110 protein-coding genes (1 of these 110 cut by a window edge) are annotated in these 115,343 nt (G+C 48.9%); 50 read left to right on the top strand and 60 right to left on the bottom strand.

Going from position 1 to position 115,343, the window contains the following annotated elements:
• Nucleotides 1-75, bottom strand: the beginning of a protein-coding gene (locus JHJ32_RS08285; protein WP_079716407.1) for a Crp/Fnr family transcriptional regulator. The gene continues 501 nt to the left of window position 1, outside the view; the window shows 75 of its 576 coding nt (coding positions 1-75); its start codon is at nucleotides 73-75; its stop codon lies off the left edge, out of view.
• Between the two features lie 70 nt (nucleotides 76-145).
• Here JHJ32_RS08285 and JHJ32_RS08280 point away from each other — a divergent pair, with 70 nt between their 5' ends.
• Entirely contained in the window at nucleotides 146-574 is a 429-nt protein-coding gene (locus JHJ32_RS08280) for a hypothetical protein (protein WP_200120666.1), read from the top strand.
• 9 nt (nucleotides 575-583) lie between these two features.
• On the opposite strand, the gene JHJ32_RS08275 is transcribed toward JHJ32_RS08280, so the two are convergent.
• From JHJ32_RS08275 to JHJ32_RS08265, 3 genes are read right to left on the bottom strand one after another with little or no spacing between them, the layout of a single operon-like run.
• The gene (locus JHJ32_RS08275) at nucleotides 584-1,405 is read right to left on the bottom strand and encodes an ImmA/IrrE family metallo-endopeptidase (protein ID WP_200120665.1); all 822 of its coding nucleotides are present in this window, start codon (nucleotides 1,403-1,405) and stop codon (nucleotides 584-586) included.
• Entirely contained in the window at nucleotides 1,389-1,784 is a 396-nt protein-coding gene (locus JHJ32_RS08270; protein WP_200120664.1) for a hypothetical protein, read from the bottom strand. The genes JHJ32_RS08275 and JHJ32_RS08270 overlap by 17 nt, the downstream gene beginning before the upstream one ends.
• The gene (locus JHJ32_RS08265; RefSeq protein ID WP_200120663.1) at nucleotides 1,781-2,305 is read right to left on the bottom strand and encodes a sigma-70 family RNA polymerase sigma factor; all 525 of its coding nucleotides are present in this window, start codon (nucleotides 2,303-2,305) and stop codon (nucleotides 1,781-1,783) included. The genes JHJ32_RS08270 and JHJ32_RS08265 overlap by 4 nt, the downstream gene beginning before the upstream one ends.
• Before the next feature lie 164 nt (nucleotides 2,306-2,469).
• Between JHJ32_RS08265 and JHJ32_RS23165 the strand changes: the two genes are divergently transcribed.
• From JHJ32_RS23165 to JHJ32_RS08235, 6 genes are all read left to right on the top strand, one after another.
• Complete coding sequence (locus JHJ32_RS23165) at nucleotides 2,470-2,703, top strand: DUF2188 domain-containing protein (protein ID WP_200120707.1); 234 nt, start codon at nucleotides 2,470-2,472, stop codon at nucleotides 2,701-2,703.
• A 3-nt stretch (nucleotides 2,704-2,706) separates the two neighbouring features.
• On the top strand, nucleotides 2,707-3,510 hold the full coding sequence (locus JHJ32_RS08255; RefSeq protein WP_200120662.1) for a hypothetical protein: 804 nt from the start codon (nucleotides 2,707-2,709) through the stop codon (nucleotides 3,508-3,510).
• On the top strand, nucleotides 3,507-4,634 hold the full coding sequence (locus tag JHJ32_RS08250; protein WP_200120661.1) for a nucleotidyltransferase: 1,128 nt from the start codon (nucleotides 3,507-3,509) through the stop codon (nucleotides 4,632-4,634). The genes JHJ32_RS08255 and JHJ32_RS08250 overlap by 4 nt, the downstream gene beginning before the upstream one ends.
• Complete coding sequence (locus JHJ32_RS08245) at nucleotides 4,634-5,050, top strand: hypothetical protein (RefSeq protein WP_200120660.1); 417 nt, start codon at nucleotides 4,634-4,636, stop codon at nucleotides 5,048-5,050. Before JHJ32_RS08250 ends, JHJ32_RS08245 begins: the two co-directional genes overlap by 1 nt.
• 339 nt (nucleotides 5,051-5,389) lie before the next feature.
• A complete protein-coding gene (locus JHJ32_RS08240) occupies nucleotides 5,390-5,785 on the top strand; it encodes a hypothetical protein (RefSeq protein ID WP_200120659.1) in 396 nt (131 codons plus the stop codon).
• Between the two features lie 26 nt (nucleotides 5,786-5,811).
• Nucleotides 5,812-6,678: a hypothetical protein gene (locus JHJ32_RS08235; RefSeq protein ID WP_200120658.1), complete on the top strand. Its 867-nt coding sequence runs from the start codon at nucleotides 5,812-5,814 to the stop codon at nucleotides 6,676-6,678.
• 2 nt (nucleotides 6,679-6,680) lie between these two features.
• On the opposite strand, the gene JHJ32_RS08230 is transcribed toward JHJ32_RS08235, so the two are convergent.
• Nucleotides 6,681-7,787: a hypothetical protein gene (locus tag JHJ32_RS08230; RefSeq protein ID WP_200120657.1), complete on the bottom strand. Its 1,107-nt coding sequence runs from the start codon at nucleotides 7,785-7,787 to the stop codon at nucleotides 6,681-6,683.
• Between the two features lie 353 nt (nucleotides 7,788-8,140).
• On the opposite strand from JHJ32_RS08230, the gene JHJ32_RS08225 reads away from it, so the two are divergent.
• From JHJ32_RS08225 to JHJ32_RS08215, 3 genes are all read left to right on the top strand, one after another.
• A complete protein-coding gene (locus JHJ32_RS08225) occupies nucleotides 8,141-9,580 on the top strand; it encodes a hypothetical protein (RefSeq protein WP_200120656.1) in 1,440 nt (479 codons plus the stop codon).
• A 373-nt stretch (nucleotides 9,581-9,953) separates the two neighbouring features.
• Nucleotides 9,954-10,190 carry a hypothetical protein gene (locus JHJ32_RS08220; RefSeq protein WP_200120655.1) on the top strand — a complete coding sequence of 79 codons (237 nt, stop codon included), beginning with the start codon at nucleotides 9,954-9,956 and terminating at the stop codon, nucleotides 10,188-10,190.
• A 46-nt stretch (nucleotides 10,191-10,236) separates the two neighbouring features.
• On the top strand, nucleotides 10,237-11,940 hold the full coding sequence (locus JHJ32_RS08215; protein ID WP_200120654.1) for an NERD domain-containing protein: 1,704 nt from the start codon (nucleotides 10,237-10,239) through the stop codon (nucleotides 11,938-11,940).
• A 367-nt stretch (nucleotides 11,941-12,307) separates the two neighbouring features.
• Here the strand turns inward: JHJ32_RS08215 and JHJ32_RS08210 are convergent, their stop codons facing one another.
• On the bottom strand, nucleotides 12,308-13,540 hold the full coding sequence (locus tag JHJ32_RS08210; protein ID WP_200120653.1) for a YozE family protein: 1,233 nt from the start codon (nucleotides 13,538-13,540) through the stop codon (nucleotides 12,308-12,310).
• Between the two features lie 710 nt (nucleotides 13,541-14,250).
• Here JHJ32_RS08210 and JHJ32_RS08205 point away from each other — a divergent pair.
• Together JHJ32_RS08205 and JHJ32_RS08200 are read left to right on the top strand one after the other, a co-directional pair.
• Entirely contained in the window at nucleotides 14,251-15,291 is a 1,041-nt protein-coding gene (locus tag JHJ32_RS08205) for a helix-turn-helix domain-containing protein (protein ID WP_200120652.1), read from the top strand.
• Nucleotides 15,292-15,304: 13 nt separating this feature from the next.
• Nucleotides 15,305-16,051 (top strand): hypothetical protein, encoded by a 747-nt coding sequence (locus JHJ32_RS08200; RefSeq protein ID WP_200120651.1) that lies wholly within the window; start codon nucleotides 15,305-15,307, stop codon nucleotides 16,049-16,051.
• Between the two features lie 22 nt (nucleotides 16,052-16,073).
• On the opposite strand, the gene JHJ32_RS08195 is transcribed toward JHJ32_RS08200, so the two are convergent.
• A complete protein-coding gene (locus JHJ32_RS08195; protein WP_200120650.1) occupies nucleotides 16,074-17,600 on the bottom strand; it encodes an LA2681 family HEPN domain-containing protein in 1,527 nt (508 codons plus the stop codon).
• A gap of 343 nt (nucleotides 17,601-17,943) precedes the next feature.
• Between JHJ32_RS08195 and JHJ32_RS08190 the strand changes: the two genes are divergently transcribed.
• Both JHJ32_RS08190 and JHJ32_RS23160 read left to right on the top strand, forming a co-directional pair.
• Complete coding sequence (locus JHJ32_RS08190; RefSeq protein ID WP_200120649.1) at nucleotides 17,944-18,141, top strand: hypothetical protein; 198 nt, start codon at nucleotides 17,944-17,946, stop codon at nucleotides 18,139-18,141.
• A 145-nt stretch (nucleotides 18,142-18,286) separates the two neighbouring features.
• Complete coding sequence (locus JHJ32_RS23160) at nucleotides 18,287-18,454, top strand: recombinase family protein (RefSeq protein WP_200120648.1); 168 nt, start codon at nucleotides 18,287-18,289, stop codon at nucleotides 18,452-18,454.
• A gap of 257 nt (nucleotides 18,455-18,711) precedes the next feature.
• On the opposite strand, the gene JHJ32_RS08180 is transcribed toward JHJ32_RS23160, so the two are convergent.
• On the bottom strand, nucleotides 18,712-19,791 hold the full coding sequence (locus JHJ32_RS08180) for a hypothetical protein (RefSeq protein ID WP_200120647.1): 1,080 nt from the start codon (nucleotides 19,789-19,791) through the stop codon (nucleotides 18,712-18,714).
• 50 nt (nucleotides 19,792-19,841) lie between these two features.
• Nucleotides 19,842-22,394 carry a cation-translocating P-type ATPase gene (locus JHJ32_RS08175; protein WP_200120646.1) on the bottom strand — a complete coding sequence of 851 codons (2,553 nt, stop codon included), beginning with the start codon at nucleotides 22,392-22,394 and terminating at the stop codon, nucleotides 19,842-19,844.
• Nucleotides 22,395-22,580: 186 nt separating this feature from the next.
• On the opposite strand from JHJ32_RS08175, the gene JHJ32_RS08170 reads away from it, so the two are divergent.
• Nucleotides 22,581-24,974: an ABC transporter permease gene (locus JHJ32_RS08170; RefSeq protein WP_200120645.1), complete on the top strand. Its 2,394-nt coding sequence runs from the start codon at nucleotides 22,581-22,583 to the stop codon at nucleotides 24,972-24,974.
• An 8-nt stretch (nucleotides 24,975-24,982) separates the two neighbouring features.
• Here JHJ32_RS08170 and JHJ32_RS08165 read toward each other — a convergent pair whose 3' ends face one another.
• From JHJ32_RS08165 to JHJ32_RS08110, 12 genes are all read right to left on the bottom strand, one after another.
• Nucleotides 24,983-25,549, bottom strand: coding sequence for a cytochrome b/b6 domain-containing protein (locus JHJ32_RS08165; RefSeq protein ID WP_200120644.1), 567 nt, complete (start codon nucleotides 25,547-25,549; stop codon nucleotides 24,983-24,985).
• Between the two features lie 2 nt (nucleotides 25,550-25,551).
• Nucleotides 25,552-26,313 (bottom strand): phosphatase PAP2 family protein, encoded by a 762-nt coding sequence (locus JHJ32_RS08160; RefSeq protein ID WP_200120643.1) that lies wholly within the window; start codon nucleotides 26,311-26,313, stop codon nucleotides 25,552-25,554.
• Nucleotides 26,314-26,315: 2 nt separating this feature from the next.
• Nucleotides 26,316-27,443, bottom strand: a complete 1,128-nt coding sequence (locus tag JHJ32_RS08155; RefSeq protein WP_200120642.1) for an efflux RND transporter periplasmic adaptor subunit — start codon at nucleotides 27,441-27,443, stop codon at nucleotides 26,316-26,318.
• Between the two features lie 10 nt (nucleotides 27,444-27,453).
• Nucleotides 27,454-31,776: a CusA/CzcA family heavy metal efflux RND transporter gene (locus tag JHJ32_RS08150; protein ID WP_200120641.1), complete on the bottom strand. Its 4,323-nt coding sequence runs from the start codon at nucleotides 31,774-31,776 to the stop codon at nucleotides 27,454-27,456.
• Between the two features lie 104 nt (nucleotides 31,777-31,880).
• The gene (locus JHJ32_RS08145) at nucleotides 31,881-32,273 is read right to left on the bottom strand and encodes a hypothetical protein (protein WP_200120640.1); all 393 of its coding nucleotides are present in this window, start codon (nucleotides 32,271-32,273) and stop codon (nucleotides 31,881-31,883) included.
• 84 nt (nucleotides 32,274-32,357) lie between these two features.
• On the bottom strand, nucleotides 32,358-33,302 hold the full coding sequence (gene ric / locus JHJ32_RS08140) for an iron-sulfur cluster repair di-iron protein (RefSeq protein WP_200120639.1): 945 nt from the start codon (nucleotides 33,300-33,302) through the stop codon (nucleotides 32,358-32,360).
• 46 nt (nucleotides 33,303-33,348) lie between these two features.
• Nucleotides 33,349-34,116: an ABC transporter permease subunit gene (locus JHJ32_RS08135; RefSeq protein ID WP_200120638.1), complete on the bottom strand. Its 768-nt coding sequence runs from the start codon at nucleotides 34,114-34,116 to the stop codon at nucleotides 33,349-33,351.
• Nucleotides 34,117-34,121: 5 nt separating this feature from the next.
• Nucleotides 34,122-34,841, bottom strand: coding sequence for an ABC transporter ATP-binding protein (locus tag JHJ32_RS08130; protein WP_200120637.1), 720 nt, complete (start codon nucleotides 34,839-34,841; stop codon nucleotides 34,122-34,124).
• Nucleotides 34,842-34,854: 13 nt separating this feature from the next.
• Nucleotides 34,855-36,156: a nitrous oxide reductase family maturation protein NosD gene (locus JHJ32_RS08125; protein WP_200120636.1), complete on the bottom strand. Its 1,302-nt coding sequence runs from the start codon at nucleotides 36,154-36,156 to the stop codon at nucleotides 34,855-34,857.
• On the bottom strand, nucleotides 36,153-37,154 hold the full coding sequence (locus JHJ32_RS23155) for a nitrous oxide reductase accessory protein NosL (protein ID WP_200120635.1): 1,002 nt from the start codon (nucleotides 37,152-37,154) through the stop codon (nucleotides 36,153-36,155). The genes JHJ32_RS08125 and JHJ32_RS23155 overlap by 4 nt, the downstream gene beginning before the upstream one ends.
• Before the next feature lie 11 nt (nucleotides 37,155-37,165).
• On the bottom strand, nucleotides 37,166-39,151 hold the full coding sequence (gene nosZ, locus JHJ32_RS08115; protein WP_200120634.1) for a Sec-dependent nitrous-oxide reductase: 1,986 nt from the start codon (nucleotides 39,149-39,151) through the stop codon (nucleotides 37,166-37,168).
• 27 nt (nucleotides 39,152-39,178) lie between these two features.
• Nucleotides 39,179-39,643, bottom strand: coding sequence for a c-type cytochrome (locus JHJ32_RS08110; protein WP_200120633.1), 465 nt, complete (start codon nucleotides 39,641-39,643; stop codon nucleotides 39,179-39,181).
• Between the two features lie 309 nt (nucleotides 39,644-39,952).
• Here JHJ32_RS08110 and JHJ32_RS08105 point away from each other — a divergent pair, with 309 nt between their 5' ends.
• From JHJ32_RS08105 to JHJ32_RS08090, 4 genes are all read left to right on the top strand, one after another.
• On the top strand, nucleotides 39,953-40,585 hold the full coding sequence (locus tag JHJ32_RS08105; RefSeq protein ID WP_200120632.1) for a Crp/Fnr family transcriptional regulator: 633 nt from the start codon (nucleotides 39,953-39,955) through the stop codon (nucleotides 40,583-40,585).
• Between the two features lie 161 nt (nucleotides 40,586-40,746).
• On the top strand, nucleotides 40,747-42,330 hold the full coding sequence (locus tag JHJ32_RS08100) for a PAS domain-containing sensor histidine kinase (protein ID WP_200120631.1): 1,584 nt from the start codon (nucleotides 40,747-40,749) through the stop codon (nucleotides 42,328-42,330).
• Between the two features lie 49 nt (nucleotides 42,331-42,379).
• Nucleotides 42,380-43,441 carry a response regulator gene (locus JHJ32_RS08095; protein WP_200120630.1) on the top strand — a complete coding sequence of 354 codons (1,062 nt, stop codon included), beginning with the start codon at nucleotides 42,380-42,382 and terminating at the stop codon, nucleotides 43,439-43,441.
• A gap of 196 nt (nucleotides 43,442-43,637) precedes the next feature.
• On the top strand, nucleotides 43,638-44,957 hold the full coding sequence (locus JHJ32_RS08090) for an acetyl-CoA hydrolase/transferase family protein (RefSeq protein ID WP_200120629.1): 1,320 nt from the start codon (nucleotides 43,638-43,640) through the stop codon (nucleotides 44,955-44,957).
• A 24-nt stretch (nucleotides 44,958-44,981) separates the two neighbouring features.
• On the opposite strand, the gene JHJ32_RS08085 is transcribed toward JHJ32_RS08090, so the two are convergent.
• Entirely contained in the window at nucleotides 44,982-45,410 is a 429-nt protein-coding gene (locus JHJ32_RS08085) for a TerB family tellurite resistance protein (RefSeq protein ID WP_200120628.1), read from the bottom strand.
• A 36-nt stretch (nucleotides 45,411-45,446) separates the two neighbouring features.
• The gene (locus JHJ32_RS08080) at nucleotides 45,447-46,862 is read right to left on the bottom strand and encodes a L,D-transpeptidase family protein (RefSeq protein ID WP_200120627.1); all 1,416 of its coding nucleotides are present in this window, start codon (nucleotides 46,860-46,862) and stop codon (nucleotides 45,447-45,449) included.
• A gap of 226 nt (nucleotides 46,863-47,088) precedes the next feature.
• Between JHJ32_RS08080 and JHJ32_RS08075 the strand changes: the two genes are divergently transcribed.
• On the top strand, nucleotides 47,089-47,790 hold the full coding sequence (locus JHJ32_RS08075; RefSeq protein WP_200120626.1) for a DUF1003 domain-containing protein: 702 nt from the start codon (nucleotides 47,089-47,091) through the stop codon (nucleotides 47,788-47,790).
• On the top strand, nucleotides 47,787-48,608 hold the full coding sequence (locus JHJ32_RS08070; RefSeq protein WP_200120625.1) for a universal stress protein: 822 nt from the start codon (nucleotides 47,787-47,789) through the stop codon (nucleotides 48,606-48,608). The genes JHJ32_RS08075 and JHJ32_RS08070 overlap by 4 nt, the downstream gene beginning before the upstream one ends.
• Before the next feature lie 26 nt (nucleotides 48,609-48,634).
• Here JHJ32_RS08070 and JHJ32_RS08065 read toward each other — a convergent pair whose 3' ends face one another.
• Together JHJ32_RS08065 and JHJ32_RS08060 are read right to left on the bottom strand one after the other, a co-directional pair.
• Entirely contained in the window at nucleotides 48,635-50,089 is a 1,455-nt protein-coding gene (locus JHJ32_RS08065) for an MBL fold metallo-hydrolase RNA specificity domain-containing protein (RefSeq protein WP_200120624.1), read from the bottom strand.
• Nucleotide 50,090: 1 nt separating this feature from the next.
• Nucleotides 50,091-51,140 (bottom strand): DUF6544 family protein, encoded by a 1,050-nt coding sequence (locus JHJ32_RS08060; RefSeq protein WP_200120623.1) that lies wholly within the window; start codon nucleotides 51,138-51,140, stop codon nucleotides 50,091-50,093.
• 279 nt (nucleotides 51,141-51,419) lie between these two features.
• Between JHJ32_RS08060 and JHJ32_RS08055 the strand changes: the two genes are divergently transcribed.
• Both JHJ32_RS08055 and JHJ32_RS08050 read left to right on the top strand, forming a co-directional pair.
• Nucleotides 51,420-52,076, top strand: a complete 657-nt coding sequence (locus JHJ32_RS08055) for a BON domain-containing protein (RefSeq protein WP_200120622.1) — start codon at nucleotides 51,420-51,422, stop codon at nucleotides 52,074-52,076.
• Between the two features lie 73 nt (nucleotides 52,077-52,149).
• Nucleotides 52,150-52,992, top strand: coding sequence for a universal stress protein (locus JHJ32_RS08050; protein WP_200120621.1), 843 nt, complete (start codon nucleotides 52,150-52,152; stop codon nucleotides 52,990-52,992).
• A 17-nt stretch (nucleotides 52,993-53,009) separates the two neighbouring features.
• Here the strand turns inward: JHJ32_RS08050 and JHJ32_RS08045 are convergent, their stop codons facing one another.
• On the bottom strand, nucleotides 53,010-54,041 hold the full coding sequence (locus tag JHJ32_RS08045) for a zinc-dependent alcohol dehydrogenase family protein (RefSeq protein WP_200120620.1): 1,032 nt from the start codon (nucleotides 54,039-54,041) through the stop codon (nucleotides 53,010-53,012).
• Between the two features lie 91 nt (nucleotides 54,042-54,132).
• On the bottom strand, nucleotides 54,133-54,336 hold the full coding sequence (locus tag JHJ32_RS08040; protein ID WP_200120619.1) for a dodecin family protein: 204 nt from the start codon (nucleotides 54,334-54,336) through the stop codon (nucleotides 54,133-54,135).
• A 199-nt stretch (nucleotides 54,337-54,535) separates the two neighbouring features.
• On the opposite strand from JHJ32_RS08040, the gene JHJ32_RS08035 reads away from it, so the two are divergent.
• A complete protein-coding gene (locus JHJ32_RS08035; RefSeq protein WP_200120618.1) occupies nucleotides 54,536-55,132 on the top strand; it encodes an HdeD family acid-resistance protein in 597 nt (198 codons plus the stop codon).
• Nucleotides 55,133-55,166: 34 nt separating this feature from the next.
• Here the strand turns inward: JHJ32_RS08035 and JHJ32_RS08030 are convergent, their stop codons facing one another.
• Both JHJ32_RS08030 and JHJ32_RS22995 read right to left on the bottom strand, forming a co-directional pair.
• Nucleotides 55,167-56,105 carry a 1-phosphofructokinase family hexose kinase gene (locus tag JHJ32_RS08030; protein WP_200120617.1) on the bottom strand — a complete coding sequence of 313 codons (939 nt, stop codon included), beginning with the start codon at nucleotides 56,103-56,105 and terminating at the stop codon, nucleotides 55,167-55,169.
• A gap of 83 nt (nucleotides 56,106-56,188) precedes the next feature.
• Nucleotides 56,189-56,317: a hypothetical protein gene (locus JHJ32_RS22995; protein ID WP_255539728.1), complete on the bottom strand. Its 129-nt coding sequence runs from the start codon at nucleotides 56,315-56,317 to the stop codon at nucleotides 56,189-56,191.
• A 35-nt stretch (nucleotides 56,318-56,352) separates the two neighbouring features.
• Here JHJ32_RS22995 and JHJ32_RS08025 point away from each other — a divergent pair, with 35 nt between their 5' ends.
• The 4 genes from JHJ32_RS08025 to JHJ32_RS08010 all read left to right on the top strand — a co-directional run bounded on the left by JHJ32_RS08025 (nucleotide 56,353) and on the right by JHJ32_RS08010 (nucleotide 63,360).
• The gene (locus JHJ32_RS08025) at nucleotides 56,353-59,043 is read left to right on the top strand and encodes an HAD-IC family P-type ATPase (RefSeq protein ID WP_200120616.1); all 2,691 of its coding nucleotides are present in this window, start codon (nucleotides 56,353-56,355) and stop codon (nucleotides 59,041-59,043) included.
• A 167-nt stretch (nucleotides 59,044-59,210) separates the two neighbouring features.
• On the top strand, nucleotides 59,211-61,613 hold the full coding sequence (gene ppsA / locus JHJ32_RS08020; protein WP_200120615.1) for a phosphoenolpyruvate synthase: 2,403 nt from the start codon (nucleotides 59,211-59,213) through the stop codon (nucleotides 61,611-61,613).
• An 11-nt stretch (nucleotides 61,614-61,624) separates the two neighbouring features.
• Entirely contained in the window at nucleotides 61,625-62,464 is an 840-nt protein-coding gene (locus tag JHJ32_RS08015; RefSeq protein ID WP_200120614.1) for a universal stress protein, read from the top strand.
• A 20-nt stretch (nucleotides 62,465-62,484) separates the two neighbouring features.
• Nucleotides 62,485-63,360 carry an OmpA family protein gene (locus tag JHJ32_RS08010; RefSeq protein ID WP_200120613.1) on the top strand — a complete coding sequence of 292 codons (876 nt, stop codon included), beginning with the start codon at nucleotides 62,485-62,487 and terminating at the stop codon, nucleotides 63,358-63,360.
• 15 nt (nucleotides 63,361-63,375) lie between these two features.
• Here JHJ32_RS08010 and JHJ32_RS08005 read toward each other — a convergent pair whose 3' ends face one another.
• Nucleotides 63,376-64,506 carry a hypothetical protein gene (locus JHJ32_RS08005; protein ID WP_200120612.1) on the bottom strand — a complete coding sequence of 377 codons (1,131 nt, stop codon included), beginning with the start codon at nucleotides 64,504-64,506 and terminating at the stop codon, nucleotides 63,376-63,378.
• A gap of 54 nt (nucleotides 64,507-64,560) precedes the next feature.
• A complete protein-coding gene (locus tag JHJ32_RS08000) occupies nucleotides 64,561-65,397 on the bottom strand; it encodes a universal stress protein (protein ID WP_200120611.1) in 837 nt (278 codons plus the stop codon).
• A 528-nt stretch (nucleotides 65,398-65,925) separates the two neighbouring features.
• Between JHJ32_RS08000 and JHJ32_RS07995 the strand changes: the two genes are divergently transcribed.
• Nucleotides 65,926-66,762 (top strand): universal stress protein, encoded by an 837-nt coding sequence (locus JHJ32_RS07995; RefSeq protein WP_200120610.1) that lies wholly within the window; start codon nucleotides 65,926-65,928, stop codon nucleotides 66,760-66,762.
• A gap of 98 nt (nucleotides 66,763-66,860) precedes the next feature.
• Here JHJ32_RS07995 and JHJ32_RS07990 read toward each other — a convergent pair whose 3' ends face one another.
• Nucleotides 66,861-67,322 carry an Hsp20/alpha crystallin family protein gene (locus tag JHJ32_RS07990; protein ID WP_200120609.1) on the bottom strand — a complete coding sequence of 154 codons (462 nt, stop codon included), beginning with the start codon at nucleotides 67,320-67,322 and terminating at the stop codon, nucleotides 66,861-66,863.
• A gap of 141 nt (nucleotides 67,323-67,463) precedes the next feature.
• On the opposite strand from JHJ32_RS07990, the gene JHJ32_RS07985 reads away from it, so the two are divergent.
• Genes JHJ32_RS07985 through JHJ32_RS07960 form a run of 6 tightly spaced genes read left to right on the top strand, consistent with a single transcriptional unit; the run spans nucleotide 67,464 to nucleotide 72,521 of the window.
• A complete protein-coding gene (locus JHJ32_RS07985; RefSeq protein ID WP_200120608.1) occupies nucleotides 67,464-67,919 on the top strand; it encodes a BON domain-containing protein in 456 nt (151 codons plus the stop codon).
• A gap of 1 nt (nucleotide 67,920) precedes the next feature.
• Complete coding sequence (locus JHJ32_RS07980) at nucleotides 67,921-68,391, top strand: hypothetical protein (protein WP_200120607.1); 471 nt, start codon at nucleotides 67,921-67,923, stop codon at nucleotides 68,389-68,391.
• On the top strand, nucleotides 68,392-69,312 hold the full coding sequence (locus tag JHJ32_RS07975) for a L,D-transpeptidase (RefSeq protein WP_200120606.1): 921 nt from the start codon (nucleotides 68,392-68,394) through the stop codon (nucleotides 69,310-69,312).
• Nucleotides 69,309-70,340 (top strand): hypothetical protein, encoded by a 1,032-nt coding sequence (locus tag JHJ32_RS07970; protein ID WP_200120605.1) that lies wholly within the window; start codon nucleotides 69,309-69,311, stop codon nucleotides 70,338-70,340. Before JHJ32_RS07975 ends, JHJ32_RS07970 begins: the two co-directional genes overlap by 4 nt.
• Nucleotides 70,341-70,375: 35 nt before the next feature.
• Nucleotides 70,376-71,626, top strand: a complete 1,251-nt coding sequence (locus JHJ32_RS07965; protein ID WP_200120604.1) for a glycosyltransferase — start codon at nucleotides 70,376-70,378, stop codon at nucleotides 71,624-71,626.
• Between the two features lie 16 nt (nucleotides 71,627-71,642).
• Entirely contained in the window at nucleotides 71,643-72,521 is an 879-nt protein-coding gene (locus tag JHJ32_RS07960) for a universal stress protein (RefSeq protein WP_200120603.1), read from the top strand.
• Between the two features lie 42 nt (nucleotides 72,522-72,563).
• On the opposite strand, the gene JHJ32_RS07955 is transcribed toward JHJ32_RS07960, so the two are convergent.
• From JHJ32_RS07955 to JHJ32_RS07940, 4 genes are all read right to left on the bottom strand, one after another.
• A complete protein-coding gene (locus tag JHJ32_RS07955) occupies nucleotides 72,564-72,851 on the bottom strand; it encodes a YtxH domain-containing protein (RefSeq protein ID WP_200120602.1) in 288 nt (95 codons plus the stop codon).
• Nucleotides 72,852-72,950: 99 nt separating this feature from the next.
• Nucleotides 72,951-74,204: an FAD/NAD(P)-binding oxidoreductase gene (locus JHJ32_RS22815; RefSeq protein WP_233632547.1), complete on the bottom strand. Its 1,254-nt coding sequence runs from the start codon at nucleotides 74,202-74,204 to the stop codon at nucleotides 72,951-72,953.
• Between the two features lie 223 nt (nucleotides 74,205-74,427).
• Complete coding sequence (gene trxA / locus JHJ32_RS07945; RefSeq protein WP_200120601.1) at nucleotides 74,428-74,724, bottom strand: thioredoxin; 297 nt, start codon at nucleotides 74,722-74,724, stop codon at nucleotides 74,428-74,430.
• 7 nt (nucleotides 74,725-74,731) lie between these two features.
• Entirely contained in the window at nucleotides 74,732-74,986 is a 255-nt protein-coding gene (locus tag JHJ32_RS07940) for a hypothetical protein (RefSeq protein ID WP_233632546.1), read from the bottom strand.
• Between the two features lie 140 nt (nucleotides 74,987-75,126).
• On the opposite strand from JHJ32_RS07940, the gene JHJ32_RS07935 reads away from it, so the two are divergent.
• Nucleotides 75,127-76,338 (top strand): MFS transporter, encoded by a 1,212-nt coding sequence (locus tag JHJ32_RS07935; protein ID WP_200120600.1) that lies wholly within the window; start codon nucleotides 75,127-75,129, stop codon nucleotides 76,336-76,338.
• Here the strand turns inward: JHJ32_RS07935 and JHJ32_RS07930 are convergent.
• The 12 genes from JHJ32_RS07930 to JHJ32_RS07875 all read right to left on the bottom strand — a co-directional run bounded on the left by JHJ32_RS07930 (nucleotide 76,285) and on the right by JHJ32_RS07875 (nucleotide 84,477).
• Nucleotides 76,285-76,944 carry a class I SAM-dependent methyltransferase gene (locus JHJ32_RS07930; RefSeq protein ID WP_200120599.1) on the bottom strand — a complete coding sequence of 220 codons (660 nt, stop codon included), beginning with the start codon at nucleotides 76,942-76,944 and terminating at the stop codon, nucleotides 76,285-76,287. The genes JHJ32_RS07935 and JHJ32_RS07930 overlap by 54 nt on opposite strands.
• Nucleotides 76,925-77,140 carry a DUF6132 family protein gene (locus JHJ32_RS07925; protein ID WP_200120598.1) on the bottom strand — a complete coding sequence of 72 codons (216 nt, stop codon included), beginning with the start codon at nucleotides 77,138-77,140 and terminating at the stop codon, nucleotides 76,925-76,927. Before JHJ32_RS07925 ends, JHJ32_RS07930 begins: the two co-directional genes overlap by 20 nt.
• Nucleotides 77,137-77,877: a DUF2490 domain-containing protein gene (locus JHJ32_RS07920; protein ID WP_200120597.1), complete on the bottom strand. Its 741-nt coding sequence runs from the start codon at nucleotides 77,875-77,877 to the stop codon at nucleotides 77,137-77,139. Before JHJ32_RS07920 ends, JHJ32_RS07925 begins: the two co-directional genes overlap by 4 nt.
• Before the next feature lie 5 nt (nucleotides 77,878-77,882).
• Nucleotides 77,883-79,274, bottom strand: a complete 1,392-nt coding sequence (locus JHJ32_RS07915) for a rhodanese-like domain-containing protein (RefSeq protein WP_200120596.1) — start codon at nucleotides 79,272-79,274, stop codon at nucleotides 77,883-77,885.
• Nucleotides 79,275-79,293: 19 nt separating this feature from the next.
• Nucleotides 79,294-79,794: a DUF6691 family protein gene (locus JHJ32_RS07910; RefSeq protein WP_200120595.1), complete on the bottom strand. Its 501-nt coding sequence runs from the start codon at nucleotides 79,792-79,794 to the stop codon at nucleotides 79,294-79,296.
• A gap of 3 nt (nucleotides 79,795-79,797) precedes the next feature.
• Entirely contained in the window at nucleotides 79,798-80,358 is a 561-nt protein-coding gene (locus JHJ32_RS07905) for a YeeE/YedE family protein (RefSeq protein WP_200120594.1), read from the bottom strand.
• Between the two features lie 5 nt (nucleotides 80,359-80,363).
• Nucleotides 80,364-80,675 (bottom strand): rhodanese-like domain-containing protein, encoded by a 312-nt coding sequence (locus JHJ32_RS07900; RefSeq protein ID WP_200120593.1) that lies wholly within the window; start codon nucleotides 80,673-80,675, stop codon nucleotides 80,364-80,366.
• Nucleotides 80,676-80,701: 26 nt separating this feature from the next.
• Nucleotides 80,702-80,920 carry a hypothetical protein gene (locus tag JHJ32_RS07895; protein WP_200120592.1) on the bottom strand — a complete coding sequence of 73 codons (219 nt, stop codon included), beginning with the start codon at nucleotides 80,918-80,920 and terminating at the stop codon, nucleotides 80,702-80,704.
• Nucleotides 80,921-80,992: 72 nt separating this feature from the next.
• Nucleotides 80,993-81,349 carry a redoxin domain-containing protein gene (locus JHJ32_RS07890; RefSeq protein WP_200120591.1) on the bottom strand — a complete coding sequence of 119 codons (357 nt, stop codon included), beginning with the start codon at nucleotides 81,347-81,349 and terminating at the stop codon, nucleotides 80,993-80,995.
• Between the two features lie 69 nt (nucleotides 81,350-81,418).
• Complete coding sequence (locus JHJ32_RS07885) at nucleotides 81,419-82,837, bottom strand: rhodanese-like domain-containing protein (RefSeq protein WP_200120590.1); 1,419 nt, start codon at nucleotides 82,835-82,837, stop codon at nucleotides 81,419-81,421.
• Between the two features lie 110 nt (nucleotides 82,838-82,947).
• Complete coding sequence (locus JHJ32_RS07880; protein WP_200120589.1) at nucleotides 82,948-83,742, bottom strand: sulfite exporter TauE/SafE family protein; 795 nt, start codon at nucleotides 83,740-83,742, stop codon at nucleotides 82,948-82,950.
• Nucleotides 83,743-83,838: 96 nt separating this feature from the next.
• Nucleotides 83,839-84,477, bottom strand: coding sequence for a Crp/Fnr family transcriptional regulator (locus tag JHJ32_RS07875; protein ID WP_200120588.1), 639 nt, complete (start codon nucleotides 84,475-84,477; stop codon nucleotides 83,839-83,841).
• A 189-nt stretch (nucleotides 84,478-84,666) separates the two neighbouring features.
• Here JHJ32_RS07875 and JHJ32_RS07870 point away from each other — a divergent pair, with 189 nt between their 5' ends.
• From JHJ32_RS07870 to JHJ32_RS07850, 5 genes are all read left to right on the top strand, one after another.
• The gene (locus tag JHJ32_RS07870; RefSeq protein ID WP_200120587.1) at nucleotides 84,667-85,428 is read left to right on the top strand and encodes an SDR family NAD(P)-dependent oxidoreductase; all 762 of its coding nucleotides are present in this window, start codon (nucleotides 84,667-84,669) and stop codon (nucleotides 85,426-85,428) included.
• A 352-nt stretch (nucleotides 85,429-85,780) separates the two neighbouring features.
• Complete coding sequence (locus tag JHJ32_RS07865; protein ID WP_200120586.1) at nucleotides 85,781-86,227, top strand: DsrE family protein; 447 nt, start codon at nucleotides 85,781-85,783, stop codon at nucleotides 86,225-86,227.
• A gap of 278 nt (nucleotides 86,228-86,505) precedes the next feature.
• The gene (locus tag JHJ32_RS07860; RefSeq protein WP_200120585.1) at nucleotides 86,506-86,736 is read left to right on the top strand and encodes a hypothetical protein; all 231 of its coding nucleotides are present in this window, start codon (nucleotides 86,506-86,508) and stop codon (nucleotides 86,734-86,736) included.
• Nucleotides 86,737-86,891: 155 nt separating this feature from the next.
• Nucleotides 86,892-87,593 carry a thioredoxin domain-containing protein gene (locus JHJ32_RS07855; RefSeq protein ID WP_200120584.1) on the top strand — a complete coding sequence of 234 codons (702 nt, stop codon included), beginning with the start codon at nucleotides 86,892-86,894 and terminating at the stop codon, nucleotides 87,591-87,593.
• 324 nt (nucleotides 87,594-87,917) lie between these two features.
• Complete coding sequence (locus JHJ32_RS07850) at nucleotides 87,918-88,601, top strand: class I SAM-dependent methyltransferase (RefSeq protein ID WP_200120583.1); 684 nt, start codon at nucleotides 87,918-87,920, stop codon at nucleotides 88,599-88,601.
• Nucleotides 88,602-88,689: 88 nt separating this feature from the next.
• Here the strand turns inward: JHJ32_RS07850 and lpdA are convergent, their stop codons facing one another.
• The gene (gene lpdA / locus JHJ32_RS07845) at nucleotides 88,690-90,093 is read right to left on the bottom strand and encodes a dihydrolipoyl dehydrogenase (RefSeq protein ID WP_200120582.1); all 1,404 of its coding nucleotides are present in this window, start codon (nucleotides 90,091-90,093) and stop codon (nucleotides 88,690-88,692) included.
• Between the two features lie 531 nt (nucleotides 90,094-90,624).
• Between lpdA and JHJ32_RS07840 the strand changes: the two genes are divergently transcribed.
• The 9 genes from JHJ32_RS07840 to JHJ32_RS07800 all read left to right on the top strand — a co-directional run bounded on the left by JHJ32_RS07840 (nucleotide 90,625) and on the right by JHJ32_RS07800 (nucleotide 99,233).
• Nucleotides 90,625-91,068, top strand: a complete 444-nt coding sequence (locus JHJ32_RS07840) for a hypothetical protein (protein ID WP_200120581.1) — start codon at nucleotides 90,625-90,627, stop codon at nucleotides 91,066-91,068.
• Nucleotides 91,069-91,797: 729 nt separating this feature from the next.
• Nucleotides 91,798-92,169, top strand: a complete 372-nt coding sequence (locus JHJ32_RS07835) for a hypothetical protein (protein ID WP_200120580.1) — start codon at nucleotides 91,798-91,800, stop codon at nucleotides 92,167-92,169.
• 102 nt (nucleotides 92,170-92,271) lie between these two features.
• The gene (locus tag JHJ32_RS07830) at nucleotides 92,272-92,913 is read left to right on the top strand and encodes an SCO family protein (protein ID WP_233632545.1); all 642 of its coding nucleotides are present in this window, start codon (nucleotides 92,272-92,274) and stop codon (nucleotides 92,911-92,913) included.
• 4 nt (nucleotides 92,914-92,917) lie between these two features.
• Nucleotides 92,918-93,307: a hypothetical protein gene (locus tag JHJ32_RS07825; protein WP_200120711.1), complete on the top strand. Its 390-nt coding sequence runs from the start codon at nucleotides 92,918-92,920 to the stop codon at nucleotides 93,305-93,307.
• Nucleotides 93,308-93,418: 111 nt separating this feature from the next.
• Nucleotides 93,419-94,279 carry a FixH family protein gene (locus tag JHJ32_RS07820; protein WP_200120579.1) on the top strand — a complete coding sequence of 287 codons (861 nt, stop codon included), beginning with the start codon at nucleotides 93,419-93,421 and terminating at the stop codon, nucleotides 94,277-94,279.
• Nucleotides 94,280-94,298: 19 nt separating this feature from the next.
• A complete protein-coding gene (locus tag JHJ32_RS07815) occupies nucleotides 94,299-95,222 on the top strand; it encodes a hypothetical protein (RefSeq protein WP_200120578.1) in 924 nt (307 codons plus the stop codon).
• Nucleotides 95,223-97,211 carry a TonB-dependent siderophore receptor gene (locus JHJ32_RS07810; protein ID WP_200120577.1) on the top strand — a complete coding sequence of 663 codons (1,989 nt, stop codon included), beginning with the start codon at nucleotides 95,223-95,225 and terminating at the stop codon, nucleotides 97,209-97,211. It begins immediately after the preceding gene.
• Nucleotides 97,212-97,266: 55 nt separating this feature from the next.
• The gene (locus JHJ32_RS07805; RefSeq protein WP_233632544.1) at nucleotides 97,267-98,130 is read left to right on the top strand and encodes an MbnP family protein; all 864 of its coding nucleotides are present in this window, start codon (nucleotides 97,267-97,269) and stop codon (nucleotides 98,128-98,130) included.
• An 80-nt stretch (nucleotides 98,131-98,210) separates the two neighbouring features.
• The gene (locus JHJ32_RS07800) at nucleotides 98,211-99,233 is read left to right on the top strand and encodes a cytochrome-c peroxidase (RefSeq protein ID WP_200120576.1); all 1,023 of its coding nucleotides are present in this window, start codon (nucleotides 98,211-98,213) and stop codon (nucleotides 99,231-99,233) included.
• A 95-nt stretch (nucleotides 99,234-99,328) separates the two neighbouring features.
• Here the strand turns inward: JHJ32_RS07800 and JHJ32_RS07795 are convergent, their stop codons facing one another.
• The 11 genes from JHJ32_RS07795 to JHJ32_RS07750 all read right to left on the bottom strand — a co-directional run bounded on the left by JHJ32_RS07795 (nucleotide 99,329) and on the right by JHJ32_RS07750 (nucleotide 114,809).
• Nucleotides 99,329-100,294, bottom strand: a complete 966-nt coding sequence (locus tag JHJ32_RS07795; RefSeq protein ID WP_200120575.1) for an arsenic resistance protein — start codon at nucleotides 100,292-100,294, stop codon at nucleotides 99,329-99,331.
• Between the two features lie 307 nt (nucleotides 100,295-100,601).
• Entirely contained in the window at nucleotides 100,602-103,058 is a 2,457-nt protein-coding gene (locus JHJ32_RS07790; RefSeq protein WP_200120574.1) for a heavy metal translocating P-type ATPase, read from the bottom strand.
• A 473-nt stretch (nucleotides 103,059-103,531) separates the two neighbouring features.
• A complete protein-coding gene (locus JHJ32_RS07785; protein ID WP_200120573.1) occupies nucleotides 103,532-104,020 on the bottom strand; it encodes an MgtC/SapB family protein in 489 nt (162 codons plus the stop codon).
• Nucleotides 104,021-104,031: 11 nt separating this feature from the next.
• Nucleotides 104,032-106,068: a heavy metal translocating P-type ATPase gene (locus JHJ32_RS07780; RefSeq protein ID WP_200120572.1), complete on the bottom strand. Its 2,037-nt coding sequence runs from the start codon at nucleotides 106,066-106,068 to the stop codon at nucleotides 104,032-104,034.
• Nucleotides 106,069-106,122: 54 nt separating this feature from the next.
• Complete coding sequence (locus tag JHJ32_RS07775) at nucleotides 106,123-106,854, bottom strand: isoprenylcysteine carboxylmethyltransferase family protein (RefSeq protein ID WP_233632543.1); 732 nt, start codon at nucleotides 106,852-106,854, stop codon at nucleotides 106,123-106,125.
• Complete coding sequence (gene cmoA, locus JHJ32_RS07770; protein WP_200120571.1) at nucleotides 106,851-107,594, bottom strand: carboxy-S-adenosyl-L-methionine synthase CmoA; 744 nt, start codon at nucleotides 107,592-107,594, stop codon at nucleotides 106,851-106,853. Before cmoA ends, JHJ32_RS07775 begins: the two co-directional genes overlap by 4 nt.
• A 72-nt stretch (nucleotides 107,595-107,666) precedes the next feature.
• Entirely contained in the window at nucleotides 107,667-108,953 is a 1,287-nt protein-coding gene (locus JHJ32_RS07765) for an efflux RND transporter periplasmic adaptor subunit (protein WP_200120570.1), read from the bottom strand.
• Nucleotides 108,954-108,971: 18 nt separating this feature from the next.
• Nucleotides 108,972-113,285, bottom strand: a complete 4,314-nt coding sequence (locus tag JHJ32_RS07760) for a CusA/CzcA family heavy metal efflux RND transporter (protein ID WP_200120569.1) — start codon at nucleotides 113,283-113,285, stop codon at nucleotides 108,972-108,974.
• Between the two features lie 134 nt (nucleotides 113,286-113,419).
• A complete protein-coding gene (locus JHJ32_RS23150; RefSeq protein ID WP_370584487.1) occupies nucleotides 113,420-113,743 on the bottom strand; it encodes a DUF6660 family protein in 324 nt (107 codons plus the stop codon).
• Nucleotides 113,744-113,900: 157 nt separating this feature from the next.
• On the bottom strand, nucleotides 113,901-114,086 hold the full coding sequence (locus JHJ32_RS07755) for a hypothetical protein (protein ID WP_200120568.1): 186 nt from the start codon (nucleotides 114,084-114,086) through the stop codon (nucleotides 113,901-113,903).
• 123 nt (nucleotides 114,087-114,209) lie between these two features.
• Nucleotides 114,210-114,809 (bottom strand): hypothetical protein, encoded by a 600-nt coding sequence (locus tag JHJ32_RS07750; protein WP_200120567.1) that lies wholly within the window; start codon nucleotides 114,807-114,809, stop codon nucleotides 114,210-114,212.
• Nucleotides 114,810-115,343 lie beyond the last annotated feature (534 nt).

Raw genomic sequence — 115,343 nt, 5'->3', positions numbered from 1 at the left:
AGCGGCTATTGCTTTTTTTTCATCTTCCGTAAGGGAAACGAACTTTGAGATAAAGTTAAATAACAGGTCTTGCATTTCCGTCTATTGTTTTTGTCACTACACATCGTGACGGTGCCCGCTGGAATTGTTTTTTTTATTTTATTCCGTGGAGTTAAAGGTAAAGACTTTTTTACTTATTTCCAGTCTGAATTTGATAAGGCTGCACGATAGCCCGAATGGTTACGGCTTAGCGGCAACCGGTTCTGTAAGCTTTAAGATCGCAAGCGCCGAGTGGAAATGTGCACCCAATTTCCGATCCTCCTCAGATAAGAAGTGTCAAGCCGCAAGAATTAAGGAATATTCAATAAATCATAATAACGAAAAAAGGCGACTAACTTTTGTTAATCGCCTCGTTCTCGAAGTAGGCTTGATAGGACAAAATCAAATCCGCTTGGTGGAGGATTTGAAGAAGTTGTCCGCGCTTTATGATAGTTTGATTGCTGAAAATCAAAACTTTATTGATTTGGAAACTGATAATGGTATGTCGGTCGAGCTATCAAGAAAAAGAAACTGGAAGAATCGGTTACACCAATAGTTGTTCCTTCTAATCTTCCCAAATGATACTTAATATGGTTTGGTATCGTTTCGTGGGAATACAGTATTCATAGAAATCTGTGTCTTCATCATATTGGTTTAAGTTGAACCATGTCGATTTTTTGATAATTTGTGCTTTTTCTTCCAACTTGTATACAAAGTCATAATCCTTTTGAAGATATTCCATGGCAACGGAATCAGTCGGTGGAGCCAACCTATTATAATCACCCATCCATACCTTTAAATCGTCAGACTTCTTCCAATATTTGACCCTACCATTTTCGATAAAAACTATGCATATAGGATGGAGCTGTCCGAACTGCAGATAACGAAAAACGGTAGCAGTTAAACTGGCTCTAAACCTTTCAGCTAACTGCTTTATGAGAAGGGGGGTGAACTTTTTGCCTTTTGCTTCCTTAAGGAATATTTTCTCTGGCATTAGAAGTTCACTCGCGAATTCATTGGCTTCCAGCTCCTGCCTTCCATTTTTTAATGTGTTTTCCATCCCTTCAATGACATTAAAATTTGCAAATGTGTCATCCGGTAATCGCATATTCCTGTGCATCAACACATGCCCTATTTCATGGGCAGCCACGAACCGCTTTCTTTCCTGGAATTGTATTCTGGAATTTACTTTTATGACCGATTTACTGTTTCCAAAAATAACTTTCCCATCACAGTTTGCCAATTCTTCTTCAATGAGTATCGCGTCCAGCCCAGCAACCACTAATCCTGCAACGAATAGGTCCATATCCATATCCGTGATTTCATCCAGACCACATATGTCCAAAAGCTTACGGGCCTGCATACGGGCATTATTGACGCTTTTCATCGTCTTCTAATTCTTCTAGTATTTGTACGAGATTTTGATCTTTGATTATTGTAATAATGTCCTCTTTGGAAAGTTTATCGAGGTTCCGGTATAGGGCCAGAGAAGCATTCCCTTGGATAAATTGCTTTAGCATCGCTACAGGTTTTTCAATGTTGGATTCTATGGCTTCCTGAAACTTGTTAACCAAATTCAAAAGATTGTCATTGCGCTGCTTTTGCGCTTTTGCCTTTGCTAAAAAAATAATCTGCTTCTTCTTTCTGTCGAATTCATCGATATTTGGAATATGCTCGTTAAGCATTTCATCGATGACGTCCTTATCCACTTCTTTGTAAAAAGCAAGCAGAGCATCATCTATTTTCTCCTTAATTTTGTTGCTCATATGATACTTTTTGCTTGTACCCTTATTTTAGGCAATCTTCGTTCCAACCGTTTTGTGATAACGTAAATTTCTTTCACATCAATACCAAGATCTCCTGCAATTTCCGCCGGTTTATAAATCCCATCCAACCAGTATTCGAACACTAATAGCTCATTATCATCGGCTCCCGCCCGTTTCAATAATTCTGAAACCTGTTCCCTTTCTTCCTTGAAATCATTTTGCCCGCTATCTAGCTCAATTCCTTGTAGATCCTGTGTTTGTCCGATTGAAGTGCCATTGAAAAAATTGCTGAGTTCACTTTTCAGGCAACCGAACATGAATTCGGTGAATGAACAGTTAGCTTTTTCCCAATCACGGGTTCCCTCCATCACTTTTAAAAATAAATCACCTACGAAATCAACGGGTTCTTTCCCATCGAAATCCTTGACGCCAACTGACCTTAAGCGACTTGATGCATACAAAGTTAACCTCTTAATAAGGTCATCCAAATCAACAGATTGTAATGCGTCACAAAGATTCATCACTCGATTTATAATTACATGCTAAGATGGTGAAAAAAATTGCCATTCGTTTCAAAAAAATGTCCACATGGCAAAAAACAGAAAGATGCCAGCATACCTATGTGAAAGCCTCCGAAAGCAATTGCCGAAAGTGGGGCACAGGTATTAACAAAAAAACAGGATTTATGAGCAAAAGAAATCAACATGTGGTGCCCAACGGTGATAAATGGGCGGTAAAAGGTGCCGGAAACGGGAAAGCTACCAAAATTGTAGGCTCCCAAAAGGAAGCCATTAAAATAGCCCGGGAAATTGCTATCAATCAACAAACCGAAGTTGTGATCCATAGACCCGATGGGAGGATCCGGGATAAGGATTCCTATGGAAACGACCCTAATCCTCCAAAAGACACAAAGTATTAGCGGATGAGAGGTAAGGTAAGTTTAGTTATAGGTCTTCTGGGTTTCATCTCCTGTCTTTTTATGGAAGGGGATGAACCCAAGAGTACGGTGTTCAAGGTCTCTTTGGGTCTCGTTGTAGGTAGTTTGGTCGAGTTGTGTGTGTTCTTGGTTGAGAACCGCAATAAATGGAAGCTTTTCAAGACATTGATTCTAAAACGTAACCAATCAGTCAGGGTGACGGTGGCTTACCTGTTTAGGATTGAAATGAATGGGAAATATCTTTTGATCAAAAGACACAAGAAAGATAATCCCGGTTACCAGCCTGTGGGTGGTGCGTACAAATATTTGAAAGAGGAGAACAGGGAACTTTTCGATCGATTGGGAATCGAGCCGTGCAACCATGTGCCGAGAGACGAGGATACGGAAAACGATTTGAGGATAATCATTAAAAGGAGGAAAAACCTAATTGCTTTCCTGAGGTGGTTCGAAAGCAGAAAGAACCGTGAAATGGATCCAACTCGGGAATTCCGCGAAGAACTGATAGATGCAAATCTATTACCTGAAGGTATCTTCAGGCATATCAAATATGTGTTTATCGGAAAACACGTGGAAGGTGTGCTGAAATCACCGATATATCCTACCGATGAATTACGCTACGCGGATATATATGAGTTGAGGACGGAAAACGACGCCCAAAAGCACGCTATCCTTGATCTAATAAATCGGAATGAGAGCATTTACTTTGCTACGCCCGATGAAATCCGAAACGGTTCGACCGTAAGGGGCGAAAGGATTCTTCCCCACACATTTAAAATTTTACCAAGATGATAGTAACAGAAAAGAAAGCCACACAGATCGACGACGTTCTGGACAGGATGGCGGAGGACGTTCAGCTTGACAAAACAAGACATGAGCGAATGATAAGCAGTTACGAAGCTGTAAGGGAATGGATTGAGGCCGATGAAAAGTTCTTCAAGCCTTACAAATACGATGTGTATCCCCATGGATCGGTTAGGATATTGACAACCGTTAAACCGATCGGAAGAGACGAGTTCGATCTGGATATTGCTGTACACCTGAAATACGGCACTCCCCATACTCCGGAAAGAATATATAATGAGCTGAGAAGGCGACTGAATGAACATGGGCTGTATAAGGATATGTTGGAAGCCAAGAACCGCTGTATCCGTTTAAAATATGCAGGCGATTACCATATGGATATATTGCCAGGTGTTCAGGAGATCGAATATGATAAAAACTGTATCATGGTTCCCGACCGCGAATTGGGAAGCTGGGTCAGTAGTAATCCCAGAGGCTATGCGGACTGGTTCATTGCGAAAGCAAACCTTGTGCGGGAAAGTCTGCTTGAGAAAGCGCTCAGGGCGGAAAATCTGCCGGCCGACGACTATAGCAAGAAAAAGCCATTGCAACGTGGGGTACAATTGATTAAGCGGTATCGGGACATCTATTTCCAAAAAAATGATAGCTACAGGACATCAAGCGTGATACTGACTACGATAGCGGGACAGTTTTATCAAGGTGAAGAAAGTATTTTCGATACGGTTGACAACATTGTTACGACTATTCAAAGTAGAATTGGCCAATCTTACGGCAGATTGAAAATAATTAATCCGGTTAATCCCGACGAGGATTTTACTGATAAATGGGATAGCGAACCGGAGTATTATGAGGCATTCAAACGTTTTTCGATCCACCTGTATAACGAGTGGCAAAGATTAAAAGAGGATAACGGTATTATTGAGGAAAGCCACATTATGAAGGGACTGTTTGGCGATGAACTATTTTCGAGGGCCCAGACCAACCAGGCAACGTGGATGGAACGGTATCGGAAATCCAATGAGCTCGGTATGGATCGGAACAATGGGCTATTGACTTCTGCAGGCTTGTCGGGAAGTTCCGTGGTCAAAAGCAATACTTTTTTTGGCGGTTGATGGCAGGGAATTCAAAAGTAAAGGATAGGACCCTTGCTGAACAGTTGGCTTGTATGAAGTCGAAGTATCCCCAATTCGATGCAAAGTTCATTTCCCACAGTTCGATAAAGGTGGAAGGAACTCTCCAACCGACTGCGAGAAGTCATGTGTACGCGTTTGTGCTCAAGTACGATTTAACGGGCATTCCGAAGATGAGAATTATTTCACCAGAGCTCCGTATGAATTATAAAGGTGAGAAGATTCCCCACTTATATCCTTCCGGGAATCTGTGCTTGTATATGCCAAAATATCGGGAGTTTACAAAAGCCGATTTTTTGGCTGACAAGATCGTTCCCTGGACTTCTTTATGGCTGTATTACTACGAATTATGGCATGCAACTGGAGAATGGCTTGGCGGAGGCGAGCACCCCAAGTAATATATATTCAATCCGTGGAATATCTTTTGATTTGATGCCTAAACGAACAGCCGTTTTATAAATCGGAGTCAGTAACGATGAACAGGCCGGGAGAGGTTATTACCTCGATTATTAGGAAGATGTTTTTAAGTTATTATTGCCTGGTTAACGATATTGCAATGATATCGGGTTTTTATAGTGTGCAATTTGGATATTGTAAAGGGGTTCCATTAACACTGCGATTGTACGGTAAAAAAATGGAATACTCGAAGATTGAATATCTCGACATTTAGCATAGAATGAAAGCATAAATATAGTCCTCTAAACTTCTTACATTTATAACATCAAGACTTATTAAGTATGGACGAAAAAAGATTATATGAGGTTTGTTTTTCACTTGCAGAGGACTTAATGTGGGAAAAGACCACGTCGCCATTAGAAAAGCTTCCTGAACAAATGAATGAACTATCTGTAATGACCGAAAATTTTGTCAATCTATCAAAAAGCAATTTTTATCAAGTAGAGAATCTGCCGGATGGGCAGGAAATATTAATAGGAGCCATAAGGTATTTGAACGCCATTGCAATACCGCCTTTAAGAGGAAATTATGAATGGTTTGATTATTCATTGACTATTCTTTTGGAGCTAGCATATCCCAGTGGAGGTCCTGATCAGTCAGGGTTACCATTTTTGCTAAGGGCTAGAAATGGTATTGAGCAGTTGATTGATTGGGCTAATCAGCCAGAAGACGAATAGCACAAACGCATCTGATATATAGGACTATGGATTTACCGTTAAACCATTCGATACAGAATATTTTCATTCAGATCGGTCAGTTTGATCGATATGCCATATTCAATTTCTATTATGGTTCAGAGGCATGTCAGAAGTATGGCAATACAGTATATGGCTATATTATTTATACACCGTCGGAGCGTGCAAAACTGAAACTTGAGGTCAATTCTGATAATATCGGCAATGATGACGGCTTAGTATTGCTGGATGGTGCTTTGCAGAACACCGGAAAAAATAGGTTACTTAAAACGGAGGGTTTTTATGCAAGGGATGTTAGAAGTCTAAGTGCACTTGATATCGGACCTATTAAAAATCAATATGATAATGCGGACATTAAAGATATTCCAAACACTATCAATGTTAACTTTAGCCCAGACTTATTCGATGGAGAACGTATGCAGCTACCTCTCTTTAGAAAAAGAATCAAAGAAGGCATTCCGTTAATTCCGGCCGAGAAGAGGATATATTTTAGTCTTATGCTTTTGTTGGAACCCGATCAGCTTTCAGATAGTGATAAAAATACCTTTTTGACAAATCCCGAAACGGAAAAGTTCTACGACGATGTTTTGATTACCTCGTTGAAAACACTGGTATATGCAGATCGAAAGAATAGCCCTTTTAGAGCGGCACTAAATAACGCGCTTGCCAATCGCAGGAAAGAGCGGGTCGCTTTTATATGTCGTCATTTGGGCATAGCGACTAAACATATTGACAAGCTAAAAAATGAAAATAAGGAGAGGGAACTTTACAAATGTCGAACTTTTTGGAGGATTATGAGGCTGTTTTGGGTGCAAAGCATCTCCTCAATTAGTTTAAAAGTTGCCTTTTACAATAAAGAACTTCAAGCGGACTAACGTTATTTTAGTTCTTGTTCCAGTGCCGCCATTTGTTGACAATAGCTTGGGTGTTGAAAGAAATTGAAATGCTCATCAAAAATGTATTGAGCACGCCCCTCCTCCAGATCCTTGACCAATTGCTTGCGGTCAGGCAAGTCAGGAGGCATTAGATCTTCGATATAAAAACGCATGAGCTTAAAGAGATTCGCTTTCTGTTTTGCGCCTTGTAGGAACTCAACCTTATTTGGCACCCTCGCCGCTATCTTATAGGTATTATCTTTGAACAAAGAATAATATTTCGGTCTCCGCTTGATATTTTCGTTCAGATATCTTAGCCGTGCAAACAGTTCTCGTATTTGGACGGAATTAAGCGCACCGTTAATCTTGCTTAAGAACGTTTTGTAGCTTGCCAGACAAAACCGGCTGTCATTCAGGACAGCCAGTATCACAATCTTGCCAATTTTTACCATCACGACCTGACTGTTCAAATTATCCAGATAATCAAATTCTTCTGTTTCGGTTTCAACAAGTGCTTCAAAAACAACTATCGAACCCTGAACGTCTCTAGTAAGTCTCACTCCCGTATGGTGTTGCCGGATAATATTGTGGATATGGTATAAAGGATGCCAGCAATAGCTATCTCCAATCTTTCCAACTGCCAGCCGCTGGTCACGTTCAGCCTCTAAATAGGTATCTTTTAAATGTGTTTTGAAAAACAAGAGACAAACCCAATGGAACAGACGGAAATACCAATGTTCGTCACTTTGGAGAATGTCAGCTACCGTCCTATAGTCTTTTTTGAGCAGTTGGCTAACTGGTATTTCGAGTTCTTGCCCTAATAACGTGTTACATTCCTGACAACAAGGAACGGTATAATGGCTATTCTTTATCGTTGTGGCATTAGGCAGGATCATAAACGATGTAGGTGTGCCATAAGATTTTAAGATCCAGTTCGGGATCACATGCTCATTATTGAATGGCTTGGAGCTAGGCTCGGCACCGCATATAAAACAACTATGTCCTCTAACAATCCGATCTAAAAAGTCGTCATAACTAAAATGCAGAGTTCTACCGTCATCCGCATCTACAATAGTCTTTGTTTGCTTATGAATAAGGAATCTCGTCATTTTGCTCTAACAATAAGATAGAAGTTTAATTTTTCTCAAATTTAAGTAAGATTTTTTAAGAACCATGTGATACTTATGCGCCTATTCAGAAAACGGAAATAGCCTTTTAATCTCCTCAATTTACGCTTTTGGTTGTTCTTACGATAAGACATTACGAAATAAGTACGCTAACCCAAGATCATATACTTTACCTACCGATATCTTAAAAATGGGATAAATTTTATGCTCCCGCTAAAAGTCATGTGACATAGATTTCAAATGTATTTTTTATAAAAAATGTTGCTTATCTTTAAATAGCCAAGAATTTTTTTTTCGCATAAAAACTCTAACGAGTTTTTTATATATAGCGTGATATGACAACCATCGAAAAGTTATTAAAATCAAGTGGACCATCGCTGTCGAGCGAATTGGCAAAGAGAGTGGCCGAGGGAAATAAGATGAAACCAAATACCGCAAGCCAACAAGTGGCAAGAGCTAAGGATATTTTAAGAATAAACGGCTTTTTCAAAAGTCAACAATCGTTGATGTTCTTGGAAGAACATGTGGATGATGATCTTGTTTACCCAGTATTGGCTAAGAAAATGTTTGAACATGGTCTGAAATATTGGTATACGTTAAATGCATTGAGGTTACACGAAGGTACAGTAGGACGGCGGTTTCTAGAATGCTATACCAACTACCCTATTCTACCCTTAAAGTCTCACTTGCCATTTTCTAAAGTAATGCAGAAGTTCATTAATGAAAATGTCATTGCTTACAATGGAGATGAATACTTGCTTTCCCCAAAAATATACAGAACGCCGTCTGCAAGTCTATTTAGTAAAACAATTGAGAACATAAAGCTATTCGTTTTGGAGGATTTTCACTCTTTGGTAAGAAACACGGGGATAATTTCTTATGATAGCGGTGCAATCCTTGAAGAGCATGGGAAGTTCAGATGGGGCTTCAAAGGCCTTAGCCCGATTGTTGGTCTTAAGACAGATGGAAAGTTTGGCTTTGTATTGGCCGATATACTGATTGGCGTTCCAATCTATAAAGATGATGTGATGTTTTTCATAGCCAAACTTAAGCAAATATTGAGCTTCAAAAGTGCGTCCCGAGTAATACCTTTTCTAATCGTTGATGATCTTGACAAAGAAGCAATGATGTTATTGAAGGAGAACGGTATTGTTGTAGGATTTGTCAGAGAGCTCTTCGGTGCAAAATATGCCGAAACGATGAAAGAGCTGATTTCGATTTTTAACAATGCCGGTGCCAGTTTAAAAACAAACCCTAATAAATATTTGGAACTTATAGATGAACTAAAGAAATTCAACAAAGGATTGTTGAACAATATTAGAGGAACTCTTTTTGAATACGTGGTCGGGCACATACACGTTAGTAAAGGAAGCAATATTGAAATCGGATGGGAAATCGTGGAGAATGGAGGAAGACATGAAATGGACGTACAGGCCGTTTATGGCGATAAGGTCGTTATTTCAGAATGTAAGGGAACCAAATCACAAATTGAACTGGAGGATGTAGAAAAATGGATAACAAAGAAAATTCCCGCATTTAAAAAATGGTTCTTAGGCCAAGAGATTTTCAAAAAAAAGGAACTTAAGTTTGAATACTGGTCAACTGCTGGATTTACCGACGATGCTCTTCAAAGAATGAAGGATTTTAAGAGTAGCTATACTAAACACGAAATTAATTTTTTTGGCCCTGACGAAATCCGCAAAGTGGCAAAGGAGATGAATAATAAAAAATTAAGGGAAGCTCTGGATAACTTTTTTTTGAAGATCAAAGTATAGAGTGTGGACTTTACATCGAAAATCTAGTTTTTACATAACTTAAAATCGACTATAAATAACATAACCTCATATGACACCACTTGCAACATAACCTAAGCCCAATTGTGGTCGATTTTCTTTTGGAATTATTTGTTGAGCCCTTAGCACTGAACGAATATCCACAATTGCCATACTTTCTCACCGATCACCAATTGTCGCTCATCGTCAAAGAGAATTGGAGCTGTTTTAGCAAATTCTGATCTTGTCATAAATTAAGCGCCAACGACAACAGCATGTTAAATACTTATGGGGTAACTGCCAAATTTTCATCGATATATATCGCCATTTGCTTTGGCAATCTTTTTGAGTTTATAATCCCATAAATCTAAGTTATATGGCACTTTATCATTACAAAAGCACAGACGGCGTAAATTATCATTACAGCGAGTCGTTAAAAGAGCTACCAAAGGGGTACTTGCATTACGAAGGAAAATCGTTTGGCGAAGTAAGTCTGTATTACCAGGCTACGGATGGAAAAACGACTGACATAATTGCTGATTCAATAGGTTCGGAAGGAGATGCTCGCAAAGAAATGAAAGAAACTTTTTCATGGATCAAAGAGATAGAATAATCCAGCTTAAAGGCACATTTCTTTTAGCAAGTACCAATTTAAACCCATGACATTAGAGGAATTATCAAAGCAATTAAAAGAGCTTATTTCCACCTATGATACAGGATGGCTGTTAGGCGATCTTTCGGGATTGATGCATGCCGGCGGCAATCATACAGCGGCTGATCAGCTCGGTAAGCTGTCCTCACCCCAGCGGCAGTTGTATTATCTGGCTGGGCTTTTGATGACCTCTGATCCGAGGAACGGAACGGATAATATGTATGATCCTGATAAATGGGACGAAATCGTGAACTTGTTGAATAAAATAGAACAGGCATACGCCGCCATGTTTTTTCCAAAGGACGAAGTGGTGGATGACCACTGGCAGAAAGTCCGAAAAGTTGCGATGCCTTCTTTTCTTGATTATTTTAATCAGGGACCGCTCAATTTTGAAGAGCAGATTATCAATTGGGTAAAGGACCTGTATGCGCCGTTGGATGGCATTGTGATAAAGGAAACCGGTTTGCAAACAGCGGATTTTTTGCAATTCTACGCGAATGTGGATGCTTTACATCAGAAGAATTTTCAAGGCGTTGGTCTGAACGGTACTCCCCGCGCAAATTGGCGCGACTATGCGAAAGTACAGATGGTCAATACTGCGCCAGAGCCGTTGAAAGCGATGATGGATGATACGATGGAGCCAGTATTCTATTATATGGCTGACCACGGCATTATAGATCGCTTTTATGCAAACGAACTTGTATCTCCAGAATTACCCATTGAAAAGGTTGAGACGATTTTAAACTTGCTTTCTGCCGAAAGAAAACAATCGGACTTTTTGTACTATACAGCCATGAAACCCGGAAATCCGCTGTATGAAAAACCGATTGCTAACCTGGGCGACGGGATGTATCAGATTTTTGAGGTAAAGCAGGTGATCCACGCAATTGAAAGTTTATTAGAAAAGACTTGTTCAAAAACCAAGGCAGATACAACTGCTCTGGTAGCCAGAAAAGGCAATTTACTGGAAGACCGCATTGAGGAACTATTTAAGGCGTTACTGAAACGCGATTATAAAATTTTTAGGGGCTATTATGTTGATGGCTGTGAGCAGGACTTGCTGATCCTTTGGAAGAACTATGCATTTATTATCGAGGCTAAGGGTTACAACCTACGAGAACCGCTCCGCGACCCCGATAAAGCATTTGTACGTATCAAAGACGATTTTAGGGGTTGTATTGGTTATGGTTATGATCAATGCAGGCGAGTTGAAAGCAAGTTTTTGGCGGCTCAGTTGCTTGATATTTGTGATAACAAGGGCAATGTACTGGAAACTATCGATACATCAGAGTTCGAAGATAATGCATTTTCGGTCGTTGTGAACTTGAAGACGTTTGGTCAGGTACAGATTGATCTTTCTTCCTTGTTGGAGATACCTGATGAAAGTTCCTATCCGTGGGCAGTTAAGCTCGATGATTTAGAAACTTTTATTCTCACGTTGTTGGCACGAGGCAAAGGGCCGAAGGAATTTTTAAATTTTTTGAGAATGCGAGAAACGCTGCATGACAAACTAATTTGTAATGATGAATTGCAGGTTTGCGGTGCGTTTCTAACAGGCACTATAAACCAAAAGTTAATCGATTCGAAAGAGGTTATTATGACGACTCCAGACCACGGTAATATCTTCGACCAGCAATACAGGAAGGGAATTGGTTTTCGTGACGAAAAATACCTAATAGAAAAGAAAAGTGGTAGGTGGCTTTTCTGGTAACTGTAACACTATGTATTTGACCAAATAGGAGATTTCAGCAAAGACCGACCTTGCAATCGGGGGCATCCCCTATATACCGACCTAAGTAAATAACCTCATTGCTCAAAATCCCTCGTCGGAACAAATCTCCCTATTAGCCCCACCATCCTTCTCATCCACACTCAAGCTTTTGTATATATACAACTCCACCATATTCGCAAATCCTATTTCATCCGTAATGGTCACGAACAGCCCTCTTAGTCGTTCCCGGCCACTTCGAACGGTAATTATTAGTCCGCATCCTTATCTGTATAAAGATAATCCCATGCCATCTCTCTACAACAGGAGGCACGGGATTATTTAATACGTAAACAGCGTCAAATACACTTCATGAAGTTACATGATTGATACATGCTAATTCTGGAGTACTGCGTACTTCATCTAAACGAACATAATGTTCGTCCCCCGCTTTTTTTAAAGGACGCTCTATCCTAAACGTATAGTGACTTTCATCCACTTCGAGAACAGTGACAGGAATAGCTTTACTCCCTTCCCAGGAAACCCATGCCTTATCTCCAGGGACAAAATTTTCGATTGTTCGTTTAGAATAATGAAGAGGCTCTACATTTTTAACAAACACGATTTTTCTTTGATCGTGCATCTTTTCAGTAGACCGTTTCACTTTCTTAATAGAATTTGGCGACCCCTTTTTGCGCAAATACGACTGGTAAGATTTCCATGCTCTCTTTAAAGCTTTCATCGCTCCCAAAGGCGGGTGGTTCTCTAATAAATAGTCTTCGTAATCCTCAATGTTAGCATATGACGGCCAAGGCTGGCTTTTATCTGTAAAGCCCCGTTTGTTTGCTAAGTCGCCCAACGGAGTATCTCTGTTCTTTTGCTTTGTTAGCCAGTCTGCGAAGCTAGGTTCAGGCCCCGCAATTGTCGCAACCTCACTAGGGGGCTGTGCACTACTAATTATCCCATGGTAGCCATCTCTCATTTTTACTACAGCTGCGTCTAAAGTATCAGCTTCGGCAGAATAGTGATTCGTCTTAACGTAGCCAATAGAGCCTGCTATCCGTTTCAAATTGAATACATAGACCACTCCTCTCTTACCTTTTTTAAACGACAATAATAGGCTGGGGGAAACGTATTCGCGGAAGACTACGATTGCGATTTCGTCGTTTTGAAATTCTACCTTAACACCATGTCGTTGAACCTTTAGGTCTTTAAAAAATGAGGGGCTCGAGTTCAAATGCTGGTCGGCAAGCGCTTTTCCCAATTCTTCCAAAGTTGGCCAAACAGTTTGTGTAATCCATTTTTCGTCGTAAAGAGGCAAGTAAACGCCTTCTCCCAATTCATTTGGTAAATTTTCCGGTAAGCCTTGAAGATCTTTACAACGTTCTTTGATAAACTCGGTTGGAGTTAGGACAATAAACTCTGCCTCTTTTAAATTGCCGATGGGACATTTAGAGTCCGACAGTAGGGAAGCACGAGACGAATAACCAAAATAAGCTGCTACAAGCTCGTGTGCGTGCGAAGACTTTAATTGGATACCGAATTTGTTTAAAGATAAAGAGCGCAGGGAATCTGCGCATTTTTTTGTGATTTCAAATTGCATAGCAACCTCATGTTAAAACTGGACTTAAATTGTTGTCATGAGTGTTTAAATACAACCTATGCCAGCGGTTTAACTAAAGTTTGCTGTAAGGCTTTATTATTTAATAGCCTCGCGTTTCAGTCACTCATACCTGGGGCGCTCGATTCCTACTGCTAAGTTAGGAAAAAATTAGTAAAAGCAAGTATGCTAACGAATCATTTTTTAAACTGCAATTGATCATACCATTCTCTTCAGCCCAAAAACCTTAATTCCGATACCAATTTCGGGCATTAGCTTCTGGGCGTTCCAAAAAACCGCAAATCGCTCGCTGAGGGTAATTCCGGCATAAACTCAAACTTCATGCTTCTTGCAGATGGCAAAGAATGAATAGATTATGGCCGCGCTTTGGACAGCCTCTTGTGTTCCGGCGAAGAAGTAGTTTTTCCGACCCAAATTATGGAAGGCTTTCCATAAACTCGGTTATACAAGCGTACAGTTATGCAAAGAGCAGCGTGATTTACCGCTTACATTCACTGTAATTGACTGTTGCATGGTGAACGACTTTGCATAATCAATGGTGGTTGTCCCCGTTTCTTTTGGGTGCTTTGATGTTCATTGCTATCTTATGTATATTTATAGCCAAAGTTGGGGAGACGGATTGGGATTGTTTGACAACCGTTGGGGAGGGAGGTGATTTTTAGTATTGGTAAATTAACAGTGACCGTTTCGTTATGCCTAAAGTGAGTTTTTCAAATGTCATTTTCAACAAAGAATTAGCCGCACTCGAATATGGAGACATTGTTGATTTCTTTGTTGACGCCAAAGAGGAATCTACTCGATTGGAGTTTAAGGGGTTCTCGGCCCAACATGGGAATTTTAATAATAACCTTGACGGGGTAATAAGGGGAATTTGTGCTTTCTTAAATTCAGAGGGCGGTCTACTTATTTGGGGTGCCCCGGAAGGTATCCCTAGGGGAAATAACAACAAACTATTCCAAGGCGCATTGTCACCCTTAATTACACTAAAGGAAAAGGATTGGCTAATAAATAAGATTTCTGATTCAATAACGCCCCTCCCAATAGGAATTGACGTCGGGGTATTGCGGGACAACGGTAATGTTGTTTATGTGTTCGAGGTTCAACAAAGCCCATATTCGCCACATCAATATAAGAACACCTATTATGCCAGATTGGACGGGCAAACGAAACCCGCACCGCATTATTTAATAGAGGCTTTATTTAAGAAGATCAAATATCCCAACATTGAAGGATTCATAAAGCCGGAATTTATTATTAAGAATGGTAGTTCCTATCTGCTGGATATTTCTGTTTTTCTATTCAATTTTTCCCAGCTTCAAAATGAAGAAAACATATCGTTCCGTTTACTGAGTACTAATGGGAGATTCGTTAACTCCGATGACCCCGCATTTTCGTATAGATATAATATGAGCGGTCATCAGTTGGTGTTTAACGACTTTTCGAGAGTTTTGCATTTTGGAGCCCCCCAACGCCATGCAGAACGTATAGCATTCAATTTAGCTGAGTTGGAAGCAATTGGTTATGAAGTTGCGTTGCTGTTGTCATTTGGTGGCAAACTTTCCCCAGCTAAAACATCGCGCTATACCTTAAACCTTGGAAATGTTGATTGGGAGCATCCGAATGAACCGAATTACTTGTTGACTTTCATTGAGGAAAATAAACTATTTATCGATAGACAGACCGAGTTGGGGGCTACGAGGGAAAGTGTATTACAACAAACTCTGAAACGATAACTTCTCATTTGGAATGGAGAAAGATCTCGCTGATAACATTTATAACAACCTCATGAACTTGTTTTTTGAGCCGGAAATCCGTGACCGTAAAAAGCAAGGATTAATTGGTGAGGATTTCAAGTTACTTGCGGCCCAAGCGCTGTTTTTCCCGGATGGAAAGCCGCAAATTATCAGATTAAATGAAGAAGTCTCTATACAAGTCAAACTTAAAAAAGGAGTTGATGGTACTGTTGATGGCTTTTGGCCTTCCAAACATGAGGTGGAATATATAAGACCTAACGAAGAACAATATTTGAATTGTGGTCACGTAACCCTACTGTTGCTTAAAGACACCTACCAACTAACATTCGATTTTCAATATAATAAGAAAGCATGTGAAGAACATCTCAAGGTCGCCGGGCAATTCTTAGCGACGAGCAAATATGCCTTGGAGAACAACCATTTTGTTGCTTTCATTGATAACTCCTTTAGTACAATTGAACTCTTGGCCAAGATTGATTTGCTACTTGCGACGGATAAAAACGTAAGTGGGAAGACCAACCATAAAGCAATACAATCTGCTTTCAATAGGAGACATAAAAAGCCTTTTTCGGAATTTGAGCAGATCCAACGAGACATTTTTAATAAACTGTTTACCGCAAGGAATAAGGTTAGGTATTTGCATGGAACGGTCATTATGGATAGTGACGAAATGCTCGGTATTTATCGTGCACTTCGTGAAATGTTCGATAACTTATCAAAAAGGCTATCATTTGAATAATTGCTGAAGAAGATAAAATAAGTTATATTTTATCTTCAAATCGCATATTTGGCAGAGTAAAGGGTATGGTTAACTTCGGCTCTTTGGTTTGTTCTTCATGATGTATGGCCAATGAAGTATATATAATCGCTGACCGGATTAGCTTCATTTGTTTTAAAGTTTTCCGTTCCAATTCTCCCCGCCCAATGGAATACGTCATATCGTCTGATTCATCCGCCCCGGAACCGCCATTTTCAACGACCTTGAAAGATTTATGTTCTATGTGATTACGGATTTCAGCCAACTCCCTTGCTTCGGGTTCTATTACTGCCTGATGGGCATCTTCTTTGTCGAAAAGATCCTTACTTAGCCAATAGAGTCCCCTTAATGCAAGATTCTTGTTTTTATGGAAAACGTTACGGAGCGGCTTTCCTTTTTGGGGCTCGTGCCACAAACCCCGAAAACTGGTTCTATTTCTTTCTATGCCAATGCCTAAATAAAAATTCAACAAATAGGCGATTTTATCAAAAAGCGAATAAACCAAACGATATGCAATCTTTACTTTTTCAAGGTTATGGGAATACTCCGCATATTCCAGCGTATCGACGAGTACGATGTCCTCATCGCCATAACTCTGTGCTGGTAACTGGGTTCCCTCATAAAAAAGAAACCTTGCTGTGCCATATTCCTGCTTGATTTGGTTGAATAAAGAATGGTACTTTGGTGGGTCGTCTGGTGCAACTGTCATACTCGGCAAATGCAGAATATCTTGGCAGGCGATGTTGTAAGGCGCGAGGTCATTAAGGGGATTAATATATAAGGTTTTATCTACACACCATTTTCGGTAATTGGCAAGTCCTTTATCCGTACCCAAATCATAGTCAAAGGAGTGTTCTTTGTCCAGGTATTCCGTTGGCCAATGGATACGAATAAGTTGATAAAGTCGTAGGAACGAATTGTATGCTGCTGGATAGATATGGTCTTTCCATATTAATGCGCTTTTGAGCGACTTGTGCGAATGGTACATGAAGATATTTCGATGTGAGTCGTCATATAAGCATCCGGCATAGCTATGTAGTCCATGCCCCAGATTTCCCAATGCCATTGGGAAGTCCGGGATCACTTTCAACGCTATGTTCCAATATTCTTGTGCTTCTACAAATCTGCCGACATGGGAAAAATAGTTGCCCAAATTGGTGTAAACCTGACATTGAAATTCCTCCATGGTGTTCTTGAATCCGGGTATAGATATACATTTTCTTAGGTGGTAGAGTTCTTTGGTAAGTTCTTCCTGATCGTAGTCCCAACTTTCCTCGGTTTCAAATCTATTGAAGTGTCGTTTTGCAGCCCAAGCATTGGCCAAAAAATAGTGATAGTGCATTTGCTGAGGGTTGTCCAATCGATCAATATCTATTGATTCCGATAATAAAAAGGCTTTATCAAGGAAAGCACGGTTCCCTTCATCTGATGCAAGGTCAATGAGTTGTCCTATAATATCTAAAACTTCCTCCAAAGTAAAATCTGTTGGATTTAGGCTCGCCAACTCCGCGGATGTAATTTTTTTCGGCATACTCGAAAAATTTCTATAAATGTCGGGATAAAGGCGGTAAGCCAAAAGAAGAAATACTCCACATAAGATATATATCTTTATTGTCCTAAACATCCGATAAATGGTAGATTATAAATTGACGCAATTGAATGTTACTGTTAGAGAGGTTGTCGTAGGTAACAAACGGCTAACTAAAACCATGTTTAATCAAATTGAGCATGAATCCTGTTTCAATGAAAAGATGGATTTCATTGGTGATTTGATTATCTGATATACGAAAGATAAAGATGACAGGTTTCTTCTCTGGGTAAATAAGGGAAAACTAAGGAAAACAAAACTAACACCCTATTATAAATATTATAAATTGTCAAGAAGTGCTGATTATGCCAAGCTATATGAAGTAAGTTGGTTCCTAAGAAAGGGTAAAATCGAGTTTGAAGGACTAGACAAGGGCGAGCAGGCGGTTTCCGAAACTGTTGCTGACCCTAAGCTGTACGAAGTGCTTGTTGATAAAGTAAGGTCGTTTCTCGATTCATTAGTCGATCAGCAAATATTTCTTTAAGCCTTCATTCCAATGTTGGGTATGAGCGCCGCTATACACTGCTGGAAAAAATCTCTTAGGTGATAATGATATTCTGTAGTTAAGCTATCCCTAAACCTATTCGCGGTTCTAATTTGTTATACAGCTGAATTAAATCTCCTGTTTTATGAAATCAGCTTATTTATACGTGCGGGTCAGCACTGACGAACAAAAGAGGAAAGGCTATTCCTTGCCGGAGCAGGAAGACCGGTTATTGAAATATTGTGAATCCAATGATTTCTTGTTAAAGGGATTTACCGAGAGGATTTTTCCGCAAAGAATTTCAACCGGCTAGAGTGGAAGAAGCTAATTTCAGTTAGTAGAAAGGAGCGTGGCAAGGAAGAGAAGAATATCTTATTTATCAAATGGGATCGGTTCAACCGTAACATACAATAAGCATATGGGATGATAGGGATACTAAGGAAATACCATACTAAAGTGGCGGCTATTGACCAGCCGGTTGATCTGGATATTCCGGAGAGTTCGGTGATGTCAAGAACCATTTCTAAGGTTAAAACAGGAGGCGCAGACATAGTAATCGCTAACTATCTTTTAAATCTGGTGTGCGGTTACGTTTCGAACGTATGTTCTTTGTTCTATCGCAAGGTAGGCGATTAGGTAAGCCAGAGTGCTCTCGGCACCTTGATTTCTGTTAATGCCATCACGACCCAGTCCGTCGCAGCAACCTCCGGTTTCTGCATCATATAAACTTAAATGTAGGTCATTTTCTCCGTGGAACCACATGAAAGCCGTGCGGGCCAACCGGAAATAATGCTGATCGCTGCAGTCTCGATAAGCCTCTATATAAAGCAATACAGACGCCATGGCATCAACGGGTTGTTGATCAAAAGTAGCGATTTCCTGATTGTGTTTAAACCAACCATTGTTCCCTACCGGGCGTAAATATCCCTTTTGCATTGTATGCTTTTCAAGAAAGGCCAAACTCTCATAACCAACTTTCCGGCAAGAATCATCTTTGAGCGTCCGGGCGGCACGGATCATCGCTAAGGGCAGAAACGCGTTGTCATACGCCAACAACGACTCGTACCAATGCCAATTTGCCTGACGGTTCAATTGGTATTCATCATAAAGTTTATGCATCAACTGGTGCAGCAGGCTGGTTATCCGGTCATCCGTCGAGTGGTATTTCAGATAGTATGTTATCCCCAGTATGGTTGTTGCAATACTCCTGATCGAACGGAGTTGTCCGAATTGTGGAACGGATTTAAAGAATATTTGGCGTGCCGCCTCCAAGTAAGCATTTTCTGGCGCATGCGCGATAGTATATCCAAGGGCCCATATGGCTCGGCCAAATGCATCTTCCGAACCCACATCGTCCAGGAACCGTCGGTCAAATGCCATGAAATTCCGAAATGTTCCGTCAGGATTTTGGGCATAGTTGATGTAGGCCAGATAACGGGAGATAAGTCGAAGTGCTATTTTGTCTTTGCTTTTTTGGTACACCATTGTCGCCATCAATAATGCACGTGCGTTGTCATCCAAGCAGTAACCTTCATGGTAATTCGGGATACTGTAGATGGCATGCTGGACGATTCCAGTATCATCCGTAAGCCGCAAGATGTGATCAAGATGGAATTGCGGCAATATCCCGCTATAACTTACCGTATTCATAATAAAATCCTTTTGTGGTGGATTGCAGGAGTTTCTTGTCATGGCGCTATTCAATGTAGATTTGCATCCCTTTTTGGCTTTCCAGTCAGGGGATCCAAAACCCTGCTTTCCTTTCTGCGGAACCATTTATAAACTTCAAACCACAATACGGAGACCACGGCTAGGGCCAGGCAAATTCCCAATTCGGAAACCCGCAGGGATGTCACGTCAAAAAATCGGGACAGCGGCTTTACGTATAGAATGGCAAAGAGCATGACCAATACCAGCACCGTGATGCCGGTGAGCAAGAAATTCCTGCTCTTGAAGCGCTCAAAAATGCTGTAGTAGAAGGATCGGTTGGCAAAGCTCAACAGGATATTCGCGAAAATCAGCGTGGTAAATACCATCGCTCTCGTTTTTTCTTCGCTTCCGCCAGCTTGGACAGTCAGCTGATAGGCAAACAGCACACCGGCGGTAATGACCAACCCCTGGACGATGCTGATCATCAGTTCACGCCCGTTTAAAAACGTGTCGGTCATGATCCTGGGCGGTCGCTGCATGGCGTCCCGTTCCATGGGCTCATTTTCATAGACGATGGAACAGGTAGGTCCCATCACCAGCTCCAGGAAGATGACATGGACGGGTGTGAAGATCTGCGGGAATACCCACCCCAGAAATAGCGGCAACGAGACGGTCAGGATGATGGGGATGTGGATGGAAATGATGTATTGGACGGCTTTCTTGATGTTGGCATAAATCCGCCTTCCGGCGGCAATGCCCGTGATCAGCTTTTCCAGATCGTCGTTGGTGATCACCAGGGCAGCAGCCGATTTGGCGATTTCCGTCCCTTTATTGCCCATGGCCACCCCGATGTGGGCCGCTTTCAGGGCGGGACCATCGTTTACGCCATCGCCCAGCATCGCCACCACTTCGCCACGTTTTTTCAGTGCGTTCACCACCGCCAGCTTGGCTTCGGGAAACATGCGCGTAAACAGTGTGGTGCGTGCCGAGAGCTGCATCAGTTCTTCTTCCGAATGGTTGATGATCTCGGCGCCATTGACAGGCGGGGCTTCGCTAACGATGCCTGCTTGGGCGGCGATGGCGTTCGTGGTATCGGCGTTGTCACCCGTGATGACTTTGACAGCAATCCCGGCGTCGTAAATCCGTTGAAAAACGTCTTTGATGCCTTTCTTGGGCGGGTCGTAGAAGACGGTCAGCCCCAGGAATTCAAAGACGAAATCCTGCTGTTTTTTGGGGAAGTCATCCCCCTCGAATTGGGATTTGGCCACACCGAGTATGCGGTATCCCTGCTGGGCGAATGTTTTGATCCGGTCCCGTACCCGTTCTTTTTCATCAGCTGAAAGCCGGGACACGCTGAGGATGGCTTCGGGCGCACCCTTGGCGGCAATGATCCGGTTTTTGCGGACATCTTCGAAGAGGTGCGTCATCATCGGGGGTTTCCCTTCGAGCGGATACTCATGGAACATGCGGTAGTCGCCCCGCAGGTCGCTCGGCTGCGTTTGCTCATAGACGTTGTGGAGCGTTTTCTCCATGGGGTCAAAAGGGGCAGGCTCGCTGCTCCACATGGCATAGCTGATGAGGGTCGACAGCTGTGGGTCGTTGAAGGATGGGGGGTCGTATGTCTTGTCGGCCCGGAAATCATAGAGGTTAATCAATTGCATCGAGTTTTCCGTAATTGTACCGGTTTTGTCGGTGCAGATCACCGTGGTGCTGCCCAATGTTTCGACAATGCTGCTTCGCTTGATGATGATGCCCTGCTGCATCAGTTTCCAGGCACCCAAGGCCATGAAGGTGGTGAATGCGACCGGGATTTCTTCGGGCAGCACCGACATGGCCAGCGTCAGCCCGTTGAGCAGACTCGCAATCAAGTCGCCGGTCTGGTAATACCTAAAAAGACAAACCATCAGGAAAATGACGATACCGATGATGGCCATCGTTTTTACGAACCGGGTGATCTGACGCTGTAGGGGAGAGGCTTCCGCTTTGATGGTCAGCAGCGATTCGCCGATTTTACCGATGCGGGTTTCCGTCCCGATTTCCGTTACCTCGAAAACAGCTAGCCCGGAAACAGTGAGGGTGCCGCTGTATACCCGGTTGTCGTCCGATCGGCTATCCTTGAATACGGAGAAGCTTTCGCCGGTAAGCGAAGCTTCGTTGACAGAAAAATCGTTGCTGTGTACAATGCGCCCATCGGCATTGATGATTTTTCCTTCTTCGGTGATGCAGAGATCGCCCACGGCAATCTCGTGGGTGGGGATTTCCACAACGATTGAATTCCGGATCACCCGGCTCAGGGGCTCATTGAGCTTTTCCAGTGCTACCAATGCTTTTTTGCTGCGGTTATCCTGATAGAAAGAAATGGCAGAGACCGCAACAATCGCGGCAAACATAAACGCCGCTTCGCCGTAATCGCCCACAATCACATAGATGAGTGAGATGACGACAAGCAGGATCAGCATCGGTTCTTTGAGGATATCGATGAGCAGCGATAGCCAGGAGCTTTTCCGGACGGTAGCCAATTGGTTATAGCCGTATTGGTTCCTGGAAGCGGCTACTTCGCTGTCGGTAAGGCCTTTTAGATGGCCGGGGATTTGATAAGGCATACTGCTGAACGTGATGACACGTTAAAGTTACGGATTATTCCCTCGGGTTAGGTATGGTTTTTCACGGTGTGTCGGAACCGGACACTCGTGTGTATCGAAACCGAACACTTGGGTTGGCAACATAGGGGATAAACCTAGGCTTTTGGCATCTCGACGGATTGGCATCGGCTTTGGGGCTGTAATGGTATGATCAAAGATTACCTGAAAGTGGCTTACCGGAGCTTGCTGAAAAACAAGCTGGCTACGTTGATTAACGTGTTCGGACTGGGACTGAGTATGTCCGTGGGATTGATGATCCTGATCCGGACCATGGACGCGTTTGACATCGACCGGTTCCACCCTGCTCCGGAAATGACCTACCGCATTAACTCGGCTTACCACAGCCGGCAGGGTGATAATTGGAAAATGGCCAGTTCACCGCTGCCGTTGGCAGGTAAGCTTGGCGAACAAGCTGATCTGGTAGACGCGGCGGTGGGCATCTATCCCTCGTTGAGTGGCAAAGCGACCAGCGATGGGAAAGAGCTGCATATCAACGGGGCATTTACCGATAGTTCCTTTTTTTCGATTTTTGGATTCAGGTTACTTTCGGGCGATCCGGCGACGGCATTGCGGGAGCCTAACACCATCTTGATCTCCAAAAATACAGCAGAGCGCTTCTTCGGCACACCGGACGCCCTCGGCAAGGTGATTGCGTTTGAGCATGGCGGAGAGTTTGTGGTATCCGGCGTGTTGGAGACACCGCCGGGAAAAGCGCACTTCAGCTACGATGCGTATGCTTCATACAGCTCGATACCGGCGATGGAACGGCAAGGCATATTGCCCGAAAAATCCGGCGACTGGTTTGCGTTCAATACGGCATATACCTATGTGTTGCTGAGGAATAAATCGGATGCAACCTTGCTGGATAAACGGCTGCAAGCCGTAGCCGATGAGCTCAACCAACTGAATAAAAATGGCGTTACGTCGTTTGTGCGCCAACGGTTAGACCGTATCAGTCCGGGGCGGGAAAGCCTGGGCAATGAAAATGCGATGGGTACTTCGTGGACGAAGATCTATACCGAAGCGGGTATTGCCCTGTTGATCCTGTTTGCGGCGTGCTTCAACTATACCAACCTGACCGTTGCGCGGGCGCTGAGCCGGGCGAAAGAGGTAGGGGTGCGCAAGATAAACGGTGCCAAGCGGGCGCATATCTTTGCGCAGTACATCGTGGAGTCCGTAATGCTTAGTTTTCTGGCGCTGGGCTTTGCCTGGATAGTGCTATCATTCATCATCCGCTATGCACCGTTCAACGATGACTATGAATTCATTCCCTCTTCTTTTTACTACAACATCCGCTTCGTTACCTGGTCTGCCGTATATGCCCTGTTCGCGGGATTGGTAGCCGGATCTGCTCCTGCGTGGATGCTCTCTGCCTTCAAGCCCCTTGCGGTGCTCAAGAACCTGTCGACGGCGAGGATATTGGGGCGGGCGGGCATCCGTAAGGCCCTTATCGTCTTCCAGTACAGCCTTTCACTGGTTTTGATTATTTTCCTGTTTGCCTTTTTTAAGCAATTCTCCTTCATGTCGGCGGCAGATCCGGGATTCAAGCGGGAGCATGTGCTGGTGGTGCCGTTGGGCGAACTGGATGCCGATATTACCGCGCAACGGCTCCGTGGAATCAGCGGCGTGAAAGCAGTGGGAGCATCGTCTGCCAATTTCACCAAGCATTTCAGCGGGATGGCGATGCCGGTATGGAAAACGGTCAAAGACGATGCGATAAACCTGAGCTATTACGATGCGGATGCGTCGTTCCTATCCTTGATGGACTTCGAGCTGGAGGCGGGCCGGGGCTTCCCAGAAGAAGGCGGAAACAAGGAACGTTACCTGCTGCTGAATGGCAAAGCGGCACAGGCATTCGGTTTTGCCAACCCGGAAGACGCCGTGGGGGAGGAGCTGTGGGTGAATGACTCCACGCAGCTGCAGGTAGCGGGTGTGTTGAAAGATTTCAATTACAAAGGAAGCGGGCAGCAAATCGAGCCCTTGGCGTTCCGGTCGAGAAATGATGCCTATACGAACCTGTATGTGGAAACCGCGGGAGGCGATACCATTGGAGTGCAACAGCGAGTGGAAGCTGCATTGACCGATCTGCACGGTGGGCATCCGGCGACGGTTTCCTGGCTTTCCGACGTGCTCGATCAGCGTAACTCACAGTCGGCGACCCTGTCGCTGCTGGGATTCATCGGTTTCATTGCACTGGTTGTGGCTACCCTCGGGTTGCTGGGGCAGGTGACCTATGCCGTGGAGGTGAAGCGCAAGGAAATTGCCATCCGCAAGGTAATCGGGGCGGATAGCTTCCGGCTGGTCAGCTCGTTGTCGAGCGGATTTATCAAGGTGCTGTTCGTTGCCGGGCTCATCGCCATGCCGATCGGCTGGCTGTTGGCGACACTGTTTCTGCAAAATTTTCCCATCAAGGCAAACTTCACCTTGTTAAATCTGTTGATGTGCTTGCTGTTTTTGCTGGCTGCCGGTTTGTTTACGATCGTGTCCCAAACGTACCGGGCAGCGATTGCCAAGCCCGTGGAAAATCTGCGGTTGGAGTGAAGGCTTACTTAGTCTCCGCCGATCATCCGCGAGGTGATCCCTTTTTGGGGGGTGGATTCTGTCATCCAAATCCCGATAAAGTGTAATATGGCAAATATAGGGAACCAGTAAATCGCCCACTTATGTACGGCTTCCATGGGTGCCTTCAGGCTGCTGTCTCCCCATTTCAGGTAGCTGCCAGTAATGGCGGTAATGACGACTAAAAGGTAAAACAGTACGTAAACGAGCCCTTGTATCCGTTCTTTCAGCGCCTGTTGGCGTTGGAATGGGTTGGGAAACCGGATGCCTGCCACGGCCATGTAGATCAGCCGGGCGGCAATTACCGCGAACAGGATGTAGGCTGCCAACTCGTGCCACTGCCACATGGGCGAAAGTATGCTTTTGATGATACCCTGCGTTTGTGCCTGGCTAATTGCACCCGATGCGTGCCGTTCGATGGCGTTGAGGATTGCCTGTTTCCCCATCCAGTTCATCCGTAAAAAGCCCGTGATGAATAATACGGACATTAATGCTGCGGTACACCAATGCAGTCCTCGGTGCATGGAGGTGAATTGTTTTGCTGTGTTCGTTTTCATGATTAAAATGTTTTAGTGATATTCAATCCCAATCGACCCGGCTGATAAACCGGAGCTATGGTTAAAAAATGACGATTGTTTTTTGGATTGAACCATTTTGAGGTAACGGGATATAGCCAATAGGCAATCTCGGAGGATAAAATACCAATACCCGCGCCTGCCACGACGTCACCAACCCAATGCTTATCGTTGAATATCCGGTAGATGCCGGTCATCGCTGCGATGGGGTATCCGGATATGCTCAGCCAGAAATGGCTGTCTCGGTATTCCCTGAACATAAAATGGGCTGCGGAAAAGGCGGTGGCAGTATGGCCGGATGGGAAGGAAAGGTTGTTGGAACCGTCCGGCCGCTGCTCGCCAACCCAACTTTTGGTAGGCACGACAATAACTCCTAATATCAGTTGGGAGGTAATATAGATTACTGTCCGATCTTTGAGGTTGTGCTTGCCTTTTACCCCAAAAAGGTTGAGACCATAAACCGCTGCGGCAGGCGCGTATTGGGTATAGTTGTCTATGACAGCTCCCGCTACGATGTGCTCCCTGGTTTCATGACGGGTAGATGCATTCAACCCTTTTAAACCCGGCGACAGTAAACTTAATGCCCCATAAGAGATGAATGTAGCGGGGATAACAACCCCCATTACAGAAAACCTATTCGTATTGCCTATACGGATGGTTGTCAGCGAGTCCGGATCCCTGGCCTCCTGTGCTTTTAGTTCGGTTGTATAACCCACGATAAAAAGCAATAGTACGATCGCTCTCATTGCTACTCCTCCGCTTTATTTTTCAATGCCATCAGCAGCGTATAGGCCCCGGATTGAACAATCTTTGCTCCCTCCAGCGCTTGTGCATCGGCAATTTCCGTCCAACCATTGCCGGTAGCGCCGGTCTGCACGACGGTCATTTCGAACCTGTTTCCCTCCCTTATCGTAAACACGTATTCCCTGCCTTCAAAACTGACGATGCTTTCTTCGGGCAGGGCAGGTGTTTGCGCGTCGGGAATTTCCAGTTCGGCGTTCATATACAATCCCGGAATCAGCTGCGGATCCGGGTTGTCAAAATGGGCGTGGATTTCAACCGCCCGTTCTTCGGAAATGGCTTTCCCGGTCAGGATTACCTTGCCGCGGTATTTCTTTTCGGGGCTGCTGTTGGTATATGCGATAAGCGGCTGCCCGATTTTCACGTTCTCCCAGTCCTTCTCAAAAACCTTCAGGTTCAGGTGCAGGTCGCGGGGATTGACCAGCTCGAACAATACATCGGAAGGAGAGACATATTTGCCGACATTCACGAATACCTGTGTAACATAACCGTCAAACGGAGCAAAAATGCCGATCGTCCGTTTGATGTTTCCGGCCGATACCTTGTCCGGCCGGATGTTGATTAACCTCAATTTCTCTTGCAATGCCTGTTTTGAGATGAGCAGCGTTTCGTAATCGGCTTTTGCCTGCTGATACACTTTGTCGCTGCTGGCCTTGCTTCGGTTCAGTTCGCTTTGACGGTCGTATTCAGCCTTCCTGTTTTCCAGCTGGGCCGTGGCCGTCAGGTAGTCCTGCTGCAACTGGATGTACTGGTTGTCTTCCATCTCGGCCAATAGTTCGCCTTTTCGGAAATGCATGCCCGGTAAGAGCTTGGTAGAGGTTACGTAACCCCCCAAGGCACTGCTTACCGATATCAGGTTTTGCGGTGGTACATCCACTTTCCCATTCAGTTTGAGGGTGTGGGTGATGGTTTTTTCTTGTAAGATAGTCGTGGATATCGAAATGGATTTCAGCTGTTCGTCGGTCAGCTCCAATACATTTTCAGTTTCGGTGGTGGCCGATTCCGCGGCTTTTTTTTTCTGATTACTGCAGCCGGATAGTATGAGCAAACCAGCTAGAAAAATAATCGTTTTCATTGTAATTAAATTAGTTTGAAGTAAGGTACTGCAGGGTAATGATGCTTTGGTTGAGCAGCATAACCGCTAGGTAATAATCGTTTTGGATTTGTGTCGCCTGATTGTTTAGCATCACCCAATCCAAATAGTCGATTTCACCATTATCAAATTGTTCCTTTGCCGCGTCGGCAACCTGTCGGGCCCGGGGCAGCTGCTTGGTCCGGTAGTCGTCTACAATCTGTCGTTGCGTCCGATAGCTGCTTAAAACCGTTTCGTATTCTGTTTGCCATTGGGCTTTTTGGTTGACCAACTCATTCTCGGCGAAGGCCACCCGCTGGGCTTCGGCCTTAATTTGTGCTTTCCGGCCGCTGGCGAAGATCGGGATGCCGATGCCAATTTCCACGGAGTTGAAACGATTGTTATTCAGGTCACGGAAGCTTTGGTTGGAATACCCCGCAGACAAGTTGGGTAACAACTTCGATTTCTCCAGTTCCAATAGGGCATTGGCTCTCTCGACCTCGCGAGCCGATAACAAGACCTTGGGATGTGCTTCTGCATCCATATCGGCGAGCGGTGGGTTGACGTCTATCAATAAATCTTCCGAAACGGGTTCATACCGTATGGCAGTATTTAGCAACAGCTGCAGTTGGATTTTTGCCAAATCGATTTCATTTCCAAGTGATTTCAATTCGATGGCGATGTTCTCGCGTTGTATTTCTGCAGCTGCTTTTTCCAGCACGTTAGATGCCCCCTTTTCAAACCGTAGCGTGGCTTTTTCCAGGAAATCGGCGTATAGGCTGTCCGTTCGGTTCAAGATTTTCTCTTGCTCGCGCCATACCAGAATGTGATAAAACAACTGGGTAACGGACCTTCGCATTTCCGCGCGATTCAGATGTACTGTCAGGACGGCAGCATGCCATTCTTGTTCCAGTAGTTTTTTCTGTCGGCTATAGACCGTAGGAAAGGCGAATGACTGGGAAATTCCGAATTTATTGTCTATCTGGAGGCTGTTGATCTGCCCTAATTCGGCGGTAAGCGCCGCTTGTGGCAGGTTGAAGGACGTTGCCTTCCTTTTTGCATAATATTCGGCAAGCAACTCGCTGCTTTTTACCGAAAGGTTGTTTTTCGCCGCCGTGTCGATGGCCTGGCCCAGGGTGATGGTTTGAGCAAACACCGGAAGCTGGATCAGCACCAACACCGTACCCATCGCACTTTTTTTGCCAAAGGCCCATTTCGGAAGTTTGATTTTTTCAAACCAGATAAACAGGGTGGGCAGCACAAAAAGCGTCAGGAACGTAGCGATGAGCAACCCGCCGATTACCACTGTTGCAAGGGGCCGTTGCACCTCAGCTCCGGCACCCCGGCTAACAGCCATCGGCAGAAAGCCAAGCGAAGCCACAAAAGCGGTCATCAATACCGGCCGCAACCGCGTTTTGGTCCCGTTGAGGGCAATGGCATACAGGTCTTTTTCTCCGGCTTTTTTCAGGCGGTTGAATTCCGCAACGAGTACAATGCCGTTGAGTACGGCTACGCCGAATAACGCAATAAACCCCACTCCGGCGCTGATGCTGAACGGCATCCCGCGTAAAGCCAGCAGGAAAATGCCCCCGATGGCAGAAAGCGGAATGGCTGTGTAGATCAATAAGCTTTCTTTGATGGAGTGAAAAGCAAAAAACAGCAGGACAAATATCAGCACAAGCGATACGGGTACGGCAACCATCAGGCGGTTCTTGGCTTGGTTGAGGTTTTCAAACGCACCGCCGTAGGTGATGTAATAGCCCGGAGATAGTTTTACGTGCAGGTCGGCTTTCTTCTGTAGTTCGTTTACGATGCTTTGCACATCACGTCCCCTGACGTTAAAGCCTACCACGATCCGTCGCTTGGCATCTTCACGCTGTATCTGGGCCGGACCATTCTGGATGCTAACATCAGCCACTTGGTACAGCGGAATCTGACTGCCCCTCGGTGTCGGAATTAGCAGGTTACGGATGTCTTCCAGGTTCTCCCGTTGCTTCTCGTCGAGCCGAAGGACCAGATCGAACCGTTTTTCGCCCTCGTAAACCTTACCCGCGCTTTGTCCGGCAAAAGCGGTGTTAACCACCCGGTTGACAGCTACGATATTTAGCCCGAATTGGGCAATATTCGCCCGGTTATATTTTACAATGACTTGTGGAAGCCCCGTAATCGGTTCTACGTATAAATCCTGCGCACCATCCACCGTTTTGATGATTTCACCGAAACGATTGGCGTATTCCGCCAGGCTATCGAGGTCTTCCCCGAAGATTTTGCAGACCACGTCCTGCCGGGCGCCGGTCATCAGCTCATTGAAACGCATCTGCACCGGAAACTGAAACCCGGTACTGATGCCGGATACCGCTTCCAGCGATTTGCTCATCTTCTCGGCCAATTCGGGAAAAGTTTCGGCGGAGGTCCATTCTTTTTTGTCTTTTAGGATCACCATCATATCGCTGGCCTCCATCGGCATCGGGTCGGTAGGCACCTCGCCACTGCCGATTTTGGTCACCACTTTCTCCACTTCGGGATACTCGGTTTTCAGGATATGGGCAGCCTTCTGCGTATAGTCGATGGTGGTTTGTAGGTTGCTGCCCGTCAATACGCGTGTATCGACGGCAAAGTCACCTTCCTCCAGTGCAGGAATAAATTCGCCACCCAATCGCGACAGTATCAAAACGGCAAGGACAAAAAGCGATACCACCAGGAGCATAACGGTTTTGGGGAAATGCAATACCTTTTGCAGGGCTTTGTGATGGAGGTTTTCCAAACGCTGCATGAGCCGGTCTGAAAAGCCCGGTTTATGCGTTAATTTTTTGCTCAGTGCCAATGAACTCATCATCGGGATGTAAGTCAGCGAAAAAATGAAGGCACCGATCAGCGCAAAACTGACCGTTTGGGCCATCGGTTTGAACATCTTTCCCTCAATGCCTTCCAACGTAAAAATCGGCACATATACAATCAGGATGATAATCTGCCCGAATACTGCACTGTTGACCATCCGTGTTGCGGACTTGCCGACCTCCCGATTCATCTCCTGTTGTGAAATTGATAAGCGCGCTCCATACCCATTGCCCTGATGCAGCTGATGCAACACGGCTTCCACGATGATGACGGCACCATCCACAATGAGCCCGAAATCCAGTGCGCCCAGGCTCATCAGGTTTCCGCTTACGCCAAACAAGTTCATCAGGATGATGGCAAAAAGCATGGAAAGCGGAATGACAGACGCGACCAGTAGTCCGGCCCTGAGGTTGCCGAGGAACAATACCAGTACAAACACCACAATCAGTGCACCTTCGGCAAGGTTGGTTTCGATGGTGCGGATGGCATTGTTGACCATTTTGGTGCGGTCAAGGAACGGTTCGATGGTGACCCCTTCCGGAAGTGTTTGCTGGATGACCTCGATCCGTTCCTTCACGTTTTTAATGACCTCGTTGCTGTTTGCACCCTTGAGCATCATCACAACGGCTCCGGCTACTTCGCCGCGATCGTTGTAGGTCATGGCACCGTAGCGGGTAGCATACCCTGTTTCCACGGTAGCTACGTGCTTCAATAGCACGGGAGTGCCATCGGCAGTAGTGGCAACGGCGATGTTGGCAATATCGTCTTCGTTGCCGATCAGCCCCTCGCTTCGGATGTATAGGACGGTTGGCCCTTTTTCGATATAAGCGCCGCCCGTATTCTGGTTGTTATTCTCCAGGGCGGTAAACAAGTCGTTGATCGTCAGGTTAAAGGACTGGAGCTTGTTGATATTGATGGCGATCTCATACTGCTTCAGCTTCCCGCCAAAACTGCTCACCTCGGCGACGCCCTGTACACCCAGCAGCTGCCTGCGGACAATCCAATCCTGGATGGTGCGCAGCTCGGTTACGTCGTAACGGTCTTCGTATCCTGCTTCCGGGCGTACCACATACTGGTAAATTTCGCCCAGACCGGTGGAAATCGGCCCCAGCTCAGGCGTCCCGATGTCGTCGGGTATTTCATCCCGGACCGTTTGCAGGCGCTCCGTTACTTGCTGCCTTGCCCAGTACACATCGGTGTTGTCGTCAAAAACAATGGTAACCAGCGACAGTCCAAAACGGGAGAAACTGCGTATTTCGGTAATCCCGTTGATGTTGCTGTTGGCCTGCTCAATGGGAAATGTGACCAGGCGCTCGATGTCGGTGGCTCCGAGCGACGGGGCCACGGTAATCACCTGCACCTGGTTGTTGGTGATGTCGGGCTGGGCATCGATCGGCAACCGCGTGGCCTCGTATAGGCCAAAGCCGATCAACGCAATGGTAAACAGCCCGATGATGAGTTTATTCCGGATGGAAAACTCAATGATGCTGTGTAACATGATTTTTTTCTCTGTTAATCAAATTAGGAAATGACGGTTGACAGGCGCCACGGATCGGGTTGCCTGTGCCGTTCTACGATAAAATCAATTTCAGGAAATGAGGATTAACAGGCCTGTGGCGGCTGCCAGACGGCGGATAGAAAGCTATCGTTGATGAACCGGTCGTTCCGGATCGGCGTTTTGCGGCTATCGTTTGTCCGGCCCCTAACATCGCTTTCCAGCGTAACCGGTTGCGGTGATATGCAAACTACCTGGAGTACATTGGAGTGCATCATGAACGGAAGTTTTTGGTCGTGTTCATAGTCCTCATCGTATGGATGGTTCTCCAAGTGGTTGCCTTTGTAATGAAATATCAGAAAGTCTACCACAGACATTGACGGAGTTTTTTCTTTGTGCTCGAAATAATGAGCGACCAATGCCGGCAATTTCAACAACTGGTAAAGCTCCGTTGTCGAAAAAAGGTAAGTGGTTACTATCAGTGCCGTGAGCAATTTCATCTATACAAATTTAGTTAATCTTTAGGCAATCGTACCTGGTAATTTTATGCCTGAGCGTAATTTATATTTTATCAAAATAAAATTCTATCGATGTGCTAAGCGTTCGTTTTCGATTTTGATGACCTTTGGAAACAGGATGTTGTTTTCAAGGTGGATATGTTGGAACAGATCATTTTCAAACGCTTTGATCTTTTCATACAGGTATGTGTAGGAATTGCAAGCATTGGCGGGCAGCTGATAATCAGCGGTCAATTTACGGAAGTTGCGCAATTCGTTTCCGGCATCCTGATGTTCCCGTTCCAAGTCTTGTACCGCTTCGTGGATTTGCTGAGGCAAATCGTTGGCTCCGTGTTCCAATTTTTTGACCAAGGGAAAAAGTATTTGCTCTTCGTTTTGAAGATGACTATAAAGATCGGCCATGAATGCGTGCATGCCTTCGGCCAATTCCATCAGTTCGTGATGTTCGAAGCCGTGGCGTAGCGCTACTTTATCTGCCAATTGTTCAATGATAGGCCCATGTTCCCGTATATATCGGTGATGTACGTTATAGATATAATCTGCTAAAAATCCAAGATCCCACCGGTCGAAATCATATGCCACTTGCGTGCCCCTGACTTCCCCGGCAGCACCCAATTCACTGCGTAAATGCTGCTCTTCCACACCGGCCACTTCCGCTGCTTCCCGAAGTGTCCTTTTGCCACCGCAGCAGAAATCGATGCCCAATTTCATGAATACTTCTGCCTTGCGGATATCTTTGGCAACGATTCTACCTATCGTATCCGCTTCCTCCCTTCCTGCAAGCGACTTCGTAATCCGGACACGCCAGCGTCCCGGATCTGCTTCGAGATATTCCCAGTTGTACCGATTAGACTGCTCGCCGAACGTGGAATAATACAGCGGCTTAGGATCCTGGTCATTTAACATGATGAAATCTTCACCTTGGTCCAACGCTTCGAAATGCGCTAAAATCGTGGAATGTCTCACTTGTGGTTCAATTTTCGTGATATCCAATATTGCTGTTTTTTTCATGGCTTTATTTGTTTAATTCGTATTGCGCAGTATGTATTGTCTTTTATCACAAATCCTTCCGCCTGAAAAACCGCAACGAGAACCATAGCGGCATAACCGTCCACAGTACCAGTACTGCTGCTGTCGTTGCCATACCTCCTGCGGTCCCAAAGAAGTTCCGGAATATCGCCCCGGTATACCCCATCATGGCCGAAACATCTATCTGCAACAGGATCAGGACCCGGCTGATGTCGATGGGGTTCAGCATGGACAGCGCTACCATTGCATTTTCGATGGGGTAGTCCGAAAACTGGAACAGAAAGAACAGTACCAATGCATCAAATAGCAGTGCAAAATAGAGCCAGAGCAGGATGGACAATCCGATGCCTTTGGCTTTGTCGCGTATACGCACGGCAGCCCAAAGGGCAATAGACACGAAGACCAATGACAATGCGCAGCCGCAGAGTACCAACATGATGCCCGACGCTGTAAATGCATAAAAAGCCACAGGAATGCCCACGCCAACAATGAAAGCCAACGATACGGCCCCAGCCAATCCGGTGAAAATGCTCATCCAGATTACCCCCCGGCGAAGCGGCTGACTGACCAGCAATTCGATGAACTCCGAACTGTTGTATAGGTAGACCGTGGAAAAGAGGATACTTACCAGGGGCACCACAAATAGCACAATACTCAATAAACTGGCCACCCCCTTTTCCGCGTTGTCTTCCATGCTGAACACACTGAATGAAAGTATTAATAACACGGCTGTATACACGATGATGGTACGGCTCCTGAGGAGGTCGGCAATGACATATTTGATAATCTTTTTCATGTTGTTTAATCGATGAGTTCATGGATGGCTATTACCTGTGCAACTGCCTTTGACAACTTATCCGTCCCGGTTGCCGTCTTAAGTGATTGCAACGACTTGTGGAACAGTGGCTTACCTTCCTGCATGTAAATGACCTCCGATACCAGATCGTCCAGGTCGCTCAATACATGCGAAGTAATGATAACCAGTTTGTTCCGTTGTGTTTCGGTGATAATCTTGTCTTTCAGTAATTCGGTCGAAAGTGGGTCCAGCCCGGCCGTTGGCTCGTCAAGAATAAGCACTTCCGGATTGAACAGGAAGGCGAGACAGGCACTCACCTTCTGACGGGTCCCGCCGGATAATGTACGCATCCGCTTATCGAGCATACCGTTCAGGCCGAAGGCAACGAAAAGTTCCTTGTCCAATGCAGATTCCGGTATTTTCCGGATGTCTTTCATCATGTCCAGCACCTGTCCGATAGACATGTTTTCGGGATAACGCCCGATTTGAGGCATGTAGCCGATCCGGTTCCGGTATTGCCATTCATTGGCGATGTCCTTGCCTTTGACGGTGATTTTGCCCGATTGTGGTACCACCATTCCCAATATGGACTTGATCAACGTGGTCTTTCCACTGCCATTGGGGCCGATGAGGGCAACGCAATGCCCGCCTTGGAGCGTAAGGCAAACATCGTTAAGTACCGTCAGTTTGCCGAATCGTTTCGATAGGTGTTGGATGGCAATCATAAGTCTAAGGGATTCATTCGTCAACAATAGCAGTTCCCAGCCGCCTTATGAAACCTGCATTCATATCATCGGTTTCATGCAAGGTAAATACAGGCTTCATTAACGGACGGTCGTCTTTTAAGCCTTCGGGTGTAAGGCTGGGCAGCATCCGTTCGGTGCGGTCGAGTAACGTGGCCATAAAACTGCGGAAGAGCAGCATAGCCATTGGATACTTTTCCACCACCATCGAATACAGGCTGATAGGGCGGTATGGTACATCCCCTTCCTGATCTTTGTCGAGGTCATACCCCTCATATTTATCCCAATAGTTTTGCACGAACGTATTGAGCACCAGCGAACCGTTCGTGGCAATATCAAACGTGTTCTGAATGAAATTATTCTGTGTAAGCATATTATCCATGCAGCTGGCCTGGATTTTCAATGCCCAGCCGTTTCCCTCAAACCGGTTGCGCTGTATCTGGACGCGGTTACTTCCTTCCATCAATATCCCGGTCGTATTCCGGAAAAATACATTGTCCTCAATATGGCTGTCCATGATGTCTTTAAGCAATAACCCATATGCCGCATCGCCCCAGTTTTCGCTGAACACATTATGCTCCATACGCACATGCTTGGTATACATCACCGCTACGCCAGCCCCGTTGCCGGTAAAGGTATTGTGGTAGTATCCGTTGTTGTGGGAAAACATGAAATGCAATCCATACCGCCGGTTATTCAGGGAACGGTTATCCCGCGCTTCCGTATGCGTCACAAATTCAAGATAGATTCCGTCCCGGTGACCGGCGATGGTGTTGCCCGAGATGTGAAGGCTATCGCTTTTCCAGGCGTGTATACCGTTCCCAGTAAGCTGTTCCGTCTTGCCATAGGCAGTCAGTCGGTTGTTACGGATGGTGCATTGCCTTGATCCCTGCACATAGATCCCAAAAAAGTTATCGTCCAATACATTGTCGGCGACGGTGACGTGGTGGGCGTCATAAATCTTCACAGCGGCGATGTCTTTTACGGATGAATGGCCCGATGCTTTGATGGTAAATCCCTTTATAGTGACGTATGGAACGAATATGGAAAACGGCTCATACCGTTTTTGCCCATCAATGATGGGATTATCCACCCCGATGATCGTAATGCGTTTGCGGATAGCCAGGTTTCCTTCGCGGTATGTACCCCCAACCACCCGGATGGTATCGCCATCGGAAACCAGTTCCAGGGCGCTTTGTATCGAAGTAATCCGGTGTCGGGGGCCTACCTCGATGGTAGCGGCACGCACCATGCCGGCTACCATCAGGCAAATGCAAAGGTTAACGAGATAGGTCATTTCCACAGGTCCTTCCATGTGATGCGCAGACCGCCGTGGACCTCACGCACTTTTTCCAAATCTGTTTCGCTGGCAAATGCAGCAATGTCACCCCGCATGGGGCTTTTTAACGATTCGCTTTTCAGCAGAAACAGACCGTCGGCGGGCAGCAGCTTGTTTTCATTTGAATAATCAGGCAGGTAGTAGCGGGCCACCTCTTCACGGGCGACACCTCCTCCTTTGACAAAAGCAACCATGCACTGCACATCGTCAAAATTGTAAGCTCGTCCCTTGGTGGTGACCAACTGGCTGGCGAAACGGGCGTCACTGACCGTCATCCGGCAATGCGCACATTGATCGTTTCCGAAGTTAATGGGCTTCGGGCCGTCGCTTCCGCAGGCCTGCAGGCTGAATGCCAATGCCAATCCAAGAATGGGGATCCGTGCGATGCGCCATTCTGCATAAGCACAATAGGTCAACAACACCCCACAGGCAATAAATATCCACCCGCCGATGCCGGGAATGGAAAATGCACCGAAGTTGAGCAGTTGCTTGAATCCGATCAGCGGTGGCTGATACGCCATCCCGGGCACTTTGATCGGTGCAGCTGGATCGAGGTCGTGCCCGTACTCGTATAACCACCTCCAAAAGTCGACCATTGATACGATACCAAACAGCAGGAATGCGCTGAACAGAATATGCAGTAGTTTTCGTCGCCCCAACGCGCCCACCAGAACGAATGCCAGGGCATATATCCCGATCAGGTAAGGAAGCACCGTAAACTCAATAAAATCGTCTGCATGGAGCGTCCCCATACCGATGTAATGGTTAAGTCCGTTGATCACTTCCACCTGCCCATCCAATTTATAACTGTAAATCAGTAACTCGAGCCCTTCCGGGTATTGTGCTGCGTCCAGCTCGATACGCCAAATCGGCAATACGATGACCGTTGCCAGGGCCAAACCGCAGATGATCAGTATGGCTCTGTGTAGTCTGATGATGGAATCTTGGGTCTTCACGTCTTTTGATTTTATTCGCCTGCTGCTGCCTGACTTGTACCTGTGCTGAAGGTCAACGGGACATTACTTCCCTTTGCGGATACCCGGACATAGCCGGACATCTCCTGATGAAGGGCACTGCAGAAGTCTGTACAGTACATCGGGAATATCCCCGTGCGGTCCGGAATCCATTTAAGCGTCTGTGTCTCGCCCGGCATGACCAGCAACTCACTGTTGCCCGCGCCCTTGATGGCAAAGCCGTGTGGCATATCCCAATCCTGCTCGATATTGGTTACATGGAAAAGCACCTCGTCCCCCAATTGGATTCCTTCGATGTTGTCCGGCGTAAAGTGCGACCTGATGGTGGTCAGGTAAACATGCACGGTATTACCATTACGCTCTACGCGGGCTTCGGATTCTCCCTTGGCGATATAGGGGTGACTGTTGGCATTGATATCGTAGATTTTCAAACTATTGTCTTTAATGAGGTCAGCGGGGACTGCCTGTGCATAGTGCGGTTCTCCGATGGTCGGGAAGTCCAGCAGCAGTTCCATTTTTTCACCACTGATGTCAAATAGCTGCGCAGCGTGGCAAAGCTCGGGACCTGTTGGCAAAAAGCGGTCTTTCGTAATTTTGTTGTATGCCACAAGGTATTTGCCAAACGGCTTTTTTGTGTTGCCACCGGCCACCATTAAGTGGCCAACCGAATAATAGGTGGGTTGCCGATCGATCACTTCCAGTTTTTCAATGTTCCATTTTACAACCTCGGAGGAAACAAAGAATGAAGTGTAGGCATTGCCTTTGTCATCAAACTCGGTATGCAAAGGCCCCAACCCCGGCTTCTCTACCTCTCCGTATAACGCCGACTCATATTTGACAACGGGGATACCGCTATACAACTCGGCTTCAAAATCCTTATTGGCAATGGCGTTCTGTAATTTGTCGAAGCTGAAAACAGGAATCAAAGCGGCCAATTTGCCGCTTCCGATGATATACTCTCCGGTGGGATTGACGTCGGTACCATGCGGCGATTTTGGACACGGGATCAAATATGCCAGATCTTCAAAATCGGCTAAGTCAAGCACAGTCACATCGGTCTTGATTTCGGAAGTAGCCGAGTGGGTCTCCTCATTATATTTGTTGTGCGCATACCGCACTGCTTGCTTGGTACCCTTACCGGCCTTGAAATATTCTTCAGCCTTTTTCCAGTTGATTGCCAGGATGAAATCCTTGTCATTTTGGGATGCACTAACTTCCAGTAAGGTATGTGCTTGTTCGGAATTGTAGCAACTGAGGAAAAGCCAGCCGTTTGATTTGCCTTTTCCGGCACTGGATAAATCAAAATTCAATCCCGGGGTCTTCAACTGAAAAGCGATATCAAATTCCCCGGTTTCCTTGTCGACACTCACAAAGCTGATATGTCCCTTGAAGTTCTCCTTGTACGAGCTGATCGGGACATCTCCACCGGGTCCATCGGGCGGAACGCTGAAACGGGTTGCGGCGATCACATACTCCGAGTTCTCGGTTGTAAACGGCGAACAGTGGTTGCCTCCGGTATTGGGAATCTCAATAATTTCGGCGGTACGGTAAGTCGTCAGATCGATCCTGGCCAAACGCGGAGTGTTGTTGGAGTTGGCAAACATCCATTTGCCGTCTGCCATCCCGTCGGTGAACGATGCTTCGATGTGATGAAGGTCATCCCAAGGGATAAAGCCATGTGATGTCTCCAGCATGGGCTTGGTCTCTTCGCTGAAGCCCCAGCCTTTTTCCGGATCTACCGAAAACACAGGGATGACGCGGAACAGCCGGCCGCTGGGTAGTCCGTAAACACTCATCTGACCACTGAACCCGCCCGACACGAAATTATAGAACTCATCATACTGCCCCGGTGGGACGTATGTCCGCTGGGCGGCATTTCCGGCCATGGCACTGCCGGCTCCCTTAGGTTTGCAGGCGCTGAATGAGATGGATACCGCCGCGGCAGCAAGCATCCATAGGAGATATTGTTTTGGTTTCATGATGAAAAATTTGAAGTTAGAAAATCGCTACTTCACCCCGTCGTTCTGGCGCATGAACTCCAGGATCTTGCGGGCATCGTCATCCGAAAGGTTCTGATTCGGCATACGCACCAGGCAGATTTCCAATTGTGCCAGCAATTTGGGATCTTTATCAATCATCGGGTCCGGATTGGTAATAAAGTTCATGATCCATTCCGGACGGTGTCTTTCGGTTACGCCTGACCATCCCGGCCCCACCAGCCGCTGGTCCGTATACTTATGGCAGCTCGCGCACTTGACATCGGCGATGACTTTCCCATCATTGGCCATCTGTACATCGAGTTTATCTCCTAAATCTACATTTTCAAATTTTCCGAGACCGCGGTTAGGATCATAGTCCGATGGTTGCTGGGTTTCGTTGTTCGCGGAATCGCTTTCCGAATCCTGCTTGCTGCCGGAGGAACAGGCATAAACGAATATGCCCAGTGCCAAAATAATCACCAGTTGTTTCATTTTAGTTGCTATTAAGTTAGATAGTTCGTTATCACGTTTTTCATCTTCCGACACATGTAAGTATTCCTTGCTTAAACAAAAGTACAGCCGATCCCAAAAATCATTTTATGCGTAGAATCATAAAGCTGTTCCGGTTTAATCATTTTTAAGATAATTATGGTTTATCCAATTCATTTTCAGGTATTTATAAGTGTTGAGCGACAATCCTGATTTTCGTCATCTCCTTCAATGATATTTGTCAGCATCGGCCTGCGGAATTCGCCTTATTCTTGTAGGGGATATCTTTTTTGGACCTTTAATACGTTGTCAATGATTCCAGCAAGCCTACTTATCCAACAGGGAGCCACTTACCGGAAATTAGCCGCAGGCGAGGTTGTTTTTAACGAAGGGTCGCCAGCTGCCTACTATCATCAGTTGATAACCGGAAGGGTACGTTGGTGCAATATCACGGAAGACGGAAAGGAGATACTCCACCGGATCGTGGAAGCCGGAGAAAGTTTCGGGGAGTTTCCACTGTTCGACGGCGCTCCGTATGCAGCCAGTGCAATCGCTGATACCCCCTGCACGATATTAAAGTTATGTGTCCCGTCGTTTCATGAGCTGCTGCGGAGAAATCCGGACATTCACTTGGCGTTCACCAGTTCGCTGGTGCAACACCTGCGCTTTAAGTTCTTTTTGACAGATTTGCTCGCACAGAATAATCCGGAGACTGTAATCTCAAAACTGATAAGCTATTTCAATCAACAGGGCAAATTTATCTGTCAGGACTGCCACCGTCTGCTGTTAACACGCCAACAGCTGGCCAACATGACCGGGCTGCGTGTGGAAACCGTCATCCGCGTCATTAAACACATGGAAAAGCAAGCGCGAGTCAATATCCTGAAAGGTAAAGTATTTATTCCTGCCGAAGAAATAACGGCTGCGGTTAATCAAGTCGGATAGGGACAATCCAGCCGGCGGAAATAAGACGTTTTATTTTTAATTTTTTTTTCGGATTTTTGTTATGAACATTTTGAATGTAAGCGCATTATCTGTAAATCGTCCGAGTCCTATGACCCGCCTGCTATTTGCTGATATTGATATTCGGACCTCACTCTTCGCGTATGAAATTAAGGGTCGATTCGGATCTCCGCCTATTTTTGATAGGTGTACTGTTGATCACTGCCGTATCACTGGGGGTAGTAATTGCCCCAGGGAATAATGCGGCATGGTCGACAGCCTATATACTGTTTCATTTATATTTTCTTTGGTTAGGCGTGCGTGGCAAATACTACAGTGTATTGGCAATCATTGCGACGGTAAGCATTATACTGGCGTATTTCCTGTCCATTGAACGGGATGACTGGGGCCTGGCCACCTTTTCGGGAAGTCTTATTGCCATCTTTACGGTTTGGACGGTGGTTTATTTCATGTATCGTCAAAAAAGACACATCGCAAAAGAATTGAAAGACAAAGCCCGCCTTGATGCCATGTTTGAAAATGCGACGGAAGGAATGCTGATGGTAGACCATGCGGGAGAAATCATCCTATTCAATGCATATGCCGAACAACTGTTCGGTTACAATAGGAGTGAGGTAATCGGCAGCAGCATGGAAAAGTTGATTCCCTCACGCTTTGCCAAGCAACATGTTACCCATCGGAAGGGCTATCACGCTGCGCCACGCAACCGTCCGATGGGAGCCGGATTGGAATTGTACGCACTGCATAAAGACGGACATGAGTTTCCGGTCGAAATCAGCCTGGGTCATTTCAAGGCCGATAGTGAAGTGGTTGTAATCGCGTTTGTAAATGATATTTCCGAACGTAAAAAGGCAGCTGAACAGATCAGGAGGGAGCAGGAGCGAACCAAGCAACTGAACGAGGAACTGGAGCTCCGCGTTATCGAGCGCACCAGTGATCTGGCGGCCGCCCTCGATCGATTGAAAACAACCAATGAAAATTTGCAGTCAATGGAAGTCGAACTGCTGAAAACGCTCGAAAAGGAACGGGAACTGGGCGAACTGAAATCCAGATTTGTCACCATGGCGTCCCATGAATTCAGGACGCCGTTGAGTACCATCCTTTCTTCGCTGTTTCTCCTTGAAAACTATGGACGGGATGAATACGAGCAGGCGAAAGCGACCCATATGAGTCGGATAAAACGTGCTGTGAACAACATGACATCCATCCTTAATGATTTTCTCTCGCTTAGTAAAATGGAAGAAGGCAAGGTTGAAATAACCTATGCGGAGATGGATATCCGGCAGCGCATCGTTGAGATTGTGGATGAAATGAATACCGTTAAGAAACGCGACCAAACTATCCGATATGAGCATATGGGACCGACGGACGAAATTCTGATGGACGAGCAATTCCTTCGGAACATATTGATTAATCTGGTGTCCAATGCGATTAAATTTTCGGGAGATGACGGCACGATCAGCATTGGTTCCACGATTGCCGGGGGGAAATTGAGATTACAGGTTACCGATAATGGGGTGGGCATTCCAGAGGAAGAACAGAAGCACCTCTTTAATCGGTTTTTCCGGGCTAGGAACGTTCAGAACATCAATGGGACCGGACTGGGCCTGCACATCGTAAAACGTTACGTAGACATGATGAAAGGGACCATTTCATTGACAAGTGTACAGGGTGAAACCTCGTTTGCCATCGAAATACCGCTATTGCCTGAGCCGTCATTGGGCTAATGATAGGAATGTAAAAATTTAGAGTTATTATTTATAAAACGCTAAACTCATGAAAACAACTGTTCTGGTGATCGAAGACAACGAGGAAATCTGTGGAAATATCGCGGAAATACTGCAGATCAGTGGCTACAATGTCCTGACTGCCCCGGATGGCAAATCGGGCGTCGAGAAAGCCCTTAAACACAAACCGAACCTGGTAGTTTGTGATATCATGATGCCTGAATTGGACGGTTATGGGGTCCTCCATGTTTTGGCCAGGCATCCGGATACTGCCGATACACCGTTTATTTTTCTCACCGCCAAGGCGGAGAAATCGGATTTCAGAAAGGGGATGGGCATGGGGGCAGACGATTACCTGGTAAAGCCGTTTGATGGAATGGAACTGTTAGAAACGGTGGCGACCCGGCTTAGAAAGAGCGAGCATCTGAAAACATCCTTCGGCAGCCAGGTCGACGATATTGATGCTTTCTTGGATAAAGCTGGGGAATTGCCTGACTTACCGAATATTTCCGGGGAAAGACCGAGGAAATCATACAAGAAGCGCGACCACATCTTCATGGAAGGGCAGCGGCCAAGTGAACTTTACTTCGTTATCCGGGGCGAGGTGAAAACCAGCCGCATGAATTACGATGGCAAGGAATTGGTTACCGGCATGTTCCGGGAAGGAAATTTCATTGGATACCTCCCCCTGCTGAAAGATACTCCCTATACCGAAAGCGCGGTTGCATTGCAAGATACAGAGGTGCGGGTTATTCCCAAGCAGGATTTCCAGACTTTGGTCCATACCAATCGGGAAGTTGCCTCCAGATTTATCAAAATACTATCCAATAATTTGTTTGAAACCGAAAAAAGACTGTTGGAATTAGCGTATCAATCCGTCCGCCAACGCGTGGCGTCGACGTTGGTATATCTTTACCAGCAACAACGTGTAGCCGAAAGGCCAATACCGTTATTGACGGTGTCACGAAAAGACATGGCCGCTATAGTAGGAACCGCATTGGAATCACTCAACAGAACACTCGCCGATTTCCGGGATGAACACGCTATTAGCCTGACGGAAGGGGGTATCAAAATCCTGGAACTCGGGAAGTTGGAACGAATCAGCCACTAGACAGAACGAAGGACAATAAAGTCATTAATGAGCCTGGCTTTTATCGCAATTCAACTTGTGCAAAAGTTGCCCAACAGATTGGGAATATCATAGATTAATAAAGTGGTATGCAACCGGTCTGAAAGATGATGAAGATCATCATTTCACCGGAATCTTATTATTTATTGCCGGGGCAAGAAAAAGTACCTTTGGACATATGAAAGCAAATCAACGATATGTGCTGGCTGAGGAGGCAGTCAGGATCGTCAGATCAGGCGACCGGGTATTCATCCATGGAAGTGCCGCGACTCCGGCCCAACTGGTAAAGGCCATGCAGAACAGGTACCGCGAGCTCGGGAATGTGGAGCTGGTAAGCATTACCACCCTTGGCGATGTCGATTTTGACAGTCCCGAATATCGGAAAAGTTTCTTTTACAATTCGTTGTTCGTTTCCGCGGTTACCCGTAAAGTGGCCAACAGCGATTCCGGTGATTACATACCGATATTCCTGAGCGAAATTCCCCGCTTATTCAAGGAGAACCGGCTCCCACTGGATGTAGCCATGATCCAGGTGTCACCTCCGGATGTCCATGGTTACTGTTCGCTCGGTACCTCGGTGGATATTGCCGTGGCGGCAGTAAACGCTGCTAAGCACGTAATCGCAATGGTGAATCCCCAAATGCCCCGTACGCATGGCGACGGATTTATCCATAGTGACAAGATCGATACAATGGTTTGGGAAGACAGCCGGTTACCGGAAGTAGATTACTCCTCGAAAAACGGAGACGTTGTCCGGCAGATCGGCCTGCATATCGCTTCCCTGATCGAAGATGGGGCTACCCTCCAGTTAGGTATTGGTAGTATCCCTGACCAGGTACTGAAAAACCTGAACGGTCACCGGAATCTGGGGCTTCATACTGAGATGTTCTCCGATGGAATCATTCCCCTGATTGAAACTGGCATCATCAATAACAGTTGTAAAAAGCTTGATAGGGGGCGGTCAGTGACTTCCTTTATGGTCGGCACGCGGAAGCTGTACGATTTCGTGGATGACAACCCGCAGATCCGGGTAAAAGACATCGCTTATGTAAACGACACCGGAATAATCCGGCAAAACCCAAAGGTCATGGCCATTAACAGCGCTATCGAGATTGACCTTACAGGGCAGGTTTGTGCCGATTCGATCGGGACGTTCCAGTATTCCGGTATCGGTGGACAAATGGATTTTATAAGAGGCGCATCCCTTTCGGAAGGAGGGAAGGCCATCATCGCCTTACCTTCGGTTACCTCCAAAGGGATTTCGCGCATAGTACCTTACCTTAAAGACGGAGCCGGTGTGGTTACCACCCGCGGGCATGTCCATTGGGTAGTTACCGAATATGGGGTCGTCGACCTGTTCGGGAAAAACCTGAAGCAACGGGCAAAAGCCCTGATAGGCATAGCCCATCCCGATCACCGGGAAGGATTGGAAAAGGCCTTTCACGTAAGATTCGGCGGGGATTCAGTCGGTTTTGCTTCACCCGGGAAAATACAGTAGTGAATGAAAAGCACCCCGGTATGCTTACTTAAACAACTGGTAAAGGCGGAAGAGCATGGTCAACTCTGCTTTGTTTTTGTCGCGGAAAGCGATAGCGATGTTATTTGCCGTTTCCAAAACATGTGCTTTAATAGCCGGTGCAAAAAAACTGGGGTTTTCCTTGAAGAACATTTCAAACTTCTCAAATGCTTTTTCAGCGGAAGGGGCCTCCTCAAGCAACCAATCAAAAACCGACGATACCTGATAGGCGGCATCACCGCCGAACTCATCGGTACTGTCTTCAAGTTTTAACCAGATATCCTGAAGTACCGTTTTTAAACGGTCTGTTTCAGCTGCTGTAACTTGCCTATCAGCAGCAGCAATGGCGTAAAGCAAATAGCCGAGTTTTCTGTAGAACTCGAGCCAGGTACGATTTGAATACATGGTCATTGATTTTTTATGATGATAAATCATTTGTTTTGCAGGTAAAAGCTACTTGACCGGAACGGATCAGTCATAAAAAGCCGCCTCTAAGGCGGCATCCAAGCCGTATGGGTCTTCATAGATCTCCAACAGGCCATTTTTTATTTCGCATGTAAGGTATGTGACATAGACGGGCACCGGACTTTTTAATATAAAGGTACGGCGCTCGTACAGGGCAACCGAAGTCTGGAGTGAAGGGATTTCACTGCTTGCGCCATCGGCTTCCAGCAACAGCGCAGCAAGCTTTGTTGCCCACTCAACGCGGATATTGCCATCGGTGAGCGCTTTTTCGGTTTGTTGAAATGATTGTAGATCGGGTGTGTCGTATAGATAGAGCCCAGCGGGATTGCCGAAGCGGAACACAATACTTCCAAGGGAGTTGTCCATTCCGGTCGATTGCCTCGCATAGTATAAATCCGGATTTCGACTTATCCGTTTTAACAGGCGTCTATCGGGCTCCAGCCGGTTACCCTCGTGACCATAGATAACAAAACGATTGTCTTGCAGGAAAGCACTGTCTGCCAGCGCCGCAGGAAGAATCTGCTCAATGAACAAACCATCGGGCACTTTCCATTCAGGAGCTGTATAAAAATACCGGAGATTTCCCTTGATAACTGGGGTTGGGGTGGTTGGCTTCCCGACGACTATGCGGAATAAATAATCGCTTTGGAGTCGATGAAACGTCAAGGTATAGGAAGGGATATTGATTCGGATATAAAGATTATCGTCGCTGTTGATCCAGCGTAAACGTTCCATATTGATGGCCATTTTCCGCACATCGCCTTCCGGCACTTCATAGCAATCACCCACATATTGGCCTGCTACCAGTTTCAGGTTTTCCTGAAGTGCCACGTATTCGGCCGAAGTCGGTTGCACACCGGTAATTGCGGCCATAAAATCGTCCCGTCGTAAAGCGAGCGCCAACGCGCCTACGGCGTCGAATGCGCCCGCTTTTCCCTGGTCTATAGTTTTTTCAGGATAATGGGGATTAAGCCTGCCATAATGCAGATGATTCATGAAGGTCAGTAAGGCGTCGGTCAACACGATATCGAAACGGGCTTTTTCCTGGACGTTTGCTGGAGACGGCTGTTCCATGAATCGTTCCAATCGTTCATACACTAGCTGCTTGGGATGATAATCCGAATGCAATAGTCCATATTGGACCACACAGTCAAACAGAAGCATGGCGTCCCAGGTCTGCCCGACGACACCTGCAGAATTGACCCAACTGGTTTTAAAGCGATTTTTTTTGTAATACCGCTTTACCGAATTTGGGAAATGTAACTCCATGTCTTCAACGTTGGCGAGCTCCTGCTTAACGGCCGCTGCGAGGGCTTGATCCTGGAGCGGCAAATGACGGATTGTTCCGGCCGTTATTCCCCCGGGCCAGGCAACCTGCGCAACGCAGAAAAGGAGAATGATGTTTACGTGATGAATTTTCATGGTTCGTCTTTTTCGTAAAGGTGCCTAGTCGTTGCGATGGAGCGAATGACGAATATCAGTTTGCTTACTGATTTTGATTGGATGATCGTTATACACCCATATCTCCAGGGGGAATCGAGCTACAGATAATTGACATGCTTTCCAATGATTTTTATCATTTCAATACGTCATTACAGTTTATATTATTACGTTAAAATTTCGATGAAATAAATGGCAAAGAAGCTGTATGGAAACCTTTAAAAGTGATATTTCCGGGAAAGAATTTGCAGTTGCAGAGAAGATACCCGGTAGGAGCGTACCCGCAGAGCTGTTGAAATTGATCCAATCAAAAAACAGTGGATTTAGCATCGAGCATAATCTGTCAATGGGTGAACTGAATATGTTCCGATCACAATATATGGCGGATTTCCTTTTGAAAGAGGTCAAAGACCTGACCGTACTGGAACAGACTGTATTGAATTCCCTGACCGAACGGGCTGCCCTTTCCAGCACAATCATGGATGTAGAGGACCAGCAGCCCGGGACCGGCCAGCGCATAGCCGACCATGTGGCCACATTCGGTGGAAGCTGGACCTTTATTCTCTCGTTTATCGCTATTTTGCTCATCTGGATTTCTGTCAATGCGTGGTACCTGCATAATAGGGGATTTGATCCCTATCCCTTCATCCTGCTCAACCTGCTGTTATCATGTCTTGCTGCTCTGCAAGCACCGGTTATCATGATGAGCCAGAACAGGCAGGAGGAAAAAGACCGCCAACGGGCCAAGAAGGATTACATGATCAACCTGAAATCGGAACTTGAAATACGGATGCTCCACGAAAAGCTTGATCACCTGATCATCAGGCAACAGGAAGACATCATCGAGGTGCAGCGTCTTCAAGTGGAACAAATGGATAATATCGTAAAAAACATGAATGCGACACGATGAAAACGATGCTTATTGCCACTGATTTTTCGGCTGCCGCGAACAACGCTGCCCGCTATGCTGCTGCGTTGGCGGCCGGTTTAGGGTTGGAACGCATACTCCTGTATCATGCAACCGCCGGGCAGGCCAGTGACCACATTGCCGGGCTCATTGACACACTGAAGACAGACCTCCAGCAGATTTTGGGAGCGTCCGTAATGATAACAGCGGAGATTAACTCCATTTCATTATTGAAAGGCATTCGCCTGCTGGTGAAGACGCATCATGCGGACATGGTCGTTGTCGGACTGACGGGCGAAAATAAGTTGGGAAGGTTGCTGATGGGAAGCAATACGGCGCGCTTATTAGGCAGCTGTCCCGTACCCTTACTTGTAATCCCTGCCGATTGCGTATTCCAATCCGTGAAACGCATCGCTTTTGCCTGCGACTTTAGAAATATCACGCAGGACGGCCCCTACGTGTTTATCAAAGACTTCGCCGGCAGGCTTGGCGCAGAATTAATGATTGTCAACGTCGTAAGCGGCGGAGAGCCGGACGACGATTTTTGGAAGGCGGACGAGGTATTGCATACGCTTTTTGATCCGGCAGGTGCAACGTACCACTATACGGGGGACATGCGCGTGGAGCATGGAATACGTTCGTTTTCAGACTCGCACGAAGCGCAATTGGTCATTGTGATCGCCAAAGGCACACGTGGCTTTTTCAGTTGGCAGCGGCATCGAAGTGTTATTGGAAAATTAACATTCATGACTGATTTACCGACCGTGATCGTTCGGCTCAATTCCGGTTCAAAGATAGTCGCGGACAAAAATCGCCGTTGATACGGGTTGGGGGAACCCGGAATAGGTCATGACTGGATTTCTGCTGCATGCGACGCCGAACTCTGGCCTGACTGATCCGGGTTACCGGGTTCGGCGGCTACAAACAAGATTTCTTTTTTTTCAGGTTGCAAGATTTTTACCTCCGTGTTGTAGGTATCCCGTACCTTTATCCGGAGGGCCTCAAGTGCGCATGGCTCCCCGTGATTGAGGAATACGGCCTGTAATGCCGTTGTGTTTCCCTCCAGCCATTCCACCAGTTCATGCTGGTCGGCGTGAGCAGACAGATTCCTGTTTTCTTCCACCCGTGCCCGTACCGTGTAATACCGGCCGTGTATTTTGATTTCGGGAGCACCGTTTAACAACGCCCGCCCGCGGGTGCCTGCAGCCTGGAATCCGATGATGAGAATGGTGTTCCGCTTGTCTTCGATATAGTGTTTCAGGTATTCAAGCGCGCGTCCGCCGGTGAGCATGCCACTGCCCGCAAGGATAATCTTGCTTCCCCGCTGTTTGATGATTTTTGACGTGCCCGCGGCGTCCTTATTGATCACCATATTGCTCAACATACGCCGCCACTCGGCGGGTTCCAAGGTCGTCCACTCGGGATAGTGAAGCAGCGTATGGTTGGCTGCAGCGGCCATGGGACTGTCCAGAAAGACCGGTATAGATGGCGGTATCGATTTTTTTTCCTTCAAACGGTATATCAGCTGGATTAATTCCTGTGCCCTCCCCACGGCAAAGCACGGAATTAGCAGGTTGCCGTTCTCAAAAGCGGTTCGGTTGATAACCGATGCGAGTTCACTTTCAACGTCGCCCGTTTGGTGCAATCGATCGCCATACGTACTTTCCATGACGACAAAGTGGTTGTCCTTAGGGGGTGAGGGCGGTGACAGGTAAATGGAACGGCTTCTTCCGATATCACCAGAAAAGAGTATGTTTTTACCATAGCAATTTACCTGTACGGAACATGCACCCGGTATGTGCCCCGCTCCGTAAAATTGAAACGTTATATGTTTGTTAAGCTGATACGGCTTTCCCGCATCCACCTTCACAAACTGAAGGACAGCACGTTCGACATCCGCCTGACCATAAAGTGGTTTGGCGTGCTGATGCTTTGTGTAGCCGTACTTATTGGCTTTATATGCATCTTCCTCCTGCAACTTTGCACTATCGCGTAAAATCAGCTCACAGAGTTCGCTGGTTGCGCCACTCATATAGAATGGACCGCGGTAACCGTACTTCACGAGCAGCGGTATATAACCGGTATGATCCAAATGCGCATGCGTAATCATGACGTGGCTTATTAAAGACGGTTCAAAAGGAGGGTAATGCCAATTCTTTTCCCGTAGCGACTTCAGGCCTTGGAATAGGCCGCAATCTATTAGGATGTTCGCAGATGGCGTACCCAGTAGCAGTTTCGAGCCGGTAACCGTTTCGGCACCGCCGAAGGCCTGGAGGTAGATAGGAGTCTGCTCTGCTTTCATGTCATTGAACGTTATAGGTAACTTCCTTTACGTTGAACTCACCATACACAAAGGGACCATCGGGGTAATGCCAGGTTGCTTCGGCAAAAGTTGCCATCCTGTATCCATCGATTGACCGGTAATCACTCAAAGGCGTGGAAAACCGATGCTGTTGCCCATCGGCCACGTCATATCGGTCGTTGGAAAAAAACTTAACCAATTGGTCCTGCTCGTTGAATTGAAGGGTTGCGGATATCGAATTACCAGCGTATGTAAAGACAGCCTTCGTGTTGTGTTCATCGATTGGAATCCACTGTATACGCCGATCGATCAGTGTGGCCGGGGCCAGGCAGCACATGTCATTGAAAAAAGTGACCGTCTCTGCCTGATTCATCGTATTACCTCTTGAGGCAACCAATGGAAATAAGCCAAATAACTTGATATCCATCCGGGCAATCCCTCCCGCGTAGCGGTGATATCCCGGAACATCCATTCCATACATGTGCCCCTTCATAAAAAAAAGCCGTTCCGGCGAATCGAAGAAATTGTATTGAACCGACGTCAATGGAAACCACTTTTTTCCCTTTTCTCTCATCTTTCCTTCAAATGTGAGCCGCATACTTAACACACGAGGCTTGTTTAACACGCCTACGTATCGGAGATACCGCTGTACCGGCGCGGGCAGATGCGCGAGATCGGCTTCGCTGATCACGTTGGGGGTATGGGCGTGGCGCCGTTGCATTGCGGTTTGGGTGTCTGCCAAGAAAGTTCGCTGAAACTGCCAGGATCCCCAACCGGCCACAATGGCAAGTAACAGGATGATATTGACGGCCGTTCCCCATTCTGCTTCCTGCCACATGTCAATTATTAATAACTGAGAGGCAACAATGGCGAGGCAAGCCGCTATCCACCATGTTTCCTTTTTAATGTACATAAGCAGGCCGCTGACAACAAGAAGCAACCCAACGGACAACCAAAGATGACCGAATGGTTTTGAGACCTCGTGCGTAAATCCGACGATGTGGATGAGCCCGTGTATTACCAATAACAAGGAAAAGCATAAGCGTAACATGGTCTGTGAGTATCGTGCTGCAAATCAAGGTACAGCAATCATTTTTTTATATGATCGATAGCGGGTTATCGGCTGACTTTTGTCATAGGTTTTTATTCAATATCCTTGTAAGAAAGCCAGATATTTTTTTTTGACCGCAGACGAAAAACCAATCACTACAGTGAATAAGCGGTCACGGAGAAAAATCACGGGTTGATATGATCGTTATCATCGGATGTCGAATCTGCAGGTTCCTACCTTAGCCTTATGTAATTTGTTAACTTTTAAATGTAAAACACAATGAAAACCAACGAACAATTGCAACGCGACGTTATGGATGAACTGAAATGGGATCCACTGATCGCGGCTTCGGAAATCGGTGTGTCCGCAAAAGATGGGGTAATCACGCTGAGCGGGTATGTGGACAGTTATTCCAAGAAATACGCCGCTGAAAAAGCAGCAAAACGGGTAGAAGGCGTGATAGCGGTCGCCGAGGACATCGAGGTGCGGTTCAGCAAAGCCGGTCGCCGTGACGACACCGCTATTGCCGAGACGATCCTAAACGCGTTCAAGTGGAGTACACTTGTGCCTGAATCGAAGTTGAAAGTCAAAGTAGACGAAGGCTGGGTAACGCTTGAAGGAACCGTCGATTGGCAGTTCCAGAAGGATGCCGCATACAAGGCAGTACGGGACATTGCAGGGGTAAAAAGCGTGGTAAATGCCATTACCCTGAAGCCCCGTTTGGAAAAGATCGACATTGAAAAAAGTATACGGCAGGCACTTCACCGCAGGGCTACCGTCAATGCCGACAGCATCAGGGTGCGCACTGAGGGAGGCAAGGTCATATTGAACGGGAGGGCCAGCACGTGGAATGAGCGACGGGAAGTCGAAAAGGCCGTATGGTCTTCTCCCGGTGTGTCTGAAGTGGAGGATAACATCGCCATCACTGCACTGTAAATCAAACCAGTTGTTTTAACAAGGAGCCGTGCCGAGCGTTTAAGGCACGGCTTCGAAACGTAAACAAAATATCATGAAACAATTGTTATGTCCCTTTGACTTCTCAGAAGCGGCCACAAACGCCGCGGAATATGCGGCACGCCTTGCGCAGGACCGCAATATGGATTTGGTACTGCTTTACATTGAACAGTTATCCGCATGGCATGGAACGGTATCCGAAGTGCCGGGTGGACTTCCGTTGGCCGATGATTGGGCGCAGGGGACGAAAGAACAACTGCGGTCCTATGCCGGCTTTATTGAAAATCAATTTAAGATCAGGTGTACGGCGGATTTCAGGGCATACATAGCTACTATCGCAACAGCTTTGACAGAGATGATCGCGCTTGGCGATTTCGAATTGGTTGTCATGGGTACCAATGGCGCAGACACTGAAATAGATTATTTCTTTGGGTCGACCACTTATCAGGTAATCGTGAAGACCCGTAAGCCGTTGCTGCTCGTGCCGGAAAATTGCCGGTTCGAAAAGCCTGATAAACTATTGTACGCCACGGATTATTGTCCGGATGATCGTGAGCATATAACCCGAGTTCTGACATTGTTTGCTCGGTACCGGCCGGAATTGACCGTTTTTCATGTCAGCAGAAACCGAACAGCAGTCAGTGACGAAGTTTTTCGGTGCTTCCGCGATATCCTTGATGACGAGGTTAACCAGAAACGGAATATTCGGTTCAAACGAGCGATCGGCGACGATGTGCCGGGTATTCTGACCGATGTAATGCGTGACCATGACCTGCTGGTGCTGCTTACGCGGAACCGTAGCCTCGTGTCGAGGATATTTCACCGCAGCGCACTCCGTAAACTCAGCCTTTCCCCAGATTTTCCAATTTTGGTGTTTCCATATCAAATGGACAAATAAACCATTTTCCCTCCACATCACTCCATAACCAATACCTTAGCGCCCTTTTTGTTTTTACGTTTCAGGTCAATCATGGCTTGATTTGCCAACTTAAAAGGATATTGGACGATTTCGGGTCTGATTGGAATGGCGGCAGCGAGTTTGAGAAAAGCACTGACATCGTCCCGGGTAAGGTTAGCAACACTCTTGACTTCCTTTTCCATCCATAAGTGATCTGTATAGCGCAACTCTAGCAGGACATGCCGGTCGGTCGGTTCCTTTCGGATAACATTGATGACCAATCTTCCGCCGGGTTTAAGATGAGGCAATGCGGCCAGCACCGGTGTCCATACGGGCGTTGTGTCGATAATCGCGTGGGCCGGAAACGGAGGCGTATCGGAGGTGTTCCCCGCCCAATAGGCACCCAATGACCGGGCAAAGGCCTGTTCCTCCGGACTGCGGGCAAAAACCACAATGCGGGATGAAGGGTAAAGATGTTTTGCCATCTGGAGCACCAGGTGACCGGATGCCCCGAATCCGGTAAGTCCCAACGTATCGCCATCCTGCAAGCCCGCCAGTTTTAGGGAGCGGTATCCAATGGCGCCTGCACATAGGAGGGGAGCGGCCTCTGCATCCGAAAATACGTCGGGAATAGCATAGGCAAAATTTTCATGTACCACCATGTATTCGGCGTAACCCCCGTTGGCATCCCTGCCAGTGGCCCGGAATTCTGGACACAAATTTTCCAGTCCCCGAAGGCAATATTCACAGGTGCCGCACGCCGAATATATCCAGGCGACACCTACCCGGTCGCCGATTGCGAAGCGGTTGGCTTCCTGGCCTAATTTATGGACGTAACCGATTACCTGATGCCCGGGAATTACCGGATAGTAAAGGGGAGTTGTGCGGCCTTCGATTTCATCCAATTCAGTATGACAGATGCCACAGCATACTATCCGAATGAGAATTTCCCCTGTGCCGGGATCGGGTATGGGCAATTCGGCCGCTTTCAACGGCTGGCTATCCTTGTTTAGGTCGGACACGCCATGAAGTCTCCATGCTTTCATCATTTACTTCTTATTTTATTTCGCATCAATGATATAATCAAAAATGATAGGAAAAGCCGCTTTGCTGAGAAACGGCTCTTTCCATATCCAGTGGTTATCCCCACAGTTCAAAGCTGATCTTGCAGGTAACGCGGTATTCGGTGATTTTCCCCTTCTCTACAGTGGCGCTCTGATCCACAATGTAAATGGAACGGACATTTTGAAGCGTTTTGCAGGCCTCGTCGATGGCCGCCTGAGCGGCATCTTCCCAACCCGTGGTTGAATTGGCCATTACTTCGATGACTTTTAAGATAGACATAATACATGTATTTTTTGTGAACGAATTAACGGCAAGTTATAGCCATTTACGGGTATCCTGGATGATTGCTGTCATAGCTTTTCAAGAATTTTGTCATACGGTTGGGTGTTCCCGTCGGACGCGATGAAAATCATCCACGGTGACGACGGCTGTCATTTGCCTCCGGGGGTGGTTGGCGTAGTTTCGTAAAAAAGAAATTATGGCAACGTTGATCGAAAAGCATACACACAGCCGCGCTATGGGATGGTGGGTATTGCAATTAATGACCGGTATTGTTTTTATCGTAACCGGCATTTGGATGGTCGCTTACCCGGCAGATTCATATCTGTCGCTCAGTGTTATATTCGCTTCAGCCCTGATCATAGCGGGGATTTTCGAGGCGGTGTTTCTATTAGGCCATCTCCGGGGATTGATCGCTTGGGGATGGCATTTTGCATTGACATTGATCGATATTGGTGTGGGCATCTATCTTTTGTTTGATTCTGCCACCCTGTCTGATCCCACTTTCGTTACGTACCTTTTGCCGTTCTTTGTCGGGTTTTGGATACTTGTGCGCGGCTTTTTGGCTGTCGGTATAGCGTTGGATTTCCGCTCCCAGCATATCCGGGGGTGGGTGTGGCCGTTATATCTGGGTATGCTAACGATTCTTCTGGCCTCTATTGTCCTGTCGTACCCATTTGTGACGGGTGTGAGTATCGCTGGCTATATGGTGATTGCCTTTATGGGTTTCGGTATCTTGCATAGTTATCTTTCTACGAAACTGTGGAGACGTAGTCGGGAAGGTGATTCACATTGAAACATCGGTCAGGTAATTAGGGTCAGTAAAGCAGTCACTGTGTTTGTGCTAACCAATGATATAGCTTTTCGGCATCTTCCTTGTTGAACAATGCGGTGCCCGGGTTCATTGTAGCCGCAGAGCCACAGGCCACGCCCATACGGGCGACCTGTGGCCAAGCACCGCCCCGGGCCAATTGGGCAACCATGCCAGCCACCATGCTGTCGCCAGCGCCGACAGTGCTGCGTTTCTTTACGGTTGGGGCATGAACGTAGAAGCTGTCTTCTGAGGTTACCAGGTATGCGCCCTGTGCACCCAGGGAAACCGCCACGGCTGCTGCCTTTCCTTCGGTAATCAATTGTTTGGCGGCCCGTTCGGCGGATGGGTTATCCAGTGCTTCTATGCCTACTAAACTGCTCAACTCACCAAGATTCGGCTTGATTAGGAAGACCCCTTCCGCTACTGCCGTTTTGAGTGCTTCACCGGAAGTGTCCAGAATTATGTGTGCCTGCCTTAATTTTATCATTTTTATCAGCTTCACCAAATACGTAAGTTCCATCTCCGGAGGGAGGCTACCGCTGATGATTACCCACTTGGGAAAGGGCTCAAGGGCAGCGATACGTTCGGCGATCGCTTCGGCCTCTACAGGTACCAACGGTTCTCCCGGCATCCCGAATCGGTATTGACGGTTGCTCGACTCGTCCAGCACACTAAAATTCTCCCGTGTTTCGCCCGTAACCGGAATGGGTATGATATCTACGTTTTCCTTGTGCAACAGCGATTCCAGCAGGGCGCCGGTACGTCCGCCCGAAGGGAAGAGTGCCCCCACAGGGAAGCCCAGACGGACCAGTCCGCGAGCCACGTTGATGCCACCCCCACCGGGTTCGTACGTCGGCTGTGAACATCTGAGTTTTTTATCGGGTTGTACTCGCGGCACGGTGCAGCTTTTGTCGACCGTTGGATTCAGCGTGATGGTGAGGACGTTGTCAGTCATAAGGGCAAATAATGGTGTCGACGGAAATCCTGTTGGGCCAAAATTACTTCCTGCGTTCGATGTGATCGCTGACTTCGGCTATGTCAGTCGATGATTTTCGTCATGGTCTCAACCGCAGGAGAAGGATCCGAAGCGCCGGTGATATCCCGAAAGCGGTGTACGAAAATATTCCGGTCATGATGGATGCCCGTACGGGCCATGACGTTTGTCATTTCAGCGAAATACTTGAGCCCGGACTTTTGTTTAAATGATACAATTTCATCAACTTTCAACAGCGGAGGTCCTGGGTAAACTGGAAACCGACACCCGTGGACTGGACGAAGACAAGGTATTGCGGCGACGCCGGCAGTACGGATGGAATGAACTGCCCAATCCGGATCGACGGCCATTATGGAAAGGCCTCGTCAAGCAATTCCGGAATTTGTTTGTAATCATTTTGTTGCTGGCAGCTGTGATTTCCTATGCCATGGATCATATTCTCGACGTATATGTGATCCTGGTCGTGGTGTTGGCCAACGCAACAATAGGTTTTATCCATGAGGTACGGGCAGACATGGCCATCAGGTCGCTCCAAGGCATGTTTGTACCGAGGGCTCGCGCCATACGTGGGGGAAAATTGATCCCGCTCGCTGCCCGCGATCTGGTTCCGGGCGATATCATCGTGCTAGAGGAAGGGGAAGGCGTGCCCGCCGACGCGCGGATTATTGAATCAAGCAACCTGCGCACGATTGAGGCTTCCCTTACGGGCGAGTCACTCCCCGTCAGTAAACAAGAAGCGCCGCTGCCCACGGAAACGCCATTGGCGGAGCGGAAAAACATGGTTTGGAAAGGCACGTTTGTAGCGGGCGGATATGCATTGGCCGTCGTCTGCGGCACCGGGCTGGATACCGCTATCGGTAACATCGCCGAATCGCTTTCGACCATCCGGCCAAAGAAGGCCAATTTCCAAAAGAAGACGGACCGCCTTGCGCGACAGATGGCCTTTTTAGCGATTTTCAGTACAATGATGCTGTTTCTAACTGCATATTTCCTTCGGTCATTTTCGTTGGAAGAACTGCTTTCGATTTCCATAGCAGCCATGGTTTCAGCGATTCCCGAGGGGCTGCCCGCGGTGCTGTCCATTGTTCTTGCCATCGGTTCAAAGCGGATGTCACGGAAGCAAGCCGTTATCCGTGACCTTAATTCAGTGGAAACACTGGGCTCTGTTTCCACGATCATTACCGACAAGACCGGTACCCTCACCCAGAACAAACTGACCGTAAAAAAGATCAGCGTGGCGGGGCTGGACGAATTTGAACTGTCAGGCGAGGGGTGGTTCCCTGCGGGCAATTTCCACCAGCAACAGGCCGTGGTAAATCCTGCTGATTACCCTACGTTGTGCAAGTTGCTGCAGATCGCCGCCTGCTCGAACAATGCCACTGTCAGGCACGACGCGCAACAGGATACATACGAGCTCTTGGGGGATCCCACGGAAGGTGCACTCTTGGTAATGGCAAGGAAAGCGGGAGTGGCCGCAAAGCAAGACAATGACTCGGTCAAGCTGGATGACCTGCCCTTTGACTCCAAGCGAAAACTGCGGGCCACCCTTACTAAGGATGGCACCGATACCGAACTGCTGGTTGTAGGAGCTCCGGAACAGCTCCTGGCACGCTCCCACCACCTGCTCACCCCGCAGGGGGTGATGCCTTTGGAGAAAACACATATATCGGCCATCCAGCAAAAAATCTCGGAGTGGTCCGGTGAAGCCCTGCGGGTTATCGGTATGGCTTACAGAGAAATGACTTCTGACATGGACGTGATTGATGAAAATAGAATCGATACGCTGGTATTTACAGGAGTTGTGGGGATGATTGATCCGGCGCGACCGGAAGCCAGGGGGGCCGTGGTCAGGTGCCGGCAGGCGGGTATACGGGTAATCATGGCTACCGGAGACCACATCAACACCGCTATTGCGATAGCCAAGCTAACGGGTATTATTAGTGGACAACAACACCACCCCGTGGCGCTCACGGAACAACAGCTGACCTTGCTTGATGGGCAGGAGTTTGACGATGCCATCCGTACGGTGGATGTCTTTGCGCGGCTGACTCCGGCCATGAAACTCCGCATTGCGGAGCGGATACAGGCCATGGGACAATTGGTGGCCATGACAGGCGACGGCGTGAATGACGCGCCTGCTTTAAAGCAGGCAGATGTAGGTATCGCGATGGGCGTTATGGGCACGGATGTGGCACGCGATGCCGCCAGGGTGGTATTGGCCGATGATAATTTTGCCACCATAGTAAACGCGGTGGAAGAAGGTCGCATTGTGTTCGCAAATGCACGGCATACCAGCTTTTTTCTGATAACGACCAATGTTGCGGAGATCGTTACACTGATCACTTTTATTGCGATGGGATATCCGATTCCGCTAACCGCGATCCAGATACTCTGGCTAAACCTGGTAACGGATGGGGTGGGCGATATCGCACTTGCCACGGAAAAAGGGCATGGTGATGAGCTAGAGGCAAAGCCCATTCCCAAAAAGGAACCGATAATGAATGGGGAGGTAATCCCTTTTTTGGTAATTATTAGCCCGTTAATGGCGATATTGTGTCTAGTAGTCTATTTTTCGTTTATTGGACATGGTCTGGCAAAAGCGCGTACGGCGGTGTTTGTGACTATGGCGCTCACCCAGCTTTTCAACCTTCTAAATATGCGGTCGCTAAAAAAGACCGTATTTGAAATCGGGTATTTCACCAATACCTATATCAACATTGCATTGGTAGCGTCGCTGATTATCCAGGTGACGATCATCGAGCTGCCGATCTTCCAGCGGATATTTGATTTCCGGTCCATCACCTTCGTTGAATTTATGCTGTTGGCGGCACTTTCATCGTTAGTACTATGGGCGGGGGAATTTTACAAATTTGTCCGGGGCCACTTGCCTAAATATTAAGTGGTTTAAACTGCTTGATCATTGCCGATAAAACGTGGTTACGGTCCGGACGGCCTGTGACACGAATCATTCGTTATCCCATCAAAAATCATTCAGGAAGGAGTTCTGCCAACATATCTTTGGATACAAACTTTAGCTGATTGTACAGCGGAGAAAACCGAATGATCATGAGCATTAATAATAGTTACATCGTCCCTTTTTCCGATCTCGATCGGACTGACATTTCGATTGCCGGTGGGAAGAATGCTTCCTTGGGGGAGTTGATTAACCGGATGAAACCCTTGGGCATCCGCATCCCCGATGGGTTTGCGATTGTCGCAGCGGCATACCGCCAATTCCTTGAAACTAACCATCTGGAGAAAAAACTATTGCAGGTATTGGATACGCTCGATAAGCAGTCCCTTGACAACCTGCCGAAAGTGGGTGAACAATGCCGGAAGCTGGTCAAGGACGCCACCATTCCCGAAGAATGCGAGCAAGCGATTAAGGAAGCCTACCGTGCGCTGGCGGCAGACGATGCAGACTTTGCGGTTGCCGTGCGGAGCAGTGCCACGGCCGAGGACCTGCCAGATGCAAGCTTTGCCGGTCAGCACGACTCCTTCCTGAATGTCAGGGGCGAAACGGCATTGCTCGATGCGTGCCACCGATGTTATGTTTCCCTGTATAATGACCGGGCTATCAAGTACCGGCAGGACCACGGATTTGACCATATGCAGGTTTTGCTGAGCATCGGCGTGCAACGAATGGTACGCAGCGATAAGGGCAGTGCGGGCGTGGCCTTCACCGTGGATCCCGAAACCGGACATGAAAACATTATCTACGTAACCGGCGCGTGGGGACTTGGCGAAAGCGTGGTGCAGGGAGCCGTCAATCCGGATGAGTTTTATTTTTTTAAGGAAGCGATCCCATTGAAAAAGCACAGCCTCATAAATTACCGCATGGGGAGCAAGGAAACGATGACGGTCTACCGCCAAACAGGCAGCATGGAAAACTCCGTCATTTCCGTCGAAACACCGGCAGCAATGCGGGACCGTCCGGTATTGAGCGACACGGAAGCGATGGAACTGGCCCGTTGGTGTTACCTGATTGAACAGCACTATGGTATGCCCATGGATATCGAATGGGCAAGGGACGGGGAAACAAACGAATTATTCATCGTACAGGCCCGTCCGGAAACCGTCCATCGGCAGCAGAAGCAACCGGTGCTGGATACGTTTCGGCTCCAGGAGAAGGGACTCCCGGTCTGCACCGGGAAAGCGGTCGGCAAGGCGATTGTCAGTGGCCGGGTATGCCTAGTACACACGCTTGCTGATGTGGAGAAGGTGCAGCAGGGCGACGTGATCGTGGCGGCGATAACCAACCCGGATTGGAACACGATGCTCAGGAAAGCAGTCTGCATCGTTACCGATAAAGGGGGGAGAACAAGCCATGCGTCGATTGTCGCCCGCGAGCTGGGCATCATCGCTGTGGTGGGTACACTTGATGCCACCAAGCAGCTGAAAGACGGACAGGTCGTAACGGTCGACTGCGCCGAAGGGGACAAAGGATACGTGTACGACGGTAAGCTGGAATGGGAGGTCACGGAAACAGCGTTGGACCATTTTCCCCAGACCCGCACAGCACCTATGTTCATACTCGCCGATCCCGACCGGGCACTGGATTTATCACGGTACCCTAATAAGGGAGTTGGTCTGCTGCGGATGGAATTTACGATCACCAACCAGATCCAGATCCATCCTATGGCGCTGGTCCGGTACGAACAGTTACCCGATTCCCCGGAAAGGGAGCGGATCGAATCTCTTACGAGACGCTATACGGACAAAAAACAGTATTTCATCCACAAATTGGCCGAAGCGATCGCGTTGGTAGCGGCAGCTTTCTATCCCAAGGACGTTATCGTGCGGATGAGCGATTTCAAGACCAATGAATATGCCCGCTTATTGGGTGGGGCGGTATTTGAACCCGACGAGGAAAACCCGATGCTGGGGTTCCGCGGTGCCTCCCGCTACTACCACCCTGGCTACCGGGAAGCGTTTGGGCTGGAGTGCGCGGCCATCAGACGCACACGGGAGGAAATGGGGCTCCATAACGTGAAAGTGATGGTTCCCTTTTGCCGGACCATTGAAGAAGGGGAAAAAGTGATTGCCACCATGAAGGATCACGGGCTGATACAGGGGAAGCAAGAGCTAGAGATTTACGTCATGGCAGAGGTGCCTTCCAATGCCATCCTGGCTGAAGAATTCGCTGCGCTTTTTGATGGCTTTTCCATCGGCTCAAATGATCTGACCCAACTGACACTCGGGGTCGACCGGGATTCGGCGGTGATCAGCGGCTTATTCGACGAAAACAATGCCGCCGTAAAAGCACTCCTGACACAGGTAATACGCGCTGCCCGTTCGGTCGGAAAAAAAGTAGGATTGTGCGGCCAAGCTCCCAGCGATGATCCCGGATTTTGCCGTTTTCTGGTGGAGGAACGGATCGATAGCATCTCCTTTACCCCCGATGCGCTGCTCAAGGGCGTGGAATATATCGTCAAAGCCGAGGCTGAAGGGCTAAAAGAATCGGTTTAAAAAAAATCGCCATGAAAACGCTTCTCGTACCCACGGATTTTTCAGACAATGCAACTGCTGCCTGCCGGTATGCCGCCATGCTGGCCTCACGCTACGAATGGAAACTACGACTTTTACATGCATATAACCCGTTTTACACCGTTTTCCAGCCATCCGGCCAGAATCAGGAGGAACGAGACCTGCTGGAAAAGCAAGTAAGTGAATCGATGTCGGCAGTGATTGCTGACCTTCGGACCCGGTATCCCACAGTAGCGATAGCCGGCGAGAAAAGACTGGGTAACGTTGCCGATGCGGTTGTCCATTCGGTTGCCGAAATCAATGGTGTCAAAATGGTCGTGATGGGCACGAAAGGTGCAACGGGCCTCAGGTATGCCCTGCTGGGAAGCAATACCTTCGATGTGATCAAAAAGTCGCCTGTTGCTGTGCTGGCGGTACCGGAAAAACTCAACTCCCGTCGATTGGATAAGGTCGGCTTTCCGATAAACTTCCATGCTATGGAAATCGCAGCACTTTTTGATTTTGTCGACCTGATGGACCACCCCATGGAAATCACCCTGTTTCATCTGTATGAACGGGGGAAAAAGGACGCCGAAGCACGTATGCAGGAATGGCGCCGTAAATTTGAACGGATGATAGCAGACTCCTGGTCTGTTGCACACTTCCAGGTTGCCCGGACGGCCAATATCCAGACTGGAATCAATCGCTTCGCCCTCCGGGAAAAACTCGACGCATTGGTCATGACGGCGATGGATAAACCCTTTTTGGAACGGGCCTTTTCCGGGGAAAAGCTGGTCAAAGCCGTAGCGCACCGGCTCGTGGTGCCAGTATTTTTCATGAAAGGTATTAGTTGACATAAAAAAATAGAAAATCCATGAATAAGAAGATTTATTTTCCCGTATTGGTTGCCACTGTGCTGGCCGTCGCTTCATGCGGAACGCGGAAGCGGCTGGACGAAGCAAACCAACGTTATCTCTCGCTGGAAGTCCAATACCGGGCTACACAGGACGCCCTTTCCATATGCAGGGATTCCACTCTGCGCAGCAGTGACCGGATTGCGAACCTGGGTCAGCAGGTGCATGACCTGCGGGGCCAGCTGCAGAGCGAACAGACGAACAAGGATCGCATGGTCGACCTACTGAAAGACCTGTCGGTTGTCAGCGGGGCGCAGGCGGAAAGTATCCATAAATCATTGGAAAACATTGCTTCCAAGGATGCGTACATCAAAAATCTGCAGTCGGCGATCGCCCGCAAGGATTCTCTGAATATGGTTTTGGTGATGAACCTGAAGGGGGCAATTGGCAATCTGGATGATCGGGATATCAATATCAAAATCGAAAAGGGTGTGGTTTACATCGATATTTCGGATAAAATGCTTTTCCGGACAGGTCGATATGAGGTGACGGAAAGGGCGAGGGAGGTACTGGGTAAAGTGGCGAAAGTACTGAACAACCAGCCGCATATCGAATTCATGGTAGAGGGACATACCGATACGGTACCCTATCGCAGCGGTGTGTTACTAGACAATTGGGACCTAAGCGTAAAACGCGCTACCTCGGTTATCCGTATCCTTCAATATGAATACGATGTTCCGCCATCCCGGATGACGGCAGCCGGCCGGGGCGAATACGTTCCCGTGGCCGCCAACGATACGGATGCTGGCAGGGCGCTGAACCGCCGAACGCGCATTGTGATCCTGCCGCAACTGGATCAGTTTTTTAAGTTGCTAGAAGCACCCGCCGACCGATAGGTCAGCGGGCGTGGTTCAATAACGGGCAATCAAAACGACGCGTTGGTAGGACGCCAGCCATCCGTTTTCCACTGGGACGACGTCCCCGCTTTTACTAAGCACGGTTTCCATGAGGCCATCTATGGCATCGGGAAGGATGATGTGAGCCTTGGTTGGGGGGGCCAAGTAAAGGTGACGATCGTCGCCGATGACCAAAAAGCCGGGGATCCGGTAATCTTTTTCCACCAGCAGCCGATAAGCCCTTCCTTCTTTGGCTGCTTTCCAGATTTCGTGCAGTCCGGTGATTATCAGGCTGGCACCAATTTTTTCATTCAATCGCCCGATCAGTTCCTTTACACGTTGGTCGGTGTGCAGCTTGGCGATGTCCCAGGCCAATGCGGAGAGCCGCTGGGGGTCGTCGGTGTAATTGCCGTTGATCCGTCCAACAATGGATACACCGTGACGGGTTTGTCTTTTGAATGCCGACAGGTTGAGTTCCACCCCCGCAATGATCAATCCGGACTGTGGTGTTATATAGGTATCGAGCAATGTATCGGTTTTCTTTAAAAAGCGCTCGTAACGGAGCTTTTTCACGTAGGATTGGTCATGCTCTGTTTTCCGGGCAGTTGCGTCACCTGCATAACCCGGTCCGGGAGAAGGGCGGCTGTATTCAAGGGTGTCTTTGTGTCTCGTGGGAAAATGACCATCTTGGACCTCCCGTAGGTTTCCCAACAGCCCTTCAAAAAGCGAGGTGCCCTTGTTGGCCAGGTGCAGTACCCAATAGGGGGAAGCGTACTGCATCTGAAACAGGAGATCCCTGATTTCGAAGGAATCGCTTACCACGATCTTTTCTTCCACGGGAAAGAAAAATGACGTATGTAGTTTGATGTGGGTAGACACAAACAGGCCAATGCCCAGCGCGTGATGGGGCATGATAGTATGGACGGCCATCTCATCGAGGGACGATTGCAAAGGTGCTACGGTATGCTGTCCAAAACGATCCGCTAAATATTGCAACGCTTTCCCGATAGCCGTTCGGAGTACGGTAGTATCTCCCGTACGATCAGTGGATGGTGGATGCAGAGGGATAATAATTGAAACACACACAGGATCGGTTGTATGAAGTAGGGATCGGATCTGCGTGTTTTGGTTTTCTGTAGCTATCATGATTTTTCTTTTTTTATTTTTCATGGAAATAACCGGCCTGCTTCAATAATGTGTTCACCGTCTCCGGATGACCAGCAAAGGGATATCCGATTTCAATGCGAGTTCTTTTACAATACTTTTGTGCAGTAGTTGCTTGATCGGAGCGTGATTTTTGGCAACGGCTACAATGAGTTGCGCTCCGATCCCGGCCGCGTGGTTCAGGATGCCTGTGCTGACATCCCGATCCTTCAAATACGTCGTGGAGGGGTCCAGGTCCTCAAACAGATCGTTAACGATTATCGATTCGCGGATTCTTTCTTGTTTTTGAAGTGGTCTATTGACATGTACAACCGATAATTTCGCTTCGAGCTCCTTAATCAGCAGTCTCAGCCGGGCAAAGGGCAGGGTATCGGTAACATCTTCGAAATCGCAGGCCAGCACTATTTTGCTGATCGGCCGGTAAAGCGCCGACTTGGGGACAATGAGAACCGGTAGTGAAGATGTTTTGATGAGTTTGCTTGTTTCGCTTTCCTTCCAGGCTACAGGCGGGTTTTTGATGCGAGCGCGGGACGATCCGATGACCAGCAAGCCGCTCCCGTCGCAGATCGAGGCGATGTCACTGACACCTTTACCGAGTTCCGAAGCTTCCGTACGCGTCAGTATCAGTGTTTCAGGTCGTACGAGGGCAGTCAGTTTCTCTCTTAATTGTCTGAGAAAATCTTCGTTGTATTCCCGGGCCCTGGCTTTCGGCATCGGTGCTTCCATCGGACTGTTGTCCAAACCGGGTAGTAATTGATAGGCATGGTACAGGATCAGGTGATCGGCTTTTATCTGTCTGCTGAATTGTGCCGCGTATTCAGCGGCATGCATGGCGGATTCGGAAAAATCGGCGGCGATTAATAAGGTTTTCATTTTGACTTACTTTTTGTCCGAAATGGGCAGATGGAATGAAATCAATGGTTGTCCATATGAGATGAAGCAAAGCGTATTCACTAGATAAACGGTCCATACGATCGCGATAAAGGCAAGTCGGGGAATATTTCGATTGACTGAATCAGGGTACAGGTGTACTTTCCTATCTTGGGAATCAGTTCTTGGTAAATGGATCACTTTTTTCATAATTATTAGCTACTTAAAATCCATTTCAAAGGTCTCCAAAACATAGGTCATGTTCGCTGACCGAAGTTGGCTTGAGAAATGATTTTTATCAGACCGTTTCCTGAGTCGCTTGATCTCCAGCTAGGCTGACCGTTTAACATACGACCATTTGGTGGATATTTCCGACAATATGATGTTGGAAGGTATGCCGGGCAATTGACAACAGGGGACGCCGGTTACCAATGATATCAATCATCGAAAAACCCGGCAATCATCACTTACGACTATACGCCCGATAGCTTACTTTGGAAGTGAATTAGTTTATCACATAAATCATTAAAAATGAAAACGCTTCTGATACCCACAGACTTTTCACAGCATGCCTACAGCGCGTGCCTTTACGCAGCAGGAATGGCAGCCGGACACGGCTGGAAAATACACTTGCTGCATGTATATCAATCGTATTATGCCGTATCGGCGTATCCCGGCGTAACCGGGGCGGCATGGGTCGAAATAAAAGATGCGACAGACAAGCAGATGGCGGAGCTTGTGGAAAAACTGAAAAAGCAGTTCCCTGCTATTTCCATATCCGGTGAAAACCGCGAGGGGTCTATGGCTGATACGGTTGCCGATTTTGCAAGTGAGAAAGACGTAAATCTGATTGCAATGGGTACACAGGGTGCCACGGGCCTGAAATATGCAGTGCTCGGTAGCAATACATTCGCCGTCATCCTTAAATCACCGGTTCCGGTGGTGGCGATACCGGCCAGAATCTCTGCATTCCGTATGGATCGGGTAGGATTTGCTGTGAATTATCATGCCGCCGAGATTGCAGCGCTGGAAGATTTTACGACGCTAGTGGATCGACCAACGGCAATCACTTTGTTTCATCTTTACGAAAAGGGAAAGCAGGAGGAAACAAAAAAAATGCAGAAATGGGCAAAACGTTTCGAAAAGATCTCAGCCGGTTCAGATTCGGAATTGCACTTCAAATTGGCAATCTCCCGCAACCTTCCCATAAGCATCAACCGCATGGTCGCCAGGGAACAACTGGATGTACTGGTGATGACACCTATTGACAAGCCGTTTTTCAAGCGGATGTTTTCAAAACAATTGATCAAAGCGATTGCCCATAAACCATCCGTGCCTGTATTTTTCATGAAAGCCGCCGGAGAGTAGATCCTTGCTGTCTGAGCGAAGGCAAATTGGCAATGCAGGTATGGCAATAAACAAACAGGGCCCATTTCAAATGGGCCCTGCGTTAATGTGTGTTCGTCTTAGGAAACCGGAATGGCGAGTGCCGGTTGTTCCGGGGTCTCCTCTACCTTCGGAATGGTGATCTTCAGGATTCCGTCGGCATAGGCTGCGTTTATATCGGCTTCTTTGACCGAATCAGGCAGCGTAAACGAACGGCTGAATGAATCGAATGAATATTCCATTCGGGAATAGCCGTTCTTTTTTTCCTGCTTCTCTTTCTTTTTCTCGGCACCGACCGTCAAGGTATGGTTTTCTACCTCTAATTTGAAATCGTCTCGCTTCAAACCTGGTGCGGCCAGTTCCAGGATGTAAGCCGCAGGTGTTTCGGAGACGTTTGCTGAAGGCATGCTTAATCCGAGACGCCTGTTAAACAAACCCAAATCTGAATCGAAGAAATCACGATCCCAGAAGGAAGTGATCGGACTCAACCAGTCTGACATCACCGATGGGAGACTGGTCTTTTTTCTGACTGTTAAACTCATAGCTTGTATTTTTTCTGCTAAGGTACCGTAGCCGACAACGCGTTCGAATGATAAAAATCACCGGTACTAAAGAGATTGGTCATGCCAAAAGCCGGAGTGTCAGGGCATATTTGAACATTGGAAACGTTAGCTTTTTCAGTCATGAAAACAGATACAACCATACGGAAAACCTTATTGGGTTTGATAAGGGCCGATGAAATCCTGAAGGCCAAGGACATTACAGTTGAAGTAAATGAGGGCGTGGTCACGTTGAAAGGATGCGTGCGGAATATGCTGGAGAAAAGAATGGCCGAACGGCTTGCGAAACGCATCCGGGAAGTAAAGGCTATAGCGATGGATCTAAGGGTAGACTGTAGCGAAGTAGACGACGATGCGCGCATCGCTGCCGAGATTGCGGAAGCATTCGTATGGGATCCCCGACTCTCCGGAGAGCGAATCAGTGTAGCGGTAGATAATGGCTGGGTGACACTGGATGGAGAGGTTGACGACTATTGCGGAAAGGTTGCCGCTTTCAATGCGGTCAATGACATCGAACAAGTCAAAGGAATAGCAAACCGGATTACGGTCCGGGTGAAAATACATCATTATAGCGAATAACATGACAAACGTACGGAACGGGATGCGGCTGCCGCCGAAAGAGCAATTGTTGCACGCCTGTATTGCGAAGCAGCGAACCCTTATTTCAGATTTCAATAGGGGAATTCAACAGTTTCATGATAACGGGGCCGCGGAATATGGCGAAGACCAACCGGGACTCGCCGAGGAAATGATGCTACGGCACAAACAGCTTGCCGACCAGCTAATGTTCGCCGGTGAAGAACTAAAGGTTCTGGTAGATATGCTCCCCCGGACGGAAGAACGATATGAAGAGGTGCGGCTGGGAAGCTTAGTGGCGACAGATAAGGGGCTGTTTTACATCTCGGTCAGTATCGAGCGGTTTGAGGTGGACGGCATGTCTTTCGTAGGAATTTCCCCGAAAAGTCCACTATATGGGGCAATGGCCGGAAAGAAGAAAGGGGAGTCGTTTACGCTTGGTACCGAGCAGTATCAAATCCTGGACACCTATTAGATGGAAACGGCAATGTATTTACGCGTCGTAATTTTTGGACTATTTAATTTCTTAATCGGACACATTGATGATCCGTTCAAAGACACCCCTTCCAGGTGGGATAAGGCCGTAATTCAAAAGGAGTTCGTGGTTGTTGGGAAGGACATCAAGGTAGCGGACTATTTCCGATATCTCGATAGCCTGATTGCAAATTATCAGCGCAATTTCAAGTATGAACTAACCGAACACTTGTTGGTAAACCATAATCCCTGGATCATTGATACCTTGGCCGGTTTTGACTACTACAAGCGATTGGAGCGGGACACCTTTATTTACGATCAGCGGGAAATGACGGTACTGCACCGTGGTGACACGTTGTGGATTCCGGATCGATCGTCTGTAAAATTATTACAAGAGCGATTTGAACATACGCTGCTCGATGTCAACATTCCCGAATTCAAGCTACGGATTATCGAATATGGCCGTGTCACGCATATATTCCCTGTGCGGGTTGGCCGGAATGCCAAGCGTTATCTGGCAACTGCAGGCAGGAACGTAAATCTCCGCACGCCGATCGGGGAAGGTGAAATTGTCCGGATCGAACGGAACCCGTGGTTCGTGGATCCGGTAAGCGGCCGGCGTTATACCACGACCCTTAGGGACGACGGCAGGCGAACTACCATGCCACAAATTCCGTGGATGGAGCCGATGATCAATGGCATGCGGCAGGGAGCACTTATCCATCCTACCTCAAATCCGGAGACATTAGGTAAGGCCTATTCCAATGGGTGTGTAGGAACGGCGGAGGGAGATGCCTGGTATATTTATTACCATGCACCCTTGGGAACAAAAGTGCGGTTCCGGTATGACCTAAAGGTAGTCGATACGGCGCAGGACACGCTGTTTCTTAAAGATGTCTATGGACTATCAGGAAAGTCATGATCAAGGTGGCAAAGGAAGGCGTGTTGCTCGAAAAGACCGCTTTGGGGTTTGAAAGCGCCGCAGTGTTCAACCCGGCGGTTTACCAGGAAGGGGACCAAGTGCATCTGTTTTACAGAGCAGTCCGAAAGGGGAATTTTTCAACCATCGGCTATTGCCGGTTGCAGGGAGCGCTCGATGTTGTGGAGCGTAGTAAAGTGCCGGTTATCATTCCACAGTATCCTTACGAAAGCCAGGGAATGGAGGATCCCCGTATCGTCAAAATAGACGGAACGTATCATCTTTCCTATACGGCTTATGATGGCATTACTGCGTTGGGGGCGCTGGCGGTTTCGTCGGACCTTCTGCACTTTGATAAAAAAGGGATAATTGTACCTAAAGTCGACTTCAAACGCTTTTCCGAATTGGTGCAAAGCGGACCGCGCGTGAACGAAAAGTATTTCAGGGAACACCGGGAATATGCGGCCCATGGTTTACCAACTTCGGGTCTGCATATATGGGATAAAAATGTTGTTTTTTTCCCCGCGCGGATTGATGGAAATCTCGCTTTTCTTCACCGGATCCGCCCCGGTATACAAATTGCCTTCGTGAAGGATATCCCCGAAGGGTTGACAGCTGATTTCTGGGAACGGTACCTGCTGCACTTTTCCGAGCACGTTGTGATGGAACCTAGATATGCTCATGAATCCAGCTACATTGGCGGTGGATGCCCGCCGTTGCTGACCGATGACGGTTGGTTGCTGATTTACCACGGCGTATACGATGGGCCCGAGGGGTATGTATACAACGCATGTGCTGCCCTGCTTGACCGGGAGCATCCGAATAGGGAAATTGCCCGCCTTTCCAAGCCGCTTTTTCTTCCGGAGGAGGACTGGGAAAAACGGGGGTATGTAAATAATGTCGTATTTCCCACAGGTACAGCGATATTCGGGCAGCGACTGTACATTTATTACGGTGCCGCGGACAGCCGGATAGCGGTGGCGTCGGTAAACCTGAAAGACCTGTTGAATGCATTATTAGCATCCGGATAATTTTATTGAATCATTGATTTATTATGTCAACTATTATGTCCAGCAAAATCGTATTTATAACATCCTATCCTCCCCGTGAGTGCGGAATAGCTACTTATAGCAGGGATCTGATCGAAGCGTTGCGCACCTATATCCGGGTGCCATTCGACCCGCTTGTCTGTGCGTTGGAATCCGAAGGCAGGCAGTATTGCTATGACACGGAAGTCGGATATACACTTTGTGCCGCTTCATTTGAAGATTACCACCGCATGGCCGGGGAAATCAATGCCGACAGGGAAGTACGGGGCGTATTCATCCAGCACGAATTTGGCCTCTTTGGAGGAGAATACGGAGATCACCTGCTGTTATTGCTTTACCATCTCGATAAGCCCGCGATTGTCACCTTCCATACCGTGCTGCCGTCCCCCGATTACCAGCTTCTTAAAACCGTCCGTGCAATCAGTGAAGCCGTCGATAAAATCGTCGTCATGACCAACCATGCGGCCGACCTGCTGGTTACCCACTACCGTATCCGGCGGGAGAAGATTGCTGTTATCCCGCACGGTATCCATCAGGTTCCAAAGGAGACCAGCAAACAATTGCTGCGAAGGCGATACGGATTACCCGTAGACAGCCGGATATTGGCAACTTTCGGGCTACTGAGCCGGGGTAAGAGCATTGAAACCGCCTTGCAGGCGCTGCCATCGGTAATCGACCGTTTTCCCGATACGCTGTATCTGGTGATCGGAGAGACCCATCCCGAAATTGTGAAACGCGAGGGGGAGGCCTACCGGAATTTGCTGAACTATATGGTCGATGAGCTTGGTCTTGGTAGCCATGTTTGCTTTATAGACCGGTACATGCCAACCCGTGACTTACTAGAATACCTTGCCTTATCCGACATGTATCTGTTTACTTCCAAAGACCCCAACCAGGCGGTCAGTGGCACATTTGCTTATGCACTCAGTTGCGGATGTCCGGTGGTTTCCACGCCCATTCCGCATGCCAAGGAGGTGCTGACTGAGGATCTGGGCATCTTGGTGGGGTTTGAGCAGCCTGGGCAATTCGCGGCGGCAATCATGGAGTTGCTTGCGGCGCCCGAACGACTTCGATTAATGGGAAATAGGGCGTTACAGGTCATGGCGTCATCGACTTGGAGTGAGGTAGCAAAAGCGCACTACCAGCTGTTCTGTGAAATGAATATGTTTCCGTTTGATACTACAGCCTCGAGGCTTCCTTCGAAAACGGGAAAATTGGTGCGCCAAGTGGATGCCAAACAGTCCCGGATTCGGGCGGCAATCGGATAAAACCGATTATTTTCCAATGAAAACCATTTTAGTACTTACGGATTTCTCTCCCCGGGCAGAAGTGGCTGCAAACTATGCGTTCGGGCTGGCGATGCAGATCCATGCAAATGTCATGCTATACCATGCGTTCACGATGCTTGAGCCTCCCGGTATTTCGCAACGATCCTGGGCCACGGAAGATTATTTTTTACGGAAAGATAGCATTGCTACCACCTTGTCGAATTTGGCCAGCAAGCTGGTTAATTCCATCGATCCTTCCATCGGACAATTCGTCCCAAAAATTACGTGGGCGAGTGAGCTTGGTAAATTGACCGATGCTGTGAAAAATCAAATTTTTGCCGATCATAACATTGTACTGGCCGTAATGGGAAAGCATGGCAGTGATCCGGCAGCCCGCTTACTTTTGGAAAACAACGTTAATCGTATGCTTTCAACAGGTGCGTGCCCTGTATTGGTGGTCCCGGACGGTGCAGTGTACAGGGACCCCGCCCAGGTGTGTTTCGCTACGGACTTCAGTGGGTCACACATGCAGGTCCTTCATTCGTTAAGCAGCCTGTGTACCCATTTCGGATCAGAGATTTCATTGGTTTGTGTATCGCGCGGAGATGAACCAGGCAGGAATATTCCCGTCAGGGTTCAGAATTTCCTTGTTGAAGCGTCAACAACGGTCGGGTATCCGAAACTCTATTACCGGCCCGTCCGGAATCGGTCTGTGGTGGGTGGACTGTACCGATCAAGCCAACGCGGCCCCTGTGATCTATTTGTCATTGTTCACAAGGTGCAGAGCCGGTGGCATCGGATAGCAAGGGGAAGCATCACCCGGAAAGTGATCGACCGGGTGGGAGTGCCCTTAATGGTCTTTCCGGAAATGATGGCTTCCTTCCCTATATTTTAACTTTGTTTACATGCCGTAACAACTGAGTGTTGATACGTCGCGTTATTGCCTTTCTTTTGGGAATCGGTATTTTTGCGTTTGACAGCAGGAGAGGCGATCCATTTCATCGGTGATTTTTTCGATGTTGTCTTTCAGGCCATCCTTTATGTCTTCAAGCTTTTCCTTCGCTTCAGCAAAGGTATCACTTGCCGAGTGCAGGAACCATCGGCCTTTGCGGAGAATCCGTTTCCTTATTCTTTCTCCTTTGTCCGGTGCATACAGTGTTCCGGCGAGGACGCCTGCGGCAAAAACTCCGAAGATGCCCAGCAAAATCTGTTCTGTTTTTTTCATGACTTGTTGAATTAATTCGTAATCGATGCTAAGGTATTTTGGGACAGGGTTATTCGGACTGACATCGATCATCTGAACGATTGATTTTACTCATCGGCTTTACATCTTTCCTTTCATCATCCGGTGCCAGTAGAGATAGGGGAGGCCGTATTTCTTCAGTAGCCACATGGTCCATTGCTCCTTGGTCGTATCCACGAATTTACTGATCAGGGGGTCGCTGTCGCGTACGTTTCCGTACTTGAATTCTGCAAGCAGCATCTTGCCGTAGCCGGTCACGAGCGGGCAGGACGAATATCCGTTATACTTGCTGTCGGTTTTTCGGCCGTTGATAGCAGCAAGGAGGTGGTCCACCACTACGGGAGCCTGTTTCCGGATGGCGGCACCGGTCTTTGCTGTGGGGAGCGCAGCAATGTCACCGAGTGCGTAGACATTCGGAAAAGCCGGGTGTTGAAGGGTATACGGATCCGCCGGTATCCATCCTTTGTTAGGGCCCTCGGTTTCGGCCAGCGGCGAATCGCGGACAAACGCCGGAGCGGTCTGCGGTGGGGCCAGGTGCAGCAGATCATAGGGGAGCTTCACAAGTCCGTCGCTTTGCATGGTTTCGTGGATGGCGTCGGCAGCCTGCCAGTTAGCGGCTTCACCCGTATACCGGAAGAAAATTTCCCGATTGTCGCCGTCAATCTTTGCAGGTGCATACAAGAATTTGGTAATGATGGATTTTCGGGCGATTATGTTGTTGAGCGTTTCGGCAAATTCCTTGGTGCCAAAGATAACGGATCCCGGTGTAGCGAAGATGATATTCGTACGTGCGCGCACCCCGCTTTTGCGGAAGTGATCATCTGCCAGGTACATAATTTTCTGCGGTGCTCCGCCACATTTGATGGGCGTTGTGGGCTGTGTAAACACCGCATTGCCGCCTTTGAACCGCTGCAGGAGCCGCCAGGTTTTATTGGGGTCTATATAGTTGCTGCACACAGCCTCGGTTTGGATAGCCTCCCGCAATCCCGGCAGGGCATCAATATCCATCACCAAACCCGGGCATACCACGAGGTAATCGTAACCTAACCAATCGCCCGAAGCAGTTTCGACGGTGTTTTCTGAGGGTTCGAACGTCTCTGCGGCGTCCCTTATCCAGATGACGCCGGGAGGGATGAGCGACGCTTCGTCACGCCGCGTTTTGGCATAGTTGTATGTGCCGGCTCCCACAAGTGTCCAAGCGGGCTGGTACCAATGGTCATTGGAGGGTTCGATGATTGCAATGGTGAGGTTGCGCTGCCTACGCTTGAGCTGGGCGGCCACCATGATGCCCGCTGTGCCCCCTCCGATAATCAATACTTGATAATGCGATTCCATGTTCGATGCGGTTAAATTAACGTCATGAACAAATATACCCTTGGGTAGTGGTCGCGAAGGTGACCTGGGTCACACAGGGCAACGACCTATGTCATGATGCGGTGCGATTCCCGGTTTATGATGGGACAAGGTTTGTTCCGTCGCATCGGCGGTCTGCACTTGGCTTCCAGCGGTCGGAATAGGAGCGATATAAAAGTTATCGGAAATATCGTTCATGGCCTGATCATATATTTTCCTTCAATAGCCTTTCCAGCTCATTGGCGGGAAATACGCCGGATTGCCGCCATTTGACGGCACCATTTTTAAATATCATCAGGGTAGGTACACCCCGGATTTGGTATTGCCCTGCTAGCTGCGGATTTTTATCCACGTCGATTTTAATAATCGTCGCGGCATCACCGATGCGTTGTTTCACCTGTTCCAGAATAGGCGACTGCATGTGGCAGGGGCCACACCACGTGGCAAAAAAGTCGACCAAGACCGGCTTGTCGCCATTTATCAGTTCGTTGAATGTATCCATTTTTAATTTAGTTAACTTCTTCGTATTCAACGTTGGTTTTGCCGGACGGTTTAGATCGTGGTGGGTGAACCGCACAGCCGCCTGCGCCACACCCTACATTGAATAGGGCCAATGCAGCGAATGCGGCTCCCATTAACGTGAGTGGAATGATGTCACTGCGTAATCCTTCCACGAAAATCAAAATACCCAATGCCAGCCGTATTCCGCGCATCAGGTTCCAGTTTGTTAGTAATGTCTTCATCATTTCTTCTATTGTATTCATACAAAGATGGCTATTTCAAGTTGGGCTACAGGTGACTTTAGTCACAATGGGTTGTTCTTTGGGGTGAGTACGATTGTGACAACAATCACTGAAAGAAAGCAAACAAAAGGTCATTTTTGTATTTTGCTTTAACATTCGATATGGAATCAGCAAATTTCGTTCAGCTCGGACTTCGGGAAAATTGGAAGCAATTTGCACTGTTGGTTATTGTCAATGCATTCGTGGGCGGGATGGTCGGCATGGAGCGGACGATTTTCCCCCAGTTTGCTATGGAGGAATTTGGCATCGCGTCCAATACGGCGATCCTTTCTTTTATCACAGCCTTCGGGCTGGCCAAGGCCGTAGCCAATTATTTCACGGGGCGGTTGGCCAACCGGGTCGGGCGGCGGAAGCTGTTACTGATTGGCTGGCTGCTCGCCATGCCCGTTCCTTTCTTGCTGATATACGCGCCGGGTTGGAACTGGGTGATCATTGCCAATGTCTTGCTGGGGCTGAGCCAGGGTTTGACATGGAGCAGTACGGTGATGATGAAAATTGACCTGGTGGGCGAGAAAGACCGTGGCTTGGCTATGGGATTAAATGAGTTTGCCGGCTACGCTGCTGTGGGGCTTGTCGCCTTCCTGACCGGTTACGTTGCTGCCCGGTTCGGCGTAACGCCGTATCCCTTTTTCATTGGCGTCTTCCTGTCTTTCGCCGGCCTGTTGCTGACCATTTTTTGGGTGAAAGACACCGCTGCTTTTGTGCAACGGGAAAGTACGTTGAACACCACCGAAAAATTACGCCATGTGTTTTGGGAAACCACGTTCGGCAACCGGACGCTGAGTTCTGTGACGCAGGCGGGATTGGTAAATAACCTCAATGACGGGATGATTTGGGGGTTGCTGCCGATTGTCCTGCTGTCGCTTCACTATAGCAGCGAACAGGCAGGTACCGTCACAGCGATTTATCCGGCCGTATGGGGTGTTGGGCAGCTCTTTACAGGGAAAATGGCCGACAGGTACGCGAAAAAGAAGCTCTTGTTCTGGGGAATGCTGCTGCAGGGGTTGGCTATTATCTTCATTTCTTTCAGTACTGATTTTTATATGTTGGCCGTCATTTCAGTGGTGCTGGGCCTGGGGACGGCCCTGGTTTACCCCACCTTCCTATCTGCTATCGCGGAGGTGACCAGCCCCGTGCAGCGTGCCGAAAGCATCGGGACATTCCGACTGTGGCGGGATCTTGGATATGCGTTCGGCGCGGTGATTTCGGGAACAGTGGCCGACTGGCTCGGCATCGGATACGCGATATTGCTTGTTGGCCTACTGACGGTCGGTTCTGCGCTCATCATCCGATTCCGCATGCCGGGGCGTTGACCTTAAATGCCCTACAAACCGGACTACCGAAGCCTTGCCCACGTGGTACAATCCTTCGTTGAGGTCGATCACCGTTTCATGGAGCGTGGTAAAGGCGAGCCTCCGGAAGATACCCTTTACTTCATCGATCGAATACAGCATGCGCTCATCCGTAGGACCGCCTGAACGCTCGGTCTCCTGGAACCGGAGCTGTCGTTTCGAAAATGCTTCAAAGATGACGGTGCCTCCGGGCTTCAGGCTTTGCAGTAACCGTTGGACAATGCTATCCCGGTGTTCGTGACCGAAATGGGCATAGATGAACGCGATGGCGTCGAATTTGTGCAGCGGATAAGCTGCCGATTGGGCATCAGCCACCTGGTAATCAATCCGGACTTGCCTTTGGGCCGCCAGCTGCTCCGCTTTTGCTTTGGCGACGGCACTTTGGTCGAACGCACTGACGCGCCATCCCTGTGTGGCTGCATATACGGCATTGCGCCCCTCGCCCTCAGCGGGGAAGAGGATGAATCCGGGTGTTAAGTCCCTGAGTTGCTCTTCCAGCCATACATTGGGTGCCGTGCCATACACATAAGCGCTATCGCGATAACGCTCATCCCAGAGGTTCTTCATGCTGTTTGTGTTTATTGCCCGTAAATGTGTTAAAGACGAACGCACCCAACAAGGCACCATAGAGCGTGCTGCTGAGTGGTTTTGAAGTGATGGGACAGGTGCCGGTGTTGCAGCCGATGTAGTGGTAATACAAATAGCCACCCACGGCACCCAATACGATACCCGCAAGGGTAAGAAGTATGTTGGTACGTTTCATATACGTTTGTCTGTTGACGTGAAATCGATGGTAAGTTGTAAAAAAACAGTGTGCTCCTTTTGCAGCCCGGTCTGTAGTAGAGGAAGCCGGTTTGCATGCATATAGCCCATCTCCGCATAAAATCTGCCGCCGATCGGTACCTGCACGGATAGGCTGAGCCGATCGTGGTCAAACAAGTGGCTTGTGGGGACACCGTGGAGGTTGAACAGGAGTTCTTCCTGCGCGATGACCTTCGTTTTGGTGCTCAGGTTGTATTGCAACCCAAGCCGGGCACGTCCGCGCAGGATGTCCTTCCCTCGGGAGAAATTGCGGTATTCCCAGAGCGTGCGGTCGGTAATCCACAGTCGGGGCAATAGACGATGCCGGAGCGATATCCCAGCCGTGTTGCGGTATTCAGTTGTTGGCGTTGCCGATTTACCTCCCCGGTGCGTTACGGCCGGATACAGGATATAGTACGCAAGGGGGGCGGCGTCAATGCGCACCCCCTCGTTGATGCGGTAATATACCCAGGGTCGAATGGAATAGAGTGCCGCATGGCGAAGGGGATACCCGCTCGTTCCGTCTTGCTGCCTGCGGTGCTGAACCTCCAGGTCGGTCGTCAGCTTTTCGCTGAATCGGTACCGGCCTGTAAAACGGAACCACCCATTCGTACGAGTCTGTCCTGACAGCGTGGTAGGGCAAACCAACATGCAGACTACGGGTAAGAGGAATCCCCAACGATAGTTCACGCTGTTCATTCTTTTTACGCGATGACGGGCTGGTTTTTATTCCGCCACTCCGCCATACCGCCCGAGAAATTCTGTACATCCTTGAAACCGTGGGCGGCCAATACAGATTGGGCAATGGCTGCCCGTGCGCCGCTTTGGCAGTGGATAACCAGCTGTTTGCTCCGATCCAGTTCGTCCAGGTGGTCGGCCAGCGTACCGACAAACAGGTTAACGGCACCCGGTATGTGTCCGGCCGCATACTCGGATGCACCGCGTACGTCCACGACCTGTACGTCGTCCCGGCTAAGCAACGACCTGAAGGTATCCATGTCGATGATGCTGCGCGTTTCCAATGCAAGCCCGAGGTCATCCACGCCGGATATATATCCGAGGATGTTGTCCAGGCCGATGCGCATGAGTTTACGAGTCAGGTCTTCAACCTGTGCATCGTCGGCCACGAGTACGATCGGTTCGTCGTACCCCACCAGCCAGCCCACCCATGTGGAGAACGATCTGTTGTTTTCGATGCCGAGGCTTCCGGGGATGGCTCCGGTGGCATGCTTGATTTTAGGACGGGTATCAATGATCTTGGCACCGCCCTCGTATGCCGAAAGGAATTGGTCTTTCGTGAGCTTTGGATGCTGCGGTACTTCGGTCAACAGCGGGCGATCCACCTTGTTGAGCTTTTTCATCGTAGCAAAATACGTCGGCGGCTCGGGTTGTCCGGTGAGCAGGTAGTCGGTAAACTCCTTTTCGTCGTTTTCGAAACGGAACGCCCAGTTCCGTATCAATTCATATCCCACGGTGGTACTGGGTACCGCACCAAGCGCTTTGCCACAGGCAGATCCGGCACCATGCCCCGGCCATACCTGTACGTAAGGGGGGAGGCTGCTGAATTTCGTCAGCGACTGGAACAGTTGATGTGCACCGATCTCCTGTGTGCCCACCAGTCCTGCTGCTTTTTCCAGCAGATCGGGGCGGCCGATGTCGCCCACGAAGACGAAGTCGCCGGTAAAGAGCATGATCGGCTCGTCCGTGGCCGGATGGTCGCGCAGCAGGAAGCTGATGCTTTCCGGCGTGTGTCCCGGCGTGTGGATGACCTCCAAAGTGAGGTTGCCCACCTTAATAATGCTGCCATCGCGCAGCGTTTCATGGGCAAATTGGTATTGCCAATCGGGCCCACCCTCGTCGGAAAGGTACATCGTTGCCCCGGTCAATGCGGCGAGTTCGCGTGTGCCGGATAAGAAATCCGCATGGATATGCGTTTCCGTGACATGCGTAATACGGAGGCCATTCTGCTTTGCAATGTCAAGGTACGTGTCTACATCGCGCTTGGCATCGATCACGATGGATTCGCCGGTCGCCTGACATCCGATCAGGTAACTACCCTGAGCGAGTGATTGATCATAAATGTGTTGAAAAAACATAGCTTTTTATTTTATTGCATTAATGCGGCAGATTATCCCGCAGTTTACCATACATCCAGGTGCCTGCGATTGCACTGAGCAGCACGACGGCTACCACGGTGGCACCCGTGCCGATCTGGACAAACAAAGGCCCCGGGCAAGCGCCGGTGAGGCCCCAGCCTAGGCCGAAGATCAGCCCCCCGTAAATCTGCCCTTTGTTGAATTTTTTCGGCGTGAACGTGATGGGCTCGCCGTAGATGGTCTTGATGTTAAATTTCCTGATCAACCAAACGGACAGGACACCCACGGCGATCGCCGACCCGATGATGCCGTACATGTGGAACGATTGCAGGCGGAACATTTCCTGGATACGGAACCAACTGATGACCTCGGCTTTGACGAAGACAATCCCGAATAAGATACCCACGATGAGGTACTTGATGTTGTGATACCATTTGTGTTGCAGCTGTGATTCATTGATGCATATCGTATCCTGGGCACGGATCTCAAAATCTGTTTGCTTTATTGCTGAATTATTCATCGTTTATCCTAAAATAAATGGTAAAAATAGGTTGGCCATTAAAAAACCGCCGATCATAAAGCAGATCGTTGCGACGAGCGAGGGCCATTGCAGGGTACTCAGCCCCATGATGGAATGCCCGCTGGTGCAGCCTCCGGCATAGCGGGAGCCGAAACCGACGAGGAATCCGCCACCTACCATCATCATGAGACCCTTTGCTGACAATAGATAATCCCAGTTGTAGAGCTGTTGCGGGACCATGCTGGAATAGTCGTTGATGCCATATCCGGCAAGTTCGTTAACCAGTGCAGGATTGACGACGATGGGGTTGGGATCTGCCAGTAGCCACATGGCGATGATTCCGCCGCCGAAGGCACCGACGACAAAAAAGAGATTCCAGAATTCCTTTCGGTAATCGTACTTGAAGAATTTGATGTCCGAAGGAAAGCAGGTGGCACAGGCATGGCGCAGGTTGGCCGAAATGCCGAAGTGCTTGTTGCCCAGAGTCAGCAGTACGGGGACGGTGAGTCCCACCAATGGGCCGGCGATATACCACGGCCACGGTTGTTTCAACCATTCAATCATAAGCGTCAATTGATTTTTTCGTTCAGTACATTCCACGCCCCGCCGTTGTACACTTCGCATCCGGCTTCAGCCAGTATGGTTTTGGCCATACCGCTCCGGTTTCCGCTTCTGCAGCAGGTGACGATGGGTTTATTTTTCTTTTTCAGTTCCGCCGCTCGGGCAGGAATTTTATCCAATGGGATGTTGATGCTCCCGGTGATGTGCCCACCCGCAAATTCGCCGGGTGTCCGCACATCGATGATCAGGGCACCGTCGTGTTTGAGCTGCTTAAAATCAGCTTTTTCGGAGGTGCCGAAAAGGGCAGTTAGAAAATTCATTGTTATTGTGTTTAATCGATGACTTGTTAAAGTGACTTCTTCGCCAGGTACCAGTCTACCATTTCCAGATCGCTGGCCTTGCGCGCGGCGAGCGCTTCCAACGTTTTTGGGGCGCCGATTATAACCTTTTCGCCGGGCTGCCAGTTAAGCGGCATGGCCACTTGGTGTTCGTCGGAAGTCTGTAGCGCGAGCAGCGCACGCTTGATTTCCTCCATATTCCGGCCGACGTTGAGCGGGTAGTACATGATGAGGCGGATTTTGCCGACAGGATCGATGAAAAAGACCGCCCGTACGGCCGCCGTTTCGCTTTCTCCGGGCTATAGCATGCCATATAATTTGCTGACCTTCATATCCAGGTCGGCCACGATGGGGAATCCGAAAAGCACCCCTGTTTTTTCATGGACGGCATTGACCCAGGCGATGTGCGAATGGATGCTGTCGATGCTCAGTCCGAGCAGTTTGGTGTTGTGTTGCCCGAAAAAATCACTATCCTGCGCAAAACCACTCATTTCGGTCGTGCAGACGGGTGTGAAATCGGCAGGATGGGAGAAGAAGATCACCCAGCTACCCTTGTTATATTCCGAGAACGTCATCGGTCCCGTAGTGGTAACGGCCGAAAAATCCGGCGCCTGATCGCCGATCCTCGGCATGGTTGTCATTGTTGTGGTTTCCATTTTCTTGATTTTTTGATCCTGCCGCCAATACGGTGGCAGGATCGGTGATTATTAAACGTTACTAAACTGTCATAGCATCGTGCTCGGGCATGCATAGTCGCTGATGGCGAATTTGTCCGACGTTTTGATGGCTTTGAATCCGCCCTGTATGTCAATTAGATTGTCATACCCCCTTGCCCGGAGAATGGAGATTAGAATCATCGAACGGTACCCCCCGGCGCAATGGACATGGTACTTCTTGGTTTTATCGATTTCGCTGAGGCGTTCGTTGAAATAATCCAATGGCAGGTTCTGTGCACCGATCACATGTTCGGCGTCATATTCGCTTTGTTTCCGGACATCGAGGATGGCTTGGTCAGCGTTTGCTTCTCTTAGCAAGGCCAGTTCATCTGCCGTGATGGAAGTAATGGCGTCGACCTCACGACCATCTGCCTGCCAAGCCTTAAAACCGCCCTTAAGGTAGCCGATAGCATGATCATAACCCACGCGGGCGAGGCGCGTAATCACTTCTTCCTCGCGATCTTCTTCGGCAATAATGAGGATAGGCTGCCGGATATCGGGAATGAGGGCGCCTACCCATGGGGCAAAACTGCCGTCGATCCCGATATTGATGGAATTGGGAATGAACCCCTTTGCAAATACCTGCGCATCCCGCGTATCCAGCAATATGGCATCGGTTTCATTGGCAGCCGCTTCAAAGGCTGCCGGATTCAGGGATTGCATGCCCCGATCCAGCACTTCATCGATGCTGTCGTATCCCTGGATATTCATCAATACATTTTTCGGGAAATAAGCCGGGGGTGGCATAAGTCCTGTCAGCACCTGCTTGATGAACGCTTCTTTAGACATGTCCTGCAGTGCGTAGTTTGTTTTCTTCTGGTTGCCCAGCGTATCGGTGGTTTCCATGCTCATGTTCTTGCCACAGGCCGATCCGGCTCCATGGGCAGGATAGACGATGATATCGTCGGCCAGGGGTATGATTTTAGTATGCAATGAATCATAAAGATGGCTGGCAAGTATCTCTTCGGTAAGCTCTGCCTTTACTTTTAGGGCAAGGTCGGGGCGGCCCACATCGCCAATGAAGAGCGTATCGCCGGTGAAGAGGCCTACTTCTTTTCCCATCTCGTCGGTAATCAAGAAGCTAGTGCTTTCCAGGGTGTGACCAGGTGTATGGATCACGGTGATGGTCACGTCGCCCAATTTCAGTTTTTCGCCATCCTCGGCTACATGCGCGGCAAATCCCGGCTGGGCCGTAGGTCCATACACGATCGTTGCTCCGGTTTTTTCGGCCAGATCAATATGGCCGGATACAAAGTCTGCATGAAAATGGGTCTCCAGTACATATTTGATGGTCGCACCGTCTTTTTCCGCCCGCTTGATATAGGGGTCGACTTCCCGCAACGGGTCAATGATAGCGACCTCGCCGTTGCTTTCGATGTAGTAAGCGCCTTGCGCCAGACATCCGGTGTAAATCTGTTCGATTTGCATGGTTATTTTTATTTGATTGATTTCCGATTTGTGTTATATGTTTAATGATACAAAGGTAAAGGCGTGGGATACCTCGATTCGGTGACTTCCGTCACCTTCGGATATGATCGTTAAAGAAAAAGTTCGTTAATCAGGATATAAATACTCATGATGAGCACAAACCAGCCGAAACCCTTTTGTAGCTTGTGGCCGGATACCTTGCCCGAAATCCCGTTCCCCACGTAGAATCCGAGTATGGCCAGCCCAGTAACCAGCAGCAGGAATCCCCATTCGATGGGCATATTGGACACATCACCCGTGAACCCAAGGAGGGATTTGGCCGCGATGATCAGCAGCGAGGTGCCTACGGCCTTTTTCATGGACAACTTGCTCAGCAATACCAGTGCGGGGATGATGAGGAACCCACCACCGGCGCCGACCAGTCCGGTGAGCGTGCCGACCAGCAGTCCTTCCAGCAGGATCAGGGGGTAGTTGTACCGGATATCGGCATCATCCGGACAGTCCTTACAGGGCTTTTTCCGGATCATGGAGATGGAAGCGGCAAACATCATCACGGCAAACAACAGCATGATAGCCATGGATTTTCCGACGGTAAAATCGCCGATGGTGAAAATCGTATCCGGGATGGCCGGAACTAAAAACTTGCGTGTGGCATATACCGCGGCTATGGAAGGAATACCGAAGATAACGGCAGTTTTCACATCCACCAGCCCCTTGCGGTATTTGGGCCATGCACCTACGAGACTCGTAGCGCCTACGATGAACAGCGAGTAGGCCGTTGCCATAATAGGGGAGAGGCCAAAAAGATAGACCAATACAGGTACGGTGAGTATGGAGCCACCACCACCGATAAGGCCTAACGCGATGCCGATAAATAATGAAGCGAGATAACCGACGATTTCCATATTTTACGATAGTTGAAAGTAACCATCGCAAAGGTCGACACGGTACGGTGTATTGTTGGTGACCAAGGTCACACGGCTTCTATAAATTTGTCACAATCAATCAAGTAGTTGAATGGAGTTGCGCTGGAGAATCACTTTTCCGTGCTGTTCCATCTTTTTCAGTAACCGCGAAATCACTTCCCGAGAGGAGCCCAGGTCGTTGGCAATCTGTTGGTGGGTGGTGTACAGTTCCCTGGAACCGTGCTGTTTGCTAAGTTTTTTGAGGTGATAGGCCAGCCGTTCGTCCATGCTTTTGAAGGCAATATGATCGATGACTTCCAGCAACTCCTCGAAACGCGAGCGGTAGGTCTCTAGCACGAAATAATACCACGTCTTGTAATCCCGCATCAGGTCATCCATCATCGCAATCGGAACCAGCAATGCCGTGGTATCTTCGACGGCAGTGGCCAATACTTCGCTTTTTTCCTGTTTGGTAGCGCATATCATCGACAGTGCACATGCACTGCCCGGTTCCAGGTGGTAAACGAAAAACTCACCGCCGTCGTCTCCCTGCCGGTATACTTTGACGAGCCCTCCGACAATCAGCATGGTGGACTTGAAATACTGGCCGGTCTGCATCAACTGTTCACCAGCAACGAAGCTCTTGAGACTGCATCTTTCGGCCAAAGCATTTCTAAGGTTCGGTTCGAAATGGCTGAAATACGTATTCAGGTAATCTTGTATTGTCATTTGCATGATGGCTGTTTTGTTGCTCAATTTCCGAAATTTATAAAGTTATGTGTTTTGAGGTGCCAAACAAAAAAATTGAAATTAGATAGTTGACAAAAATCACTTCTCGACGTGATTAAGGTTACGACCAATTGCGAAATAGCTCCCTACTTTTAAAACCATAAAGAAATAGGTTATTTACTTAAAAGTTAAAAAATGGCAAGGTTAACAAACAAGGTAGCTATTATAACCGGAGGTTCCGGCGCGATTGGCTCTACTACAGCAAAATTGTTTTTGGAGGAAGGTGCAAAGGTCGTTCTAGTTGATATTAACGAGGAAACACTAAAGAAAGTGGTTTCGGAACTGAATAGTCCGGACGTCACCTATGTGTTGGCGGATGTTTCCAAGTCGTCTGATGTCCAGCAGTACGTCCGGTACGCGGTGAGTCAGTTCGGAAAGATTGACGTATTCTTCAATAATGCCGGAATTGAGGGCATTGTTAAACCGATAACCGAATATCCGGAAGAAGCATTCGACAAATTGCTCAGCATCAATGTTAAAGGCGTTTGGTTAGGTATCAAATATGTTTTGCCTGAAATGAACAACGGAGGCAGTATTATCAATACTTCTTCGGTAGCTGGTTTGATGGGATTCGGGTCGATGAGTGCGTATGTAACCAGTAAACACGCAGTGATCGGGATTACACGGACCATCGCACTAGAGGCAGCCCCGCGTGGTATCCGTGTTAATTCGATCCACCCAGCACCGGTAGATAATCGCATGATGCGCTCCCTGGAAGAAGGCTTTGCCCCGGGTGAAGCGGAGTCTGCAAAAAAAGGCTTTGAGGCCACTATTCCATTGGGAAGATACGCAACCAACGACGACATCGCAAAAGGAGTACTATTTTTGGCTTCCGAAGACAGCAAATTCATCACCGGTATGAAATTGGTTGTCGACGGAGGGATGACGATGGAATAAAGGCTTACTACTTAATACTCGTAGCGGTACATATCCCACTTATTCCGTGACTTTCCCGGAATAAGTGGGGGTAAAAAAGTGAACGCCTATTGGTGGGAGTTCAGTCGAACCGCCAAAATTATCTTACAGGCTAAAGGTTACCCACTTATGCCGCGCTACCGGTACAGGGCGATTAAAATGCGGGCGAAAGATTCATCCGCTTAGGATCAGAAAAATAATACCGGTTTCCAATTATATTTTTATTTGTCACGGTAAAGATTTGGGTATAGCTTTGTCTGCTAATGAAAAGCTTAAGGTTATATTACAGGTAATATACATACATGAAGATGAAGGATTTTAAAAATAAAGAAAAATGAAAAAGCAAATCGTAATCCTAGCATTCGTTATTTTTGGCCTCTCGTGGTATGTGCCGTCCTATGGACAGGCGCAGTCGTTATCCGGTCCCGACATCGAAAGCCTGGTGAGAAAGGACGGAAGTTATGCCATGCTTGTACAGGGTACGCGGCACTTCATGGGAGCCATGCTGGTGGGAGAGAATATCAAGGAAGAACACCCGTCAGCGCAGTTCGAGATCGTGATGGCCGGTGAGATCGTCAAGGAACTGGCCAGCAACAAGGACCTGAAAAAGCAGGTTGAAACGGCAAAAAAATACGGCATAAAGCTGGTCGTCTGTGAATTTGCGATGCAAAGGCTCGGTGTCACCAAAGCGCAGTACAACCCCTATGTCCAGACAACGCCGAATGCGTACCGGTATCTTTTCGGTCTTCAGGAACTCGGTTTCAAAACCATTACATTGTGAAGCATGACCTGTGACGGAATCCTGTTCAATAATGTTTTCGAAACCCCGTCAATTTTGATGACAGGCGACGAACATCGCTCGGTAAGCACGCTTACGGAGCAATAAAGCGGGAACTGGAAAAGGATGACTGCTGGACTGAGGCGAGGCAAGGACCAAACTCAAGGAACTCATCATCGTTGCAAGCAGGATGTGGCTTGAAAGGAATCCAGGCAAGCAGGGGCTTGGAACAACCGGAGAGGAACTGAGCATTCAAAGACCATAACGATATCGAGTTTCTCATGGTTGATGTTGATAATAAAATAGAACAATCCACGGACTTTATGAAGGAAGACAGGTATAACCGCCGGTCTTTAAGCCAGCAACTGGTATTCCATCCGACTACCTTGGGCGCTATTCCGACGACGGTTATTCTCAACAAACGAGGGGAGATGGTTGTCCTATGGAAGGGACGGGATTATTCTGCCCTGGAAATGATCCAGGGCATCAAAGAAGTTGCCGGAGGCGATTAAAGGGAGATTTCCTTTTTCAGATTCCTCTCATGTCATAAGGATTATCGATATTTGTGGAAAGCCGCCAATTCCGCGGGTCAATTGGGTGAGGCGTGCGGGTATCGATGATTGCCGTTATGAAACGGTAGCCATTGGATCATTAAAATAGATGCAATATGAGATATATCGCTGTGTTATTCTTCTCGATAGTGGTGAACGGTTTTGCCAGCGGGCAGGTGCTGACCGACACAATCAGTCTATCCGCTGAAGGCTTTGCGGATAAAATAGCGTCAACCGAGCATGGGATCATCGTTGATGTACGGACACCGGGGGAATTCAAAAAAGGCCACCTTCAAAACGCTCTGAACCTGGACTGGACCGGATCTGAATTCCGGGAGCAGTTGGCTACGCTGGACAAATCGCAGCCGGTTTTCGTATACTGCCTGAGCGGAGGCCGGAGTACTGCTGCTGCGGAAGTGATGCGTGAGACAGGATTCAGGCACGTTTACGAAATGCAGGGGGGCATGATGAAATGGCGGGCGGCCGGCCTACGCGAGGTTTCCCTTGCAAACCAAGGGGCCGGAATGACCCTTACGGAGTATGAAGCGCTGCTGAATTCAAATAAACCCGTACTCGTTGATTTTTATGCAGATTGGTGTGCGCCCTGCAAAAAGATGGAACCATACATGGACCGTATCATCGCGGATATGGACGGAAAAGTCAGGGTCCTCCGAATCAACGCCGATGAAAATGCGGCGTTGTGTAAAGAACTGGGTATCTCCGGACTCCCGGTACTGAAACTGTACAAAGACGGCGAAATCGTATGGGACCATTCTGGGTTTGCGGAAGAGGATGCCATCAGGGAGAAGCTGAAGTAGCATGAAAGCGCAGCGCATACTATACCCCAACCAAAGGGGAGCATATTGCTTTCCAGGTAGACGGTGTATCCGAATATCTGGCATTAGCGTTGAAAAAGCGGAGCAACCGACATCGGACAGCTGAGCGAACACTAGGTTGGACGCGTAGTGTTGCTTAGGAGAGCGACATTGGACATCCGCATATTAATTAACATTAATCTTCTGTATCCTTATATCCCTGTATGGTAAAAGCCCATGGGCGTTTATTTGACCAAACTATCTAACTAAAAAAATGTTTACTATAAATCGGGTAACAATTTGTAGTCTAATTTCAATTATGGGACAATGAAAACGGTAAGTAGGTTAATAATGGCGGTATTTGCCATGTTGGCCGCCAATACGGTTATCGCTCAGGAACAAAAGGAGCACAATGACGAAAAGCATGGGGCAAGTGCCAATGAACATATGCACCAGTCTTCGGTCGAAGATCTGATAAATCATTTTGAGTCCCCAGAACGCGATGCTTATCAGCAACCCGAAAAGGTATTACAGTATTTAGGGGATGTGAAGGGAAAAACGATTATGGACATCGGTGCAGGAAGTGGTTACTTTTCAGTGAAATTAGCCAATGCAGGTGCGAGGGTGATCGCTGGCGACGTTGATGATGAGTTCCAGAAACACCTGAGAAACCGCATAGAAAGAGAACATCTGGAAAACGTTGAATTGCGCCGTCTCCCTTATGACAGTCCGGCATTGGAAAACGATGAGGTTGACATGGTCTTCATGGTGAACACTTACCACCACATCGATAACCGACCGGACTATTTTGCGAAGGTGAAACAGGGACTGAAAAAAGGAGGTAAGCTGGTTATCATCGACTTCTTTAAGGCCGATCTTCCGGTAGGGCCGCCGATCGACCATAAGGTTACGATGGATGAGGTGATCGTGGAGCTGAAAGAGGCTGGATACACCGTCTTTGACGTAGAGGTAAACCTGCTACCGTACCAGTTTATTGTGAAAGCGGGATGATCATCTGCGACAGTTGATTAAACAGCGGCTTATAATATAGGTTTATAAGCGACTGCCTATTTTTTTAATAACAGTGTCTGCCGTAATTTCAGATATGAATTGCCATTTTTTCTATATCAAGACAGGCTTCACGAAAGTTTTCATAATACGTGGGGTGTCCATGAGAGATAAGCGCCACGTCTTCTGCCGCGGCACGGAAGCCCATAGCGAGGGTTGCCTCCCCGATTAGATCGGAGGCCCTTTCTCCAATGATGTGGACACCCAGGATTTCATCTGTTACCTCATCGGCCAAAACTTTAACCACCCCCTCGGTTTTACCGCTGGTAATTGCCCTGCCAGAGGCGGAAAAAGGAAATTGGCCGATTTTGTATCGCCTACCTGATTCTTTAAGCTCTTCTTCGGTTTTGCCGACGCCGGCCACTTCGGGATCTGTATACACGATATTTGGAATTAGGTTATAGTCAATATGCGGCTTCTTCCCCGCAATAATTTCTGCCACATAGATACCCTCTTCCGATGCTTTGTGTGCAAGCATCGGACCCTTGACAACATCGCCGATGGCATAAATTCCCTTGATGTTTGTTTCCAGATTCCCATCCGTTACAACCTGACCCTTAGAAGAAAGCTCAATGCCAACGTTTTCCAAGACCAATCCTTCCGTATAAGGTTTCCTTCCTATTGCCATAAGACAATAATCACCTTCCATGGAATTGATTTTGCCATCCTTGTCTTCCGCTGTAACTGTAACGGTATCCCCATTATTGGTCGCTCCAGTGACTTTGTGGTTTAGCAAGAAGTCAAAACCCAACTTCTTCTTTAATGATTTTTGAAGTTCCGATCCCATTTTCCTGTCCATTGTTGCAATAATACTGTCGGTGTACTCCAGTATTGTGACTTTGCTTCCCAGCCTTCCATAGACAGATCCAAGTTCCACACCAATTACTCCTCCGCCAACGATGATCAGGCGGCGGGGGATTTCTTTTAAAATAAGCGCTTCGGTTGAACTGATGATGCGCTTTTTATCGATGGATATATTGGGAAGCGAAGCGGGCTTTGAACCCGTCGCTATAATGACATGCTTTCCGCCAATGGCTTTTTCCCCGATATCGGATTTAACAAGAATAGTATTCTTGTCAACAAACGAACCTATTCCCTGAAAAACCTCCACTTTATTCTTCCTCATTAGAAAACTGACCCCACTGTTAATTTTGGAAACAACACCTTCCTTACGTTCTATCATCGCAGCCAGATCGACTTTTGGGTTATCGACTGATATACCGTGGTTCTGAACATTGGCCTTTATCTGGTGATAGTACTCAGAGCTATCCAGCATTGCCTTTGAGGGAATGCAACCAACATTGAGGCAGGTTCCGCCAAGCACAGGATATTTCTCGATGATGGCTGTCTTCAATCCTAATTGTCCACAGCGTATGGCTGCCACATATCCGCCGGGACCTGAACCTATGATAATTACGTCAAATTGATCTTTCATTTTTTATACTTTGTTTTAGAATGTGAATCGGTATGAATGGCTAAAGTTCACTGTTTTCTCTATTTTAGCGTTCAAGAAGCTTCTTTGATTTAAATTTTTGCATTTACGGGAATTGGAAATTTCCAGTATGAGATGATCCCAATCAAGCCACCGGAGTGGTTAGTTAATAAGATAAGTAGAAATAAAGAGTGAATATCCTTTACTCGGAACCATCGTCCGCAGCATTTTCAGTTTATAAGTAAAACTATTGCCACAGTCGCGAAAAAAGCCGGCTTTGACGTAGTGCAGTGGTGCTCACCGTAATTTTCTTTCGGATTCCTGATGCCTTGTGACCAGGATCTGGTTGTGGTTAATGCTTGTGAAGAGCTAAAAGATGTCTTGGATAGCAGGAGATGCTGTCAAATATTGACCGAGTCGGTATATAATACAATACAGACCCGGTCAATACGTATCGACTGTCACAATTATCCTCTCTTCACTACATTAGCTTTTGTTGTCAGAAGACGACGGTTTTTTATCGGACTGCTTCTTATGATGCTCGTCATGCTTGTGATGTTCCGGTTCCTCATGATGTTCCGGCTCGTTGCTCCGAGCGACACCTTCATGGTGCTCAGCATGGGGATGATGTTCCTTTTCATCATGGCTTTCTTCATCCTTGCCACCGCTTTTGTGGTGCTCGTCATGCTTGTGATGTTCCGGTTCCTCATGATGTTCCGGCTCGTTGCTCCGAGCGGCACCTTCATGGTGCTCGGCATGGGGATGGTGTTCCTTTTCATCATGACTTTCCTCATCCTTGCCACCGCTTTTGCGGTGCTCGTCATGCTTGTGATGTTCCGGTTCCTCATGATGTTCCGGCTCGTTGCTCCGAGCGGCACCTTCATGGTGCTCGGCATGGGAATGGTGTTCTCGTTCGTCTTGTCTATTAAGACCTTCAATATTTTCTGTTTTTTTATTTCCTACGTTCATGATCCTTGACTTTAAATTGTTTAAAACGATTGGTTTAAAACGATTGATTCCTTCAGGTGTGTAAATAGGTTTTTCTAAATTAATAGGGACCGTACTCTAATATAGATAGGTATAGTGCTGCAGACAGACGGCGCAGTTTTAAAATATTCGGCATTGCTATCAGTGAAATATTGAGACAGCGATACAACTATACTTTGTGGACTAATAGGATTTAATACTTTATCTAAGAATGGGTATACGAGTAGTTCGGCGCTATAACAATGGCATTTGCTATTAGCTAGGTGTAAGCAATTTTCAGTAAAAGAGAATTCTGACTTCCGGGATTCGCTTTGAGTAGAATATTGAGAATGGCACCGGGGTAAAAAATCACTACCGGAATAAGAAGTAAAACTCCCACTATTTATCAGTAGGAATGGAATGACAAAAAGAATCACCGTAAGTCTGTACATCATAAATATGAAACCGAAGAAGGCTTGATTTGTTTAGAAAATAATTTTATATGGTTATGGGAATACTTTTCAGGCTTTCGATTGATGCATCCAGCAAATTAAATAATTGCTGACAATGGTTAACGACAATTCAACGGGTCACGGGAGCGCATTAAGCAACTCGTTTTTTTGATCAAACTTATTGGCAAGTAGTTCCCAATGAGATTCTACTAATGTCACTTATGTATCGGCTTAAACTGAAAAGCGAAGGATTTGCCCCGAAACTAAAAAATCGCTATTTTTGCGGCAGATGAGTAAACCGTTTGCATTGATTCTGGCCCTTGCCATGCTTTTGCAGAGCCTTTCGGCTCTCTGGGTTGCGGTGGGTTTCTATGCGAACCGGGACTTCATCGCCAAAAACCAGTGCGAAAACCGGTTTGTCCTGAACAGTTCCTGTAAAGGCCAGTGTGTGCTGATGAAAAAATTGAAGGAGCAACACGAGAAGGAACAGCAGCAGCCCGACTTCAAGCTCAAGGAAGTGGTGCTATTTTCGCAGGTGACAGAAAATATCGATACCGGCACACTTCCGGGTTTTACGCATATCGTCAGTTACCTGCCACAACCCGAACCACGCTATGTGTTCCAGCTGGAGCACGCTATTTTCCACCCTCCGATTTCCTGACGTGCAACTTTAGTGCGTTACGTGCCTGCCGGTTGTGGCAGGGATGTGTCATTTATGTCGGACTCATCGGGCAACAGCGGTTACCCATTGACAAAATCGGAGATGAAAACATTTTATTTATTGGCATGCGCGGCGATCGCGACCACGCATGCGGCCTGTTCTGGTGTCGGACAGGAAAGGCTGCCCATCCTGGGGGAGAAGGAATACGTCAGGACAACCGAAGACGGGATGGAACGCATCGATACGGTGTTCCATACTATCCCACCGTTCCGCCTCCTCGACCAGAATGGTAACTGGTTGGATAACAAAACTTTCGATGGAAAGATATACGTTGCCGATTTCTTTTTTACAAGGTGCCCCACCATCTGCCCCATCATGTCCAGGAATCTACTGACCATCGCTAGGCATTTCGAGGGCAACGACCGGTTTGCCATCCTCTCACATACCATCGATCCGGGCCACGATACCGCTTCGGTATTGAAAGCATATGCTGATAAGCTGGGTGCGCCCCCGTTATGGCGTTTCGTGAACGGCCCGAAAGCCGAAGTTTACCGGCTGGCCGGACAGGAGGGCTATTTTTCTTTTGCGCAGGAGGATGCAACGGCCCCGGGCGGCTTCAACCACAGCGGGGCGTTCACGCTGGTGGACGAAAAACGGCGTGTCCGCGGACTCTATGACGGTACGCTCACGGATTCCATCCCAAAAATAATCGCAGACATCGAAAAACTTCTCAATAAGGGTTAGCGGTTTGAAAAAGACGGTCTCCATACTGCTCCTGTTTTCGCTGGTGTGCCAATGCCTCGGCTGCCTCGGCGTGTTCGCCTGGTATGGAGCCAATAGGCAGTACATCGCGCAAGCGTTATGCGAGAACCGCGACCGTCCCGAACGGCATTGCCTCGGACAGTGCGTACTGATGAAGAAGCTGAAGAAGCTGGAAGATAAGGAAAAGAAAGGCCCCGGCGACCGTCACGCGAACCCCAAGGTTGAATCGGTGGTTTTCCTGCTGCCGGAATCAACCGCTTTACATGCGCCGACCGCGCCCCGGGCAATTCCAGCTGTTTCGGCGGAAGGAGCTTACCTTTACCTGTATTCAAAAGACGATTTCCACCCTCCGCGTTTCCCATCCTTGTTCGCATAGCGGAGTTACCCTGTACCGGAATGCGGAGGCAACCGGCTTGCCTTCGTGGTTGAACCGCGACCACGGACCGATCCGTTTCCGGCAGCAGGGGGTACAACAACTGATTTTATCATGACAAGACGGAATATGAAGGGCACCGCCGGATGGTGTGCCCTGCTGGCTGCGGTGCTTACTATCCTATCGTGCGGCAACCCGCAGCACAGCACCGACGATAACAACGGAACGGACGCCGTTCCGGAAAACCGGGAGACGGCCGTCCCGGAGCAATTGGCGCCCATCGGCGACACCACACTGGCCGGAACGGGGCTGAAGGTGGCTGTGTTTTCCGAGACCGCACTGAAAAACCGGCACGAAAACCTGTACCTGAAACTGACACACGCGGACAGCAGCCCCGTCACCGGGGCCGATGTTTCTTTCTCGCCATTCATGGACATGGGGATGATGTCCCACGCGGCTCCATATGTGCAGCCGAAGGAACTGGCAGCGGGCTGGTACCGCGGCAGTGTGGTATTCATCATGGCAGACGCGGCGGATATGGGTAGCGGATGGCTGCTGGACGTGATGGTACCCGGAGAAGGCGCTACCGACTCACTGCGGTTCAAGCTGCCGGTGGAAGAGGCCGCGGTAACCCGGACAATGGCAATCGATGCAACAGAAGGGCGGTTTTTTCTGTCGCTGCTAATGCCCGACAGTGTCCCCGCGGGTGCGCATAAGGCGGCATTCATGCTGCATGGCATCGACCACGATGCGTTTCCCGCTACAGACGGCTATACCATCCGGCTGGAAACTTATATGCCCGATATGGGCCACGGGTCGTCGGATAATCAGGACGCTCGGGGGAAAGGGGACGGATACTACGAAGGCAGAATCGACCTTTCCATGGCCGGACTGTGGGAAATCCGCGCAACCTTGCACAAGGACGGCAGGAAGGTATCCGCCGACCCGATCGTGTTTAAGATCCATTCAAAATGAAAACAAATACCTGTAAATAATGAGCATACATAGGTTATATCTGATCGCTTTGTGTATCGGGGTGGCTTCCTGCACCAAGGATAAAACGGATTATGAAGCGGAAATAAGCACGGAAGTCCCGGAACATTACGCGTTTGAAGAAGCGGTGTCTTTTGGTAGCGAAGGCTACGGCATCAGCATCGAAGCGTTGAATGGAACGTTCTACAAGGGGTATAATGAAATCCGCTTAACCGTTACCGATGCCCAAACCGGTGAGCCCGCCGACGTTTCGACGGTAACGTTTCTGCCGGTAATGAGCCGGACGGACGGAAGCAGCAGCTCCGGTCCGCATCGGTACGAATTGGTTTACGAACCGGACGACAACCGCTTTTCGGGGTACGCTGTATTTACGGACGAAAGTCGTCCGGACGGAACCTGGGAATTTTATATCGATTTCACCGTCGGCGACCAGACACATGCCGTAAAGCAATCCATCACCGTGGAGCAACAGGCGAACAAAAACCTGAACATGACAGCGTTTACGGGAGACGACGGTGAGCAGTACGTCATCGCGCTGGTAGCCCCGCAGCGGCCGAAGGTAGCTGAAAACGAACTGGTTGCCGGAATCTACAGGTACAACGACCCCGCCGGTCCGGCCGGAACATTCCCGGACCCTGCGCAGTTTTCCTATACGGAGGCAAACGACTATACCCTGCTGCTGGATCCGCGGATGCCGGAACCCTCCATGGGGAACCACTCCTCGCCCAACAACAAGAACCTGACGCAGCAAAGCGACGGCCTGTATTACGGCGTGGTGAACTACACAATGACGGGAAACTGGACGCTGAATTTCATCCTGGTGAACCCGCAGGGAAAAATCCTGAAGGGAACCGAGGTGCCGACGGATTTCACACCGGGGGTGGAGGGCGTAAAAAGCGAATTATACATTGATATTTTATTCTAAATGATAAAAAAGCTAATTATTCCGGTGGTACTGTTTTCAGGAATGACCGCGGGCGCCCAGCAACCCCGGGGAGAACGTGACACCACCAAGCTCCTGGAGGAAGTGACGGTCGTTGCCGTTGCCAAACGGAAAATCGAGACCGAATTGAAAATGGCGGTTTCGGTGGATGAATTCCTGGCATCTTCCGACAACATCAGTTTCATCAAGCGGGGTGCCTACGCCTGGGAGCCTTTACTCAATAACATGAGTACGGAGCGTACCGTCATCACGATTGATGGCATGCATGTCTTCGGTGCATGTACCGATAAAATGGACCCGATCACGTCGTATGTGGAAAGCAACAACCTGTCCACCATCGACATCAAATCCGGCCAGGAGGGCAGCCTGCACGGGGCGACGGTAGCCGGAAGCATCGACCTGAAAAGGAAGCGCACGCCGTTCGGCCTCGAAAAGGAGCTCAGCGGTGCTTACCAAACCGGGTTTGAGTTCAACAACAGGCAGTTTTTCAACCTGGCGAACCTGTCCTATTCAAGTGACAAATGGGTGGCGGATGGAAGCGTTTCGTTGCGGAAAGCGGGCAATTATTACGATGGCAACAGCAGTGAGGTGAACCATTCGCAATACAACAAATTCAACACCTCCCTCGGTGCGGCCTATAAAACCAGTCCGTTTTCTTCCCTGCGGGTGGATGCGATCTTTGACATGGCAAAGGATGTGGGCTACCCCGCACTTCCGATGGACCTGTGGCTCTCCCGTGCGCTTATTACCTCGGCCGCGTATAAGCAGCTGTTTGAAGACGGCCTGATCCGGGTATGGGATACCAAGCTGTATTTCAATGCGGTGGAACACTACATGGATGACACCACGCGTCCCGAGAATTTGGTTCACATGGACATGCCGGGCTGGAGCACCACGTATGGGTTAACATCCAATATGAACCTGAAAAGCGGCGATTACGCCGCTGAAATACAGCTCAATGCGTACAACAATCTATCCATCGCAGAAATGCGGATGTATCCGCAGGATCGGAGCAACCGGACGATGTTTGCGTACAGCTGGCCGTGGGTTACCACGCGGTATGCCGGTCTGTCCCTGAACAATACCTGGGATATCTCGGCAATGAGCACGGTGAATTTCGGCGGATCCCTGGGCTGGAACCACAATTATTCCAAATATGCGGAGTTCAACTGGATTTTCCACCCCGGAACGCCACAGCAAAAGGACCGGATCCTGCCGGCCCTGCACGCAAGTTACCTGTTGGACCTCAGTCCGTTTGATTTTTCCGTCGGTGGCGGATACGGCCACCGCGCACCTTCGGTTTCGGAGGGGTACGGCTACTACATCTACAACAGTTTTGACCGTTACGACTACATCGGAAACCCCGACCTGAAAAATGAAATCTCCTACGAAGTCAATGCGAGCGCAGGGTTCAAAAACGAAAAGATGGGCATCCGGGCCAAGGCCAATTACTTCTATATCCAGCACTACATCATCGGAAGGATCCTGAGTCTGGGCAGCCCGATGAACTATCAGTCGGTCGGTGTGAAGGGCTACACGTCATTGGACCACGCCCGGCTATTCAATATGAGCCTGAATGCCGACTACCACATCCGGCATGACCTGCACTGGGAGGGAACGCTCACCTATGCGCGGGGAGTGGACGAAAAAGGCGGGAACCTGCCATTCATCCGTCCGTTGAGCTATCAGAGTTCGCTTCATTTCATGCGGGGGAACGTTGGTTTACAGACATCGGTGAATGGAGACCTCACGCAGGAAAATTACAGTCCGGAATACGGCGAGGATCAAACCCCGGCTTATGTGATATGGAACGCTTCGGCGGATTATACGTTCACAGTCAAAAACATGAAAGCCACGCTGCAGGTCGGCGCAGAGAACCTGTTGAACGCGTACTACAGCACGTATGCCGACTGGGGCAATATCCCGCGGATGGGACGCAATGTATTCACCTCGTTAAAATTTAATTTTTAGTGTTTACCATATACTTCATAAATCAATTCACAAAACAACAACAAAACAGAAAACAATGAAAAATCTAACGAAAACGCTTTTACTGCCAGCTGCTTTACTGGCATTGGCATCCTGCCAACGTGATGACCTTCCGGTGGCAAATAGCATTACGCTGCATTTCAACAACACGTTCAAAAATACCGCCATCGTTCTTGGCGATGCCGCCTCCTCCACCGCTACAGAGAACACTTCCGCGGAAGGGCAGGTCCACCACTTCTCCGAGCTGAAATATGTGATCAGCAACATCCGCCTGATTAAGGCAGACGGCAGCGAAGTCCCTTACCACGTGAGCGATTTGGATAAGGGCGCAGCAGTTATAGACCATTCAAAACCGCAGACGTTGGATTACGTGCTGAGGGATATCCCCGTTGGCGAATACAGCCAGCTGAAATTCGGTTTGGGAGTAAAGCAGGAATTGAATACGCTGGATGAAGCAAGATTCCCGGAATTTTATGTTGCAGCAGGAGCCAACGATACCGAAATGATGTGGGAGTGGGGAACCGGATACCGCTTTACCAAAATCGAAGGATTCTACGATGCCGACCATAAGGAACTGTCCATCCATACGGGAAGTACCATAGCCGGGGAGGAAGGAGCCTATACGCAGGGCGTGGATGCTTACCGGGATATTTCGCTGGACCTTCCTGCCAACGCCGTGGTGGGCCAGAACGCCCCCCGGATTACTGTCAATGCGGATTTTGATAAATTGTTGAGCGGAAAGATCAATACGATTACGCTGTCATCGGGAACGGGGATGGATGACAACGCCACGCCCAGTATCCACACCGCTGACCAAATGGTGAAATTCGTTGACAACCTGGGAGGAAACGGATCAAGCGACGTTACCGGAATGTTTTCCGTCGACAAGGTTGAAAATTAAAGCGATTTTAAGGGCCGCCTATACATTTAAATGCATAGGTGGCTCTTTAGGATACAGTTTCAAGATTGATTCAATTTAAAATGAACAACGTATTCGGTATTTCATTAATCCTACTGCTACTGCTGTCGTGTAACCGGGATGACGCCATTGAGCCCATTCCATACGACAACCCGGAGCTGGCACTGGATATCCCTGCCGGATTCCCGCCGGTAAACCCTTCGGTAGACGGGAACAGACCCACCCGTTACGGCGTGGAATTGGGCGAAAAGCTGTTCCACGAAAAAAAGTTCAGCGGGAACAATACGATTTCCTGTGCCAGCTGCCACAAACCCGCGAACGCTTTCGCCGACAACAATGCCCGGGCGATCGGGATTGACAGCAGGGTCGGACTCCGGAATGTCCCGCCCATACAGAATTTGGCGTTCATGGAGTTTTATAACTGGGATGGCAATATCCTCCAGCTGGAAAAGCAACCGCTGGTTCCGATTATCACGCATGAAGAAATGGATTCGTCGATTCTGGAAGCTATCGGCAAACTAGGTGACGAGCCCGAATACAAGCTTATGTTCACCAAGGCGTTTGGCGACGAAAACATGACGCCCGAGCGGATTTACCGGAGCATTGCACAGTATGAATACACCCTGATTTCTGCCAATAGTAAATACGATAAGATAATGCGGAACGAAGGAGAGACCTTTACGGAAGGCGAAGCACGGGGTTACCGGACGTTCAAAAAGAAATGTGTGAGTTGCCACAGCACGGAACTGTTTACCGACCAGAGTTTCCGGAATATAGGTTTTCCCTTGAGTGAAAGTTCCGAAGAGGCCGGACGGGCCCGGGTAACGGGAGTCCCCTCTGATTTTATGAGCTTCCGGGTTCCCTCGCTGAGGAATTCCGAATACACCGCCCCTTACGGAAGCTTCGGCCAGTTTCCTACGCTTAGAGCCGTTCTGGATTATTTTGACCGGGGCGTATTGAACGCCGACAACCTTGACCCGATCCTGAAAGCGAACGGCAACCGGATTCCGCTTACAGAGCAGGAGAAAGATGACCTTATTTCTTTTATCAAAACGTTGAGTGATCTTGTATTTATAGACAGATAATCGTGAATAGGGTTCAATGTTATTTTCCTGAGAATGGTCAGAAAAGATTCATTTATTTATGTTCCGTAATCAAATCAATTGATCACCAAAACCATTTATATGCGACCTTTTGATAAAAGTGGGATTACCTTAATATAAATCAGTTCAAATAAGACTTCAACAATAGTCTGAATGATAATCACCGCAGCTATCAATTGATTGTCGGGAGCAGGGAACGAAAACGCTAGCGGCAAAACTACCAATGAATTTCTTGTGCTTGTTGAGAATGCAACAGCTCTTGCGCCAAAAAAGTCTACGTTAAACATTTTAGCTGAAAGCATACCGATAGCAGGAGCGCACAGGGCGAAGGTGACATAGATCGGTAGAACCATAAAGATAGGCTCGGGATTGTTGCGAAGTGCGGAAATCTGCGAAACAATAACTACAAAAAACGTCAGTGCCATAAATGGAACGGGAAGCCAGCCTGAAAAGCCCATGATTGCGCTTCCTATTCTGTTGTTGTACTTTGATGCCATCTGTGTGACAATTGAAAGCGTGAAGGGAATTACTATCAAATAGACAAATGCATTTATGAAGGGGGCAATCTCAATTATGCTGACGGCGTCTTTGCCAAGGAAAATCCAAAGAAACGCAGGAAGCAACAGCATCTGAAAAATGAATAGCAAGGGGGTTGATACCAAAACAGAGCGGGAGTCACCCTTTCCAAGATGCGTGAAAACAATTACATAGTCGATACAGGGCGTGAGAAGCACCAAAAGGACACCAATGCTTACCACCGGGCTTAATGGGGCTATGCTTACCAAGAGCCAGACAAGCAATGGTATCAAAATGAAGTTTCCCACTAGGAGCGCTTTAAAAAGAGATCGGTTCTTGAACGCGCTTCTGAGTTCAAGAAATGGAATTTGGCAGAACATACTGTAAAGCAGCACGCCGATGACCGGTTCAATCGCGAATCCAACTATTTTGCTGCCATTCCAGCCCAGGCCGATAGATGCACCCACAAAGATCGTGATGATGTATATGCTTATTTGCTTTTCTTCAAGCGTTTCCCTTTTGATCATTAACTTCTGCAAGTCCAGAAAATCATACAACAATGACGGGGTTCTTTCGAACCATGCCTTACTTTGTCACCGTAATTAGATTTGGCAAAACAATGAAAAAGCAATTCGAAACAAACAAGGATTCGTTTCGAACTGCTTTGGTTTGGAGCGCATCTCTTATCCGTTATACCTGGCAGCGTGTACCCGACTTCTCTTATGCATCGTAAAAGATAAGAGAAGGAATGCCAGCGTTTCATAAAAAGCTAACTGAGCCTGACTGACCAAGGGTGGGTCGCCGTGTTGTACAGTGGCGACCCATGTAAGTGCGTCATGTCGAAGGTCCGCTGGTGTCTCGGTAGGCTAATAATCTAAGCGCGTTCAAAACAACAATAAGTGTGGAGCCTTCGTGCGCCATGACAGCTGGACCGATGGAAGTAATGCCCAGAATGGTCAGGGGTATCAGGGCAGCCACTACACCCAAACTTATCCAGAGATTCTGTTTGATGATAGCCTTGGCTTTTCTGCTCAGGCCGATGGCCAGTGGGAGGGCCTCCAGTTTATCTCCCATCAGTGCGATATCCGCGGTTTCCAGGGCTACGTCGCTGCCGGCCGCTCCCATAGCGATGCCCACTGTGCTTTTGGCCATGGCAGGGGCATCGTTCACACCATCGCCAACCATTGCCACCTTGGATTCCTGTTCCCGCAGTTTATCGATGGCAGCCACCTTCTCCTCAGGGAGCAGGCTCCCCCATGCATCGGTCAGCCCGATTTCCTCGGCAACGGCATCGGCCACCTGTTGATTGTCTCCCGTCAGCATAATCATTCGTCTGATCCCGATTTCCTTGAGCCTTACCAGGGTGGGTTTCGCTTCTTCCCTCGGCGTATCCATCAGGGCGATCATGCCGATGTACCGGTCGTTCTGCCGGATCAGCATGGTAGTATTGCCCCCCGCCTCCAGCTCGCCGACCTGGCGGACTACCTCGTCGGTGGGCTTGTGCGCGTCAAGATCGTCATACAGGTCTAGGTTGCCGATGTATATCCGTTTGCCTTCAAAGGTGGCCTGCACGCCTTTGCCATGCACGGCTTCCAGCCCGCTGGCTTCGGGTATTTCCATCTCTTTCAACCGTTCTCTGCCGTCGCGTACCACCGCCTTGGCCAGCGGGTGGTCGCTCAGCGCTTCCACAGCCACAGCGGTTTTAAGCACTTCGTTCTCATCCATTCCTTCCAACGCCACGACTTCGGTCAGCCGCGGTTGCCCTTTTGTCAATGTACCGGTCTTATCGAAGGCAACCGCTGTCAGCGAACCCAGGTCTTCCAAGGGTCTGCCCCCTTTGATCAGCACACCGCTACGTGCTGCACGTGCCACGCCGCTAAGGACAGCACTCGGCGTTGAGATGGCCAACGCGCATGGGCTGGCCGCTACCAGCACAGCCATTGCACGGTAGAAACTTGCGCTGAAAGGTTCATCGATTACCACAAAGGCAAAACAGAGCAAAACAACCAGCACCAGCACCGTTGGCACGAAGATTTTTTCGAACCGGTCCGTGAATTGCTGGGTAGGCGATTTCTGTGTCTGTGCCTCGTTGACCAGGGTAACGAGACGTGACAGGGTTGAGTCTTTGGCTACCTTGATTACCTGTATTTCCAGTGTATTGTTTCCGTTTATCGTCCCGGAGAATACCCGGTTTTCATCGCTGATATCAGTTGCAGTGGACCAGTCCCGTCCCGGATCATCCACCGGGCTTTTGTCGACCGGTACGCTTTCGCCGGTTATCGGTGCCTGGTTGACGGAGCTTTCGCCGGATACCACCACTCCATCTGCTGAAATCTTGCTGTTCGGCCTGACCACGATGACGTCTCCAACCGACAGCTGATCGATACTGATTTCCTCGGTCCTTCCATCCTTTTTTAGCAATGCCGTTTTTGGAGCCAGTTCCGTAAGTGCTGCTATGGACTTGCGTGCCTTGCCCATAGCATAGTGTTCCAGCGCATGGCCAAGGCTGAACAGGAACAGCAAGAGTGCCCCTTCGGCCCATTCGCCCAATATGGCGGCACCGATTGCTGCAACCAGCATGAGGAAGTCGATTTCAAACCCGCCCTTGGCGACGGTCTCCACCGCCTCCTTGGCCGTAAAAAAGCCGCCGAAAAAGTAAGCCCCGATATACAGTGCAAAGCTTATCCAATCGGAAACCCCAAGATAGGAAAGCCCGTAACCGGCGCCGAGCAATGCTCCTGACAGGGCCGCGAATACCAGTTCGGTGTTACTCCCGAAGATTCCGCCGTGCTCGTGTTCGTGGCCGTCGTCCGTCTGGGCGGTGCGCTCGGTATTGGCACTGACACCCGAACCGTGTGTCCGGAGCCCTGATTTCTCGAGGATGTCCCGGATAGCCTTTTCGTCGGTGGTTCCTGATTCAAATTCAATCTGGATCACGCCTGATGGGGCAACCGAAGTCTGGACGATGCCCGCTGTGTCCGACAGTTTCTTTTCAAGCAGTCGGGCGTGCCGTGCATGCCGTATGCCATCCACTTCCACCAACAGGTGGCCGTATTTGCCGGTGATTTCCGCGCCGGCCTGTTTTGCCAACCGTTCCACCTTCGCTGTGGATAGTATCCCCGGATCGTAATGGAAGCACAGCAACGGTTGATCGCCGTTTCCGTCCACGACATGGATATCTTCCAGTCCCTTTGTACCTTTTAACCGGTCGATTAGGCGTTGGACGCAGCGGTCCCGCTCATCGGGTACGCCGGGGAGGATAAGTGACAATTCCTTTTTCAGTTTTTTCATATGCCTTTATTTATCTGGTTCTCTTTATTACAAACATACTTACGATATTTTTGATTTACCATCACTTTCTCCGGGATGAAGTACCGGCCGGAAGCTATGGCGGCCGGTCTGTTCCCGCTATTTTATGTTACCCACCAAGTGATCATAATAATGCTTGAGCCGGATACAGAGACCCAGTAAAGCAATGATTCCGATAAAAATCATGAAGAAGAACAGAAAAGGCTCTTTCCGTCTGAGTCGTTTCGCGCTCCAAGTCAGTTTTCCATTTGTATACTGTGTACTTTTCCCCCCCATTCGTTTTTTCTTCCGTTTTATGCGCGCGGTTGAATTCCTTGGCTTTGTGGAATGGTATCGTTGCCAATGTCTCCGTTTCAGCGCGTGGCTTTTTTTCTTCATGTTGACGTATCGTTATCTGGGCGGGTACCCAATGTTGAGTAACTGTCCGATGTTCCTTTACACGGGAACGCTACGTGCTAGTCCCGTGGATATGTTTTATCGTTGCTTTCCTTTCCACCCGAACCGCCCCGGTCCATTTTCCTCTTTATGATCCGTTGGTACCAGTGCAGATTGTTCAGGGACAGCAGCAGGTATATCGCCGCAGTGGCTACAACTGCCAGGATAAACATGTTTAATGCTACGGCCACACCGATCGCCGCGGTTGCCCAGAGCGCAGAGGCCGTCGTGAGTCCTACGGTATTGCGATCACGGTTGTTAAAAATCAGACCCGCCCCGATGAAACCCAAACCGGTAGCTATGGCAGCCAGCATCCTTGCGATCGCCGTTTTATCATCGGTAAGGTGGGAGGCAATGGCCACAAAAAGACAGGCCGCAAGGCTTATCGCGCCGAATGTCCGTAGTCCGGCACTTTTGTGGGTTACTTCCCGTTGGAATCCAACAATACCTCCCAAGAGCATGGCGAGCAATAGCTTTGCGGCAATGATCAGTTCGAATTCAATATCCATATCTTTGATATTTATAGGGGGACGTCAAAATCCATCCGCTGTATCCGCGCCACATTCAGGATCGCAACCAGGGATACCCCCACGTCGGCAAAAACGGCTTCCCACATTGTGGCCAGGCCAGCGGCACCGAGCACCAATACCACAGCCTTGACCGCAAAGGCAAGGATGATATTCTGCCAGACCACCCGTCTGGTCCGCCTGCCGATCAGTATTGCCGTTGGAATCCCGGAAGGCCGGTCGTTCTGGATCACCACATCTGCTGTCTCGATGCTGCCTTCGTTGCCGAGGCCTCCCATGGCGATACCGACATCACATAGCGTCGCCGCCGGCGTGTCGTTCGCACCGCCGGCCATGAAAGCCAAGTTTTCCCCCTGCTCCTTTATTTCCTTCACCAGGTTTACTTTGTCTCCGGAAAGCAGGTCTCCAAAGGCATCGTCTATCCCGAGCTCGTTGGCGACGGATTCCACTACCGTACTTTTGTCACCGCTCAGCATCGTTACCCTGACATCCATCCCGCGCAACCGATCGATGGCCTCCCTCGCGTCTTCCTTAATGCTGTCGGTAACCGTAATGTAACCGACGAACCTGTTGTCATACGCCACGGCGATGGCAGTATGGGCGATGGTCGATGGATCGATACCGTAAGGGATATCGAGCCTGTCCATCATCCTGAAATTGCCCACCAGTAGTTTCTTGCCATCCACAGTGGCTTTCAACCCATGTCCGGCAATTTCCCCGACGTTTTCAAGATTGACGGCGGGATTCGCCTGTCCTACATATTGGCGGATTGCCAGGGCTACCGGATGCGCACTATGGCTCCCCAGTGCATTCACCAGGCCCATGATCTTGCCTTCGTCGAACTCGGCGCTGAAATTGACTTCCTGCACCCGGAAAACACCTTTTGTTATGACTCCGGTCTTATCCATCACAAGATGCTGGATTGCGGCCAGTCTATCCAGGAAATCATAGCCCTTGAACAGAATTCCGTTCCGGCTGGCTGTACCGATACCTTCGAAATAGCCCAAAGGGATGGAGATCACCAGTGCACAGGGGCAGGAGATGACCAGGAATACCAGTGCCCGGTAAGACCAGTCTTCAAGCTTGTAATCATCCACAAAAAAATAGGGTAACAGGCAGATGGCAATGGCCAAAGCCACAACAATCGGTGTAAAGATCCTGGTAAATCCGCGGATGAACAGTTCGGTTGGGGCCTTCTGCGCCGTTGCGTTCTGTATCAGTTCCAGGATGCGGCTAAGCTTACTGGAACTGTAGGGCGCGGTTACCCTGATCCGTACCATATTATTCAGGTTGATCATGCCAGCCAGTACAGCATCGCCCCGTATTTTGGTGTGGGGTTTGCTTTCGCCGGTAAGTACGGCGGTGTTGAAACATCCGGTTGTGGACAGCAGCTCACCATCCAGACCGAGTTTCTCCCCGGGATGGAGCATGATCACCTCACCGATTCCGACCTGTTCCGTCTTTATGACTACCGGCCGGTAATCACGCACCGCGGTCACCTCATCTGGGCGTTGGTCGAGCATCGCCCAGATGTTACCCTTTGCCCGGCTTATGGCCAAGGTTTGGAACACTTCGCCCAGGCTGTAGAACAGCAAAACAACCACACCCTCCGGATACCTTCCAATGGTAAACGCACCGAGAGCGGCAATAGAAATCAGGAAGAATTCGGAAAATACCTTTCCGTTGCCCATGGCGGCAATGGCATCCCTGATTACAGGAAGGCCCACCGGTGCATACGCCAGTGCATACCATATGACCCGGACCCAATCCTGGAACCAGGATTGCGAAATCCAGCTGTCAAAGGCGATTGCGGCCATCAGCAGGACGAAGGAACACGCAGCCGGAAAGAACATCGCTAATCCGCTGTTTCCCGTATGTTTGTGACCGTGTCCATCGCCGTAGGATTCCTTTCCCCGATGGGCCTTTTCCGCGTGGCGATCCATCAATTCGCTGGCCCTGGTGTATACTTTTCCGGTCTGCGTGCTGCAGCTCTGCCTGCCCCGGGTATCGTATTGATGTTGGTGTCCCATTGCATTCTTGTTTACAGGAGGTATTGCATTTGTTTCACCGGAGATGGCCGGATATTAACCGACCTTAGCCTTCCATTTACCCGACTTCTTCATGTATCTGACGACCAGGTAATACACGGAAAACACGGTCAACGCTACTGCGCCTGACGTGAACCGGATCCGATCATCAAATCCTGTGATCGCGGGATACTTGATCAGGATGACCGCCGCCATGCCGCAGAGCCAGATAAACTGGGTGTTGTACTCCTTAACCAGCCACCGCCTCCAGTTGAACGGCATGGAAGCGAATGTTCTGCTGAAACCGCCTAACTTCGGAAACCACCGGCTCACGGTTGACGTGTAAGCCTCGAAACCGCTGCCAAACTTCTTCCGCAGGAAGTCCTCTTCGGCCAGCACGATGCATTGGTATATGAAAAGGAAAAGTGGCACGACGAAAGCCATGAAAACCATGGAATTTGCCAATATGCCCACGCCTGCAAGCATCAGGATATTGCCGAGATACAGCGGGTTTCTGACATGACTGAAAACGCCGTCGGTAACCAGTCCCTCGGCATACACTGTCCTATCCTTTCCACCCCGGATGATATAGACAAGGCCGATGGTCAGACCCCGGATTAGTTGCCCAAAGAGAGTTACCGAAAGCCCAAGAACTAGTGAGATCAATTCATGCCACCGGCCAAAGAACTCCTCGCGGAATAGTTCCGGCGAGGGTAGAAACAGCATGAGATACAGGAAAATAAACACAAAATTCCTATACCTGAAGAATACGTTTCCGAGCCGTTTCATAATTTTCTGGCGATCAGCCCCGTGAAATTGTACCATCGGAAAAACACCTCGACCTCACCGAAACCGGCATTCCTCAGCATCGCGGCGTTCTCGCTCGTCCTGTAGGGGATTAGCACGTTTTCAAGGGCTTCCCTCTTCTGGGATATCTCCAGTTCGCTGTACTTATTCTTGCGTTTGAAGCCATAGTAGAAATCGATGAATTCGCGGTTGAACGACCTCTCCTCGGTAAGCACTTTCTCCACCAATAGGAAAACACCGCCCTTTACCATGCCTTCTTGGATACGGCTCACTATCTCAAGGCGGTTCATCGGACGGATAAACTGCAGGACGAGAACCATGGTGACCACGGAAGCGCGGTCTACCGGGACGTTACACGTCAGGTCCGCAACGGAGAGTTCAACTGGCCTGCGTAGATTGAAACCATCCAGCTTTTCGCGGCATCGGTTGATCATCTCAGCTGATTCATCCACCCCGAAAAAACGGGCTGTATCAGGAACGGTCTTATCCATCATGAGCAGTGTGGTGCCCGTGGAACAGCCCAGGTCATAGACGTGGGTATCCGGCTGCGCATATCTTCCGGCCAGCTCTGCGACCATCCGCTGCATCTCGCCATAAAACGGTACGGAACGGCTGACCATGTCATCAAATACCCCGGCTACCCGGTCATTGAAGGTGAAATCGGGGACGGCCTCCTGATGGTCTTTGAACACGTCATCGCGGCCAATATTACGTTCGGTCATCTATTCAGTTTTTTTAAAAGAAAAAGCTATCATTCAGGGACCGGACAACCCCGGTCCCCTCACGGTTCGTCATCAGTGGCTATGGCCACCGGTGTTACTCATTTTGGCGTTGATGAAAAACGCGCCCTTGGTCACTATTTGTGTCCCGGCCGCCAATTCCGTAACCGGTGTTACGGCCGTATAACCCAGGCTGGATTCCCCTTTGGCCACCTCTATTTTTTCGAAATTCATGCTGCCTTCCTCCTCGGCTCCGTGCTCATGGCCATCTCCTTCACTGTGGCCTCCGCCATCGTCCCCTTCACTGCCATGTTCGTGTCCTTCCTCGGGCTCCTTGTCCGTAACCACGAAGATGTAATACTTGCCGTCTGCCTCCACGATAGCTTCATTCGGCACGGCTGGGGCCTCCGCGTCTTCATGGCTGATCTGGCCATTGATGCCCATCCCATCGATCAGACCGGTCTTGTCGCCTTTGATCGTGCAGTGGACTGGTACGGATTTACCGTCGCCTTCGAATGAGGCTCCGATGCTGAACACCTCCGCATCGTAAGTCCGCCCGGGGTTGTTGGTCAACGAAAAACTTACAACCTGCCCGACCCTGATGGACGGCAGGTCCTTTTCGAATACATTCAGATCCACATGGATATCGGCATTGTTAACGATCTCGGCCACGGGCGAGGAGACATCCACATAGCTGCCTACCTTGGCGAACACATTGCTCACCGTGCCGCCCACCGGGCTTTTTACAGGCAGGGAGGATTGAAGATTACCCTTGTTCAGGGTGGCGGGATCGAGTCCCATCAGGCCGAGTTGCTGCTTCAGCGAGGCCTGCCGGGTCTGCAAGGCATTGAGTTCTGCCTCGGCATTCTGCAGGTTCCGTAGTGCACCTGCATTTCCCGCGTTCAGTTCCTGCTGCCGTTTCTGCTCCTGCGAGGCAAAGGTGATCCGGCTTTCAAGGGTGAGGTATTCCTCCTGTAACTGCACAAATTTCGGGTCAGCGATCCTGGCGATCACCTGCCCTTTTTTGACCGTACTGCCCACCTGTACCAACAGGCGCTGGATGACTCCCCCATAAAGTGAGGTGGCATTGGCCTTGCTGAAATTGGGTACTTCGAGCCTGCCAACCACGGTGATGGAGGCATTGATTTTCCTGCGCTCGATCTCCCCGATCTGTATGCCGACTGCCTTGAGCTGCTCCGCATTGAGCACCGCGATCGTCGCCGCGCCTTCCTCGTGGCCCTCTTCTTCCTGTTCCCCCGATGCGCCATGGCCGTGCCCGTCATCCGCCGAGTGGCCACCGCCGCAGGCAAGAAAAAACAGCGCACCTGCCAATGTTACTCCTGCTAAAATAATCCGTTTCATTATCTTCTTATCTTTATGTTAATTGTTATTCAAATAGTTGTACTCGATGACCGACTGGTTGTACTGGTTCAGTGCATCCAGGTAGCTGTTGCGCGTGGACACGGCCTGGCTGATGAATTGACTGAGTTCGGCAAAGCTGATTTCACCGGCATTGTAGCTCTGGGTTGCCGCGTCGATGATCTCGTCGGCCTGCCTAAGCCCGGCTGTTTCATAAAACTGCAGCAGGGCTTGGTTGCGCCCGATTTCGGACAGTGCATTGCTTCGCAAGGTCTCCAGCTGCTGGGCCTGGTAAGAAAGCTGTGCCTCCGCGGCTTTCATCCCCGCATCGGCTGCGCGTATCCTGTTCCGGTAGGCCCCCGCGCCGAAAATGGGGAAGGCAGCCGTCACCGAAAAGCCCGTGAAGGGATCCTTGGCGCCCCACAGCCGCTGGGAGAAAAACCGGCCCGAAAAGTCGGGCATCATGCCCTGCTTCTGAACCCTGACGTTTGCCGAGGCAATGTTTACATTCTGTTGCTGGAGCGCGATCAGCGGGTGGGCGATTTCGGTGGCATTTGCTGATACCGGTAGTTTTTCCAGCGGTTCGGCCACGGGAAGCAACCACCTGTTGACGTCCAGGAGCATCATGAGCTGCTGCTGCTGTACCTGCATGTCTTTCCTGTTCTGCTCCTTTGTCGCACGGAGCTCCTTCATCCGGGCTTCCGCGGAAATCCGGTCGAGACCGGCTGCATCGCCCGTTTCCACCCGCAGGCGCGTTGCGTCGTACAGCGCAGTATAGATACTGTCGAGACGCCCGTACAGCGCCAGCTTATCCTGCAGGTACCAGAGTTCATAGTAAGCCGCCCGTACATCCCTGGTGATCGCCGCGTTGAGCGCAGCCGTGTTCAGCTCTTGGTATCTGAGCTGCTCGCGGAAATACGCCCGTCGGGCTGCATACAGCCCCGGCCAGGCCAGATCCTGGGATACGCCCACCTTTGGCACACCGACCTGATCGGACGGACGGAAGTCCTCGTTTTCGGCAAAAATGCCCGTCTTGGGAATGTCCGCCGCAGTCCTGACGGTATATCCCGCCTGATCGATCTCCGAGCGGTTCACTGCCAGCCCGCGGTTGTTTTTCAGCGCGGTATCCACTGCTGCCGTGATGCCGATACGTTCCTGGGCGTGCGCCACGCTTCCCAGTCCGAATAGCATAAAGACAGCTATTATCGCTGCGGATGGTTTCAGGCGCATACGTATTTTACTGTTGAATAACATGTAAAGCAAAGGCAATACGAAAAGCGTCAGGAAGGTGGCCGTCACCAGGCCGCCGATGACAACCGTTGCCAGAGGCTTCTGCACCTCGGCTCCCGCACCGGTACTGATCGCCATGGGCAGGAAGCCCAGGCTGGCCACCGTGGCGGTCATCAGCACTGGCCGCAGACGTGTTTTGGTCCCTTCCATCACACGCTGTACGACATCCGTAACCCCTTCCTTGGCCAATTGGTTGAACGTGCCGATTAGGACGATGCCGTTGAGCACCGCAACACCGAATAATGCGATGAAACCTATTCCTGCACTGATGCTGAAAGGCATGTCCCGCAGCACCAGGGCAAATACTCCACCAATCGCGCTCATCGGGATGGCGGTAAAGATCAGTATTGCCTGCTTGAAGGACCCAAACGTGAAGTAGAGCAGCATGAAAATCAGCAGGAGGGATACCGGGACGGCCACCATCAGCCGCCCGCTGGCCTCGCGCAGGTTTTCGAACTGGCCGCCGTAGGTGAAATAGTATCCGGAGGGCAGCCTGATCTGCTGGTCCAGTTTGGCCTGTATCTCTTCCACCACGCTCTCCACGTCCCTGCCCGATACATTGAAGCCGACCACGATGCGTCGCTGGCTCTGCTCCCGGCTGATCTGCGCGGGCCCCAGCTTATAGCTGATCGTAGCTAGTTGCGAAAGCGGGATCTGTGTGCCGGAAGGTGTCGATACCATCAGGTTATTCACGTCGTCAATGTCCGTGCGGTGTGCGCTGTCCAGACGCACCACCAGGTCAAAGCGCCGCTCATCCTCAAAAACCAGACCTGCAGCCTTGCCGGCAAAGGCGGTGCTGAGCACGTCGTTGACCGTTTCCACGTCAAGCCCATAATTGGCCAGGCGTGTCCGGTCATATTCCACATTGATCTGCGGCAATCCGCCGACCCGCTCAACCAGGGGCGCCGTTGCCCCATTGACGCTTTGGATGACCCGGCTGACCTCATTGGCATAGGAAACGAGCGTATCCAGGTTCTCACCGAATATCTTGACGGCCACATCCTGCCGGATGCCCGTCATCAGTTCATTGAACCGCATCTGGATGGGCTGGTTCTTTTCAAAGAATACGCCAGGTATCACTTCCAGCGCCTCCATCATCGCATCACCGAGTTCATTGTATGACCGTTCCGTTTTCCACTCGTCCATGGGCTTCAGGATAATCATCATATCGGTCGCCTCGGGAGGCATGGGGTCGGTCGGCACCTCGGCGGCACCGGTCTTGCCGACCACCATCTTCACCTCGTCAAACGATTTCAGTATCCTGGATGCCTGCATGGAGGTTTCGATGCTCTGCTCCAGGGAGCTTCCCTGCGGCAGGATGCAGTGGAAGGCAAAATCACCTTCCTGCAACTGCGGGATGAATTCGCCGCCCATGCCACGGAATACCCACAGGCTGATGGCAAACAGACCCACTGTGGCGGTGATTACGATGTATTTTACGCGGATAGCTTTCTGCAGCAGCGGCTGGTATTTACGTTGCAGCCATGCCATCATCCGATCGGAAAACGTTTCCTTGTGCACCCCCTTTTTGGAAAGGAACAGGGCCGACATCATCGGAATGTAGGTCATCGACAGGATAAGCGCCCCGAAGATGGCAAAACTCACGGTCTGGGCCATCGGGGTGAACATCTTGCCCTCCACGCCAACCAGCGTTAGGATGGGGATATAAACGATCAGGATGATGATTTCCCCGAACGCCGCGCTGGTACGGATCTTGGAAGCTGAGACATGGACCTCCTCATCCATCTCCGCCTGCGTGAGCCTTGCGGTTGATTTGCGCAGGCCCAGGTGGTGAAGCGTCGCCTCCACGACGATGACCGCTCCGTCCACGATCAGACCGAAGTCAATCGCCCCGAGGCTCATCAGGTTGGCGCTTACCCCAAATACCCGCATCATGCCCAGTGCGAAGAGCATGGACAGCGGAATGGCGGATGCCACGATCAGCCCCGCCCGCAGGTTGCCCAGGAAGAGCACCAATACGAAGATCACGATCAGCGCGCCTTCGACCAGGTTCTTTTCCACCGTACTGATGGCCCTGCTCACCAGTTCGGTTCGGTCCAGATAGGGTTCGATCACTACATCATCGGGCAGGGACTTTTGGATGACCGGGATTTTCTCCTTCACCCGCTTGACCACCTCGTTGCTATTCTCGCCCTTGAGCATCATCACCACGCCGCCCACGGCATCTACTTCGCCGTTGTAAGTCAATGCACCGTAGCGCACGGCACTGCCGAAGCGCACCTCGGCCACGTCCCGGACGAATACGGGAACGCTCCCCGGGATATTCTTTACCGCAATTTTTTTGACATCATCCAGCGAGGTCACCAGGCCGATGCCGCGGATGAAATAGGCATTGGGCTTTTTGTCAATATATGCCCCGCCCGTATTCTGGTTATTCGCCTCCAGGGCATTGAATATATCGGTAACCGATACGCCCATCGCCCGCAGGCGGTTGGGATTGATTGCCACCTCATACTGTTTGAGTTCGCCGCCGAAGCTGTTGATCTCTGCAACGCCGGGCGTGCCGCTGAGCTGCCTACGCACGATCCAGTCCTGCATAGTACGCAGGTCCTTGGCATCGTACTTACCTTCGCTGCCGGGTTTCGGGTGGAGGATATACTGGTAGACTTCACCGAGGCCGGTACTTACCGGCGCCATTTCCGGTGAACCCACGCCATCGGGTATCTGTTCGGCTGCCTCCTGCAGCCGTTCGTTGATAAGCTGCCGGGCGAAATAGATGTCCACATCTTCCTCGAATATGGCCGTGATTACGGAAAGCCCGAAACGGGAAATGCTCCGCGTCTCCTCGATTCCCGGCACATTGGCAATCGCGAGCTCGATGGGAAATGTCACCAGCTGCTCCACTTCCTGACCCGCCAGCGTCGGGCTCGCCGTAATGATCTGTACTTGGTTGTTGGTGATGTCCGGCACCGCGTCGATGGGTAGTTTCGACGCACTCCAGACGCCCCATATAATAAGTAATAGGGTCATCAGGCCAATGATGGCCTTGTTCTTTATGCTGAATTTTATGATTGAATCTAACACGTTCGTCTTGATTAATGCAAACCAATAATCTGTTCGTTCTCCGCATACAGCGGGAAAATACCGGTCACGGAAAATTAACCTGTACCTGCATGGAATTGCAGGCCAGGATTTCCCCGGATCCGGGAAATCAGTTGTTAAGCATTAATCTTGGGCGGCTGCCAGATGTTATTTATGAATGAGGGAGTAAAGGTGAAGCGGTAGAGGGGATACTGCCGCTCGGGAAGCGGGGCTGGAATGACCATGCCGTAACACATTGAAAACTTGATAACAACAGGCGTGCTGCAACAGCCGCATGCACAGAAAGGGCTGCAGAGATCTCCGGCCGCACGCCGGTTTTCATGTGAATGGGTTTGATGCGTTTCCCGGATTAGGGATGTACCGGCTGCATACGAGTCGGTGCAGGGCAACATGCTAAGTGCCAGCAATACCATACCTAATATGACCCGTATCGTTTTCACAACGCTGCAAAAGTAGTGAAACTATTTAAAAATGGATAAAGAAACCAAAAAAAAATGCCCATCGGGATCAACTTTGCAACCGGATTGCAAAGTGTCCGGATCACGAAACATGGAAAGCCGTTTCGTTCCATTGGCAAAAAACGGCTTTCCAGGGGAATTAATGGTCATGGCCGTCGTGGGCTCCGGCTGAGTCTGTCCCGTGGGCCGTGTCATTCTCATGACTCTGCGCTTCGGGATGGTCGTGGCCTTCGTGGTCGTGGCTTTCGTTGCCACCATTGTTTCCGCAGGAGGCCAATAGGAATGCTGCTGCAATAAGGGAGAGATACTTAACTTTCATTTTCATGGCTATTGAGATTATAAAGTGGAAAAACGGATCGTCGTAAACGACCGCCCGCAAAGATAGGAAAATATACCGTTCCACAAGGGTCCGGTTTCCCTCGAAGTCCGTGGGGTGCCCGGCATCAGGTCATTTTTTCGACAAGGTTTTCGGTTCCAGCGGATCGGAGACTTTCCTTCGGTCGTTTCCGATAAGTCTAGCTATGCCCCACCATGCCAAAGGTGCCAACACAACTACGCTAAACATTCCAGGGAAATAGCCGTAGGGTTCTTGCGTAAGAAACGGGAATACAAAATGTGCGAGTTCTGCTACGCCCATAGATACGAAAAGCGTCCATGCCGAGTAATATCCTAGTTCCTGTCCGCGTTTAATCAGGCTGGGTACGGCCAGCCAGGCACCAATGGGAAGCACCGCTAATCCCACGATGAGCCCGGCACTGAGGCCGGGAACCGTTCCCCCCGTTATTTTTTCCGAAACTACCTCGAAAAATGCCATCCGGTTCTCTTCCACTTTATGAAGCAAAAGGAAGGCAATGAGTGTGAGCCAATACGGAACTTTGAGCGAAGCCCACGAAGCATTGGATGGGAACAGGACCCAGAGGATAAAACCACCGAGATACCCGACCAGAAAAACAACGGCGTATAGCAGCCCCAGGAAATGATAACCGAAGGCCGGAATCAAAAGCGAAAAGAGAAGCGCTATCAAGATGTTCACCGGGTTTTTCTGCATAGCCTTAATAAAGATATCAGTGATTTAAAGGTACTAAAAATTATTCATCTGCGACAAGTTTTCTGTCATTGTCTTATGCACGATAAGCCTCGGTCTTGGGTACAATACCGGGGAATATTTTGGATTCCTGGGAATAATTAACCTATATTTGCCTAAATAACGAATGAATATGTAAATGAAATACATAACCGTCGTAGCCCTTGTTTTCCTTTATCTGCTAACCGCTGCTGGGCTGAAGATTTCGGATCCTTCCTGCCACGGAGAGATAACGTCGGGTTCGTTTTATCCGCTCGGTATTGGTAAAAAGTGCCATAGCGATAGTTGGATCTGTGGGGCTTGCTGCCAAGAACGGACATCCCCTTTTACACTATCCGGGAAAACACAGAATGTCCAGCAGGTCTCCTCCCATGCTGGAAGCCAAACAACCTTTCCACCACCAGTTCGGACATACTCTGTGCCGGATCGCGTGACTTCGTATTTTGATGCCGGGTACAATAGATATGCCCTTTCGCCGGACGGTAGCAGGCACCGACT

The sequence above is a fragment of the Parapedobacter sp. ISTM3 genome (genome assembly GCF_016533505.1).
GTDB lineage: Bacteria > Bacteroidota > Bacteroidia > Sphingobacteriales > Sphingobacteriaceae > Parapedobacter > Parapedobacter luteus.
This window is presented reverse-complemented; position numbering and strand designations above follow the sequence as displayed.

Bases quoted from the DNA above. Each gene is read 5' to 3' on its own strand.
- JHJ32_RS08275 (WP_200120665.1), bottom strand. From the start codon at position 1,405: ATGAAAAGCGTCAATAATGCCCGTATGCAGGCCCGTAAGCTTTTGGAC.
- JHJ32_RS08270 (WP_200120664.1), bottom strand. From the start codon at position 1,784: ATGAGCAACAAAATTAAGGAGAAAATAGATGATGCTCTGCTTGCTTTT.
- JHJ32_RS08265 (WP_200120663.1), bottom strand. From the start codon at position 2,305: ATGAATCTTTGTGACGCATTACAATCTGTTGATTTGGATGACCTTATT.
- JHJ32_RS23165 (WP_200120707.1), top strand. From the start codon at position 2,470: ATGAGCAAAAGAAATCAACATGTGGTGCCCAACGGTGATAAATGGGCG.
- JHJ32_RS08255 (WP_200120662.1), top strand. From the start codon at position 2,707: ATGAGAGGTAAGGTAAGTTTAGTTATAGGTCTTCTGGGTTTCATCTCC.
- JHJ32_RS08250 (WP_200120661.1), top strand. From the start codon at position 3,507: ATGATAGTAACAGAAAAGAAAGCCACACAGATCGACGACGTTCTGGAC.
- JHJ32_RS08245 (WP_200120660.1), top strand. From the start codon at position 4,634: ATGGCAGGGAATTCAAAAGTAAAGGATAGGACCCTTGCTGAACAGTTG.
- JHJ32_RS08240 (WP_200120659.1), top strand. From the start codon at position 5,390: ATGGACGAAAAAAGATTATATGAGGTTTGTTTTTCACTTGCAGAGGAC.
- JHJ32_RS08235 (WP_200120658.1), top strand. From the start codon at position 5,812: ATGGATTTACCGTTAAACCATTCGATACAGAATATTTTCATTCAGATC.
- JHJ32_RS08230 (WP_200120657.1), bottom strand. From the start codon at position 7,787: ATGACGAGATTCCTTATTCATAAGCAAACAAAGACTATTGTAGATGCG.
- JHJ32_RS08225 (WP_200120656.1), top strand. From the start codon at position 8,141: ATGACAACCATCGAAAAGTTATTAAAATCAAGTGGACCATCGCTGTCG.
- JHJ32_RS08220 (WP_200120655.1), top strand. From the start codon at position 9,954: ATGGCACTTTATCATTACAAAAGCACAGACGGCGTAAATTATCATTAC.
- JHJ32_RS08215 (WP_200120654.1), top strand. From the start codon at position 10,237: ATGACATTAGAGGAATTATCAAAGCAATTAAAAGAGCTTATTTCCACC.
- JHJ32_RS08210 (WP_200120653.1), bottom strand. From the start codon at position 13,540: ATGCAATTTGAAATCACAAAAAAATGCGCAGATTCCCTGCGCTCTTTA.
- JHJ32_RS08205 (WP_200120652.1), top strand. From the start codon at position 14,251: ATGCCTAAAGTGAGTTTTTCAAATGTCATTTTCAACAAAGAATTAGCC.
- JHJ32_RS08200 (WP_200120651.1), top strand. From the start codon at position 15,305: ATGGAGAAAGATCTCGCTGATAACATTTATAACAACCTCATGAACTTG.
- JHJ32_RS08195 (WP_200120650.1), bottom strand. From the start codon at position 17,600: ATGCCGAAAAAAATTACATCCGCGGAGTTGGCGAGCCTAAATCCAACA.
- JHJ32_RS23160 (WP_200120648.1), top strand. From the start codon at position 18,287: ATGAAATCAGCTTATTTATACGTGCGGGTCAGCACTGACGAACAAAAG.
- JHJ32_RS08180 (WP_200120647.1), bottom strand. From the start codon at position 19,791: ATGAATACGGTAAGTTATAGCGGGATATTGCCGCAATTCCATCTTGAT.
- JHJ32_RS08175 (WP_200120646.1), bottom strand. From the start codon at position 22,394: ATGCCTTATCAAATCCCCGGCCATCTAAAAGGCCTTACCGACAGCGAA.
- JHJ32_RS08170 (WP_200120645.1), top strand. From the start codon at position 22,581: ATGATCAAAGATTACCTGAAAGTGGCTTACCGGAGCTTGCTGAAAAAC.
- JHJ32_RS08165 (WP_200120644.1), bottom strand. From the start codon at position 25,549: ATGAAAACGAACACAGCAAAACAATTCACCTCCATGCACCGAGGACTG.
- JHJ32_RS08160 (WP_200120643.1), bottom strand. From the start codon at position 26,313: ATGAGAGCGATCGTACTATTGCTTTTTATCGTGGGTTATACAACCGAA.
- JHJ32_RS08155 (WP_200120642.1), bottom strand. From the start codon at position 27,443: ATGAAAACGATTATTTTTCTAGCTGGTTTGCTCATACTATCCGGCTGC.
- JHJ32_RS08150 (WP_200120641.1), bottom strand. From the start codon at position 31,776: ATGTTACACAGCATCATTGAGTTTTCCATCCGGAATAAACTCATCATC.
- JHJ32_RS08145 (WP_200120640.1), bottom strand. From the start codon at position 32,273: ATGAAATTGCTCACGGCACTGATAGTAACCACTTACCTTTTTTCGACA.
- ric (WP_200120639.1), bottom strand. From the start codon at position 33,302: ATGAAAAAAACAGCAATATTGGATATCACGAAAATTGAACCACAAGTG.
- JHJ32_RS08135 (WP_200120638.1), bottom strand. From the start codon at position 34,116: ATGAAAAAGATTATCAAATATGTCATTGCCGACCTCCTCAGGAGCCGT.
- JHJ32_RS08130 (WP_200120637.1), bottom strand. From the start codon at position 34,841: ATGATTGCCATCCAACACCTATCGAAACGATTCGGCAAACTGACGGTA.
- JHJ32_RS08125 (WP_200120636.1), bottom strand. From the start codon at position 36,156: ATGACCTATCTCGTTAACCTTTGCATTTGCCTGATGGTAGCCGGCATG.
- nosZ (WP_200120634.1), bottom strand. From the start codon at position 39,151: ATGAAACCAAAACAATATCTCCTATGGATGCTTGCTGCCGCGGCGGTA.
- JHJ32_RS08110 (WP_200120633.1), bottom strand. From the start codon at position 39,643: ATGAAACAACTGGTGATTATTTTGGCACTGGGCATATTCGTTTATGCC.
- JHJ32_RS08105 (WP_200120632.1), top strand. From the start codon at position 39,953: ATGATTCCAGCAAGCCTACTTATCCAACAGGGAGCCACTTACCGGAAA.
- JHJ32_RS08100 (WP_200120631.1), top strand. From the start codon at position 40,747: ATGAAATTAAGGGTCGATTCGGATCTCCGCCTATTTTTGATAGGTGTA.
- JHJ32_RS08095 (WP_200120630.1), top strand. From the start codon at position 42,380: ATGAAAACAACTGTTCTGGTGATCGAAGACAACGAGGAAATCTGTGGA.
- JHJ32_RS08090 (WP_200120629.1), top strand. From the start codon at position 43,638: ATGAAAGCAAATCAACGATATGTGCTGGCTGAGGAGGCAGTCAGGATC.
- JHJ32_RS08085 (WP_200120628.1), bottom strand. From the start codon at position 45,410: ATGATTTATCATCATAAAAAATCAATGACCATGTATTCAAATCGTACC.
- JHJ32_RS08080 (WP_200120627.1), bottom strand. From the start codon at position 46,862: ATGAAAATTCATCACGTAAACATCATTCTCCTTTTCTGCGTTGCGCAG.
- JHJ32_RS08075 (WP_200120626.1), top strand. From the start codon at position 47,089: ATGGAAACCTTTAAAAGTGATATTTCCGGGAAAGAATTTGCAGTTGCA.
- JHJ32_RS08070 (WP_200120625.1), top strand. From the start codon at position 47,787: ATGAAAACGATGCTTATTGCCACTGATTTTTCGGCTGCCGCGAACAAC.
- JHJ32_RS08065 (WP_200120624.1), bottom strand. From the start codon at position 50,089: ATGAAAGCAGAGCAGACTCCTATCTACCTCCAGGCCTTCGGCGGTGCC.
- JHJ32_RS08060 (WP_200120623.1), bottom strand. From the start codon at position 51,140: ATGTTACGCTTATGCTTTTCCTTGTTATTGGTAATACACGGGCTCATC.
- JHJ32_RS08055 (WP_200120622.1), top strand. From the start codon at position 51,420: ATGAAAACCAACGAACAATTGCAACGCGACGTTATGGATGAACTGAAA.
- JHJ32_RS08050 (WP_200120621.1), top strand. From the start codon at position 52,150: ATGAAACAATTGTTATGTCCCTTTGACTTCTCAGAAGCGGCCACAAAC.
- JHJ32_RS08045 (WP_200120620.1), bottom strand. From the start codon at position 54,041: ATGATGAAAGCATGGAGACTTCATGGCGTGTCCGACCTAAACAAGGAT.
- JHJ32_RS08040 (WP_200120619.1), bottom strand. From the start codon at position 54,336: ATGTCTATCTTAAAAGTCATCGAAGTAATGGCCAATTCAACCACGGGT.
- JHJ32_RS08035 (WP_200120618.1), top strand. From the start codon at position 54,536: ATGGCAACGTTGATCGAAAAGCATACACACAGCCGCGCTATGGGATGG.
- JHJ32_RS08030 (WP_200120617.1), bottom strand. From the start codon at position 56,105: ATGACTGACAACGTCCTCACCATCACGCTGAATCCAACGGTCGACAAA.
- JHJ32_RS22995 (WP_255539728.1), bottom strand. From the start codon at position 56,317: ATGACAAACGTCATGGCCCGTACGGGCATCCATCATGACCGGAATATT.
- JHJ32_RS08025 (WP_200120616.1), top strand. From the start codon at position 56,353: ATGATACAATTTCATCAACTTTCAACAGCGGAGGTCCTGGGTAAACTG.
- ppsA (WP_200120615.1), top strand. From the start codon at position 59,211: ATGAGCATTAATAATAGTTACATCGTCCCTTTTTCCGATCTCGATCGG.
- JHJ32_RS08015 (WP_200120614.1), top strand. From the start codon at position 61,625: ATGAAAACGCTTCTCGTACCCACGGATTTTTCAGACAATGCAACTGCT.
- JHJ32_RS08010 (WP_200120613.1), top strand. From the start codon at position 62,485: ATGAATAAGAAGATTTATTTTCCCGTATTGGTTGCCACTGTGCTGGCC.
- JHJ32_RS08005 (WP_200120612.1), bottom strand. From the start codon at position 64,506: ATGATAGCTACAGAAAACCAAAACACGCAGATCCGATCCCTACTTCAT.
- JHJ32_RS08000 (WP_200120611.1), bottom strand. From the start codon at position 65,397: ATGAAAACCTTATTAATCGCCGCCGATTTTTCCGAATCCGCCATGCAT.
- JHJ32_RS07995 (WP_200120610.1), top strand. From the start codon at position 65,926: ATGAAAACGCTTCTGATACCCACAGACTTTTCACAGCATGCCTACAGC.
- JHJ32_RS07990 (WP_200120609.1), bottom strand. From the start codon at position 67,322: ATGAGTTTAACAGTCAGAAAAAAGACCAGTCTCCCATCGGTGATGTCA.
- JHJ32_RS07985 (WP_200120608.1), top strand. From the start codon at position 67,464: ATGAAAACAGATACAACCATACGGAAAACCTTATTGGGTTTGATAAGG.
- JHJ32_RS07980 (WP_200120607.1), top strand. From the start codon at position 67,921: ATGACAAACGTACGGAACGGGATGCGGCTGCCGCCGAAAGAGCAATTG.
- JHJ32_RS07975 (WP_200120606.1), top strand. From the start codon at position 68,392: ATGGAAACGGCAATGTATTTACGCGTCGTAATTTTTGGACTATTTAAT.
- JHJ32_RS07970 (WP_200120605.1), top strand. From the start codon at position 69,309: ATGATCAAGGTGGCAAAGGAAGGCGTGTTGCTCGAAAAGACCGCTTTG.
- JHJ32_RS07965 (WP_200120604.1), top strand. From the start codon at position 70,376: ATGTCCAGCAAAATCGTATTTATAACATCCTATCCTCCCCGTGAGTGC.
- JHJ32_RS07960 (WP_200120603.1), top strand. From the start codon at position 71,643: ATGAAAACCATTTTAGTACTTACGGATTTCTCTCCCCGGGCAGAAGTG.
- JHJ32_RS07955 (WP_200120602.1), bottom strand. From the start codon at position 72,851: ATGAAAAAAACAGAACAGATTTTGCTGGGCATCTTCGGAGTTTTTGCC.
- JHJ32_RS22815 (WP_233632547.1), bottom strand. From the start codon at position 74,204: ATGGAATCGCATTATCAAGTATTGATTATCGGAGGGGGCACAGCGGGC.
- trxA (WP_200120601.1), bottom strand. From the start codon at position 74,724: ATGGATACATTCAACGAACTGATAAATGGCGACAAGCCGGTCTTGGTC.
- JHJ32_RS07940 (WP_233632546.1), bottom strand. From the start codon at position 74,986: ATGAATACAATAGAAGAAATGATGAAGACATTACTAACAAACTGGAAC.
- JHJ32_RS07935 (WP_200120600.1), top strand. From the start codon at position 75,127: ATGGAATCAGCAAATTTCGTTCAGCTCGGACTTCGGGAAAATTGGAAG.
- JHJ32_RS07930 (WP_200120599.1), bottom strand. From the start codon at position 76,944: ATGAAGAACCTCTGGGATGAGCGTTATCGCGATAGCGCTTATGTGTAT.
- JHJ32_RS07925 (WP_200120598.1), bottom strand. From the start codon at position 77,140: ATGAAACGTACCAACATACTTCTTACCCTTGCGGGTATCGTATTGGGT.
- JHJ32_RS07920 (WP_200120597.1), bottom strand. From the start codon at position 77,877: ATGAACAGCGTGAACTATCGTTGGGGATTCCTCTTACCCGTAGTCTGC.
- JHJ32_RS07915 (WP_200120596.1), bottom strand. From the start codon at position 79,274: ATGTTTTTTCAACACATTTATGATCAATCACTCGCTCAGGGTAGTTAC.
- JHJ32_RS07910 (WP_200120595.1), bottom strand. From the start codon at position 79,794: ATGAATAATTCAGCAATAAAGCAAACAGATTTTGAGATCCGTGCCCAG.
- JHJ32_RS07905 (WP_200120594.1), bottom strand. From the start codon at position 80,358: ATGATTGAATGGTTGAAACAACCGTGGCCGTGGTATATCGCCGGCCCA.
- JHJ32_RS07900 (WP_200120593.1), bottom strand. From the start codon at position 80,675: ATGAATTTTCTAACTGCCCTTTTCGGCACCTCCGAAAAAGCTGATTTT.
- JHJ32_RS07895 (WP_200120592.1), bottom strand. From the start codon at position 80,920: ATGTACTACCCGCTCAACGTCGGCCGGAATATGGAGGAAATCAAGCGT.
- JHJ32_RS07890 (WP_200120591.1), bottom strand. From the start codon at position 81,349: ATGGAAACCACAACAATGACAACCATGCCGAGGATCGGCGATCAGGCG.
- JHJ32_RS07885 (WP_200120590.1), bottom strand. From the start codon at position 82,837: ATGCAAATCGAACAGATTTACACCGGATGTCTGGCGCAAGGCGCTTAC.
- JHJ32_RS07880 (WP_200120589.1), bottom strand. From the start codon at position 83,742: ATGGAAATCGTCGGTTATCTCGCTTCATTATTTATCGGCATCGCGTTA.
- JHJ32_RS07875 (WP_200120588.1), bottom strand. From the start codon at position 84,477: ATGCAAATGACAATACAAGATTACCTGAATACGTATTTCAGCCATTTC.
- JHJ32_RS07870 (WP_200120587.1), top strand. From the start codon at position 84,667: ATGGCAAGGTTAACAAACAAGGTAGCTATTATAACCGGAGGTTCCGGC.
- JHJ32_RS07865 (WP_200120586.1), top strand. From the start codon at position 85,781: ATGAAAAAGCAAATCGTAATCCTAGCATTCGTTATTTTTGGCCTCTCG.
- JHJ32_RS07860 (WP_200120585.1), top strand. From the start codon at position 86,506: ATGGTTGATGTTGATAATAAAATAGAACAATCCACGGACTTTATGAAG.
- JHJ32_RS07855 (WP_200120584.1), top strand. From the start codon at position 86,892: ATGAGATATATCGCTGTGTTATTCTTCTCGATAGTGGTGAACGGTTTT.
- JHJ32_RS07850 (WP_200120583.1), top strand. From the start codon at position 87,918: ATGAAAACGGTAAGTAGGTTAATAATGGCGGTATTTGCCATGTTGGCC.
- lpdA (WP_200120582.1), bottom strand. From the start codon at position 90,093: ATGAAAGATCAATTTGACGTAATTATCATAGGTTCAGGTCCCGGCGGA.
- JHJ32_RS07840 (WP_200120581.1), top strand. From the start codon at position 90,625: ATGATGCTCGTCATGCTTGTGATGTTCCGGTTCCTCATGATGTTCCGG.
- JHJ32_RS07835 (WP_200120580.1), top strand. From the start codon at position 91,798: ATGAGTAAACCGTTTGCATTGATTCTGGCCCTTGCCATGCTTTTGCAG.
- JHJ32_RS07830 (WP_233632545.1), top strand. From the start codon at position 92,272: ATGAAAACATTTTATTTATTGGCATGCGCGGCGATCGCGACCACGCAT.
- JHJ32_RS07820 (WP_200120579.1), top strand. From the start codon at position 93,419: ATGACAAGACGGAATATGAAGGGCACCGCCGGATGGTGTGCCCTGCTG.
- JHJ32_RS07815 (WP_200120578.1), top strand. From the start codon at position 94,299: ATGAGCATACATAGGTTATATCTGATCGCTTTGTGTATCGGGGTGGCT.
- JHJ32_RS07810 (WP_200120577.1), top strand. From the start codon at position 95,223: ATGATAAAAAAGCTAATTATTCCGGTGGTACTGTTTTCAGGAATGACC.
- JHJ32_RS07805 (WP_233632544.1), top strand. From the start codon at position 97,267: ATGAAAAATCTAACGAAAACGCTTTTACTGCCAGCTGCTTTACTGGCA.
- JHJ32_RS07800 (WP_200120576.1), top strand. From the start codon at position 98,211: ATGAACAACGTATTCGGTATTTCATTAATCCTACTGCTACTGCTGTCG.
- JHJ32_RS07795 (WP_200120575.1), bottom strand. From the start codon at position 100,294: ATGATCAAAAGGGAAACGCTTGAAGAAAAGCAAATAAGCATATACATC.
- JHJ32_RS07790 (WP_200120574.1), bottom strand. From the start codon at position 103,058: ATGAAAAAACTGAAAAAGGAATTGTCACTTATCCTCCCCGGCGTACCC.
- JHJ32_RS07785 (WP_200120573.1), bottom strand. From the start codon at position 104,020: ATGGATATTGAATTCGAACTGATCATTGCCGCAAAGCTATTGCTCGCC.
- JHJ32_RS07780 (WP_200120572.1), bottom strand. From the start codon at position 106,068: ATGGGACACCAACATCAATACGATACCCGGGGCAGGCAGAGCTGCAGC.
- JHJ32_RS07775 (WP_233632543.1), bottom strand. From the start codon at position 106,854: ATGAAACGGCTCGGAAACGTATTCTTCAGGTATAGGAATTTTGTGTTT.
- cmoA (WP_200120571.1), bottom strand. From the start codon at position 107,594: ATGACCGAACGTAATATTGGCCGCGATGACGTGTTCAAAGACCATCAG.
- JHJ32_RS07765 (WP_200120570.1), bottom strand. From the start codon at position 108,953: ATGAAACGGATTATTTTAGCAGGAGTAACATTGGCAGGTGCGCTGTTT.
- JHJ32_RS07755 (WP_200120568.1), bottom strand. From the start codon at position 114,086: ATGAAAATGAAAGTTAAGTATCTCTCCCTTATTGCAGCAGCATTCCTA.
- JHJ32_RS07750 (WP_200120567.1), bottom strand. From the start codon at position 114,809: ATGCAGAAAAACCCGGTGAACATCTTGATAGCGCTTCTCTTTTCGCTT.